Here is a 115,343-nt window from a genome sequence, read left to right as displayed (position 1 = left end):
CAGCTCGCCCAGACGCTGGAGCAGCTGGCCAACGAAGGCCCGGATTCGCTCTATGGCGGCGCGATCGGCGAGAGGCTGGTCGCCGACCTCAATGCCGGCGGCAGCTCGATCACCCTGGAGGACATGGCCAGTTACGCCCCCCTCCTCTATCCGTCCCGAACCATGCCATTGCAGGGCAAAACCGTGCATGTGGCGGGGGAAACCAGCGCCGGCCAGCGGCTCTTCGACGCGCTCGATCACTTCGACAGGAAGCGCGGAAAAGGCCCGGTCGACGCTGGTTTCTTTACGGCCATGGCCGAAGCCCTCTGGGAAAGTTTCGGCGCTCATCGCAAACGCCTCAACCCCGCCGAGACGACCAACAAGACCAGCACGACGCAGGTCAATGCGGTGGATTCCGAAGGTCGTATGGTCGCGATCACCTTCACGCTGCTCAACCGTTTTGGCGCCCGCGCCCTGTCTCCCTCGACCGGAATCCTCTTGAACAACGGCATGTCCTGGTTCGACCCGACACCCGGCCGCGCCAACTCGCTGACGCCGAACGCCTATGCGCCGAGCAATATGTGCCCGGTGGCGATCACCGACGAAAACGGCGCTTTCGCGGCCTTCGGCGCTGCCGGCGGCAACCAGATCGTGCCGTCGCTAGCACAGTTGACAGGCATGATCCTGCATGCCGGCCTCGACATCGAGGAGGCGATGAACCTGCCGCGCATGACCACCGGCCCGCACAACGACATCATCGTCAATGTCGATATGCCCGCCGAGCAGATCGAGGCACTCGAAAAGATCGCCAAGGTGAAGCCCGCCGCAGCCGTCGTCTATCCCCGGCCCTTCGCCGCTCCCGGCATGGTGGGGAGGCGCGGCAATGCCTTCATCGGCATGCCCGACATCACCTATCCGGCCGCCTACGCCGCCACAGCCTGAACGAGACCAAGATGACAGAGCTGACTTTTGCCCCCGTCGAGATCGACGGCGTTCTCAAGATCATTCCGCCGACGGCACCGGCCGTCCCGCTGGTATTCGACTCGCCGCATAGCGGCCTGACATTGCCGGATTTCGAGCGAACGGTTTCCGACGAATTGGTGCGCGTCGCCTCCGACACCTACGTGGACGACCTTTTCGGCTTTGCGCCGTCGCTCGGCGCACCGCTGCTGATCGCCCATTTTCCGCGCAGTTTCCTCGATCTCAACCGGTCGCTGGAGGATGTCGACCTGGAAATGGTCGACGGTGAATGGCCTCACCCAACCCGCGACAGCGCCTCGGCTCGCCGCGGCATGGGGCTCACCTGGCGTTACGCCTGGGGCGATACGCCCATGTACTGCCGCAAGTTGACGGTGAAAGAACTCGAAGACCGCATCGACACCTATTGGCGGCCCTACCACCACGAAATGGTGCGGCTGCTCGATGAAACCTATGCGGCCTTCGGCAAGGTCTATCACGTCAACTGCCACTCGATGCCAGCGATCGGCCATGTGCTCTCGCCCGATCCGGCCGGCACAATCCGCAAGGATATCGTGGTCGGAGACTACGAGGGCGTGTCGAGCGAACCGGATTTCGTGAAACTGGTCGTCGAGACGTTGGAGGGGTTCGGTTATTCTGTATCGCTCAACGTGCCCTTCAAGGGCGCCGAGCTAGTCTCGGCCTATTCTGCGCCGGCCAGGAACCGGCACAGTATCCAGATCGAACTCAACCGCAAACTCTACATGGACGAGGATACCCGCGAGAAGATCGAGGGTTATGGCGAGGTGAAGGCCAATCTCGCCAAGCTCGGCGCGGTCATGCGCGACTACGTCATACGCGGAAGCTGAGAAGTATCGTGCGGCGTCGGGAAGATCAGATCCGACACGCGCCTCGACGACCAGATCAAGTCGGCCCGGCTTTTAAGCCGACATGCCTCAGCCGGCAGAAAGACCTGCTTCGCGGAACCAGGTCTGGGCATCGGCGCCGGCGGCAATCCGCATCGGCGCGTCAGGTTCCGTCACTGCACGCCAGACAGCCTGCGCCACATCTCCCGGCGTCGTCACCTCGCTCCCGGAGCGCAGCTCCTGGAGATAGTCGTGAACAAATGCGCTGTAAGGCTCGGGAATATCCATTCCCATGCGCGCCATGGCATTCTTCCCGAACCCTGTCGTCGGCGCCGAACCGGGCAACACCAGCCGCGCACGCACCCCGAACAATGCGGCCTCCAATGCCAGGCTTTCGGTAAAGGCGTTCAACGCCGCCTTGCTGGCGCTATAGACGGAAAGCGCCGGCAGCGGCTTGATCGTGACGCTGGAACTGACATTGACGATGACGCCTGAGCCGCGGGCGCGAAGCTGCGGCAGGACGGCCTTCGTCATGGCGATCGCGCCGAAGACGTTCGTCTCGAACAGCTCGCGGACTTCCCCCATGTCGGCGCCCTCCAGGACGTTCAGCATGCCGACCCCGGCATTGTTGACCAGAGCGTCGATGGCGCCCGCCGCCTCCACGGCCTTCGCGATGCTATCCGCGTCCGTGACGTCCAGGGGAAGGATGTTAAGCCGGTCGTGGCTCGGCAGCAGGTCTTCGCGCGGTCTCCGCATGGTCGCGACGACCTCCCATCCTCCGGCAAGAAAGGTCTCCGCGATGGCGAGGCCAAAACCGGAGGAGCATCCTGTAATGAGTATCTTGGACATTGTGCTTGTTTCCCGATGATGTGTGCCCTGAAGAGATGGACCAATCGAGATGGACTTTCTATATGCAATGATCCGGCATTGATTAGTGAAAGTCCGAATTATGTCCGACCCTCTCGCCGAAGTGGTTTCCCTGCTGAAGCCGAGCCCGTCGATATCGAAGCTGGTGACGGGAGGCGGTCGCTGGATCGTCGAACGTACCGAAATCGGAAGCCCCTTCTACTGCGCCGTCGTCGAAGGCCGTTGCCGCCTCAGCGTCGCCGACCGCCAGCCGATCCTGCTCACCGCGGGCGATTTCGTCCTGGTGCCGGATATCTACGCGTTCACGATGAGCAGCATGGACCCGCCATCTCGCGCTGCGCCCCCGCAGCGTCTCGAGACAAGTCCGGGCGTATTCCGACTGGGGGATCCCAAAGCTCCGGTCGAGGTCAGGGCCATGGTGGGGCATTGTGCTTTCGTCGCTCGCGAGCGAACTCTGCTTGTCTCGCTGCTGCCGGAGGTAATCCATGTCCACGGCGAGGATCGGCTGACCACGCTGGTCGGGTTGATTCACGATGAAACGCGCAACGGCCGCGTCGCGCGCGACATGGTGCTCGGCCGGCTGCTTGAAGTGCTGCTCATCGAAGCTCTTCGCTCGTTCGGCGGTGAAACGGCTCCGCCGGGCCTGTTGCGCGGACTTGCCGATCTGCAACTGGCAGAGGCGCTGCGTCGTATTCACGACGATCCGGGCGGCAACATAACAGTGGCGGCCTTGGCGCGGGATGCGGCCATGTCGCGGTCCACTTTTTTTGACCGGTTCCGATGCGAGGTCGGCGTAGCACCGATGGAATATGTAACGACCTGGCGCATGGCGCTGGCGAAGAAACTCCTTCGTCGTGATGTTGCGTTGGCCGACATTGCCCGACGCGTCGGCTACGGCTCGGCAAGCGCGTTCAGCGTGGCATTCAGCCGGCATGTCGGCACGTCGCCCGGAGCCTATTCGCGATACGCTCCGGATGAATGAAGGCGGCAGCAACTGGCGTTGATCTCGCGCTCCGGGAGCCTGCTTCCAGCCTCGCCGCTTTAACGCTGCTGAGCGACTGTCGCCGTCGAGCGCGCCTCTAAAACCGTGACGGCGGAACAACCTGTCGAAGGACGGGTGCAGTAACCCGCATGATCGCACGCGAAGTCGAGGGCGCGAGCTGCAGGCAAAGTCTGAGGCGCAGGCCGTGCATGGAGGTCTTCAGCCGGATCGGCGGCGTTCGCAGCAGTCCCTTCCAGGCTTCGCCGGGATAGGGGGCAAGTGTCCCCTCCCCGAGATCGAAGGGCGCCAGCGCCCGGGCGGTCAGCCCTTCCGGAGCCAGGTCTTGAAGCTCCAGCGAAATCTCGCGCCAGCCGTCATGCGCGTTGACGTCCACCAGGCAGCTTGCCTGTACCCAGGCGCCGGCCGGTAGTGGATTGCGGTAGTCACGATCGAGAATATCGATGGAGGCCTGGCCTTCGGAAAGCGAAACTTGCCAACCGTCCTGGCCGTCCGTTGATCCCGCCAGTCGCTCGACGACCACATCGGATCCGGAAACGCCGACTTGGCCGCGAAGCGATCCGATGTCGCGGAGAGAAGGATTGGGCAGAAGATTGCCCAAAGGATTGTTGACCGGATCGAACCTGTCGTCCGGAGCCGAGCGTAGGACGCTTGGCGGGGGAAGGAAACCCGCCAGATAGGCGGCCAGCGCCTTGCCGACGGCGTAACCGCCCGGCACCGAGAAATGGGTCCCGTCGTCGGAAAACCCGGCCTGCGGGACCCCATCGGCCGAACTCCAATCGACCCACGGCTCGTTCCAGTCGAAGACATGGCACCCTGCCCGTTGCGCCGCAAAGGCCAGGCTCTTCTGGTTGATCCAATGCGCCTTTGCCCGTTCCGGACCACCGGCCGCCCATTTCTGCGTGCCGCGGGCGAGGATGGGCAGAAGGATGACCAGCTTGCCGGCGGAAAGCAGCCGGTCAACGATCATCTCGCGGGTCGCCTGGATCACTTCCTTGGTTTCGACCATCATGTCGTTCGTGCCGGCATCGACGACGATGAGGTCGAAGTCGAGCTTGAGCACGTCGTCCAGCCGAAGGGCGATGTCGCGGGCCTTCTGGCCCGAAACGCCCGCGTTCAGTCCGCCGAAACCGCGGGTGACGCCGACCCTGCCGCTCGGTTCCCAGCCCGGATGCACGAGAGGATCGTGAAACACGCCGATCTCGAGTCGTCCCGCCAAAAGCACCTCCGCCCAGGCGACCCAGCCGCGTGCCGACGACCAGATGTGTCGTTCGCCGGCATGGTGGTTCTGCTGGACGAGCGATGTTCCAAGCAACGCGATGCGGCGGCCGTTGATCGGGCCATTGGTCTGAAATGTGCGCGTCACGTCCGCCGGCCTCACGAGAACAGGGTGCCGCCGTTGACGTCGTAGCAGGCGCCGGTAATGAAGGCTGCATCATCCGACATCAGAAAGGCGACGAGGCTTGCGACCTCTTGCGAACTGCCTTCGCGTTTCAAAGGCGTTGCCGCAGCGACGCGCTCACGCACTTCGGGCTTGGTGAACGTATCGTGGAAGGTTGTGGAGATCATGCCGGGGCAAACCGAATTGACCCGGATCTTTGGACCGAGCTCCTTTGCGAGTGCGCGCGTATAAGTCATCACCGCGCCTTTCGAGGTTGCATAGGCCAGCGCGCCGGGGCCGCCGCCGTCGCGCCCTGCCTGCGAGGCAAAGGTCACGATCGCGCCGTGGCCTCCCATCGCGGCTGTGGCCGCCTTCGTGGCGTTGAACAGCGAGGTGAGATTGAGGTCGATGACCTCCTGGAAGAAGGCTTGATCCATGTCTGCCAATGTCTTGCGCGCGACGATGCCGCCGGCGACGTGGACCAGCCCGTCGAGCCTACCGAAATCCGACAGCGCCTTGTCGACGGCAGCCTGCGCATCCGCAGCCTTGGTCATATCCGCCTTGATGGCGACGCCCTTGCCGCCTGCGGCAGCAATGGCCGCGATGCTGGCCTCCGCCCCGGCGGCCGAGCCGAAATAGGTCACCACCACCCGGGCGCCCTCCTCAGCCAGCCGTTCGGCACAGGCCCTGCCGATGTCGCGTCCGCCGCCGGTCACCAGGATGACCTTGTCTTTCAATCCGTTCATGGGAAATTCCTTGCGCAATCAGAAGTTCTTCGGGATGACGATCCGCAGCTGGTTGTCGTCGACATCGGTGAAATAGATGTCGGCGCTGAAGCCCTGGTCGTCGATGAAGTGGAAGACCCGCCTCGGTTCGTTCAGCGAATAAGGGACGAGGAGAGTCACGAGCGTGTGCTTGGTGGCCGGGGGAAGGCTTGCCTCGATATGGAATTGCGTTGCCAGCCCCTCGACTTCGACCGGATCGACGCCCTTGAAGCCCTCCACGAGCCGAACTTCAGGCGCGCCGGACGTGGAATGGACGAACTGCCCGTAGAGCCCGGCGCGTTCTCCGGTCAGCCGGAAGCTGTTCGATCCGACATCCATGGATCGGGTGGCATGGAACAGCCACTGGATCGACTTGGCCGTCGCGCATTCGACACGGTCGACGATCACCAGGAAATCGCTATGCGAGAAATAGATATCTCGCTCGGCGCGCAGGACATCCGGATCGGCGGCATGGTAGGCGGCAGTGGCATCGCCGCTGATGAAGACATGTGTCTTTTCTTCCCGGACCGCGAGGATCCGGCCGCCGGCCTTCTTGGCGATCGTCTTGTCGCCGTCCGCATACTGGCCCCTGCCTTCGATCAGGACGGCGTTCTTGGAGATCGTCTGGCGCCGCCAGTTGCGATGCATGGTGGAGTTGAAGGCGACATAATAGCCGCTCTGGATCGCCAGGTCCTCGCCGAAGGCATAAAGAAGGAAGGCGTTCTGGTCGCCGTGGCTGTGACTGAGGGAGCCGAAGGAACTGCTCTTGAACAGGAACTGGATATGCCGAGCAGGGTCGTCCATGTGTTTTTGGACGGCGACCCAGCCGATGTCCTTGAACCACTTGACCGGCGGCAGGTCGGAGGGCGCCCTTGCTTCGACCGGCGGATAATCATGGCGATAGACGAGATCGTCGAAATTGAGATCCCACCAGCCATAATTATAGAATTCCATCGCAGTGCCGGCCGCCCCCACGTTCAGGCGTTCGTAATACCATTGGTAATAGGGATTGCCCGTGACCCCGGCGAACTGACGGACATTGTATCCGACCTTGAGGCCCGGCGGATCGCCAAGTGTCGAGTCGTCTCCGAAACAGGCGCGGCGCGTCCCCGGCGCCTTTGTGTAAAGCGGAAAATCGCCGGTCTTCTGGAAGAACGGTCGCTGGTAGAGATCGACCTTGAGAAAGGCGCGGATCAGATTGGCCGCCTCGGTCAGATAGGCGATCCCGGTCATCCAGTAATGCGGCCCCTCGGCCCAGCCGCCATCCTTGCCGCCCCAGGGGGAATAAAGGGTGAAGAGGAATTCGACCGTATAGTCCAGCCAGTCCTCCGCTTCCTTCTCCTCGCCGGCCAGCGCGATGCAGGCGGCCGACAATGCCGCCGAAAGGGAGCGTACCGCATGGCTGTCATAGGGAAAGACATGGATACGCGCGCGCCACAGGACATGGTCGGCCACTTCGCGAGTGCGGGCAAGCAGCACATTTCGGACCTGGTGGCGCTCACCCTCATCCAGATGATCGTATAGCCAGTCGTAACCCCAGGCGAGCGCGGTGACGACGCGGAACGCCGCCTCGTCGTTGTAGGAGCGGCCGGTCGGGCCTTTCGTATCCCAGGCAGCAACGGACAGAAGCCAGGTCTTGGCCATGGCAATCAGGGCCGGGTCATCCAGGATCACGCCGCCAATGGCCAGATGGCGGATGGCATAGATGACCTCCTGGCAGTCGATATACATCTGCCGCCACAGCGTTGCGATGCGGATATTGTCCGGATAGGGGGAAGGCTCGGAAATTATCGCGCGCGATAGCCAGGGTTCGACGGAATTATGGAAGAAATTCTGCCAGCCGCAGTGATCGGGTGCCGACTTGAGCTTCTCCCGAAAGGCGATCACCCCATCGGGATTGAGCCATAGACGGGGATGGCGAAGGTCTCTCGCCTGAAGCCGGGCTTCCGCACGCGGCAGCTGCGTTTGCGGCAGGTCGGGAGTGATGTCGAACGACCGGACGCTGCTCCACCCCGAGGCGACGCGTTTTGCTTTGTCGTCCCAGAGCGCGAACGCCCAGGAATAGGAGCCGGGCTCGAATATCACGTCGGGCGTGAAGAAGTTCCAGGCCAGATTGTCAAAGACGTGCGTGACCCTGGGCGCGAAGTCCGGATCGGACGAGATCTTCAGAACGTAGCGGGCATCATCGTCAAGCGCCGGCAGCCAGCTGAAACGCGGCGGGTTCTCCTGGATGGGGGTGCCGTCCGGCTGGTATGTGATCGTCAGCGTGCCGGGCTTCGGCTCGTCGAGATACTGCAAACGGGGGGCTTCGGCGATTTTGGGCATCGCAGTGAGATCCTTTAAATGTATGGAGAAGAGGGGCGCGGACTGGCCGCGCCCGGAGGTGTCAGTTCTTGCCGTACTGGCGGTCGTAAGCCGTCTGCATGACCTTGATCACCTTGGAGAGGCCAAGCTGTTCGAGACGGGCCTGGTAGGCGTCCCAGGACGCCGTGACGTCCTGCGCGCCCAGCACCCAGGTCTGCTGCATCTCGGTCATATAGGTAAGCAGGCTCGGCCAGTACTTGTCGTAGGTGGCACGCTCCTTGGCATCCATGGAGACGCCGGTGAATTCCGGCTGCAGGAGGCCTGGCTCCTTTTTGTACATGGCGATGCCGTCGAGGGCCATCTTGTTGGTCCACTGCTCCTCGGACGGATAGGAGGCCCAGTAGCCGCGCGGTACGCCGGCGCCGATCTCCCACATCTGGGCGTTTACGGGCTTCGGATTGTGCAGCACGCTGTCCTTGTAGAGCGGCTTGCCGTCCTTCATGTCGTAATTGACGCCCTCGATACCCCAGTTGGACAGGATGCGGCCCTTCTCGGAGAACCAGAAGTCGAAATATTTGATCGTCTCGACCGGATGCTTGTTGCTGTAGGAGATTGCCCATCCGGCCGGCTGCACGGTGGCGCGGCGGCTGTCTTCGAACCGCTTGCCGGAAACCGTCTTCGGCGGCAGCATCGGCGCGAAATTGATGCCGGGAACGCTGTCCTTTAGAGCTTCGGTATAGTTCGAGGTGCTGGCGAACCAGTCATGCGTCATGCCGCCGATATTGTTGCCGAGCATGTATTCCCGATCGCGCGCGCCGCGCGTGAAGATCTCGGTATCGATCAGGCCTTCCTTGAACCACTGGGCGACTTTGGAAATCCCTGTCTTGTAGTTCGGCGTCGTCCACGGATGGACGATCTTGCCGTTCTCGACCATGAAATCGCCATAACGCTCCGACCCCGAGACGCGGGCATCCCACATGTTGATCAACCGCACCGCCTCGATCGGCTCGCGGGCGAAATACGGTACCTCGTCCTTCTTGCCGTTGCCGTTCGGGTCCTTCTCGCGAAACGCCTTGAGCACCGTGTAGAGCTCGTCGACATTGCCGGGCTCCTTGAGGCCCAGCTTCTCCAGCCAGTCCTTGCGGATGAACCAGGCGCGCGAATATTCGCCCTCCGGGACGTAGGGAATGAAATAGATATGGCCATCCGGCGCGCTGATCGTCTGGCGCACGACAGGATGTTCGTCGAAGAACTTCTTCAGATTGGGGGCATGTTCCGCGATGAGGTCGTCGAGCGGCTGGAATGCTCCTTCCATCCCGTAACGGATGAAATCGTCCTTCAGGCCGCCGGTGACGTCGCCGCCGACGATGTCCGGCAGGTTCCCGGACGCCATCAACAGGTTGAACGCGTCGCGGCTGTTGCTGGTGGCGAGAGACGCCACGTTCTTGACATGGATGCCGGTCCATTCGGCCGCCTTCTTCTCCACCGGCCAATTTTCCGTGTAGACGTATTTGTCACGAAAATGAAAGTGGATCGTCAGCTCGAGTGGATTGGTAACAATCTTGGTCGAGGCGTCCTGCGCATGGGCTCCGCCGACCTGCAGCAAGGCGCATGTGGCCAGCAGGGTAAGGCTTTTTCGAAAGTGTCTCATCCATTTCTCCTCCTTAAACAGATTTGGCTTTGACAGGCGTTATTCCTTCACCCCGCCAAGGGTGATGCCCTTGTTGAAGTATTTCTGGATGCTCGGATAAATGAGCAGGACCGGGATGATCGAGGCGATCATGATCGCTGCCGTCACCGTCTCGAACGAATAGCGCGACGTCATCAGACTGCTGGCGAACTCGTCATTGGCGCTCAGGTCGACGATGATCCGTTTCAGGTAGAGTTGCAGCGGGATCTTCTCTTCGCCGCGCAGAAGCACCATGGCCCAGAAATAACTGTTCCAGCGCGACACGATGCAGAACAGGCCGACCGTGATGATCGCCGGCTTGGAGAGCGGAATGAAGACCTTCCAGAGCAGCTGGAACTCGCTTGCGCCGTCCATCTTGGCGGCTTCCTCGAAGGATTTCGGGACGGCCTCGAAAAAATTGCGCAGCAGGATGACGTTGAAGGCGTTGCAGGCAAAGCCGATGATCAGCCCGAAGCGCGAGTCCAGCAGGCCGAGATCGCGCATGTTCAGGAAGAACGGGATCATTCCCGCATTGAACCAGAGCGTGAACGCCACCATCAGGTTCAGGAACTTGCGGCCGCGCAGCCGTGAGCGGGACAGGGCATAGGCGCCGGGGATCATGATCGCGAGGCTGACCGCGGTGCCGCCGAACGTGTAGATGAAGGTATTGCCGTAGGCGATCCAGAACAGCCGGTCCGAGAGCACGAACTTGTAGGCCGCAAGCGTCAGGTCCTTCGGGAAAAGGATAACCTGCCCCGAGGTGACCGCGGCACCTGAGGAGATCGATACCGCCAGAATGTAAATGAACGGATAGAGCGTCGACAGGACGAAGATGCCGATCAGCGCCGCATTGGCATATCCGAAGATCCGGTCGCCCCGGGAATAGAGGTTGAAATGTGCCATGACATCACCAGAGCGAGGTTGACGAGACCTTCCGGCTGATCCGGTTGGCCGTGAAGACGAGAGCAAAGGCGATGACGGCGTTGAACAGGCCGGCCGCGGTTGCGAGATCGTATTGGGTTCCCTGCAGGCCGGTCCGGTAGACGTAGGTCGAGACGACGTCGGCGGTGCTATAGGTGGCCGGCTGATAGAGAAGGATGATATACTCGAACCCGACCTCGACGAGGTTGCCGATGCGGATAATCAGCATGATGATGATCGTCGGCAGGATGCAGGGCAGCGTGATCCGCCATATCATCTGCCACCGCGAGGCGCCGTCCACCCGCGCCGATTCGTAGAGCGTCGGACTGACGCCGGCGATCGCGGCTAGGTAGACGATCGATTCGAAGCCTGCCTCTTTCCAGATGTTGGAGCCGATGAACACCGACCGGAACCATTCCGGCTGGGTGAGGAAATAGACCGGCTCGAACCCCAGGCTGGATAGGATGAGATTGATCACGCCCGTCGTCGGAGACAGAAGATTGATGACGATGCCGGCGACGATCACCACCGAGATGAAGTGCGGCAGGTAGACGATCGTCTGGGAGAACCGTCGGCCGAACTCGCTCTGCAGTTCGTTGAACATCAGCGCCAGGATGATCGGCACCGGGAAGGCGAAGATCAGCCCGAGCCCGCTGATGGTGATCGTGTTGACGAAGGCGCGGATGAAGATCTGGTCTTCGAGAAGGGTGCGGAAATTCTCAAACCCGACCCAGGGACTGCCGGCGATGCCGCGGAAGGGGCTGAAGTCCTTGAAGGCTATCTGCAGCCCTTCCATCGGCTTGTAGAGAAACAGCAGAAACCAGACGATCATCGGCAAGGCGAGCAGGTAGAGCTGCCAGTCCCGGCGAAGATCTTCGCCTATGCCTTTCAGATAGTGGGTCATCCTCGATGTCATCATCCACCTCACGAACGGCCGTTGACGGCGCGGCCGGTTTCCAGGTCGAAAATGTGAAGCCTGTCGGTCGGCATCAGCAGTTGCCGGACCTCGGCGAGCTTCTGGACATCGGACGGCGTGTCGACCTTGGCGACGACCGGCTGGCCGGCGATCCGGCAATGCAGCAGGGCTTCGGAACCAAGCGGCTCGACAAGATCGACCGTCGTCGGAATGGTCTGGACATCCGCGACCGTGCCGGTCTCAATCTCCAGATGCTCCGGCCGCAGACCGACGAGAATGCGCTGGCCCGCGTCGAGGGTGGCGGCGCTCCAGCCCGGGAGCGTCAGCAGCGCCGGATTGTCATCGGTCCCGTCGATCCGTGCGACGGCCACGCCGTTCGCAGCGGTCACGGTTGCTTTCAGCAGGTTCATGGGCGGCGAGCCGAGGAAGCTCGCGACGAAGGCATTCGCCGGATTGAGAAAAAGCTCCATGGGAGAGCCCACCTGCTCGACGCGGCCGCTGTTCATCACCACGATGCGGTCGGCGAGCGTCATCGCCTCCACCTGGTCGTGGGTCACGTAGATGCTGGTGACGCCCATGCGGTTGTGCAGCCGGCGGATTTCGGCGCGCATCTGGGTGCGCAACTTGGCGTCAAGGTTCGAAAGCGGTTCGTCGAAAAGAAAGACCCTTGGCTTGCGCACGATCGCGCGTCCCATCGCCACCCGCTGTCTTTGACCGCCGGAAAGGTCCGCGGGCTTGCGCTTCAGGTAGGGCGTCAGATCGAGGATCGTCGCCGCCTCGCTGACAGCTGCCTCGACCACTGCATTCTTCTCGCCGCGGACGCGCAGGCCGAAGGCGATATTTTCCGCGACATTGAGATGCGGGTAGAGCGCATAATTCTGGAAGACCATGGCGACATCGCGATCCTTGGGCGCCATGCGGTTGACGACGCGCCCACCGATGGAGATCGTGCCGCCGGAGATATCCTCAAGCCCGGCGACCATGCGCAACGTTGTCGACTTGCCGCAGCCCGACGGGCCGACCAGGACGACGAATTCTCCCTGCACCACCGACAGATCGATAGAATGCACGACTTCGAGTGCGCCGTAGCGTTTCACTACGTCGTTCAATTCCACTGCAGACATTTCAGTTTCCTCCCGCTGCGTCCGCCTTCAGGTCAGACTGCGCCGCGGCCTCCGTTTTTCCGTCGTTGTTGCATTGATGGATTCGATGTAGCTCCACAGCTTCGGATCTTTTGAAAGCTCCGTGATCTTGCTTTCCAACGAACCCAGATGCCGGGTCATCGCCGCCACCGCGGCATCCGGGGACGCAGCCCCGATAGCCTCGACAATGGCGCGATGTTCCTCGATCACCTCGCCGGTGCGGCGCACCCCGAACACCATCTTCAGATGACGCATGCGGTCGATTTCCCCCTTCGCCTGGTTGACGAACGACCAGACGCCGCTGAGGCGCGCCGCCGCAAAGATCGCCTTGTGAAAGCTCTCGTCCAGTTCGAAGAAGCTGGTGTAGTCCTCGCTCTCGACGGCCTCGATCTGCTGGTTGAGCAGGAGTTCCAGGCGGCCGAGATCCTCGAACGTGTGGCGCTTGGCCGCTTCGGCTGCAGCTCCCGCCTCCAGACGGAACCGGATAAAGCAGGCCTCGATGTAACGCTGCACCTCGATCGTCGCGACGAACGTGCCCCCTTGCGGGACAACCTTGATCAGGCCCTCTTCCGAAAGACGGATGATTGCCTCACGCACCGGCGTCTTGCTGACATGCAGGATCGCCGCAACCTCCTTTTCGGGAAGCGCGCGGCCGGGAAGCAGCCTGACTTCGACGATAAGCTGCCGCAGCAGGCGATAAACCTTGTTGGTCGTATTGCCCGTGCCTTCCATCAGGAACGGCCGGAGCAGTTCCTCAAGGGGAAGAGCAGGAATCTGCACGACTTCAGACATATCTATCCACCAACTGATATCTTAGTTGCCAGATTGATGTCCTAGCTGAGAATTGTCAAGATCGTATCTTCAAGATTCTCCAGCGCCAAAAGACCCACCGCAACGGAGCGTCGCGCGGCGTATGGAGGCGAGGTCCGGATGTGCGTGAATCAGCGCTTTGCTGCGAGCGCCTACATGCCTACATAAAGTGGCCAGGAGCGGCACGGCAGGCGCAGGGGGTCTATAACCCCGAGAGCGTCTGCTCGAATGAGTGCCTGGCGAGACCTGTCAGAACACATCGCGGGCTGGTCGTCAGGCGGACACCTCCATCCGCTCCGACAACAACGGTCTCGCTGAAACCAAGCCCCTGCGCCGTCGCATAGAGATGGAAGACCATGCCTTCTTCCAGAACCCAATGGGATGTCGGCAGGAAAACCCTCGAAAAGTCGCTGCTGCGCGGCGTGCGGGTATAGAGGCCCAATGTGTAAGCCGTCACGTTCTCGTATGTCGGCCGCAGATGTGCGTTAAGCGCGCCCTGCCGCATGATGGCATCGATATCGCGAGCGACGGCACCGGGCTTCATCGCGGCGATCTGGCGATCCTACAGCGCCACGAGCTTTTCGGCAGCCGCATTGAGGGCGACCGACGGCTTCCCGACCACGACCGGCCGCATCATGCGGGCGCCATAGTTTCCAACGCGCGGAATGAGCTCGACATGCAGCACGTCGCCCTGCATGATCGTTTCGGTCTTGAACGCACCATGCAGAAACTCGTGGCTGCCGGTGGCCTTGACAACGGGGCCGACTTCGCCGGTATCGGCACCTTCACGCAGGAAGACCTGCGAGGCGATTGCCGCCGCATCGCGGGTGGTCATTCCCGGACGAGCCTGTCTTGCGATCGCCAGCATCGCCTTGTCGGCGATTGCGGATGCCCGGCGGAGGATGGCAATCTCCTCCTCCTACTTGACCCAGCGCAGGCTGTCGCTAAGCCCCGGCATGGGAATGAAGCGCGCATCCGGCAGCAGCGCCGAAAGCCGCATGAACGTCGCGGCGCTCATGCTGTAGGAATTGGTGTCGAGGCCGATGCGTGCTCCGGCAAATCGGCGTTCGCGGATGCTTGCCGCGACGGCCGCTTGCGCGTCGTCGGTATCGGCGAAGCCGACCACGTCGGAAATCCAGCTCTTTTCCCGGCACGGCGCCTCGTCCAGCGCCCGCAGCGTAAACCAGGCATCGCCCTGGCGCGGCAAAAAGGCGGCGCGGTACATGGTTTCGGAAACGGTGTAGCCGGTCAGCCAGGCCAGCAACTCGCCGCTATCGACGAGCAGCAGATCGACGCCGGCGGATGCCATGGCGTCCCGGGCGCATGCGATACGGCGATCGAATTCCACCCGGGAGAACATGATCAGGCAACCTCGCAGATATCGAGGATGGTCAGCATGTAGACGCGGATCATGTCGAGATAGTCGACGATGTCGACACGCTCGTCGGGCATGGTGTTGTAACGGCCGCCGGGGCCGCACACGATGCCTTCCATGCCGAGTTCCTTGTAGAGATGGCCGGCATCGGTGCCATAGAAGCGGGTCGGCGTGATCGCGCCGGTCGGTTGTTTTTCGCCGCGCACAGCTTCATAGGCCGCGTTGATCGATTTGACGATGCGCGATGTCGGCGAGACCTCGAAGGGCGGCATCAGCGGGCGACCCTCGATCAATTCCGGAACCAGCTTTGCCCTGAGGCCGGGGAAGCGGCCTTCGAGAGCCACCAGTTCCTTTTCGAGATCGGCCAGCACGCCCTCCTGCGTCTGCCCCGGCGCATAACGGCACGAGCCCTTGAGGCGGACGAAATCCGCGACCTGCGGCGGACGCCATTCTTCGAGACTGCGCCCGAGGGCACCATGAACGACGCCGACATGGCCGCGGTTGATCGACCGGTGCACGTCGCTCCTGGCGCCGCTGAAGGTCATGGCGTTGATGCGCGGGATGATGTCGCAGGCTGCGGCGATCGCATCGACGGATTCCTCGCGTTTGGAGAGATGGCGCGTGTCGCCGGTCAGCTCGATGACATAGCTGAGAGCTGCCGCATGCATGGTGACGGCGACGAGATCGCTCGGCTCGCTGTTGATGAAATAGTCCGCCTTGACGCCGTGTCTGATCGCCGCAAGCGTGCCGACGCCGCCCTGCAGTTCGCCGACCACGAAGGTCAGGATAACGTCGCCCTTGAGCCTGACGCCGGCATCGAGCAGCGTCTTTACCGCGCAGAAATAGGCGGCATCGCCGGCCTTCATGTTCGACACGCCGATACCGTAGATGAACTTGTCATCGACGAGGCCGGCATAGGGATCGACCGTCCAGCCTTCGGTGACCGGGTTGGTGTCGAGATGGCCGTTGAACAGCAGGCTCTTGCCGCCGCCGGTACCCCTGAGGCGCCCGATCGTGTTGAAGCGGCGGCCTTCGTCGAAGGGCTGCAATTCGGCTTCGACCCCGATCTTTTCCAGTTCGCCGGCCATATAGCGCGCAAGATCGCGCTCGCCATCGGTTTCCGAATGGCTCTTGTGCTGGACCATCTTCGATAGGAAATCGAGGCAGGCCTTTTCGTCGATCCGATCCACCAGGGACTTCGGGTCCATTGTCATACTCCTTGATGCATTGTCATAGGTATTGGCCCGCCGCGCGCGGCACCGCCTCGATCAAGCGGCGGGTATATTCGGCGCGATCCTGGCTATCGATGTCCGCTGCCGGTGCGATCTCGACGAGATTGCCGCGATACATCACGGCGATCCGGTGGGCGATCTGGCGGATAAGGTTGAGGTCGTGGGTAATGAACAGGTAGGCGGTGCCGCTGGCCTTCTGCAGTTCCAGCAGCAGCTGGACAATGGACGCCTGCACCGATACGTCGAGCGCGGAAGTGATCTCGTCGCAGATCACCAATTTCGGCTTGGAGGCAAACGCACGGGCGATCGCGACGCGCTGTTTCTCGCCGCCCGACAGCTGATGCGGATACCTCTGCGCATGGGTGCGCGGCAGGCGCACCTGCTCCAGCATGTCGCCGACCTTCTGGTCGAGATGAGACGCGTCCCCGAACAGCTTCAGCGGCCGCGACAGGATCTCGCTGATCTTCTGGCGGGGATTGAGCGAAGCGTCGGGGTGCTGGAAGATGATCTGCACATCCTTGCGATAGGCATTGTCCATGTCGCCAAGGTTCCTGATTTCGCGACCGTCGAACCAAATCTTGCCCTCGAAGCGGTTGAGACCGGTCATCGCCTTCGCTAGGGTCGATTTACCGGAGCCGGATTCACCGACGATGCCGAGAATCTCCCCCGGATTGATGCTGAGGCTGATGGCATTGTTGCCGGCAACGCGTTCGGTGGCGCGGCCGGTGAGTGCTGCCAGAAACGGCTTGCGGCCATAATGGACGCTGACGTTTTCGACCCGCACCAGCGGCTTGTCCGTGTCAACGACAATGTCACCGACCAGCCTGCGGGCCGGATCGGGAACCGCTGCGATCAGCTCGCGGGTATAACTCTGCTGCGGATTGGCAAAGATATCACGCACCGCACCCTGCTCTACGATGTCGCCGCGACGGATGACGGCGACGCGGCTGGCCGTGCGCGACACCAGCGCCAGATCGTGGGAAATGTAGAGCGAGGCGACACCGGTCTCGGCCTGCAGTTCCACGAACAGGTCGAGGATCTGGCATGAGGTGATGACGTCGAGCGCCGTCGTCGGTTCGTCGAAGATGATGCATTCGGGATTGCAAGCAAATGCCGATGCGATGACGACGCGCTGCTTCTCGCCGCCCGATGCCTCGTGCGGCATGCGGTTCATCATCGCGGCCGGCGTCTTCAGACCGACGCGATCCAGCATTGCCTCGCCTTCCTTCCAGGCCTGCTGCCGTGTCAGCCCGCGGTGACGGACCAGCACCTCGGCGAGCTGGGTGCCGAGCGACAGGGTCGGGTTGAGCGACGTGCTGGGATCCTGGAACACCATGCTGATCCGCCGGCCGCGAAAGGCCTCGATCTGGGCATCGGTCTTTTCGAGCAGGTTCTCGCCGCTCAGCAGGATGCGGCCGCCCGGTTCGCGGGCGTTCTTGGGCAGATAGCGCATGATCGACCAGGCAAGCGAGGTCTTGCCGGAACCGGATTCACCGACCAGGCCGAGGATTTCGCCGCGGTGGACGGAAAGGTCGATGTTCTTGAGCGCATGGAAGACGCCGGAGGCCGTGTCATAATCCAACGAGTAGTTCTCGATCGCGAGAACTGGAGTTTCTGGTTTTGTCGTCATGGTCGTGGCCTCAGGTTCGCGGATTGAGGGCATCGCGAAGACCGTCGCCCAGAAGGTTGAAGCCGACGGCGACGACGGCGATCGCCACGCTCGGCCAGATCAGGATGCCGGCACTCAGGTGCATGTAGCGGCGCGCCTCCGAGACCATCAGGCCCCATTCGGCCGCCGGCGGCTGTGCGCCGAGACCGAGAAAACTGAGGGTCGCAAACAACATGACCGCGAAGGAAATGCGGATCGTCATCTCGACGATGATCGGCGCGATGACGTTCGGCAGCATTTCCCGCAGGATGATGTAGGCGGAGCTTTCGCCACGGGCGACCGCCGCATTGACATAATCCTGCTTGCGCACCGACAGCGCGACGCTGCGGGTGATGCGGGCCATGCCCGGCGCGAACGCGATGGCAACGGCGATCAGCGCGTTGACCGTACTGGACCCAAGGAGGTTGACCACCAGAAGCGCAAACAGCAGGCTCGGGATCGACATGACGGCATCGACGGTGCGCATGATCAATTCGTCCGCCCGGCCGCCGAGGAAGGCGGAGGTGGTGCCGACGAAGGCGCCGAGCAGCGTGCCGGCGATGGTTGCGAGCACGGCCATGACGACGGTGGCGCGGGCGCCGATCAGCAGGCGGCTGAAGATGTCGCGGCCGTATTGATCGGTACCCAGCCAATAGGCGGCGCTCGGCCCCTTGTATCGTGCGAGCGGCGCAAGAGTTTCCGGGTCGTGCGGCGCGAGCATCGGTCCGAGCAGCACGATCACCAGCACCAGCAGGACAAGCAACATGCCGATCGCGCCCTGCGGCGTGCGCAGGAGGCGTTTGATGAAATCAGTCATACTGGATCCTCTTGTCGAGCCAGGCATAGAGGATGTCGGCGATGAAATTGACGATCGAATAGGTGGCAGCCATGATCAGCACGCCGGCCTGGATGGCCGGCAGGTCACGCGCCTGGATCGCCACGATCAACTGGCGGCCGATGCCGGGAATGGCAAAGATCTCTTCGACGACGATGACGCCACCGAGCAGGTAGCCGACATCGAGCGCAACGATGGTAATGGTCGGCAACAGCGCATTGCGCAGCGCGTGGCGACGAAGGACTTGTCCGCGCGATATCCCCTTCAGCCGGGCGGCGCGGATATAATCGGTGTGCAGCACGTCGACGAGCTCCGAGCGAACCATCCGCGAGACGTGGGCGATCAGGATCACCGAAATGACGCAGACCGGCAGGACCAGATGCGCGATGCCGCCGACAAAATTTTCGGTGAGCGGCACATAACCGGTCGGCGGCAACCATTTCATCAGGTCGGCGAAGACGAGGACGGCGACCGTCGCCGTGACGAATTCGGGAAGCGCCACGCCGGCATAGGAGATCAGGCTGACGACCATGTCGGCGATCTTGCCCCGACGGACGGCGGCGATGATGCCGAGCGGAATGGCGAGAACCAGCATCAGGCCGATCGACAGGAAGGCCAAAAGCAGTGAACGGCCGAGTGCCTCGAACATGACGGGGCCGACGGGCTGGCCGGTGCGCAGCGAAGTGCCGAGATCGCCCTGCAGCACGTGGCCGAGCCAGATTGCGTATTGCTGCCACACGGGAGCGTTGAGCCCCATGTTTTGACGCAGCGCAGCGAGGGCGTCCTGTGTCGCATTCTCACCCAGCATCATGACGGCGGCATCGGCCGGCAGGATCTGGGTGATGGCGAAAACGATGAGCGATACGATGAAGAGCGTATAGACGATCATCACCAGCCGCTTGGCTATATAGTTCGGGGACACGGTCGTGTTCCTTGTTCCACCAGCCGGACGCTCAAGGAGCGTCCGGCATAGTTGGGGTTAGCCGCGCTTGGGCGCCTTATCGGTCAGGGAGGCGTAGTCGAGGCGGAAGACCGAGGCGCGCGGATGAGCTTCGTAACCCTTCACCCAGCTCCGCTTGGCCGACAGCACGTCGAAGAAGGACGGGATGATCGAGGGTACTTCCTCGTTCATCAGTTCCTGAGCCTTGGTGTAAAGCTCGGTGCGCTTGGCCGCGTCGATCGTGCCGCGAGCTTCGGCGACCAGGGCGTCGAAGGCCTTGTTGTTCCAGCGCGTCTCGTTCCAGGAGGCATCCGAGGTATAGAGAAGCTTGAAGATTCCGTCCGGAGTCGGCTGCATGTTGTAGAAGCCGACGTAGAAGCTGCCCTTCTTCCACACCTGCTCCAGATAGGTGGCGTGCGGCATCGTCTGGACGTTGATGGTAATGCCGGCTTCCTTGGCCATTTCCTTGAGGGCGACGGCAAGCTGTGTGCGCACCGCCGGGCGGTCGGAGGCGATGAGCGTCGCTTGCAGGCCATTTGGGAAACCGGCTTCCGCGAGCAGCTTCTTGGCTTCCGCGATATTCTTCTGGCGCTGTTTGGCAGCCTTGAAGAACTGGTAGGACGGGTTCAGCGGCGTGTCGTTGCCCGGCGTGCCAAAACCTTCGGTAACGAAATTGACCATCGCCTCGCGATCGACCGTGAGCGCGATCGCACGGCGGACGCGCGCGTCGTTGAACGGCGCGGTGTCGCAACCGAAGTTGATGTTGCAGAACTGGCCGGACGGCGTGCGCAGGACCTCGACGCCGTCATTGCCGTCGAGCCGCAGGTATTCGGTCGGCTGCAGCGTCGAGATGATGTCGACATTGCCGGCGATCATCGCCGAACCTTCGGCGGAGATATCCGGGAATACCTGGACCTCGATACGATCGAGATAAGGGCGTGCCGGGTCGTAATAGTTCGGGTTGCGTTCGACGACGATCAGACGGTCCGGCTCGTAGGATACCAGCTTGAACGGGCCGGTGCCCACAGCCTTGGTGGCAAGGCTCTTGAGGTCGCCGGTGGCGATCGAGGCCGGAATGACGCGAGCGTTGGTGTAGGCCATTGCGACCGGCAGGTCGGCATAGGCGCCGGAGAGCTTGAACAGCACCGTTGTATCGTCGACGGCGACGATGTCGGAGATCGGGCCGACATTGTTGCGGCCGGGCGACGCGGTTGCCGGATCGAGGATTGCCTTGAAGGTGGCGACGACGTCCTTTGCCGTGAACGGCGAGCCGTCATGGAAGGTCACGCCCTTGCGCAGCTTGAACGTCCATTCGGTCAGGCCAGCGTTGGGCGTCCAGCTTTCGGCCAGGTCCGGCTCGACCGACATGTCGACCTTCAGGCGTGTCAGGTTGCTATAGAGCAGTTCGGTCACCAGGTATTCCGGGTTGACGCGGGTCAAAAGCGGATGGATGACGCTTGCAGCCTGGTCGACGGAGATGCGCAGCGTGCCGCCCTTGGCCGGCTTTGCGGTTTGCGCCAGGCCAAGCGCCGGTGCAGCAAAGACGGCGGCGGTGCCGGCGAGGAAGAGGCGACGTTTCATTTCCAGCATTTTTCAGTTCCCTTATGGTTCAGGCGCGGTTTTCAGGAATGGCGTCGGCGGCAAAGTCCGCCGCGAGATAGGCCAGTATGCTTTTCGCCAGGGCGATGATGTCCTGGCGGGTGGTATGCTCTTCAGGACTGTGGATGCAGCTTTCCGGGCGGCCGAGCCCGCCCAGCAGCACCTCCTGTGCAAAACCGGACTTCTGCACGTAGCCGAAATCGGAGCAGCTTGCGGCGCCCCATTTTTGAAAGTCTTCCGGCTTGTAGCCGAAGCCCAGCGACAGCGCCTCTTGCCAGCGTGGCCAATGCGGACCTTCCGGATCGTCCGTCGGGATGAGGTGTCCGACCAGATCAATTTTGAGCCCCAGCCCCGTGTCGGCAACGCTGCCGCGGATCACGCTTTCGATCTCGGCGCGCGCGTCCTCATAGTTTTCTTCGGGAGCGTAACGGCGGCTGACGAGAATCTTGACCTCCGCCGGCACCTGTCCGCCGGCGGTGCCGCCATTCACGGCCGAAATCGAAAGCTGCGGCCGCAGCGGACCTGACGCGTGCGGCGGCGGCGTCAGTGCCGATGCCCGGCTGGCCACGTCCGGCTTCAATGCCATCAAGGCATTGAGCAAGGGCAAGGCGCCTTCGATCGCATTGATGCCGGCGCCGGTGCGATTGCCTTCGCCTGCATGAACGGCGTGCCCCCTGATCGTCACCTGCAGATGGAACACGCCGAAGCAGCCAGCCCATATACGCGGCGCCGCTGACCCGTTGAAATTGAGGATATGACCTTTCAACTTCCCCTGCTCCGCCAGATAGCGAATGCCGGGATACAGGCCCCCCTCCTCGTCGGTGCACAGCAGCAGCATCGGATCGTAATAAAGAGGCAGGCCGCATTTTTTGGCAGCCCGCAACGCCAGTAGGGTTGCCGCGATCGTGCCCTTCATGTCCGCTGCGCCGAGCCCGAACAGATCGTCACCCTCGACGGTCAGTTTCAAAGGATCGCGCGCCCAGCCCGGCGCGGCCGGGACCGTGTCGACGTGATAATAGAGACCGCAGACGGGCTTTCCCGTTTCGCGGGTGGCAATCAGGTTGGTTCGCTCGCCGGATGCCGGCCCACCGGCCACGTACCAAAGATCCCGCGGCACGACGACCCGCTCGAACTCAAAGCCCAGGGGCGAAAGGAGTTCGGCCATCAGATCGGCAAAAGCGTCATAGCCCAGACCTGGCGGGAATGAGGTGTCAACTTCGATCATCCGGGCCAGATCATCGACAGCAACCTCGACATCCCGCTCAATCGCTGCCATGGCAGATCCAAGGACCTGTTGCGAAGAAGCTGGTTGCGGCGTGTTCATGGCAGTGTCCTCGGTACCCGTCGCGCCAGCCTCCCCAGCTTGCGCTTTAATATAAACTATATAGTAATACTGCGTAGATCGAGACCCTGAGTCAACTCCAAAGAAGAGGCAAATCATTGCCGGAACTGCCCAATAATTCATCAGGAGTGATCAAGCTGACGGAGTTGTCGTTGCCGCTCTATGAAGTGGTCAAACGACAGATCACCGAAGCGATCATGCTCGGCAAGTTGGAACCGGGTTCGGTTCTGCCGAGCGAAGTGGCGCTGTCGCAAACCTATGGCGTGGCCGTGGGCACCATCCGGCGGGCGCTGATGGATCTCACCAATGACGGCCTTCTCAGCCGTCGTCGCAAGACCGGCACCGTCGTGACCGGCCGCAAGCCGCAGCACAGCCTGCGCCTGTTTTTTCAGTATTTTCGACTGCACGGGCTGGACGGTTCGCTCAGCAAATCGGTTACCAAGGTGACTTCGCTCGACAGGAGCGTTGCTTGCGGGGCCGATGCGCGAAAACTTCAGATCGAGGAAGGCTCGCCGATCGTCACCTTCCACCGGGTGCGTTACGTCGACGAGCGGCCGATCATGCACGAGACACTGACGCTTTCCCGCGAACGCGTTCCGGACTTCCCGGAAAGGCCGGAGGAAATCCCTCAGCTCTTCTACCTGCATCTGCTGGAAAATTACGGGATCCGCATCTCGGCCATACGCGAACAGATCGGTGCCGATCTTGCGAACGATTTCGATGCCCGGTGGCTGGATCTGGCCCTACCCGCTGCCGTTCTGACGATCGACGAGGTCGCCTATGATCAACTGGCGGTCCCGGTTCTCATCTCCGCCCATCGGGCGACGACCGCACACCATAGGTATGTCAATGAGGTTCAATGAGAATGTGGCCGTTGACGGTGGTGGACGACTATCCTGAACGGGAAGTCGTCCATCCTGTCGCCGTCAGTTCTCCAATGCCTGCATGACGAGATGGCTGTCGACATATTGGACCATGGTGGCGATCTTGCCATCGGATACGCGGTAGAGATGGGCAAAGCTCGCGGTCATCGACTTGCTCGTGGCCTTGTAGGTGCCGGAATAGACGCCGAAGGCGGCTACGCGATCGCCGTCCTCCAGATAGGTGTGGACTTTGGCGCTGTAGCCGATCCATTCGGTGGCGAGCCTGTGGAAGACACCGGCAATGATGGCGTCGGTTCCGACATAGGTGCCGGCATAGGGAAAACCTTCGGCTTCCGTCCAGGTCGCATCGGGCGCCAGGGCAGCAACTAAGTTGCGGCCATTATCTTCCGAGGTGCCCTCATACGTGGCACGGATGAGATCGAGATTTGCACCCATGACCGGTCAGCCCCACTTCATCTCGCCCGTGGCGACCTTGGAGCCGATGTCCAGGGCAATGCCCATGCCGAGACCCGGGAAGCGCGCTTCCATCGCCGCCTTCAGCCCAGCCGAACCCTTGGCCTTGGCCAGTTCTTCCTCGAACGCCTTCAGATAGGCAAGGGTATGCGCGACACCTGAAAGGTCAGTCGACGCTTCCGGGGTCATATGGCCGGCGACCACGATTGCCGGTTTGCGCGCTGCGATCTTCTCGAGATTGGCGATCCAGGCGGCCCGCAGTTCGGCGCTGTTGGTGTCCGCAGTCCAGACATGGACGCCATTGAAGATCATCACGCCGCCGAATACGGCGTTCAGCGACGGGACGAAGAGATAGCGGCGATTGGGCAAGCCTTCCGCGTCGACGATCTCGATGGTTTCGCCGTCCACCGTCAGCGTCTTGCCGTCAAAGGCTTCCGGAAGAACGACGTCGGCCAGTGTCTGCGGACCGTTTTCCTTGAGCTGCGGACCCCAGACGGCGAGCTTCTTCTCGACGCTGCCCTTGATGGCGGCAACGGTTGCCGACGCGGCGATTACCTTGGCATCCGGGAAAGCCGCCTTGATCGGCCCAAGGCTGAAATAATAATCCGGATCCGACTGGCTGACGTAGATCGTCGTAAGCGTCTTGCCAGTCGCCTTGATCACGTCCGCCAGCGCCTTGCCGTCGGGAAGCGTGAAGCCGCCGTCGATCAGTACGGCTTCCGTCGCACCGGAAACCAGAACGGGAGCGCGGAAAAAGCCATTCTGTCCGGCGGGGAAATGCTTCCAGGTCAGGGTTCCGGCTGCATGGCCAAGTCCTGCAGGGGCAAAAACGGCGGTGGCGCCTGCGGCGAGAGTGGTTTTCATGATCGTTCTCCTTGTAAACATGGAATGTCTCCGGTGTTTCGTTCGCTATCTGGGACTGAGAGATGACGGCCTTGCAGGTTTTGCTTCTCCTGCCTCGCTCCTTGTGAAGCCAAAGATGACACGGCGGGATAGAACGAAGAAGACCAACAAATACGACAGAATGTATGCTAGGAGTTGACAGTCGCGCGGGGGCTTTTATGCAAGAAGCGAGAAATCTCAACCGGCTCGCCTATTTTGTCGCTGTCGTCGACGCCGGATCTTTCACCCGGGCGGCGGAGTATCTCGGCATAACCAAGGCAGTCGTCAGCCAGCAGGTTGCCAGGCTCGAACAGGAGGTCGGCACCACGTTGCTGATGCGCACGACGCGGCGGGTCCAGCCTACCGAGGCGGGGCAGATGTTTCACGCCCGTTGCGTGTCGATCCTCAGAGAGGCGGAGGATGCGTTGGGGGAACTGGCTCAAGCCAGGTCGGAACCCAAGGGTCTGTTGAGGATCACCGCACCCTACGACTATGGCACGTCGGTCGTCGTGCCTTTGGTCACCGCCTTCACGTCCCGCTATCCGGATTGCAGGGTGGAACTCAATCTCAGCGACAGGATGGTCGATCTGGTCTCCGAGAACATGGACCTCGCCCTGCGCGTCGGGTGGCTGGCCGACTCAAGCCTCCAGGCCAGACGGATCGGCTTCTTTCGGCAATATCTTGTCGGCCCGCCTCAGTTTGCCGCACGACTAGCGGAATTAAACGGGCTCGCCGATTTGCCCGCCCTGCCCTTCGTTGCCAATAACGCACTGCGAGAACCTTTGGAATGGACGTTTACGCGCGGCGATCAGGAGGCACTCACGGTGCGGTTCAAGGCGGCCATCGCGATCAATACCACGCCGGCGGTCATGGAAGCGGTAAGGCAAGGTGGCGGATTGTCCGTCCTGCCGGATTTCCTCGCGACTGCTGACTTGGCCGATGGACGCCTTGTTCACGTCCTGCCTGAATGGCAGCTGCCGTCGGGCGGCGTGTTCACGGTCTATCCGGCTGCACGTTTTCGCCCGCCTAAGGTTTCCGCATTCGTGGACATGCTGATAGCGGCGTTGAGAACGGAAACACCGCGCGCGGAATAGGCAGATGGACACTTGACAGATTTTTCAATTAACCCATAGTAGAAATTGGTCAGACAATCTGACCGCTTGCGCATCAGAGGAGTGATGCGCTCGGAGGAATTCGATGTTCGTGGCCTTGGAGCCGCGCCGGCTTTATCGCCAGGTTGCGGAGCAGATTCGTACGCTGATCGATACGGGGGAGTTGAAGCCGGGTTCGAGGCTGCCGCCCGAACGAGAGCTTGCCGAGCGATTTTCCGTTTCACGGCCGACGGTCCGCGAGGCTCTGATCGTGCTCGAGGTCGAAGGTCGGATCCAGATCCGGATGGGATCCGGCGTCTATATCAGCAGTACTCCGCGACAGCCCGCCAGCGTCCTGCCGAACGACGAAGGAGGCGGTCCCCTGGAAATCCTTCAGGCGCGCTGCCTGATCGAAAGCAGCATCGCGGAGGAGGCCGCGCGTCTGGTGACGCCCGATGGCATCGCCCGGATCGATCTGCTTTTGGAGCGCATGGAGCAGTCGCTGGACGACGGCCCGGTCGCTCTTGCCTGCGACCGCGATTTTCATACGGCGATCGCCGACATCATCGGCAATTCGGCCCTGAAGCACTTCACCGGGCTGATCTACGATACGCGGATGTCGCCCTATTTTACGAAGCTCGCCAGCTATTTCGAAGGGCCGCACACATGGAAGCTGGCGCTTGAGGAGCACCGCATCATTCGTGACGCCATTGCAGCGGGAGACCCTGCCGCGGCACGCGAGGCCATGCGCCGTCATCTGACGCTGGCGCAAAAGAGATTCTCGGAAAGCTTCGAGGAGGAGCAGACCAGAGAAGACTGACCTCCACCACTGCGGTGGGGTCGACCATACAGTTCCGTTTCACTGGGAGGAAAGAATGAAACACCGACTGAAGACATTGCTTGGCGTCGCCGCAGTCATCATTGCATCGACGGTTTCGGCGCATGCCGAAACCGTGCTGAAATGGGCTCATGTCTATGAGACATCCGAGCCTTTCCACACCGACTCCGTCTGGGCCGCCGGCGAAATCGCCAAGCGGACCAATGGCCGCTATAAGATCGACGTATATCCGGCTTCACAGCTTGGAAAAGAAGCCGACATCAACCAGGGCCTCAAGCTCGGCACCGTGGATATCATCATCTCCGGCTCCAGTTTTGCGGCGCGCGATTACAAGCCGATCGGCGTCACCTATTATCCCTATATCTTCCGCGATGCGAGCCACCTGATCGCCTATACCAAGAGCGACATCTTCAAGCGTCTTGCCAAGGGCTATGAAGACAAGACCGGCAACCATATCGCCGCCGTAACCTATTACGGAACGCGCCACACCACATCCAACAAGCCGATTTCCAAGTGCGCCGACCTGCAGGGCGTGAAGATGCGCGTGCCGGATGTTCCAGCCTATCTCGCCATGCCGCGGGCCTGCGGCGCCAATACAACGCCGATCGCCTTTGCCGAAGTTTACCTCGCCCTGCAGAATGGGACGGTCGACGCGCAGGAAAATCCGCTGACCACGATCGAGGCGAAGAAGTTTTATGAAGTGCAGAAGAATATCGTCCTGACCGGCCATATCGTCGACCACCTCAACACGCTGTTTTCGAAAAAGCTCTGGAACAGCCTGTCAGACGAGGACAAGAAGATCTTCTCCGACGTCGCGCAGGAAGCCAGCGTGCGCTCATCGAAAACGATCGACGCTCGTGAAAAGGAACTGGTCGACGAGTTCAAGAAGAAGGGCCTGACCGTGACGGAAGTCGACAAGGCGGACTTCCTGAAGAACGTCGTCGAAAAGGTCAAGCTCGAAGAATTCGGCTATGAAAAGGCCGACTGGGAAGCAATCCGCGCAATCAAGTAAAGCCCGTGGCGCGGTCTTCGGGCCGCGCCTGTTCGACAATTCCTTCCATTGCGCATGGGACCTGCCGTTTCGGCTGGCCACCAGGCAGGCCCGCCGCACCTTTCTGAAGGCTGCGGCGGCTCGCCCGGCGGCGAACGTTTTCCCGGCGCAGTGAGGTTCATATCCGCACAGGATGCTATCGATGTCAGCGTCGCAGGAAATTCATACCAAGGTCACGCCTGAAGAACTTGCCCATACATTTGACGAGGCGCCAACTGAGGCCAATCTCAGCGCCTATGCGTTCGAGGACTGGATCACCCTGGCCCTTTTCTGGCTGATGACGGGTTGCGTCTTCCTCCAGTTCTTCACGCGCTACGTCCTCAACAACAGTTATGCCTGGACAGAGGAAATCGCCGTCAACTGCCTGATCGGCGTGGTGTTCCTGGGCGCTGTGATGTGCGTGCGCACGTCACGCCATATCCAGGTGGATGTCCTCTATCATTACCTGCCCGCCCGCGTGACCCGCGTGATGGCGACGGCGGTGGATCTCATCCGCATCGGCTTCTTCCTCTACGGATCATGGCTGATGTGGCGTTACATGGAGATCGTGGCGGACGAGGAGATGGTGACGGTGCAACTGCCGCGCAACATCGTCTTCTATTCCGTGCTTGCCGCCTTCGTGCTGATGCTGCTGCGCTCGATCCAGGTCTTCATCGCCAACATGCGCCGGGGTTACTCCGTTCTGGAGCGACCGGAAGCTTTCCAGAGCGTGGAGGATTGACACCATGTTGCTGCTCATAGGCTCGTTTCTTGTCCTGATGCTGATCGGACTTCCGGTCGCCGTCTCCATGGCCGTGTCATCGGTCCTGTACATTGTCTTCTATGACGTCGCGCCCGACATCATTGCCGCGCAGCGGCTGATTGCCGGCGTCGAAAGCTTTCCGCTGCTGGCGGTTCCGTTCTTCATCCTCGCCGGCAACCTGATGAATATCGCCGGCGTCACCGGCCGCATCTACGCTTTCGCCGTGGCCCTTGTCGGCTGGATGAAGGGTGGCCTCGCGCAGGTGAACATCATCGGTTCGGTGGTGTTTTCCGGCATGTCGGGAACGGCACTGGCAGATGCCGCAGGCATCGGCACCATCGAGATCAAGGCCATGCGCGATCACGGCTATCCGGTGGAAGCGGCCGTCGGCGTTACCGCGGCCTCTGCCACGCTCGGGCCGATCTTTCCGCCGTCGCTGCCCTTCGTCATCTACGGCATGATGGCAAATGTCTCGATCGGCGCTCTCTTCATGGCCGGCATCGTGCCCGGCGTCGTCATGACGGTGCTGATGATGGTCACCGTCGCGATCTTTGCCTATGTCAAACGCTGGGGCTCGGATGCCCCGTTCAGCATCAAGGGCCTGATCGGCGCGTCGTCGGAGATCCTCGTCGTCATGTTGGTCCCGGCCACCATCTGGGTTCTGCTCACGCTCGGCCTGTCGCTCAACTTTGCCATTTTCATTGCACTGGCCGCGCTGCTGATATGCGACTGGTATTTCAACTTTTCCGCGGTGATGGCGCTGATGACCCCGGTCATCCTGATCGGCGGCATGACCATGGGCTGGTTTACGCCGACGGAAGCAGCCGTCGCGGCCGTTCTCTGGTCGCTGTTCCTCGGCATGGTGCGCTACCGGACCATGACATTCCGGACGATCGCAAAGGCGACCTTCGACACGATTGAAACGACGGCATCGGTCCTGTTCATCGTGGCCGCAGCCTCCGTGTTTGCCTGGCTTTTGACGGTCAGCCAGACGGCGCAGCTCTTGTCGGAAGCGATCCTCTCCATCACCAGCAACAAATGGCTCTTCCTCATCCTGGTGAACCTGCTGATGCTGTTTGTCGGCTGCTTCCTCGATACGATCGCGGCGATCACCATCCTCGTCCCGATCCTGCTGCCGCTGGTCAAGCAGTTCGGTATCGATCCGGTGCATTTCGGATTGATAATGACGCTGAACCTGATGATCGGCCTCCTGCATCCGCCGCTCGGCATGGTGCTCTTCGTTCTGTCGCGTGTGGCGCGACTGTCCGTCGAGCGCACGACGATGGCGATCATTCCCTGGCTGGTGCCGCTCATCATCGCCTTGCTGCTGATCACCTTCATCCCGGCCATCACCCTCTGGCTGCCGACGGAGATGGGACTGATCCGCTGAAACCCGGTCCCGTACGGCTTTCTGACGCGTACGGGGCACGATCTCTCTGAAAGAGAAAGGCATCGCATGAAGACGCGCGTCGCTCGTCTCCACGGTATCCGTGACATCAGGATCGAAGATCTTGATTACCGCAAGCCCGGCCCGGGCGAAGTGCTGCTGGCCATGGCGGCGGGCGGCATCTGCGGCTCGGACCTGCATTATTACCAGGATGGCGGGTTTGGGCCGGTGCGGGTTCGCGAACCCATCATCGCCGGCCACGAGGCCTCGGGCTTCGTCGAAGCCTTGGGCGAAGGGGTTTCCGGGCTCAATCTTGGGCAACTGGTAGCGGTCAACCCATCGCAGCCCTGCGGCCATTGCCAATACTGCCGGATCGACCAGCCGATCCATTGCCTCGACATGCGTTTCATGGGCTCGGCCATGCGCCTGCCGCACGAAAACGGCATGTTCCGCGAGAGGCTGGTCGTTCCGGCGATCCAGTGCCATCCGGTGGGACGTGACGTGTCGCCGGGCGAGGCTGCCTGTGCGGAGCCGCTTGCGGTGTGCCTGCATGCCGTCGCCCTGGCCGGAGACCTGTCGGGTCGCAACGTGCTGGTCACGGGGGCAGGCCCGATCGGGCTTCTGACGGTTGCCGCCGCCCGGCATGCGGGTGCCGCGAGAATCGTGGTGACGGATCTGGCTGACGCAGCCCTGTCGCGGGCGCCGTCAATGGGAGCGACCGAAATGATCAACGTGGCCTCCGATCCGGACGGGCTCCTCCCCTTCCAGGAGAACAAGGGCAGCTTCGACGTGGTGTTCGAATGCTCGGCTTCAGGTGCGGCCCTGCGATCGGCATTTGCCGCGATCAAGCCGCGCGGAACCCTCGTCCAGGTCGGCGTGACCGGTGACATGACGATCCCGCTGAATGCGCTGGTCGGCAAGGAGATCGTCTGGCGCGGCTCGCAGCGCTTCCATTCCGAATTTGCCGAGGCGGTCGATCTGATCGCCACGCGGCGCATCGACGTGCGGCCGATCATCTCGCACAGTTTCCCGCTTGATGCGGCGACCGCGGCTTTCGAACAGGCCGAGGACCGTTCCAGGGCCTGCAAGGTGCAGATCACATTTAAACAAACTGAGAAAGCGTGAAGGACGAGACATGAGACATACGTGGCGCTGGTTCGGCCCGGTCGACAAAGTGAGCGTAAGAGACGCGGCGCAGGCCGGCGCGGAAGGCATCGTTTCGGCGCTCCACCACATTGCGACCGGCGAGGTCTGGCCGGTCGACGAGATTTCCAGGCGACACGAGGAGATCAAGGCCGGCGGCCTGGTGTGGGATGTCGTGGAGAGTGTTCCGGTTTCCGAAGACATCAAGACGCAGACCGGCGACTGGAAGCGCCATATCGCCAACTGGCAGGAAACGCTGCGGCGTCTTTCGGCCTCCGGCATCCGCACGGTCTGTTACAATTTTATGCCGATCCTCGATTGGACACGCACGGACCTGCGCTGGGACATGCGCCATGGCGCCAAGGCCATGCGGTTCGACCTGACGGATTTTGCCGCCTTCGATATCCATATCCTCAAGCGTCCCGAGGCTTACAGTGATTACCCGGAATGGCTGCAGGAGGGTGCGGCGGAACGGTTTTCCGAGATGGCCGATGCGAAGATCGCAGCCTTGGGCAAAAACATCGGGGCGGGGCTGCCGGGCTCGGCGGACGGCTATACGCTCGACCAACTGCTGGAAAAACTTCGCTCCTACCAGGGTATCGACCGGGAACGGCTGCAGCAGAACCTCGTCGACTTTCTGACTGAAGTCACGCCCGTGGCGGAAGAGGTCGGCATCAATATCTGCGCTCACGGCGACGATCCGCCCTGGCCGTTGCTTGGCCTTCCGCGCATCCTGTCGACCGAGGCCGATTACGCACATATGCTGGATCAGGTCGGCGCGCGCGCCAATGGCGTGACGCTCTGCACCGGCTCGCTGGGCGCCAGGCCCGATAACGATCTGCCCTTCATCGCCTCGCGCTTTGCCGACCGCATCCATTTCGTGCACCTGCGGAATGTGACACGGGACACCGACACGGTCCCCTGCTCTTTCTTCGAGGACGAACATCTGGAAGGCGGAACGGACATGGTTGCGGTGATCGCCGCGCTGCTTGCGGAAGAGACCCGTCGGCGCCAGGAAGGCCGCGAGGATCATCGCATCCCCATGCGGCCGGATCACGGGCAGGAAATCCTCGACGATCTGACGCGCGGAGCTCAGCCGGGCTATCCCGCCATCGGACGTCTCAAGGGGCTGGCGGAGCTTCGCGGCATCGAGAGAACTCTGATACATGCCCGCTACGGCTTGCGGGCATGATCATGAGCCACTGGTTCGGCATCGCATGTTTGCGGCCGATCTCCGGCGGTTTTCACGGATAGGCCGTCGAGCCGTCCGGCTTGCGGGTGATCTTGCGCTCCCAGTGGATGTAATCGTCCTTGGCCAGCACCTTTTCGTCGATCTCGATACCCCAGCCCGGGCGATCCGGGCGCAGGTTCATATATCCGTCCACCGGCATATAGGGGTCGAGCGCCCAGGGCGCGTGCACATGCGGCTTGAACTCCAGGATCTTGAAGTTCGGCTGGGCGGCGGAGAAGTGGATGTTCACCGCGGTTGCGAGCGGCCCCATCGGGTTATGCGGTGCGACGGTGACATAGTGGGCTTCCGCGATCGCCGCGATGCGGCGCATTTCGCTGACGCCGCCAACGACGCAGATGTCCGGCTGGATGATGTCGGCGCCGCGGGCGGAGAGCAGCGCCAGGAATTCGAAGCGGTTGTAGAGAGATTCGCCGGTCGCCAGCGGCACCGTTACCTTCGACTTCAATTCCGTCCATGCGGGAATATGTTCAGGCCGGATCGGTTCTTCGTAGAAAAGCGGATCATAGGGTGCGATCGCCGCAGCCAGCTGGACGGCCTGGTAAGGTTCGTAGATCTTCGCGTGTGCATCGAAGGCGAATTCGAAATGCGAAGGGGTGATCTCGCGGATCTTGCCGAAATAGTCGCCCGTTTCCTTCACCAGTTCGCCCCAGCGGCTGTTGTGAAGATCGCGGCGATAGGGGCTCAGCTTGAACGCGGTATAACCGTAGTCTTCATGGAGCTTGAGCGTCTGATCGAGCGCATCCTGTGGATCCGGTGCGGTATAGACGCCGCAATAGACGCGGACGCGGTCACGCACATTGCCGCCGAGCAGCATGTAGACCGGCAGACCCGCAGCCTTGCCGGCGATATCCCACAATGCGTGATCGATTGCGGAAATCGCGGCAAGACCGAGCGCGCCGGGAGGAAACCGGCACTGTTGGTTGAGCTTGAGGACGAGGAATTCCACGCGGCGCGGGTCTTCGCCCTCGATCTGGTGGAAGAAGTAATCGAGAAGCGGCGGAAGCGCCCAGTCGGGGCCATGATTGTAGCATTCGCCCCAGCCGGAAATGCCTTCGCTGGTCTCGATCTTGAGCAGCAGGCGAGGACGGTCGTCGACCCGCTGCATGTATGTCTTTATTCCGGTAATATGCACCTTTTGTTTCCTCCTCAGGCGGCAGGCGTTTCGGTTTTGACGCGATCGACAATGGCGCGCAGGATCCGCCGCTCATCCTCGTTGAGAGCGACGACGCCCGGAATGCGCACCGGTCCGACATCGGTGCCGAGCATGCCGAGCGCTTCCTTCACGACAGTGACGTTGGCGCCGTTATTGTATTTCGTGCGCAGCATTTCGAAGCCGGCGATGCCATCGATCAATTCTCGCGCCGTCGCATAATTGCCCGCCTCCAGCGCCCGATGGATGGCGTGCGAGCGCTCGGGGAAGACGTTGACGAGACCCGAAGTGAAGCCCTTGGCGCCCATGGCGTAGAATGCCGGCGCCCAGCCTTCCGCCAGGCCGCAGACCCAGATCGCCGGAGCATCACGGGTGGCTCGAATGACTTCCGCCAGCAGCATCAGGTTCGACGAGGCGAACTTGATGCCGGCGATGTTCTGATGCAGGGCGAGTTTGCGAAAATCCTCGACCGAGAAACTATCGCTGCGCACATAGGCGATAACCGGTACGGTGCAGAACTCCGCCAGTTCCAGGAAATAGCCGGCCTGATAGGACGGCCCGGCAAACGGGTCCATGGGATGATGGCCCATGATCGCATCAGCACCTTCGGCAATCGCATCCTTGGCAAGCGCCTTTGCTTCGGTCAGCGAGCGACCGACGGCGGCGCTCACCAGCGACATGCCGTCGGCCGCCTTGACCGTGGCGGCATGCACGATGCGGACTTCGTCCATGGTGAGCGTGAAGAACTCGCCGGTATTGCCGGCCGCCATCAGGTTGTGCACCTTGGCAACCGCCAGGCGCCTGATCAGCGCGCTGAGCTTTTCGACGTCGACAGTCCCGTCTTGCCGGTAAGGCGTCACGGGAACACCGGAAATGCCGGTCAGCGCCTTTCTTACAGTCTGAAGCCTGTCATTCACGTCCGATATCCTTTTTGCTGCCGAAAACGATGTTCAAATAGGTTTCGCCGGAGCGCACGACATGGTTGCGCATCTGCCGCTCGGCGAGATCCGCATCACCGGTGACGATAGCCTTAGCGATGGCGGTGTGTTCTTCGAGGGCTTTTTGCCGCTCGGCGGGATCCATGTGGATGACGCGGCGGATGCTGGCGTCATAAAATTGCTGCCGCTCGATCAGTTTCGCCAGATAACTGCAGCGCGAACTGCGGTGAATGTGCTCGTGGAATTGCTCGTTGAGGGAAATGAGGCTGTCCGCATCCGCCGAGGTCGTCGCCTTTGCCATCAGGTCGGCTATTGCCGTCAGCTCGGCGCCGGCAGGCTTGCCGATGCGCTTGGCGGCCAGGTGCGCAATCATCGATTCGAGCGCCGCGCGGGCAAGAATCATCTCCTCCGCCCATCCCATATCGAACCGGATGATGACGCCGCGCCGGGGCAGCGCCTCGACCAGGCCTTCCGTCTCGAGTTGCCGCAGCGCCTCCTTGATCGGCGTGGTACTGACGCCGAATTGTTCGGCCAGGCTGCGCTCGTTGACCTTCTCCCCCGTTGCGAACCGCCCCGCGAGGATGGCAGCCCGCAAACTGCGATGGACGTGATCGCGCACCGTCATCTGAAATTTCGGGTCGATCTTCGCAAACGCTTCGGACCGTGGGCTTCCAGTGGGCTCAGGAATCATTTTCGCGAAATCCGTTGACGAGGCGGTGAGCGTACAGCGCCTGATATACCAGATTTCAGATCTATGTCGATACGGGTCGCATTCTGCTTCGCGGGCCGCTGTGCGTGCCGTCGATCATCGTCCGCCCGACCCTCAACATGTCGGGCATCATCCTCACGGCCGCCGATCTCGGCTTCCTCGGCCTCGGCGCCCAGCCGCCCATGGCCGAATTGGGGACCATGGGCGCCGCCGGTCGCAAATATGCCACCAGGGCGCAACTGGTCGAGGGAACCACGCCGACATCAACGACAATCTTCGGCAACATCATATAACAACTATAAACAATCATTCGCACCGAAGTCGCTTAGACCGTCTCCAGATTATCGATGGAGCGGCATGTTGGTTACGATTGTTTGCATGAAATGGGGCACGGCTTTCACCGCCAGCCATGTCAATGCTCTTTATGCCGGTGTGCTGCGCAACATGGAGGAGCCGTTCGACTTTGTCTGCCTGACCGACGATCGTCGCGGCCTTGCTTCGGGCATTCTCACTCGTCATATCCCGAATCTCGGCTTGCCTGAGCAGGCGTGGAGACGAGGGTGCTGGCCCAAGATCGGCGTGTTTGCCCCGGGTCTTTTCCCGCCCGGAGACGTCGTGCTTTTCCTCGATCTCGACGTCATGATCCAACAATCACTCGCCCCGCTGGTCGGCGTGCTTCGGGAGCGCCGTCATTTTGTGATCCAACGGGAATGGAATCCGGATCTCTGGAGCCTTCTCCCAAATAGCTTCAGGCCGGACAGGGGTGCCCAGTCATCTGTCTTTGGATTTCATGCAGGACATGTCGATGGAATTTACCACGACTTCGTAGGCAAAGCTGAGGCGATCATCGCGCAATTCAAAAACGACCAGTCCTACCTGACGCAGGCGGTGCGGCAAAAAAGTTACTGGCCGACAGGTTTCTGCGTCAGCTTCAAGAGAAGCTGCACAAAATACTTTCCGATCAATCTGCTCCTGCCGAGGATCAGGCAGCCGCGGAACGCAAAAATCATCGTCTTCCACGGGAAGCCGAGACCTTGGGATACAATGGTCGAAAAAGGCCAGCGGTGGGGATCGAAAAGGCGATTTGGCGTCGGCCCCGTCCCATGGATCAAACAATATTTCAACCAGGCGGACGCGATGTTGGCTTCCCTCACCAATGCTGCAGACAATTTCGACGCGGGCGCCCATGCCTCCGCAGCAAATGCCGGCCCAGAGCGGGCAAACCCGCCGAGTTATAGCCATAGCTAAGGTCCTTACTGCACAGATAGGCGAATCCAGAAAGCACGCTCGCAGGCGGATTAAGGCCATACGCGCAAGCCTTCACCGAACCTGCGCGGTGACGCTGTCAGCCTGGAGATCTGCTGGAAACGTTAACCGCGCCAAGAGGCCGGATGACTCCCCGTCCAACAGTTCCAGCGTTCCTCGGTGAGCTTGCACGATTTCCCCAACGATGGACAATCCCAGCCCGAACCCGGCGTTGCCGTCAGTCCTCGCCGCATTCAGCTTGAAGAATGGCTCCAACACCTGCGCACGTGATTGCTTCGGTATCCCGGGGCCATTGTCCGATACGTCGACAACGACCTTGTCTCCGCTTCGCTTCAGCTCGATTGCGACCTTGTCGCCAAATTTCACAGCGTTTTCGCAAAGGTTGGTCACTGCACGCGTTATCGCGAGAGGCTTGCAATTGGCGGACAGATGATTGGGGCCGATATAATTGATTTTGTGACCCACATCGTCAAATTCGCTGCAGATCGTCTGCAGCGTCGTTGCCAGGTCAATCGTTTCTACCTGCTCTCGATGATGGTCGTCACGCAGATAGCTGAGGCTCTCTTTGAGGAGACTATCGATGCGAGAGATATCCGCCAGCAACATATCGCGCAATTGCCCGTCGCCGACCCGCTCTACTCGAAGTCTCAGTCTCGTCAATGGCGTGCGCAGATCGTGGCTCACCCCGCGCAGCATCCGCGTCCTGCCTTGAATCATATCGGTGATACGATCGCTCATCCCGTTCAAGGAGCGCGCAACAGCGACGATCTCTACGCTGCCTTCCTCTTCGAAGATTACCCGGCCGGATGTGATGTCAGCATTCGCAGCCGCGGAAGCAATCTTCCGTAGCGGCCGCGTGATTGCCCAGACCCCGAACGAAGAAAACAGCACGATCAAAGTAATAACCGCCACCAGATAATCGAGGACCTCGCTCCAGAACGCCGTGCTGGGAAGGCCGTCCAAAACGAGGATTGTTTTATCGTCAATCTCAGCTGAGACGACGCGCTTGTCATCAACAAAGGTTTTCCAGCCGCCGAGTGGCGTCTGTCTCCCATCGGGCGAAAAAAGCCAGTCCATCGTAGCGTCCAGGACGCTTTCCCCCGGCCATGAACTCTTGAACGTTTCCGCCAAGGCGCGAGGTCGCAGAGTGAAGTGCCAACCGGCACGATTGGCTGCTTGAAGAACGATGTCGCGCTCTTCGGGCGTGGCCGTTTTGAGGATGGAGCTTATCGTGAACACACTGTCGGCGAGTTCCTCAACATCAACTAGCGAGTATCCGGTTTCAACCCGCTGCTTGAGAAAAGAGCCGCCTAAAACGGTGATGGCGAGGCTGAGAAGAATGACGCCCGTGATCTGACTATGGATCGTCGATAGGCCTGGAAGCCGGCGAAAGAACATGAGCACCCTTTTGGAATTGAGAAGCGCGCTTGAGCCGAGGCCGCTCGGCGAACCGGAAACATAGTCGAACTCCCTCACAAGATCCCGCGTTTCCTGCTGCGCGATTATTACGTTTTGTTACGGCGGGGCCGCCTCGTTGCCGATCGCGGCGGGCTGCAACAAAGTGCAACAAAAAAACACGCAACCGAGGGCTCCAGCATGAAACACAAGCCATCGCAGGCTCCTCTGTTGGGGGGACTGATAACCTGTTCTGGAGCCCTTATGCTACATCTTAAAAAAGCCAAGCGGCGTCTTTCGCCCCTCGCCTTATGCGCCGCATTCAGCGTTGCGGGATTTTCTCCAAACGCCTATGGCGCCGACCAGACCGCCACCGAGCAGACGCCGGAGCCACCTTTCGACAAGCAGCGTTTCGACAAACGCCAACCGGAGCGCAATTGGAGCTTGATCCTTGGCGCAGGCGCTTCTTACGAGCCTAAATACGAAGGGAGCGACGAATTTGAAGTCAGCCCCATTCCCTTCGTCGTGTTTACCTACGGCAAATGGTTGGAAATCGATCCAGGTGGGATCAGCGTCACTGTCCTGGATCAAGGCGGATTTTCCATTTCCGCTGCGGTTGGCTACGAATCAGGGCGGGATGAGGGTGACGGTGATCGCCTCCGCGGCCTCGGCGACATCGACTTCGCCGCAACAGTCGGCGCAAAAGTCGGCTATGATTGGGGTCCGGTCAAAATCTATGCGAGCGTCGACCAGACCATCAATGGCAGTGAAAGCCTGATCGGAAAGTTTGGGGTAGAGTACTCGGCCCCGGTCACGGAGCGTCTCATTCTGGGCGCACGCGCCGAAGCCACCGTGGCCAATGACAAACATATGCAGGCTTATTTTGGCGTCGATGCCGCTCAGTCGGCACGTTCAGGCCTGCCTGAATATAAAGCGGAAGCAGGCTTGAAGCGTGTCGACCTTTCTGCCTCTGCCACATACGCACTGAGCGATCATTGGTTGGTGCGTGGTGAAGCAGGCATCGGAGTGCTCACCGGAGATGCCGCGGATAGCCCGATCGTCGAGAAGAAGATCCAGCCTTCCGTTTCTGCTTTTGTCGGTTACAAGTTCTGAAGCCAGGAAGAGAAATAAATGGCGTGTCGCTTGCACAGATCGCTTCCGATCCAGCAGGCGACGCGCCTTGCCGTGCGCAATATGGCAGTTGCGGCGCCGGAGAAAGATTGGGGCCTCTGTTTCAGACTTCCTCTACCGACGCGGTAAAAGTATATCCTCCCAGCCTGACCGTCTGCAGGAGCGTTGGCTCGCGAGGATCAGCCTCGATCTTTTGACGGAGGCGGCTGATATGCACATCGATACTGCGCTCGATCGGCCCAGCCAGCCCGGAATGGGTAAACAAGAGCAGCTCCTCGCGGGTGATGACCCTGCCCGGATTTCTGCAGAACGCCAGCAGAAGATCGAATTCCGTTGTTGTCAAAGCGATGCGAGCGTTGCCGGGGTCGTGAAGCCGGCGCCGCATCGGGTCAATCACCCATCCGTCAAACCGCAGCTTCCTTTGAGCAGAGCTACTTGTCAGGCCGTAAGAGGCGCGACGCAGGAGACTGCGAATCCGAGCGACCACCTCTCTTGGGCTGAAGGGTTTCGTAATGTAGTCATCGGCGCCGACTTCCAGTCCCACGATCCGGTCGACTTCCTCTCCGAGTGCCGTCAACAGGATTATGGGGATCGTTCTTTCCGAACGGATGCGTTTGCAAATGCTTAGGCCATCTTCGCCCGGCAGCATGACATCGAGGATGATCAGGTCATAGGAATTGCTGCGAAGCAGGGACTGCATCACGTTTCCGTCCTCAGCCACAGTCGGCAGCATCCCGCTTTCCTGAATTGTCGACGCCAGAAGATTGCCGATTTCGAAGTCGTCTTCCACGATCAATATCTTCGCGGATGCTGAATTGGGCTGCATGGGTCTTTTCCTGTTTAAGGACCTGACAATGGGCCGGCTGTTGGTCCTGGAATATTTCGCTTTATTAAGTTTTGTTGCGGTCACTACACGCAGTGATACCAAACGCGCCCAGCCATGGCGATAAGAGCCGCAGCCGCTCGCATCGCGACGCAGAATTGACGTGACCGGCAAAGTGGCGGCGCTGCGGAAAAAACGCTCTGCGATATACGGCAGGGCCGGCCAGGTGGTTGGCCGGCCCTCATTGGTAGTGCAAGCGTCCTTGCGGCGCCTGCACCCTTCAGATCTCGGCCGACTGGAGGAAGGGCTTGAAGATCCGAGCGGTACGATCGCCAAAGTCGGAAACGATCAGGTGGAGCGACGGGATGACGATCAACGATAGAACCGTGGACACGAGCAGACCGCCAATCACCGCGATCGCCATCGGCGCCCTGAATTCGCCTCCGTCCCCTACCCCGAGCGCGGAGGGGGCCATTCCCCCGATCATAGCGAACGTGGTCATGATGATGGGGCGGACTCGCTCCGAGCAGGCTTCGACGATCGCATCGACCCGAGACAGCCCATGGGCTTCGCGTTCAATGGCGAAGTCCAGGAGCATGATGGCGTTTTTCGTCACGATCCCCATCAGCATCAGGATACCGATGACGACGGGAAGCGAGACGGCGTTGCCGCTCAGCATGAGGCCAGCTGCAACGCCGCCGATCGACAGGGGAAGGGAGGCCAGGATGGTCCAGGGCGCCAGCACGCTTCCGAAGAGGAGGATGAGAACGACAAGCACAAGCATGACGCCCGATCCCATCGCCACCGCAAAGCTTGAGAACACCTCGCCTTCGGTATCGGAATCCCCGGTCGCCTGAATGCGCACGCCCGCCGGCAGGCTCTTGACGCTATCGAGCTGTGCCAGCCTGTCGAGACCCTGGCCCGACGTCATGCCGTCAGCCATGTCCGCTGAGATTTCGATGCGACGCTGGCGATCAAATCGCTCGATGGCGGCGACCCTCTCATCGAAGCTGACGTCGGCGACGGAAGACAACGGAACCGACGTCCCTCGCGTCGTCGGTACCGACAGCATTTCAAGGGTTGGCAAATCGTCGCGAGCATCCGTTTGGAGCAGCACACGGATTGGGATCTGTCGGCCGCCGTCGATGAAGTTGGGCAGTCGGCTGTCGACATCTGCTACCGTCGATACGCGGATCGTGCGCGCAAGCTCTGCCGGAGATACGCCGATCGTTGAGGCCTTGTCCGCGTCGACTTTCACCCGCAATTCCGGTCGTGTTGCCGCGTTGTCGGCGGTCGGGTTGACGAAGTTTCTGTCGGCTGCGAGCTCCTGCAGTATGTTATCTGCGGCCCGCTGAGCCAGAACGCCATCCGCGGACAGGACAGCGAAAGATATGTCCCGCCCGCCGCGGGTGTTGAGAAAGCGCAGCCTGACGTCCGAAATGGAGGAAAGCGCCTTTTCAAGATCGGCTTGTATCGAGAACGATGAACGGTCGCGCTCGGATTTATGGAGCAGATCGATCAGGACGACCGCATATCGTACGTCTTCCTGTCCGGCCGTACTCGACCCCGCCCTGACGAATACGCCTTCCACCGCGGAATCCCGCCGGATCAGGGCAGCTATTTCGTCCGTCGCCGCCCTTGTTTCGTGCAAAGCCGCCCCAGGGGGCAGCTCCACCGAGAGGGTCAACCTCCCGGTGTCCTCTTCCGGCAAAAAAGCGGTCGGCAGGGAGGTCAGAGCGTATAGAGCCAATGCGAAAGCCGCAAATGCGGATCCGACTGTCATCCATCGCCACCGCAGGCTGACCTTCAGCAGTCCCTCATAGGCCGACACCAGGCGCCCTCTCCGAATGTGCGACGGAGGAGCGTTGGTCATGATGTATGCAGCCATGATCGGGGTGATCAATCGGGCCACCAGAAGTGAAAAGAACACCGCTATCGCAACGGTCAGCCCGAATTCTCGAAAGTACAGCCCGACCACGCCGCTCATGAAGCCCACGGGTGTGAAGACAGCCATGATCGTTGCGGATATGGCTATGACAGCAAGCCCTATTTCGTCAGAGGCGTCCAACGCAGCCCGGTAGGCGGATTTGCCCATGTCGCGGTGACGCACCACGTTTTCGATTTCAACGATCGCATCGTCCACGAGAATTCCTGTCACCAGGGTGATCGCAAGCAAACTGAGAATGTTGAGGGAAAAGCCCAGGAGATCGATGGCAAAAAAGGTCGGGATGATCGAAAGCGGAAGCGCGATTGCCGCCACGACCGTGGCCCGCCAGTCGCGCAGGAATAGAAATACGACGACGATTGACAATGCCGCGCCCTCATAGAGGGTATGCATGGCCGAGTTGTAGTTGCCCGCCGTGTAGGACATATTGTCGTCGACCAGCTTGAAGCGGATCGACGACTGTTCGAGATGTAGCTTCTCCAGTGCGACGGCCACTTCCTCCGCAACAGCTAGCTCGCTCGAACCCTTTGAGCGATAGACCGCGAAACCTACAACGTCCTCCTGATCCAAAGTCGCAAAGGCGCGGGCCTCCGTGATCGTATCCTGGACGCTGCCGACATCTTCCAGTTTCACACTGGCGTCGTCCGACAGGAGGATGCGCGACCCACCCAGTTCTGCAATCGTCTGCGCCGCTGCAGCGGTCGTCAGCGTCCGTTCTCTGCCATTCAGGTTGCTGCGGCCCCCGGAACGATCCAATTGGCTTGCGATGAGGCTTTCGTTAACGGCATTCGCCGTCAGGGAGAGCGCCTGCAATCGCGAAGGATCGAGTTCGACATGGATTTCCCTGTCAGCACCTCCGACACGATCAATGCGGCCAACGCCCTTCAGACCCTGCAACTGCCGGGCAACAACATCGTCGACGAACCACGAAAGCTCAGCAACGGTCATGTCCTGGCTTGTCACGGCATAAGTCACCACCGCCTGCGCTTCTTCCTCAGCCCGTTCGATGACAGGCTCATCTATTCCATCGGGAAGATCGCTGCGGATTTTCGCAACCGCGTCGCGGACGTCACCCATGGCGCGGTCTGGCGAAATCACGCCCAACTCAAATTCGACAGCGGTAACAGAACGGCCTTGAGTGACCGTCGACTTGATCTCTTCCACGCCTGCAAGAGACGCTACCGCGTCTTCAACAAGACGAGTGACTTCAGTCTCCAACTCGCTCGGCGCGCCGCCGGGTTGGTCGATAGTCACATTCACCGCCGGCTCGTCGATGGTCGGGAAGTAAGTAACGGGCAGCCGTGAAAAGCTGTAAAGACCCGCGGTGACAAGGAGTAGGAATAGGAGGATCGAAGGAAGCGGGTTGCGAATAGCCCAGGCCGATATGTTCATTGAAGTCGAGCTCCGAGCCGATTTGGCGTAGATGTGGAGGCGTCGGCATGCGTTGCCGGTGTCGCGGCCAATACGGGCCTCACCCGCTCCTGTGCCTTCAGGAAGGCACCTGATTTCAGGACGACCTCCTCTCCCTCCCGGATGCCGTCGACGATTTCCACGAAGCCGCCTTGCTGTAATCCGATGTGGACCGGGCGGATATCCACGAGCCCGTCTGAAACGACGTAAACGTTGTGGCCGGCCGCCGTGCTTTTGACGGCCGTTCCCGGGAGGAGAACATTCTGCCGGTCTTCGACACTGACGTTACCCCGCGCAAAGACGCCTGGGATAAGTCCGGCCTTGTCTGCAAGTTCGATCCGCACCGTCCCGCTTCTTGTCTTGGGATCGAGTTGCGCGGCATTCAACCGGACGGTTCCCGCGATGGCTCGGTCGCGTCCTGGCAAGGTAATTTCGGCGCTCATGCCTTCGCGCAGCCGAACGAAGCTTGTCTCCGTCACCTGCGCCACGAACTCGATATCATCATCGTCAGCAATGACAAAAAGAGGGTCGGCGGAGCTCGATGTCATCCCCCCAACACGCGCTTTCCGGCTCAAGATCCGACCCGAGCTGGGGGCCCGCAGGGTGCTTCTCTGAACAGTCAGTTCGATTTCCCGCCGCTCGCTGGCGATCAACTGTTGATCTGCGTTGGCGAGCTCCAACGATTGGCGCGCCAGTCGCAATTCCGCGACGGCTCGGGCGTGAGCGTTCAAGTCTTCCTCGAGGACATTGTCGGCGATCGCTCCTTTTGGCTGTAGCGAGCGGCTGCGTTCCAGCTTCTTGCGCGCTTCGGCCTCGGTGACCATCGCCACATCTATCTTGCTGCTTTCAACCGCCACGGCAGCACGCGCGCGAAGGAGGCTCACCGCATTCTTGTCCAGCAACATCAGTGCTTCGGTCGTGTCCAGGAGCGCGAGCGCCTGGCCCCGTTCAACATATTGCCCGGCCTCTACCAGAATCTGCCTGACCTCCTTGCCGACGACGGCGGGATAGACCTCGATTTCTTCCCGCGCCGCGAGCGAACCAACCACCTCGATCCTTTCCGTCAACGCGCCTCGCTTGGCGACGATCGTCGTCACCGGCATTTGAGCGTCTGCGGACGCTGCGGTCGAAAACACGCATGCGAGCATCGCTGCTTTACCGAAAAGCGCGCAGCAGCGTCGAAGCGTGGATGATACGGTCGATAACGCGATCATTGAGTGGACCTTTTAACTGGGCCGGCGAGCGCCCTGGCTTGTTTGGTCACACGATAGCGATGGGGAGGAGCCGCACTGTGTAGTCGCATTAAGAAATGTTGCGGCCCGCTCGTGCCTCGGATCCTCAAGAGGCGCGGCCCACTAAACTCGGCGGCTGGAAGTAGGACTAAAGACCGGCCCGCTGCGGGGCTAAAGTCTGAATCGCGGTGGCGGCCACAGTTTGGTCGGATTTTGCCTGAACTTTTCGGGCTGCAAAAATAGGTTTTCGGGGTTCCAAACAAAGCACGGCGGCAAAATACAAGCGAAGCGGGAGTTATCACAAGTTCTGCTCAACTGGGGGCTCCATGCTTCATGCACGCGACCGACAATTGGATGGTCTTAGAACTCTTGCCATCTCAATGGTTCTATACGCGCATTTTTTCGCGGCCGATGGGTCGCATTGGGGCCATATCGGCGTACGCCTGTTCTTCGTTCTCAGCGGCTTCCTGATAACGCGAGTTTTGCTGGAAGCGCGCTCTACCGCCCAGTACGAACCAGGCACCGCGATAGGATCGTTCTATATTCGCCGGGCGCTGCGCATATTTCCGCCGTACTTTGCGGTGCTGAGCTTCGTCTGGCTGGTCAACCTCGAGCAGGCGCGCGGCAGCATCAAATGGCATGCCCTTTACCTCTCGAATTTCTGGTATGCGCTTCGCGATGAATGGACGCCCTGGGTGCTTTGCCACACCTGGAGCCTGAGCATCGAAGAGCAGTTCTATGTCGTGTGGCCGCTCGTCATCCTGCTCGCCCCGCGTCGCTGGCTTGAGCCGATCTGCATGGCTCTCATCGCGTGCTCCCTCGCCTATCGGTTCTATTGGCCGTTCACGGGGACGCCTTCGCTCGCGCGGGATCTTCTTCCCCCGGCGTCAATGGACGCGCTGGTGGCCGGTGCGCTCCTTGCTCTCCATCGAACGCGATCTCAGACATTGCCGCGCTGGATGCGGCTAAGCTCGGCGCCGTTGCTCGTTGTAACAGCCATTTTGATGTGGCTGAAACCGCTCTCACTGCCACCGACGCTCGCATGGACGAATTGGATTGGGTTGGAAGTTCTTCCTCTTATACCGCTCACGGCCCTAGTCGGATACTGTTCGTCGGGCCTGCGGGGAACTCCCGGCCGTCTATTGGAATCCGCTCCGATTAACGCTGTCGGACGTGTCAGCTACGGGGTCTACCTGTTCCATCCGATCGTCCTGTCCTTCGTCGTAGGCGCACAACCCTGGATTCCGTTCAACGTCTCGGAACAGGGTTTCGGTCGCCTCATCTTAGGAACCACCGGAACATTGGTATTGGCCGCGATCTCGTGGCTGGCGTTCGAAAAACCACTCAACCAGCTCAAGCGCTATTTCCCATACGTCCCCCAAAGAAGGCTTCAACCGACGTATGACGCGCCGTCTGCCGCAGCCATTTCGAAGGCTGGGCAAGTACAGGAACTTCAAATTGCCACGCCATTGCGAGTCGAACGATGTCCTCCCCGCTGATCTCCGTCGTATTGCCCGTTTACAACGGCGAACCTTATCTCGCTGCGGCGGTCGAGAGCATTCTGCGCCAGGACTACAAGCGCTTTGAGATCGTCGCCATCGACGACGGCTCGAACGATCTCTCGCTGGATATTCTGCGCCGATATCAGAAGCTTGATGATCGCGTCCGCATCGTCTCACGGGAGAACCGTGGACTGATCGCGACCTTGAACGAGGGCATCGCCCTGGCTAGAGGTGACCTGGTCGCCCGAATGGACGCGGACGATATCTCCTATCCAACCCGCTTTTCCCGTCAAATCGCGCTCTTTGAGCAGCAACCTCAGCTTGCGATCTGCGGAACGGAAGTCGATCGGCTTCTCGGCAACCGCGTCGTGCGCAGCACGCCAAATCCCATTTATCAGTCAGGAGACTGGCATATACTGTCGCTGTTCTTCACGATCTTCCTGCATTCGACAGTGATATACAATCGTAGGATCATCCCGGAGGATATGCTGGTTTATGACGCAAGCTATGTCCATGCGGAGGACTTCGATCTCTTCAGGCGCATTACACGCGCGTTTCCGGCGGCGATGATCGACGAGAGCCTGATCGCCTATCGTATCCACAGCGACAGCGTTACCAACAAGCACAGGCGCCAAATGCGCCGAACCCACCTGAAGATCGTCGCCGAGAACCTCGAACGCGAGGCTCTTAACGACGATCCCGGCGCTCTTCTTGCTATCGGCGCGGCCGTTACGCCGGAAACGGTGCGCCGAGCCGCCGATTGCATGCTCGCGATCGAAGAAAAGGTCGCCGAGCAAGTGGGTGCCAGCGCCAGCAGTTACGCAGAGGGCGCCTTGTGCTTCTTCTATTTCCTCTACCAATTCATTGCTGATGAGCAACGTCCGGAGTTGACCCACGCATTTCTTATGCGAACGGGAAAATGGGACGTCATCCGGCGGCGGGAGCGTTATGGCCTTCGAGCCGCCGTCGCTGCGCCCTGGTTGAGCCGCATGTCGGAAGAGGCGATCCGGCGGCTCGATGGGGTGGCACGGTACTATCAATCGGTGCCGGCCAAGACGGTGTTGCCGCTTCGAGGGCTCGCCTGATGTCCAGAGAGCACCCCCCCTTGTCCCCCGATGGAGGGCACCCCATCGATGCAAGCTTTATCGTCTGCACCCGCAACAGGGCTGCCGCGCTCGAGGCATGTATCAGCTCGATCGAAACCGCCTGCCAAGCCTGTTCCCTCAACTGCGAGCTGGTGGTGGTCGACAATGGATCCACCGACGATACAGCCACGCGTTTATCCCGCATCGCGGCGAAATCCGCTGTTCCCGTCAGATGGATGGTGGAGCCGCGGCCTGGCCTTGCAGCCGCGCGCAATACGGGAATGGAACGGGCGCGAGGCAGGCTTCTGATCTTTGTCGATGATGACTGCGTCGTCGACGGTTCCTACCTCCAGGATCTGAACCGGCATTATTCGGCAGGCGAGCGATGCATCGTCCGGGGCGGCCGCGTCGATCTCGGCAGCCCGCACGACCTGCCTTTTACAATCAAGCGGTCGCGGTTCCGGGCCCGCTTCACCCCGGATGTCCATCCGGGCGGGTTCGTGCTCGGCTGCAACATGACCATGCATCGAGAAGCGGCGGACCGCATCGGGCGCTTTGACGAGCGGTTCGGGGCCGGCGGCCCGCTGCGCTCCGCAGAAGACACGGATTACCTTGTCCGTGCCTATCAGCTCGGCATTCCAATCGAATATGTTCCGGACATGACGGTCCAGCATTTTCACGGGCGGACCACACGCGATGCAATCGAACAACTTCACCGGGATTACAGCCTTGGAAACGGCGGCCTTTGCATCAAGCATGCGTTCAAGGCTCCCTGGCTGCTTCGTCATTTCTGCTGGACGACCCGATCGGCCTGGCGGGAGCTGTTCGGCGGCTACCGTTTCGATCCGGAAATTTCCCTATCCCACCTGACGATCGTGGCCATGAACCTGGTCGGAGCAGCCAAGTTTGCCTTGCTTGCTATTCGGTGGCTCAAACAGGCGGATCCCGGTACGACCAGTCATCTGCCCCGTCCGCAACGGGGAACGCCGCCATGCTAGATGTCCTCACATCGAGTTCTCACCTCCTGCGCAACGCTCTGGGGAAAAACACCGGTCTGTTGGCTATCGTCGTCATCCTGGGACTGAGCAGCGCCGTTCTCGAAGGCACCGGCATTGGTCTTGTCATTCCGATGCTCAGCATCATTGCCGGTGAAAATGATGCTTCGGGAATGGCCGGCCTTTCCGCCGTTTTTCAGCGGGTGGGAACCGGATTGGACGATCAGACCCGGCTGATCGTCATCGCGGCCGCCATTCTCGGATTGATCACCGTGAAGAACGTGCTGGCTTTTGCCAACGCGGTGCTTGCCAATTTCATATATGGCAAGGCCGGCCATTCGATCCGGAACCGTCTCGCCGACCAGCTTTTGACGATCGGCTACCCGTTCTTCCTGCAGCAAAGCCCGGGGCGGCTGCTGAACATTATCTCCAACGAATCCTGGCGGGCCTCGGATGCTGTCCAGACCGTCCTTGCAGCGATCGTGAATGCGTCAGCGGCCATTATCCTGCTCGCATTTTTGCTGCTTCTTTCGTGGCAGATGTCGCTGTGTGTCACACTTGGGCTTGTCCTGATCCAGGCCATCCATGCTTTGCTATCGGCAGGCCTGAAGGGCCCGAGCCGCAACGTCACGTCGTTCAACAGTGAGCTTGCCGCGAGGATGCTTCACCTCGTTCACGCCGGGCGCCTCATCCGCGCATTCGGACAGGAACGGCGTGAAGGAACGATCTTCGACGCGGCTTCGAATGCCGTGCGAAAGGCGGGTTTCGTTCTTAACAGCCGCCAGGCAGCCCTCCCCCCGCTAACCGAAGTCCTGCATTCCGCCCTCTTTCTGGGTGTGGTTGTCAGCGCATGGCGGATTGGGGTCGGTTTCCCGGTCATCGTGGCTTTCGTCGTCCTGCTTTATAGGCTGCAACCGCATGTCCGCGCGCTGCAGATGGCCTGGAGCCAGATTCAGGGATGGAGTGGAGCGCTGGAAGAAGTCGGATGGCTGCTGGATTCCTCCGACAAACCGGCGGCTCCCCAGGGAAGTCGTCCGATCCAGGGGCTCCGCCGGCAGATCAAGTTCGACCAGGTGACCTTCAGGTATCCGGGCTCCAGCACACGACCCGTGGTCCTGCGTTCGGTAAGCTTTGATATTCGCCAGGGCCGCTCGACGGCAATTATCGGACGGTCCGGCGCCGGCAAGAGCACGATCGTCAATCTCCTGTGCCGGTTTGTCGAGCCGGATCAGGGCAATATTCTTGTCGACGGCATTCCACTCGACCAAATCGATCCCGCTGCGTGGCGCCGACAGATTGCGCTTGCCAGCCAGGATCTTGAACTGGTGGATGGCACCATTTTCGAGAACATCGTCTACGGCCACGAGACCTCCCTTCTCGCGGCGGAAAACGCGGCCAGACTTGCCGAGGCGCATGAATTTATCGAGAAGCTGCCTGACGCATATGAAACTGTCGTCGGCTACCGGGGAGCGAGCCTGTCTGCCGGTCAACGACAGCGGATCGCCCTGGCAAGAGCTCTGGTCCGCGATCCGGAAATTCTGATCCTCGACGAGGCCACGAATGCCATGGACGGCTTGTCCGAGGCATCGATCGTGGAGACGTTGAAATTAAGAGCCGGGCGCCGCACCACGATCGTTGTCAGCCATCATCACAGCACCATTTCCTTCTGCGACGAGGTTGTCATTCTCGGTGCCGGCCGCGTCCGCAATCAGACCCCTTTTGCCGAAGTGGCAACCTTGAGCATGGAACAGCTTTACGAACATGAGACGTCGCATGGCAGCCCATCGTGAGGATCCCGTTCAAAACCCCCGAAGTTTCTGCGTTCTCACAATCAACTGCCAATCGACGCTGCCCCTGATGATCCGACGATCCAGGTGTGTCCGCAGCGGCTTCGCTCCGACGCATCCGGACATCTGAACGAAGGCCACCGTTCGTTTTGGAGGACAAACCTTTAGTCCGCGCACGGATTTCTCATCACAGGCAGCCTCCAAGCTCATCCTCGATATGGACCCGGATGATCTCGTCGAAATTTTTCTCCGCGGTAAAGCCGAGGGCGGTGGCGCGTTTTGCCTCGAAACCGGGCGCCCAGCCCGCAACCATTTTCATGATCATCTCGTCCGGTACCCGACGAATGAGGTTTACCGCTCTTTCGCCCCCCACCCGGCGGAGCGCATCGATCTGCTCGCCGACGGTCGCACTGACGCCCGGCATGGAAAGATTGCGATGCGGGCCGACCTGATCGAGATCCATATTCGCCGCGTGGACGAGGTATCCGACGGCCGAGCGAGGCGATGTATGCCAGTGGCGCACGTCATCCGACACGGGCAGGATCGCCTCCTGCCCGATCAGCGGCTCCCGCAGAATGTTGGAGAAGAAGCCGGATGCGGCCTTGTTCGGTTTGCCGGGCCTGATGCACACGGTCGGCAGTCGAATGCCGATGCCCTCGAAGAAACCGCGGCGGGTGTAGTCCGAAAGAAGCAGCTCTGAAATGGCCTTCTGGGTGCCATAGCTGGTGAGCGGCGTCAGGTGGAAATCATCGGGAATGGGGAATGGCAGCGGGGCACCCGCGACAGCGATGGACGACGTGAAGACGACCCGCGGCCTGTAGCCGTCCTCGCCATTTGCGAGGCGGATCGCATCGAACAGGTAGCGGGTGCCATCCAGGTTGACCCGGTAGCCCTTTTCGAAATCGAGTTCAGCCTCCGCCGAAACGATCGCGGCAAGGTGGAAGATCACGTCGGGGCGGGTCCTGATGAGTTTTTCAGCCTCGCCCGGCATCGAGAGGTCGGCGTCGCTCGTCACCACGGACCCGGAAAAACTCTGCGGGTGCTCGGGCTTCACGACGTCGACGAGGGTCAGCTTGTCGATCGGCTTGCCGAGAATGCCGCCCTCCGCAATGAGACGCGCCGTCAGTTTGCGGCCTACCATCCCGGCCGCGCCTATGATCAGAATATGCATGCTTCCTCCCGTCTCGACCCGAGGCGACAACTGCCCGGATACGCCAATATTTATATTGTACGGTTGTCTGATAACCTTATATGCTTCGGTTGAAAACAGGATAGTTGTGCGCCGGGACAAGGCGCAGAGCAAATCAAACTATCCAGCCAAGGGACGGATCTTCCGAAGGAACCACCGAGAATGACGAGCCTGCAAACTGACCCGTCCGGAGAGCATCGCCTCCTCCTGCGATCGATGCTTGGCGAAGACCTTGTCTTGACGGATGCGGATGCGATGGCGCGATATTGTCGCGACTGGCACGGGGACGTCACCAGTTCGGCGGTTGCCGTCCTCAGGCCGCGGTCGACGGAAGACGTGGCCGCTTGCGTCAAAGCCTGCCGTGAGCTCGGCCTCGCGATTGTCCCGCAAGGAGGCAATACCGGCCTGGTGCTGGGCGCTATCCCGGATATGCCGGAGCGACAGGTCGTTCTCAGCCTGGAACGCATGAACCGCATCCGCAAGATCGACGCCGAGGACTTCTCCGCCGTCGTCGAGGCGGGCTGCATCCTGTGGGAACTGAAGGAGGCGATCGCCGCGCAGGGGATGTTCTTTCCGCTGGCCCTCGGTGCGCAGGGAAGCTGCCGGATCGGCGGCAATATCTCGACCAATGCCGGCGGCATCAACGTGCTCCGATACGGCATGACGCGCGAACTGGTGCTGGGCCTGGAGGTCGTCCTGCCGGACGGCACGATTTTCGACGGGCTTTCGACGCTCCGGAAAGACAATCGCGGCATAGATCTGAAGCAGCTCTTCATCGGCGCCGAGGGAACGCTCGGTATCGTCACCGCCGCATCGATCAAGCTGACGCCCTATCCGGATCAGGTTGCGACCGCCCTTGTCGGTCTCGCCTCACTGGAGGATGCGATCACCCTCTATCGCCGTGCCCGGCGCGACTGCAGCGACCTGATGTCCGCTTTCGAATTCATGCCGCCACTCGCCTTCACGCTCGCCCGGGAGGCCATTCCGGATCTGCCGATCCCGATGGCCGCCGATTATCCCTGCTATGTCCTCATGGAAGTATCCGGCTCGGGCCTCGTCGATATCGACAACCTGATGCAGCGCTTCCTTGAAGGGGTCATGGAAGATGGCATCGTCGTCGACGGCGCGATTGCCTCGTCACAGGCGCAGGCGAGAAACCTTTGGCTGATTCGTGAAGGAATGAACGAGGGTCAGGCGAAACGTGGAGTTCATATGCGCAGCGACGTTTCGGTTCCGCTCTCCAACGTACCTTCCTTTGTCGCCGAGGCCGAAAAGGCGATCCACGAAGCGCTGCCCGATTGCGTCTGTGTCTCCTACGGTCATGTCGGAGATGGAAATGTTCATCTCAACGTCCTGCCGTCCGTGGAACTGCCCCATCAGCAGCGGCTCGAAAGGATCTATCAGTCGAAAACGATCCTGAACCAGGTGCTTGACCGTTTCCACGGCAGCCTCAGCGCCGAACATGGCATCGGCCGGCTCAAGCGGGCGGATTTCGATGCACGCCTCCCCGAAACCAAGCGCCGACTGCTGACGGCTATCAAGAATGCCATCGATCCTGACATGGTGATGAACCCGGGCTGCCAGTTGAATTTTACCGGGAAGTCGTAGAAGAGCGTCATAAGGGGAGAGCCGGCGCCGTGGTAATGGACTTCAGCCAGATCAGACGAAACGAACACCTGCCCGCCCGGATCGCGTCGCAGATCGGACGCGAGATCAGCGACGGCCGGATAATGGCCGGCGAAAAATTGCCCACCGAACATATTCTGGCAAAGACCTTTGGCGTCAGCCGGTCTGTCGTGCGCGAGGCGATCGCGCAGCTTCGCAATGAGGGCCTGGTCGAGACCCGGCAGGGTGTCGGAGCGTTTGCCACCGATATCGAGCACCGCCATTCGATTCGCATCGAACAGGGCAATCTCGCCCACCGAGCCAGTTTTCAAAGCCTGTTTCAGCTGAGGCTGCCACTGGAGATCGAAGCTGCCGGTCTCGCCGCGGTCAATCACACGGACGAAGACCTTGTGAGGCTCGACGAAGCGCTCGAGCAGATGACGGGCGGAGAGAAGTGGACCGAAAAAGGCATCCTCGCCGACCTCGCCTTTCATCGCCAGATCGCGGCTTCCACGCATAACGAATACTTCCTGCTATTCATCGGTTTCATCGCGGAGCGAATTCATCTTGCCATCAATACGGCTCGGGAGGCAGCCGTATTGACGGAAATCGTCGAGGTGACGATCGCCGAACATGTCGCGATCCGCGACGCCCTCGCCAGCCGCGATCCGGTCTGTGCCCGGGAAGCGATGCGCCATCATCTCCACGGCGCGGCAAGCCGCCTCGACCTTCAATTGGAGGTTTATTGGGGTGTCGGCCGGGGCTCAAGTTAGATCGATCCAGCGATTTCCTGAAACAGGCCAAGGGCCGCTGGACAGCGGGTAAAACTGTCTTTAGAGATACCGCAGGTGGAGGGTTGTCAGACATCCTGACAATTGAGGGAGCGCTGGAGAGGTCTTTGCGATGGAGGAGAGGCTGATCGCATATCAAATAGGAAACCGCATCGTGACGTCCAGCCTGCCGCTTGAGCCGCTGGTCGATGAAGCGGATCATCGGGGCAAATGCCCGGAGCGGAACTTGAGGTTGTCGACGGTGACGAAGACGCTCGCCCGGCGCGGGCGTTTGTAGGAATTCGGGAGGGGAATATGCAAAAGGCAATCGATCTATTTTTTAAGGCATTGGAAGTCCTATTGATCCTGCTGCTTTCAGCAATGGCGATCATGGTGTTTGCCAATGTGGTTCTTCGCTACGCCTTCAATTCCGGCATGTCCGTCTCCGAGGAATTGTCCCGCTACTTCTTCGTCTGGCTGAGCTTCGTCGGCGCAGTCGTCGCCTTTCGCGAACATGGTCACCTCGGCGTCGAAAGTGTCGTGGCGCTTTTCGGCCGCAAGGGCCGGCTCGTCTGCATGATCCTGTCTAACCTCGTCATCCTCGCTTGCTCGATGATCTTTTTCTGGGGGACTTGGCAGCAGTTCGAGATCAACGCCAGCATGAGCGCGCCGGTGACCGGGATTTCGATGATCTGGGTCTACGGCATCGGCCTGTTTACCGGCGCCGGCTTGTCGCTAATCGCGCTGGAGCGGCTGTTCCGCTATGTCACCGGCCGGGCGACGGCCGACGAGATCAGCATCTTTGCCGGTGAAAACCTGACGATCGAGCAGATGGCGGAGCGTACCTGATGACACTTATCGTATTCATCGTATCGCTTCTCGGAGCCATGGCGATTGGCGTGCCCGTCGCGTTCTCACTGATGTTCTGCGGCGTCGTGCTCATGTGGTACATGGACATGTTCAACACCCAGATCATCGCCCAGAACATGATCGCCGGTGTCGACACCTTTACCCTGCTTGCCATTCCATTCTTCATCCTGGCCGGTGAGCTGATGAACTCCGGCGGCCTGTCGCGCCGCATCATCGATTTCGCGATTGCCTGTGTCGGCCATATCCGCGGCGGCCTCGGCATTGTCGCGATCATGGCAGCCGTCATCATGGCCAGCATTTCGGGCTCGGCCGCTGCCGATACGGCAGCCCTTGCCGCCATCCTTATCCCGATGATGGCGAAGGCTGGGTACAACGTGCCCCGTTCCGGCGGTCTTATAGCGGCGGGCGGCATTATCGCGCCGATCATTCCGCCGTCCATGGCCTTCATCGTATTCGGCGTCGCGGCCAACGTGTCGATTACCCAACTTTTCCTCGCCGGCATCTTTCCCGGCATCCTGATGGGCGTCGCGCTGGTCATCGCTTGGCTGATCACCGTGCGCCGGGACAAGGTCCAGCCGCTACCGAAAGCGCCGATGAGCGAGCGGCTGCATGTGACCGGCAGGGCCGCCTGGGCGCTTGGCATGCCGGTCATCATTCTTGGCGGCATCAAGGCCGGCATCATGACGCCGACCGAAGCTGCGGTGGTTGCCGCCGCCTATGCGCTCTTCGTCGGCATGGTCATCTATCGCGAGCTCAAACCGAGCGAACTGCCGCACGTCATCCTGCAGGCTGCCAAGACCACATCGGTCATCATGTTCCTGGTGGCTTCGGCACTGGTGTCCTCGTGGCTGATCACCGCCGCCAATATTCCGTCCGAGATCGTCGGTTATATCGAGCCGCTGATCGACCGTCCGATGCTGCTGATGTTCGCCATCATGATCCTAGTGCTGGTCGTCGGCACGGCGCTCGATCTGACACCAACCATCCTGATCCTGACGCCGGTCCTTATGCCGATCGTCAAGCAGGCGGGAATTGATCCAGTTTATTTCGGCGTGCTTTTCATCATGAACAACTCCATCGGCCTCATCACTCCGCCGGTCGGCGTCGTATTGAACGTGGTCAGCGGCGTAGCGCGCATTCCGCTTGGCAAGGTGACGGCCGGGGTCTGGCCGTTCCTGATTGCCGAAACCATCGTTCTGTTTCTTCTGGTCCTGTTTCCAGACCTCGTGCTCGTGCCTGCACGCTGGCTCCATTAAACCTGTCTCAAGCTCATCCATGGGAGGATAATATGAGAAAACTGTTACTGACGACCACCGCCCTTGCCATCGCCTGCGCGTCGGCCGTACCGGCCTTTGCCGAATTCAAGGCGCGCAACATCCGCGTCTCGAACGGCATCAATGCCGACCATCCGGTTGGAAACGGCATCAATGCGATGCAGAAATGCCTGGACGAGAAGTCTGGCGGCAAGATGAAGTTGACCGCCTTCTGGGGCGGCGCACTCGGCGGCGACCTGCAGGCCACCCAGGCGCTGCGTTCCGGCGTCCAGGAAGCCGTGGTGACGTCGTCGTCGCCGCTGGTCGGCATCGTCCCCGCCCTCGGCGTTTTCGATCTGCCCTTCCTCTTCGGCAACGCCCAGGAAGCCTACAAGGTCCTCGACGGCAAGTTCGGCGACATGATGAACCAGAAGCTCGACGCTGCCGGCCTCGTCAACCTCGCCTATTGGGAAAACGGCTTCCGCAACCTGTCGAACTCGGTTCGCCCCGTCACCAAGTGGGAAGACTTCTCGGGGATGAAGGTTCGCGTCATGCAGAACAACATCTTCCTCGATACCTTCCAGAACCTCGGCGCCAACGCCACCCCGATGGCTTTCGGCGAAGTCTTCTCGGCTCTCGAAACCAAGGCGATCGACGCGCAGGAAAATCCCTACGTGACGATCGACACGTCGAAGTTCTTCGAAGTGCAGAAATATGTCACGGAGACGAACCACGCCTACACTCCATTCCTCTTCCTGTTCTCCAAGGCGATATTCAACACCTATGCGCCGGACGAGCAGGCGGCCTTGCGCGCCTGCGCAGTCGTCGGACGCGACGTGGAGCGCCAGGTGATCGGCGATTTGAACAAGAAGTCGCTCGAGAAGATCAAGGCGGCCGGCCTGCAGGTCAACACGCTGTCGCCGGAAGAGCAGCAGCGCATCCGCGAAAAGTCCGCGGTCGTCTATGAGAAGCACAAGGCCGAAATCGGCGCCGAGGTGGTCGACAACATTGTCGCCGAGCTCAAGGAAGTCCGCAAGAAGTAAGCCGAAGGCTTCGCGCGACAGCGACCATTTGGGGAAGCCCGCGAGCAATCGCGGGCTTTCTCTATTCGGGAATGGCGGGAAGCACGCTCTGCCGCTTCTTGAGCATCTGTTCGCGGATGAAGATGAAGAGGCCGGAAGCGACGATCAGGGCCGCCCCGACCATCATGCCGAGCCGCGGCATATCGCCGAAAAACATCCAGCCGAAGATCACCGCCCAGAGCAGCAGCGTATATTGAAGCGGCGCGACGGTCGCAGCATCGGAGATCTTGAGGGCGCGGTTGACCAGCATATGCGCCGCCATGGCGACGATGCCGAGCAGTCCGAGCAGAAGAAGGTCGCGGTTCGACGCGATCGGCGACCAGTTCATCGGCGCGAAGGCGAGGCCGGCGATGCCGGCGCCCACGACCTGGAAAAACACCAGCGCACTATCCGGCGTACCGCGCAGGAAACGGCCGGAAATCAGCATGAAGGCAAACGCGGCGCTGCCGACGATCGAAATGACCGCCGGCATGCTGAACATGGCGCTCGAAGGTTCGAGCGTGATGATGACGCCGACGAAGCCGACGGCAATCGCCGTCCAGCGTCGCCAGCCGACTTTCTCGCCAAGCAGAAAGGGCGAGCAGGCCGCGACATAGATCGGCGCCGCCAGCCAATAGGTCATGACGTCGGCGAGCGGCAGATACATGACCGCATAATAGAAGCAGAACACTTCAGCCGTCGAAAACGCCACGCGGAAGAACTGCATGCCGGGCCGTTCGACGGTCAGCAGATTGCCGAAACCCGCCTTCCAGACCATCGGCACCAGGATGATCAGTGCCGCAAGGCTGCGGATCAGGACAACCTGACCGAGCCCATAATTCGCGACGAGCCATTTGCCCATGGCGTCGTTCAAGGCGAACATCAACATGCCGAGAAGCATCAGCATCGGGCCGGTCATGCTCGCGGTTCTGAGCATGGTCGCCGAGGATATCGTCATTTCAGTAGCACCTTAGAAAATGGAGGCGTCGGACATCCGCCGGCTGACGGTGAAGGCGCGATCGAGCTCAGGGTTGAGCTCCAGCCCAAGACCCGGACCTGGCGGAACAGTAATCATGCCGTTCTTCACCTCCGGCAGCGCCGTCACCAGATCGCGATACCACGTCCTGTAGAACGCGCGCACGCTTTCCTGCACCAGTGCATTCGGCGCGTTGAGAGACAGATGGGTGGACGCGCAGAGAACGACCGGGCCGGTGCAGTCGTGCGGCGCGACCGGCAGATGCCAGGCTTCCGCCATGGACGCGATCTTGCGGGCTTCCGAAAGGCCGCCGCACCAGGAAATGTCGAGCATGACGATGCCGGCGACGCCGGTTTCCAGGTAATCGCGAAAACCCCAGCGGGTCGCGAGCGTCTCCGAGGCTGAGATCGGCGCCGGCGATACTTCCGCATAACGCTTGAGGCTCGACAGGCTGTCCATCTTGATCGGATCTTCATGCCAGAAGGTCTGGTAAGGGGTCAGGGCCTTGGCGATCTGCATGGCCGGCAGGAGCTGCCACATGGAATGGAACTCGACCATGATATCCATCCTGTCGCCAACGGCCTTGCGGATCTTCTCGAAAGGCTGAAGCGCAAGCTTCAGGTCCGGCATCGAGATATACTGGCCCTTCGTCCTTTCCGCAGCCGCGTCGAACGGCCAAATCTTCATCGCCGTGATGCCCTCCTCGAGCAGCGACAAGGCCAGTTCGTCGGCACGATGCAGAAAGCCGTTCAAATCGTCGTAAGCTGTGCCGCCGGTCAGACCGTAGTTGGCGGTCGCCTGGCCGGTGGCCTTCTTGATATATTCCGTGCCGGCGCAGGTATTGTAGGTGCGGATTTCCCTACGGCTGAAGCCTCCGAGCAGTTGGGCGATCGGCTGGTCCGTGACTTTTCCGAAAATGTCCCAGAGGGCGATATCGAACGCCGAATTGCCCCGCACTTCCGCGCCTGAGGATCGAAACCCGATATAACCGACCAGTTCCTGCGCCAGGAGGTCGATCTGGAGCGGGTCGCGGCCGATGACCCTTGGAGCGACATATTCGTGGATGTAGCTCTCCACGGTCTCGGCGCCGAAAAAGGTTTCGCCGAGGCCGGTAATTCCCTCGTCGGTGTGGACAAGGACCCACAACAGGTTCGCACGCTCTGCGACGCGCACAGTTTCAAGCTTGGTGATTTTCATGTTTCCTCCCTTGGCGAAATTCAACCACAGGCCGCGGTCTTTGGTAAGGCAGGATTTGCATTTTCCCGCCCGCAGAACACCACGACCTGGGCTGGGCAAAATCAGCCTATTGCGCCGTTGACAAAATGTCGACAAAGTGATGACATATTCTTATCAAGGCAAGGGTGAGGCAGGTGACGGAAAAACCGAAAGAAATTCGGGGCCGCCATACATGGGAGAGCAGGCAGATGACGGTGAGCGTGGCTGCCGACAGCTGCCGTGCCAAACGTCATGAGCATCTTATGGATCCCGCCGTCGACGCCCTCATTCGAGCGGCCTGCGCCGCCACTATCCGGCAGGAGCTCCCCGAGTGACGCCAACCGCCCCCACCCCGCTTCTGACCGTGGATGACCTTTCGGTCGAGCTCGGCGCCGCGCGCGTCATCGAAAACCTCAGCTTTTCCGTTTCAGCCGGCCAGACCGTCGCGATCGTCGGCGAGTCCGGTTCGGGCAAGTCGGTGACCTCGCTGTCGATCATGCGGCTTGCCGATATGCTCGGCGCCAACTACCCGACCGGCCGCATCCTGTTCCAGACATCAGGCGGCGAGATCGATCTCCTGAAGCTCGACCAGAAGAAGATGCGCAGCATTCGCGGCAAGGAGATCTCGATGATCTTCCAGGAGCCGATGACCTCGCTCAACCCGGTCTTCACGATCGGCGATCAGGTGGCCGAAATCCTGAAACTGCACGAAGGCAAGTCGAACAGCGCAGCACTTGCCGAGGCGAAGCGGCTTCTCGACATGGTGCGGCTGCCTGATGCGGCGGAACTGCTGACCCGTTATCCGCACCAGCTTTCCGGCGGCATGCGCCAGCGGGTGATGATCGCCATGGCGCTCGCCTGCCGGCCACGACTGCTGATCGCCGACGAGCCGACCACCGCGCTCGACGTCACCATCCAGGCGCAGATCCTCAATATCCTGCGCGACCTGCAGAAAGAACTTGGTGCCGCCGTCATCTTCATCACCCATGACATGGGCGTTGTCGCCGAGATGGCAGACGACGTGGTGGTGATGTGGAAGGGCAAGGCGGTGGAGAAGGGCAAGGCACTCGACATTTTCGAGAAGCCCGTCAATGCCTACACCCGCACGCTGCTTGCGGCGGTGCCGAAGCTCGGCAGCATGACCGGCGAGGAATTCCCCAAGCGCCTGCCGCTGACCGTGCTCGAAGATGGCGAACCGAAGCTTTCAGGCGTCGAACGCATCCAGGATACGGCCCGCTACGATGCCGACCCTCTGCTCTCGGTGCGCGATCTCGTGGTTCGTTTCGACATCAAGAAGGGGCTGCTCGGCAAGGTCACCCACCGCGTCCACGCTGTGGAAAAGGTCTCCTTCGACATCCATCCGGGCGAGACGCTGGCGCTGGTCGGCGAATCCGGATCGGGCAAGTCGACGATCGGCCGCACCATCCAGCAGCTTCAGAAGGCAACGGCGGGCAATATCACCTTCTCGGGCAAACCATTGTCAGCGATGAGCATGGCCGAGCGCCACAACCTGCGCCGGGACGTACAATATATCTTCCAGGATCCGTTCGCCTCGCTCGATCCGCGCAAGACGGTCGGCTTCTCGATCGCCGAGCCGATCCGCACCCACGGCCTTCTCGACAGCGAGAAGGAGATCGCAAAGACCGTCGATGCCCTGCTCGAAAGGGTCGGCCTCACCTCCGCACACGCCCGCCGTTATCCGCACGAGTTCTCCGGCGGCCAGCGCCAGCGCGTCTGTATCGCCCGCGCGCTCGCCTCGAAACCGAAGCTGATCATTGCCGATGAGGCACTGTCCGCACTCGATGTCTCGATCCAGGCGCAGATCATCAACCTGTTCATGGACCTGCAGGAAGAGCGCGGCCTCGCCTATCTCTTCATCAGCCACGACATGGCCGTGGTCGAAAAGATGAGCCATCGGGTGGCAGTGCTTTATCTTGGCCAGATCATGGAATTCGGCAATCGCCGCCAGATCTTCGAAACGCCGACGCATGACTATACGCGGCGGCTTCTTTCGGCAGTGCCGGTCGCCGATCCGCGCCGGCGCAAGCCGTTGGCGATGATCGAGGGAGACATTCCGAGCCCGATCAGGGCTGTCGGCAACGAACCGGTGCTTCTCGCCCGGGAGGAAATCGCGCCAGGCCATTACGTGGCGCGCGGTGCATGACGATTTGACATTCGGTTTTTCAACAGGAGCAAAAACGATGATAAAAATGCAGAGGGGTTTGCGGACGGCATTCGTGGCGATGGCGCTCGCAGGCACGGCGTTCGCGCCGGTCTCGGCGCTCGCCGCCGGCAAGCTGACCGTGTCTTCGCCGCAGGATCCGGGCAGCTGGGATCCGATCGACACATTCCTGGTCAACTGGGCCTCGGTCGCGACCAACATCTTCGACGGCCTCACCTATCGCGGCCCCGACCTGAAGCTCGTCCCGGGCCTTGCGACCTCCTGGGAAGTGCTCGACAATGGTATGCGCATCCGCTTCAAGCTGCGTGAAGGCGTCAAATTCCACAATGGCGAGGCCTTCGACGCCAATGCCGTGAAATTCACCTTCGACCGCCTGCTCGGCCCGGAAGGCGCCAAGGGGCCGCAGCAGTCCAACTACAATTCGATCGGCAGCGTCGACGTTATCAATGCCACCACGATCGACATGAAGCTGAAGGTGGCCGATCCGGTTATCCTGACGAAGCTCGCCGGTTACGGCGCGATGATCGTGCCGCCGAAATACATCGCCGAAAAGGGCGATGCCTATTTCAACGCCCATCCAGTCGGCACCGGTGCCTTCAAGTTCGTCTCCTACGAGCCGAAGGTGAACATCGTGCTTTCCGCCAACCCGGACTATTTCGGCGGCGCGCCGAAAATCTCGGATCTGGAATATAAGTTCATCTCCGAGCCGGCGACAGCCGTTGCCGAACTCCAGGCCGGCCGTGTCGATCTGGTTATCCCGCCGACCATTCCGATCGGCATGATCCCGACCATCCAGGGCAATGCCAAGCTCGCCGTGGTCACTTCGCCCGGCCCGACGGTCTATGCACTGCGCTTCAACACCCGCGACGGCATCACCAAGGATCCGAAGGTTCGCCAGGCGCTGATCATGGGCGTCGATCGCGACGCGATCATCAAGTCGATCCTCGGCGGCCAGGCACAGCCGATCGCAAGCTTCCAGGGGCCGCTGTCCTTCGGCTTCGACAAGGCCATGAAGCCGCTGCCCTACGATCCGGCCAGGGCACAGGCGCTCCTCAAGGAAGCCGGCGTCGCGCCGGGCGCATCCCTGCAGATCGACCTTCGCGGCAACGAGGCGACCTTCATCGAAGTCGCCCAGGCGATCTCCGCCTATCTGCAGACGATCGGCATCACCGCGACGATCAAGCCCTATGAGACCAACGTTCTCTTGAACGACATCATCCCCGGCGGCAAGACCGGTGCGATGTTCCAGCAGTCCTGGGGCGGCTGGACGCTCGACTACGACAACACGGCCGTCGCGATGTACCACACCGGCGAAAAGTGGAACCCCTACGACAGCGACCCGAAGATGGACGAACTGCTCGCCAAGCAGCGCACCATCACCAATGTCGCCGAGCGCGAGAAGGTTCTGCAGGAAATCGCCCATTACGCAGCAGACCGAGCGCTGGAAATGCCGCTCTACAACTTGAACGCCATCTTCGGCATCAACAAGCGCGTGAAGAACTTTACGCCGGTGCCGGACAGCCGTTTGAAGTTCACCGACGTCACCGTCGACTAAGACTTCGCGGAGCCGCCGCCTTCGAGTGGAGGCGGCGGCTCCGACAAGAAAACGAGGAACGAGAGATTGGCCGTATTCCTGGTAAAACGCCTTTTGCAGGCGATTTTCGTCGTGATTGCCGTGACGCTGACGGTCGCTTTCGCGATCCGCCTCACCGGTGACCCGGCGCTGATGCTGACGCAAGGCGCCGGCAGCGTCACCGAGGCCGATCTCGTGCGCATCCGCGAGGGTCTCGGCCTCAACGAACCGTTCTTCGTTCAATACCTGAATTTCCTGAAGGGCATCTTCACGCTCGATTTCGGCAAGAGTTTTCTGGGCGGCACGCCGGTATCGCTGCTGATCGGCAAGGCGCTGCCGGCGACGCTGGCGCTCGCTTTCACCTCGCTGATCGTCTCGATCGTGATTTCCATTCCGCTCGGTATCAAGGCCGCCACCGCCCGCGGCAAATGGGCCGACCAGATGATCCGCATCCTGTCGCTCGTCGGCCTGTCGTTTCCAAATTTCTGGCTGGCAACGATGCTCGTCCTGCTGTTCGCGATCGCGCTGCCGCTGTTGCCGCCAAGCGGCATGGACGGATTTGAAAGCTTCATCCTGCCGGCCGTCACCATGGGCATCATCCTGACGGCGACCAATGTCCGCCTGGTGCGCACCACCATGCTGGAGACGCTGCGCTCGCAATATATCATGGTCGCCCGCGCCAAGGGCCTCAGCGAAAACGCTGTGCTTTACAAACATGCGCTGAGAAACTGCGCCATTCCGCTGATCACCTATTTCGGCCTGCAGTTCGGCGGCCTGTTGGGCGGCATCGTCGTCGTCGAGCGCGTCTTCAACTGGCCGGGCCTCGGCACGCTCGCCTTCGATGCCGTCGGCGCCCGCGACTATCCGGTGCTACAGGCGGTCATCACCGTCCTGTCGCTGATGATCATCGGCATCAACCTTCTGGTCGACATCGCCTACGGCCTCGTCGATCCCCGCATCCGGACGGAGTGAGAGCTATGGCCTCGCGCACTGCTTCCTCGAATTTCCTGAAACTCGAATTCGTCCTCGGCGCCCTGCTGGTCGGCGTCATCGGTCTTGCCGTCATCTTCTCCGGCGTGATCTTTCCCGGCGGCGCCGAAAAGATCGACCTGATGTCGCGCCTCGTTCCGCCGTTCGTGAGGCCTGCGCATGTCTTCGGCACCGATCCGCTCGGGCGCGACGTCCTCGCCCGTGTCATGGCCGGCGGCAAGATCTCGCTGCTGGTCGGCTTCGTGTCGGTTGCCGGCGGCGTCACCGTCGGCGTATTCATGGGCCTGATCGCCGGTTATTACCGCGGCGTCTGGGACATGCTGGTCATGCGTTTTGCCGACATCCAGCTGGCGCTCCCCTTCATCCTGCTCGCCATCACCTTCATCGCCATCGTCGGCGGCGGGCTGACCAACACCATCATCCTGCTGATCGTCTCGCAATGGGTGCAATATGCCCGCCTGGTGCGCGGTTCGGTGCTGACGCTGCGCGAGCGCGAATTCATCCTTTCGGCCCGCGCGATCGGGGTCAAGGACTGGCGCATCATCGTCCAGCACCTGCTGCCCAACCTGATCGGTCCCGTCATCGTGCTGATGACGCTCAACGTCGCGACCAACATCCTGCTCGAATCGAGCCTCACCTTCCTCGGCCTCGGCATCGACCCGACCATCCCGAGCTGGGGCGGCATGCTCGCCGAGGGCCGCACCTATCTGCAGACCGCCTGGTGGGTCAGCGTCTTCCCGGGCCTTGCCATCCTCCTCACCGTCCTTGGCCTCAACCTCCTCGGCGACTGGCTGCGCGACAGTCTCGATCCCACAGGCAGAACCTCCGCATGACACTGATCCACGAACAGCAGGTCGAGCGCACGCTCGATGCCCTCGTCGCACGTTTTTCCGGCACCAAGGGCACGAAGATCGAAGCCTGGGTTTTCGACGACGAGAAGAGCCGCAGGCAGGCCGAAGCGAAGCTCGCCGCCACCGGCGTCGAGGCGAAGTTCCGCAGCGCCTATAAGCCCCTGCTGCATTTCCTCCTCGAAGAGGTCGATCTCGACAACCTCTCTGCCCTGCATATTGTTTATCCGGTTCACACGGCCTGCCCGAAAAACCGTTTCCTGCTCGAGGCCTATCCTCTGGCCGGTCTTGTAAACGAAGCGCGGCTGACCTTCGAAGCGGGGGTAGAAGATGCCTTTTACGCTTTGACGCTGACCGCAAAGGACGGCAGCATCGAAACCCATAAAGTTTTCGCACCGAACCGGCTCCACACGGATTTCATCGGCGAAACATTGCTGTCGCCGACCGGCTGGTTAAGCCTCGATGGCGGAACCGGCGAACGGTTGGAGACCGACTACGAACTCCTGTTCGTCTCGGCCGTGGAAGCTGTCGCGGCCCATGAGTGGGGGACGAAGGAGCCTTATTTCGACGAGCTCAACATCGCCGTCACCCTGCCGGCCGAAGACCGGCGTTTGGCCGTCGGCGAGGAGGTCGTCAGTCTGCACGAGGCGCTGCACGAGGATTTCTATTTCTCGCTTCTCGAAGTCTTCCAGAAGAAAGCCGGCCGGCCGATCGGTGACCGTGGCCTGCAGCCGGGCCAGATCATCCCGGAAATCCGCGACGGTGAGACCCTCTCCGTCCGCGTCGAAACGCGGCCGCTGTGGGCTTCCGAGGCGGTGACCGAGCTGCAGCGTCTCGCTTCAGCCGTGTCGCCGGTCTCCGTGGCCCAGATCCGCAAGGAACTCGCGGCAATCGATGGCGTCGCCTTCGAAGCCCGCTCGCGGAGTGGCCGTGCCGTGGAAGCCCGCTATCACGCCGGCGCTGACAAGCCGGTCATCATCAGCGGTGGCCAGCATGCAAACGAGACGACCGGCATCGTCGGCGCACTGCGCGCGGCGCAGACGCTTCACTCACGGCCAAATTCGCATTTCGTCATATCCCCGCTCGAAAATCCCGACGGTTACCAGGTGCATTGGCGCCTTCGCACTGACAACCCGCTGCACATGCATCATGCGGCGCGCTACACCGCGCTCGGCGACGATCTCGAATACCGCTCCGGCAAGGAGCTCTTCGAAAAGGCGATCCGCATCGAAGCAGAAAGGCTGAGCGGCGCCAAGCTGCACGTCAACCTGCACGGCTATCCCTCGCATGAATGGACGCGGCCGCTTTCCGGCTACGTGCCGCGCACCTTCGCCATGTGGACGGTGCCGAAGGGCTTCTTCCTGATCATGCGCCATCACGCCGAATGGACGGAACAGGCGGAAATCCTGATCGACCGCGTCAGCCGCCACCTCGCCGCCATACCCGGCCTCGTCGCCTATAACGCCGCACAGATCAGGCTTTTCGAAACCCATGCCGGCGAAACCGGCTTCCGCATCATCAACGGCTTCCCCTGCCTGATCTCGATCGACGATCGCCACACGGTTCCACTGACACTGATCACCGAATATCCGGACGAAACCATCTACGGCCCAGCCTTCATCCAGGGCCACACGGCGCAGATGGAGACCGTGCTTGCCGCCTATGATGCGATCCAGGCGATCGAGGAACCGGCCGCGAGCTCGCAACCTTTGGCATAATTATTTCCGGCAGAGACCCGGCACGCATTTTCTCTTGCTTATCCGGCAAGAGGTGTTAAACGTTTAACGGTAAAACGTTTAACAGTGAGGCTGCGGTGTCCCGCAAACGTGCAACGCTCAAGGAAGTCGCCGAACGTGCAGGCGTTTCGATCGCCACCGTGTCGAACGTCTTCAGCGGCCGCAAGCCGGTGAACGACGATCTGCGGGAGAAGGTCGAGCAGGCTGCCAAGGACCTTTCCTTCCAGATCGACCGTGCGGCCTCGCAGCTGAAATCCGGCAAAGCCCGGGTGGTCGGCGTCCTCGTGCCGGATCTGGACGACACGTTCTTCACCTCGCTCATCTCGCGCATCGAGGTGATGGCATTGAAGGACGGTTACGACGTCATCGTCGCGAGCTCGCGAGACGACCGGCAACTGGAGGAATCCAGGCTGCAGACGCTGCTCGGCTGGCGGCCTTCGGGCATCATCGCGGTGCCCTGCTCCGATACGATACCGGCAGCACTTGCCCGCGAAGTTGGGCATCTGCCGACTGTGCTCGTCGACCGTGTGATCCCGCAGTCGGCCACCGCCGATACGGTGACGATCGACAATTTCGAGGCGGGAGAAATCGCCGGCCGTTATCTCGTCGAGATGGGGCATACTGATATCGTGCTCGCTGCATCGCATCTCGATATCGCGCCGATTCGCGAGCGTGTCCGCGGCGCCACGTCGATCATGCGCGAGATGATCGGCCGCGAGCCCGTTGCGATCGCGCTCGGCTCCAATGCCGAACGGGGCGCCGAGATTTTTGCGCATTGGCTCGAACGCCATCCGCTGCCTTCGGCGGTCTTTGCCCTGACCAACGTCACCACGCTTGCGGTGCTCACCGCGCTCGCCAGGCAGCGGATCGACATTCCCGACCAGGTCTCGATCATCGGCTTCGACGACTACACATGGATGAGCGCCCGCAAGACGGCGCTCACCGCGATCCGCCAGCCGGTCGACGAGATCGCGCACCTTGCCTGGGAACGGCTGCAGAAGCGCATGCGGGGCGATGCCTCGGCGCCGTCGCCGAGCATTCTCAACACCAGCCTTCAGGTCCGGGATTCGACCCGCCGCCTCGTGTCACCGCTCGTGGAGGGGCTTCTGAAAGTGGTGGAGGAACAGGCGGCCGATACGCCGGACAAGGTCAAGGAGCGACCGAACCGCATTCACTAGGCGTCGGGCAAGAACGCCAGCCAAAGACTACGCTCGCATGGGAGGAGCATTTTGCGTTTGAACAAGATCACCGAGGTCGTGCCATTCCTGGCGCCGGTACAGATACTGATCCTCAGTGTCATCGTCATACCGTCGTTTTATGTCGTTTGGCTCAGCCTGCATGCCTCCAGTTTCGGGCAGTCCGCGACCTTCGTGGGCCTTCAGAACTATATCAAGGTGCTGACCGATCCGGCCTTCCTGCTGGCGCTCGGCAACACCGTCCTCATCGTCATCTTCGCAGTCCATCTGGAACTGGCGCTCGGGCTTGGAATGGCGCTGCTGTTTGCAAGCGGCCTGCCGTGCCGGCGCGTTCTCCTTGTTGCGGTCCTGGCGCCCTATGCCGTCAGCGAAGTCATCGCCGTCGCCATGTGGCGTTTCCTGTTCGATCCAGATGTCGGCCCGGTCACGGCCATGCTGACATGGCTCGGGCTGCCGATGCTCGACTGGTCCTTCGAGCCCTCGCATGCGCTGATCATGATCGGCCTGCTGACCATCTGGCTGCACCTGCCCTTCACCTTCATCATTCTTTATGCGGCGCGCCTGGCGATCCCGAAGGATCTCTACGAGGCGGCCCGCATCGACGGCGCCAAGCCTTTCGATGCCTTCCGCCGCGTGACGATACCGCTGCTCGGTCCGGCGATCGTGGTGGCGCTGCTGTTCCGCTACATCTTCGCCTTCCGCATCTTCTCGGAAGTCTGGCTGATGACCCAGGGCGGGCCTGCCCGCTCGACGGAAGTGGTCGCGGTCTATCTCTATCAGGAGGCGTTCAGCTTCAACGCCTTCGGCACGGCGGCCGCCACCGCCTGGATCATGGTGCTCGCGTCGCTGCTCCTGGCGACCGGTTATGTCTTCCTCCTTCGCAAGCAGGTGGCCGGCAATGCGCACTGACAAGCTCGCCATCGGCCTTGGAAAAACGCTCGCGGTCGCGGTCATCCTCGCCTGGTCGCTGTTTCCGATCGCCTTCATCGTCATGTCATCGTTCAAGCCCGGCCAGGACATTTTCGCGGTACCGCCGAAATTCGTCTTTTCGCCGACCGTGCAGCACTATGTCGAGCTCTGGAACGGCTGGGGCGTGTTCTTCACCGGGCTCCTGAACAGCACCATCATCACCGCCGGTGCGACCATCATCGCGATCACCACCAGCACGGCGGCGGGTTACGTCTATTCGCGCTACAGCAGCCGGATGCTGGATGCGAGCGTGATGTTCCTGATCATCGTGCGCCTCATTCCGCCGATCGTGGTGACGCTGCCGCTGTTTCCGATCATCAACGCGATCGGCCTCAACGACACGCATATCGTGCTGATGGTGCTTTACGCGACCTTCTTCGTGTCGCTCGGCACGGTGCTGATGCGCACCTTCATCGACCAGATTCCGCGTGAACTCGACGAAGCGGCCCAGATCGATGGCGCCAAGCGGCTGACGATCTTAAGGCGCGTCATCGTGCCGCTCGCGGCACCCGGCATTCTCGCGGTCGCCGTCTTCGTGGTGGTCTTTGCCTGGAACGAGTTCCTGTTCGCCTTCATCTTCACCGCGACCAAGGCCAAGACCGCGCCGCTGGTGATCTCCGAAATGATCGGATCGATCGACGGCGTCGATTGGGGCGTGTTGTTTGCGGCGTCCACCGTCCAGCTCATACCGGTTCTGCTCTTCGTCATCTTCATGAACCGCTATCTCGTGGCCGGCCTCACCGCCGGCGCGACCAAGGGTTAGTCACTCGGGTTATTCAACTGTCTGCAAGGGAGGGAAATCATGTCAGACAAATCGCTTACCAACATCACAAGGCGCGGCTTTTTAGGAACCGCGATGGGAGGAGCGGCGATGCTCGCCGCTGGGCCGTCGTTTGCGGCGGGCAAGACGCTTAACGTCCTGAGCCACAAGGTGCACCAGACGGTGCTCGGCACCGGCGACGGTGATCTGCTCAAGGACTGGCGCGCGGCCAACGATGCCGACGTCGTCTGGACGACGTTTGATTCCAATCCGCTCCAGGACCGCCTGTTCCGCGAGGCGAGCCTCAGCTCGACCGATTTCAACGTCGGTTACATCGTCGACAACCGCCCGACCAAGCAGATCGCCGCGATGTTCGAGCCGCTCGATGCCTATCTCAAGAAGGATGCCATCGAGGACTTCGGCGATATCGCACCGGGCCTCGTGCAGGGCATGACCGTCGACGGCAGACTGATCGGCATTCCGGTCCGCCATGCGACCCAGGGCCTCTTCTACAACGAAGCACTTCTCGAAGAGCAGGGCATTACCGCGCCGCCGACAACACTCGAAGAACTGGTGGAGCAGGCCCAGAAGCTCACCTTCACCTCCAAGGCCGGCACGCCGGTCGCCGGCATGGTGCTGGCAAGCGATCTCGCCGTCTTCCCGGTCATGTTTGCCCGCGCCTTCGGCGGAGATTTCATCAACGCCAAGTTCGAACTGCTGCCGAATCCCGAGGCCATGGAAAAGGGCCTGACCGTCCTTCGCAAGATGTTCGAGGGCGGCGCTCTGCCGCGCAGCTACGCGACCACCAAGAACGACGACCAGGTGACCTGGCTGCAGCAGGGCCGCGCCGCCTTTACCGTGCTGCCCTTTGCCCGGTTTGCTCAGCTCAACAACAAGGAACAGAGCAAGTTTCCCGGCAAGATCAAGGCGATCGAATTCCCGATCTCCGCAGGATTGAAGGGCAAGATGCCGATGTCCTCGATCGTCGAGGCCTGGGGCATGGTCATCCCCGCGAACTCCAAGGACAAGGACCTGTCCTGGAAGTTCATCAGGGAAGTCTCCAGCAAGCGCGCAACGCTCGGCATGGCCAAGAATGGCAATGGCCCGGTTCGCGTCTCCACCTATGCGGACCAATCCTTCGCGGCGAGCAGTCCGGTTGCCGCCGTCGAGGCGGCGGTGCTGAAGAACGCTCGCGGCGCCTTCCCGCCCTTCCCCGAAGCGGCACGTGCCCAGTCGATCTTCCTGGAGGAAGTCCAGCTCGCCGTCCTCGGCCGCAAGGAGGTCAAGGAAGCCGTGGCCTCGATCGCCACGCGGGTGAAGCCCCTGCTTCAGGCCTGAACATTTGTGAAGACCGTCCGGGCGCCAGCCGCCCGGACGTCGGATATCGCCGAAACCGGCATGAACGATGCGGGACCCTGAAGGTCCATCCACGAAAGAGACAAGGACAATGTTGAACACCACCAGTCGATCGATCCAGGAGCCCGCCCGGGCAACCCCCATCATGGCGGAATATGATGTGCTCGTTATCGGCGGCGGACCGGCCGGCCTGACGTCTGCGCTCGCCGCCGCGGAAGACGGGCTTCGGGTGGGACTTGTCGAAAGCCGCAGCTTCGTCGGCGGCAACATGACCATCGGCCTTCCGGTCCTCGGTTTCCTCGGCCAGAAGGGCAACCAGATCATCGAAGGCCTGCCACAGAAATTCATCGATCGCCTCAAGGCCCGCGACGGCGCCAGCGAACACCGCCCCTGCCCGCTCCACATGGGCATCACGCTCGTGGAACCGGAAGCGGTGAAGACCGTGGCGCTCGAAATGCTGACGGAAGCGGGCGTCGAGGTGTTGTTCTACACGTTCTGCGCCGGCGTCGTGATGGATGGAGACATGATCCGCGGCGTCATCACCGAGAGCAAGAGCGGCCGCGGCGCGATCCTCGGCAAGGTCGTCATCGACTGCACGGGTGACGCGGACGTCGCCCATCGCGCCGGCGTCCCCTGCGAGAAGGGCAACGAAAACGGCGGCATGCAGCCGCCGACGCTGATGTTCTGCATCGCCGGCGTCGATACCGAAAAGCTGCGCCTCAGCATCGCCAACCAGCCGCCACAGGCACGCACCTATCTCACCGACTTCATCCCGGCGGAATATTTCGGTCAGAACAACCAGTTCATCGTGGTTGGCCTGCGTGAGCTGATCATCAAGGCGGAGGCCGAGATGGGCCTGAAGATCGCCAATGAACGCACGATCATCATCACCGGCCTGAAGGCCGGCGAAGTCTGGATCAACATGACCCGCGTCAAGGGCGTCGATGGGACGGATGCGTCCAGCCTCACGATGGGCGAAATCGAGGCCCGCGGCCAGATCGACGACATCGTCACCTACCTGATCAACTACGTCCCCGGTTTCGAGAAGGCTTATTTCACCAAGACGGCGCCTTTCCTCGGCATCCGCGAAACACGCCGGATCATCGGCGAATATGTGATGAACCAGGAGGACGTGCTCGGCTGCCGCCATTTCGACGACTCGATCGCGGTGGCGAGCTACCCGATCGACATCCACCGCCCTGCCGACGACGGCTGCACGCTGATCTGGTGCGGCGACTGCTACGACATCCCCTATCGATCGCTGATCCCGACCAAGGTCAGCAACCTGATCGTCGCCGGCCGGGCGATTTCCACCACCCATGAGGCGATGGGCGCGATCCGCGTCATGGCAACCTGCATGGCAATGGGCGAAGCGGCAGGGCGGGCGGCAAAGATTTCGGTGCGCAGCAACCGCGCGCCGGCCAATATCGACGTCAGGGAGCTTCGCCGCCAGCTGATCGCCAAGGGCGCCTATCTGCGCGTCAAGGACAGTGCCGAGCGCGCAAGGGAACTGGAAGACGCCTGACCGCGAACCGGCCAGCCCGGCGGTGCACACTGCTGGGCCGGAATGTTCTGAACCGTTTGTTTTGCCCGCAGGCCGACCGTGGGCAACGGGTGCGGTCCGGCGGTTTGTCCGCCGGTGCCGTGCTCGAAGATTTCAAGGAAAGTGAGGAAGCATGGCAAGTTTGCGTCTGGCCGGGCTCAAGAAGAGTTTTGGCGCGGTGGATATCATCAAGGGCGTCAACCTCGAGATCAAGGACGGCGAATTCGTGGTGTTTGTCGGGCCTTCCGGCTGCGGCAAGTCCACGCTGCTGCGGATGATCGCGGGTCTCGAAGACATATCCGGCGGCGAGCTTTATATCGGCGACCGGCTCTGCAACGAGGTCCAGCCGCGCGAGCGCGGGATCGCCATGGTATTCCAGTCCTATGCGCTTTATCCGCATATGACCGTCTACGACAACATGGGCTTCGGGCTTTCCCTGAACAAGACGCCGAAACCCGAGCTCGATGCGCGGGTGCGCGAGGCGGCCCGTATCCTGAAGATGGAGCATCTGCTGGAGCGCAAGCCGAGCCAGCTTTCCGGCGGCCAGCGCCAGCGCGTCGCCATCGGCCGGGCGATCGTGCGCAAGCCCGGTGTCTTCCTGTTCGACGAACCGCTTTCCAACCTCGACGCAGCGCTTCGTGTGGATATGCGCATGGAGCTTGCCAAGCTGCACCGCGATCTGGGGGCGACGATGATCTACGTCACCCACGACCAGATCGAGGCAATGACGCTTGCCGACAAGATCGTCGTGCTCGACGGCGGCCTGGTGCAGCAGGTCGGCTCGCCGATGGAACTCTACAAGAACCCGGCAAACAAGTTCGTCGCGGGTTTCATCGGCGCGCCGAAGATGAATTTCCTGCCCGTGAAGGTGCAGTCCGTCGCCGGCGATACCGCAACCGTCGCCTCCGATACGATGTCCCCGATCCCGGTCAAGGGAAGAGGCTTTTCGATCGGCGATCAGGCCTGGCTCGGCATCAGGCCGCAATTCCTGAAACCTGGCCCGCCGGCAGACGGCGAAGGAGCTCTTCGCGGGCGTATTGCGCTGGTCGAGCGTCTGGGAACCGAGACGATCATCGCGGTCGATACCGCCGAACACGAGAGAGTGGTCGCTGCAATCCCGGTGGATGTGGAACTGGCGTTCGGGGATGCCGCCGAGTTTCAGTTCAACCCGCAGGCTGCGCATCTGTTTCATTGATCGGGGCACAAACCGGGCCGGGCCACTGCAATCGCCTCCAACGCGGCTCCCAAACTGATTGTCATAATATTGAAGCAAGGAACGACATGAGACAGGATCTTTCCGGAAAGGTGGCCGCAGTGACCGGTGCGGCGTCGGGCATCGGCCTCGAATGCGCCCGAGCCCTGTTGGCCGAAGGCGTCAGCGTCGCACTTGTCGACAGGGCGGGCGATACGCTCGATAAGCTATGCTCTGAACTGGGGCCGAACGCCTTTCCGCTGGCGATCGATCTGACCGATCCAGCAAGCGTCGCAACGATGATGCCGCGCATCCTCGACCGGTTCGGCAAGCTCGATATCTTCCACGCCAATGCCGGCGCCTATATCGGCGGAGAGGTGGTCGAGGGCGACCCGGATGCCTGGGACCGCATGCTCAATCTCAACATCAATGCCGCCTTCCGTTCCGTCCAGGCCGTGCTGCCGCATATGGTCGAGCGCAAGACCGGCGACATCATCATGACCAGCTCGATTGCCGGCCTGGTGCCGGTCGTCTGGGAGCCGATCTACACCGCCTCCAAACATGCGGTGCAGGCGTTCGTTCACACCGTGCGGCGCCAGGTCGCCAGACACGGCATCCGCGTCGGCGCGGTCGCACCCGGGCCTGTCATCACCGCATTGATCAGCGATTGGCCCCAGGCGAAACTCGATGAGGCGATCGCGGCGGGAGGTTTGATGGAGGCGACGGAAGTCGCCGAAGCCGTGATGTTCATGCTCTCGAGACCCCGCAACATCACTATTCGCGATCTCGTCATTTTGCCTCTCAGCACGGATCTCTAGTCATGACCCGCTTCTTTATCGGCATCGATGTGGGAACAGGCAGCGCGCGGGCCGGCGTGTTCGATGAAGCCGGCGCCCTGCTGGCATCCGCCAAACGCCCAATCACCATCTGGCACGAGCCCGGCAATATCGTCGAGCAATCCGGGGAGCAGATATGGCAGGCGGTCTGCGAGAGCGTCCGGGAGGCCGTCGGTTCCGGCGGTATCCGGCTGTCGGCGATTGCGGGAATAGGCGTCGACGCGACCTGCTCGCTGGTTGTCGTCAATGCTGACGGGAAGCCGGTCTCGGTCAGCCGCTCGGGAGAGGCCGACCGCAACGTCATCGTCTGGATGGATCATCGCGCCGCCGGCGAGGCGGCCGAGATCAACGGCGGAGAGCACGGAGTCCTGCGTTATGTCGGGGGCAAAATTTCGCCGGAGATGGAAACGCCGAAGCTTCTCTGGCTGAAGCGCAACCTGCCACGATCGTTTGCCGATGCCGGACATTTCTTCGATCTCGCCGACTATCTGACCTTTCGCGCGACGGGATCGCTCAGCCGGTCGGCCTGCACGGTCACCTGCAAATGGACCTATCTCGCCCATGAGCAGCGCTGGGATGCCTCATATTTCAGGGCGATCGGCCTTGGAGAACTGGCCGATGAGGGTTTCAAGCGGATCGGGACCGACATCGTCGATCCGGGAACGCCGCTTGCGGGCGGGCTGACGGAACAGGCCGCTGCCGATCTCGGCCTGATGCCGGGAACCCCTGTCGGTGCCGGCCTGATCGACGCCCATGCGGGCGGCATCGGCACGCTCGGCGGTCAAGATCCAGAAGGCCGCGCAGACGTTCGAAACAGGCTCGCCTATATTTTCGGGACATCCGCCTGTTCCATGGCCTCCAGCGACAATCCCGTGTTTGTCGATGGTGTATGGGGGCCGTATTATTCCTCGATGGTCCCCGGACTGTGGCTGACCGAAGGTGGACAGTCGGCAGCCGGCGCTGCCATCGATCACTTGGTCACGATGCACCCGGCATCCACTGAAGCGCGCTCCAGGGCCGAAGCCGATGGGATCTCGCTCGTAAGCTGGCTCGACCGCGAAGCGACGAGACTGCGTCCAAATCTCGCCCAGGCCGTTGAACTTGCCGGCACCATCCACGTCCTGCCCGAATTCATGGGCAACCGGTCGCCGCATGCGGACCCCGATGCGCGGGCCGTCATCGCGGGGCTCGGGCTGGAAACCGATACTGCCAGCCTGATCTCGCTGTTTGTCGCCGGGCTCTGCGGCATCGGCTACGGCCTCAGGCAGTTGCTGGACAAGCTGTCACAGAGCGGCATGGCCTTCGACCTGATCATCGCCAGCGGCGGTGCCGCGCAAAGTCACCTCGTGCGTCAGATTCTGGCGGACACCACAAATCTGCCGGTGGCTGTCGCCGATACGGAGGAACCGGTTCTGCTCGGCAGCGCGATGCTTGGAGCCGCTGCCGCGGGCCGATACGGATCGCTGCAGGAAGCCATGAGGGCGATGTCGCGTCTCTCGACGCTCTACAGCCCCGCCGGAGGCACGATCCGTCAAATGCACGATCACCGATACCGCACTTTTGGTCGGCTTCAGGAGGTGGAAAGGCAGATACGGTCAGATCGCAGAACGCTATCGTCTTGAGAGATCTGGACTGAGGGCTCGCTTCCCGCCCTCCATGAGATGGGTAGTACGGTCGCGCCGCCTAGTTCTCTCCGCCCGGCGTGAAGCGGGCGACCAGCGCGTGCCGGTCGCCCGGATAGGTGAAGCGCACGAATGTTACCGGACCGGTGCTGCCCCAGGTCCGCCGTTCGATGACCAGACAGGCTGCGTTCCTGGAAATGTCGAGCCTCTTTGCGACCTCCGCGCCGGCCGACTGGGCATAGATCCGATGTTCCGCCGTGCTCCACGGGATCTGACTGATGAGCCAGGTCCCCGGCGCCGACTTCGAAAAATCCTCGCTTTCCGCTTCGGGCACGGTCGTCAGGTTGATCAGCCGCTCCTCAAGGCAAAACGGACGTTCGCCGGCATGGTGAAGGCAGACGAGATCGAGGACCGGCGCCGTTTCCGAAAGCTCCAGGTGCTGCCGGTCCAAGGGAGTGGCCTCGCGTCGAACCTGCTTTTCCAGCCGGTAGGAATAGGCAAGCTTGAGGGAGCGGACCTCCGCCTCGATACTATGGATTTCGAGCACTGCGGCCTGGGTCACCGGTTGCGAAACGAAGCTGCCGGATTTCTTGCGCCGCTCGATCAGCCCGGCCCTTGCCAGATGCGTCAGCACCTTGTTGGCGGTCATCCGCGAGCAGCCGTATTGTACGGCAAGGTCGACCTCGAAAGGCAGGCGATACCCGGGAGGCCATTCGCCGGAGACGATCCGTCCCTCTATGTCGCTCAAAATGCGATGATGGAGGGTGGCTTCCTTGCCATTCGTCATGCTGTCAGCAATTCCTGCATTACCGTCCTGAACCGGCGGCCGATCGCATCCCGCCGGACATGCCGCCCGCCTTCGACCTGCTTGCGGCCAAGCGCCCAGACACAATCCACGGCAATGCCACCCGCAAATATCCAATGGTCGAGAATCTGATCGGCGGCAAGATAGGGAACGTCATTGACATCAAGCGAGACGATATCGGCGTAATTGCCCGGAGCCAAGCCGGCGGCGGCGTGGAGCGCCATTCCGCCACCCGAAAGCGCTGTCTCGAACAGCCGCCGTCCTGTCGAAGCTTCCGGTTTTGCCAGGACGTTGCGCCTCTTCAGCCCGAGGCGCTGGGAATATTCGAGCTGACGCAACTCCTGCGCCACGGAAATCAGTAGGTTCGAATCCGAGCCGATGCCGAAGCGGCCCTTCTGCGCGACAAAGTCTTCGCCGGGAAAGATGCCGTCGCCGAGATTGGCTTCGGTGATCGGGCAAAGCCCGGCGATCGCGCCGCTGTCCGCCATGCGGCGGGTTTCATCCTCTGTCATATGCGTCGCGTGGATGAGACACCAGCGTTCGGTCACCGGCATGTTTGCGAGCAGCCAATCGACGGGCCGTGCACCGGACCAGGCAAGGCAGTCCTCGACCTCCTTCACCTGTTCGGCGACATGGATATGCACAGGCCCGTCGCCCGCCATCGGCACGACCTGCCTGAGCTCCTGCGGGGTCACTGCTCGCAGGCTATGGGGCACGACGCCGAGTTCCGCGCCGGGTATGGCCGCAGTCAGATGACGGCAGCCGTCCATGGTCTTGGCAAAATCGTCGATCGAGTGGATGAAACGGCGCTGGCCCTCGATCGGCGCCGCGCCGCCGAAGCCCGAATGGGCATAAAAAACCGGCAGGAGGGTCAGGCCGATTCCCGCCTCCGCACTCGCCGCGCCGATGCGCTCGGCCATCTCGGCGATATTGGCGTAGTGGCCGCCATCCCTGTCGTGGTGGAGATAGTGGAATTCGCCAACCCGCGAAAAGCCGGCTTCCAGCATTTCCATATAGAGCTGTGAGGCAACGGCCTCGACCTGTTCCGGCGTGATCGACAGTGCGAACTTGTACATCAGCGTCCGCCAACTCCAGAAACTGTCGTCGCCGGGACCGCGAACTTCCGTAAGGCCCGCCATGGCGCGCTGGAAGGCATGGCTGTGCAGGTTCGGCATCGCAGGCACGACAACCTTGTGACACTCGTCTTCCGCCGTCGCCTCGATGCCGACCTCCACTCCCGCAAGTCGGTCCGCCTCGATCGTCAACCTTACATTCTGCTGCCATCCATCCGGCAGGAGAGCCAATTGCGCATGAAGCGTGGCCATGGACGCCCTTCCCTTTTCCTCGCGGAGACCAAAATTCTTCTTGTCACTCGGATTATTATGTATATACATGTTCTTCCATAAGGAAAGGCGAAAAGCTTATGGATGGGGAAGATTCTTCAAAATCTGCAGCAGGCTCCGCATCGCTTTGGCACAATGCGCGGATCGCCACTTTTGCTCCCTCGGCATCCGGCCTCGGCATTATCGAAGCCGGCGCGATCGCCGTGCGCGACGGGCGGATAGCTTTCGTCGGCGCAATGGCCGACCTGCCTGCCGAATTTGAGAAATCCGAACACAAAACCGATTGCGGCGGGCGGTGGATCACCCCGGCCCTGATCGACTGTCACACCCATCTGGTATTCGGCGGCGACCGCGCGATGGAATTCGAAATGCGCCTGGCGGGATCGACCTACGAGGAGATCGCACGAGCCGGCGGCGGCATCATCTCCTCGGTGAAGGCAACCAATGCACTTTCGGAAGACGAACTCCTTGAGCAAGCGCTCCGCAGGCTGGACACGCTTCTGGCCGAGGGCCTCTGCACGGTCGAGATCAAATCCGGCTATGCGCTGAACATCGAGGGCGAGCTGAAAATGCTGCGGGTTGCCCGCAGGCTTGCCGAAGTCCGACCGGTGCGGATCGTCACCAGCTGGCTTGCCGCGCATGCGATACCGCCGGAGTACAAGGGCCGCAACGGCGATTACATCACCGACGTGGTTCTGCCTGGCCTTGAGGCTGCGCATTCGCAAGGGCTCGTCGATGCGGTCGACGGTTTCTGCGAAGGCATCGCTTTCTCGCCGGCCGAAATCAGCCGGGTTTTCGACAAGGCGAAATCACTTGGCCTTCCCGTCAAGCTGCACGCGGAACAGCTGTCCGATCTCGGCGGCGCGCGCCTCGCCGCCTCCTATGGCGCGCTGTCGGCCGACCATCTGGAATATCTTTCCGCGGCGGATGCCGGGGCGATGGCGCAGGCAGGTACGGTCGCCGTGCTGCTGCCGGGCGCCTTCTATACGCTTCGCGAAAAGCAGGCACCGCCCGTCCAGGCGCTGCGCGACGCCGGCACCCGTATCGCGCTGGCGACCGACAGCAATCCCGGCACCTCGCCGCTGACCTCGCTGCTGATGACCATGAACATGGGCGCGACGCTGTTCGGTCTGACGGTCGAGGAATGCCTTGCCGGCGTCACGCGGGAAGCCGCCCGCGCCCTCGGTCTCCAGGCTGAAACAGGCACGCTCGAAGCTGGGAAATCCGCCGACTTCGCGATCTGGGATATCGAACGGCCGGCGGAGCTTGTCTATCGCATCGGCTTCAATCCGCTGACGGCACGCATCTTCAAGGGCGAGAGGGTTTCCGCATGAGCATCGTTCTGACACCCGGCTCGGTGAGCCTTCGCGAGCTTCAGGACATCTACTGGAACGGCACGCCGGTTCGGATCGATCCTTTGTTCGACGCGGGGATAGAGAAGGCTGCGGCGCGGATCGCCCGGATTGCGGCCGGCAACGAGCCGGTATACGGCATCAATACCGGCTTCGGAAAACTGGCCTCGATCAAGATCGACAGCGCCGATGTCGCGACGCTCCAGCGCAATCTGATCCTGTCGCATTGCTGCGGCGTCGGCGCTCCGCTTGCCGAGAATATCGTCCGCCTGATCATGGCGCTGAAACTCATTTCGCTCGGCCGCGGCGCATCCGGTGTCCGGCTCGAACTGGTGCGCCTGATCGAAGCGATGCTGGAAAAGGGCGTGATCCCCCTCATCCCGGAAAAAGGCTCGGTCGGCGCGTCCGGCGATCTCGCGCCGCTCGCACACATGGCGGCCGTGATGATGGGCGAAGGCGAGGCCTTCTATCGAGGCACTTTGCTGCCCGCCGCCGAGGCTCTCGCGAAGGCCGGATTGAAACCTGTCGTGCTTGCCGCCAAGGAAGGCCTTGCCCTGATCAACGGCACCCAGACCTCCACGGCCCTGGCACTGGTCGGCCTGTTCCGCGCCCACCGTGCCGCCCAGACAGCACTGGTGACCGGCGCGATGTCGACGGATGCCGCCATGGGTTCTTCGGCCCCGTTCCATCCGGATATCCACACGCTTCGCGGCCATAAGGGCCAGATCGATGCGGCCGCGGCACTGCGCGCCCTGCTGTCGGGCTCGGTCATCCGCGAAAGCCATCTGCAGGGCGACGAACGGGTGCAGGATCCCTATTGCATCCGCTGCCAGCCGCAGGTAGACGGCGCCTGCCTCGATCTGCTGCGCTCAGTGGCCCGCACGCTCGAGATTGAAGCCAATGCGGTGACCGACAATCCGCTGGTGCTTTCGGATGACACCGTCGTTTCCGGCGGCAATTTCCACGCCGAACCGGTGGCCTTTGCTGCCGATCAGATCGCGCTTGCCGTCTGCGAAATTGGTGCGATCTCCCAGCGCCGCATTGCGCTTTTGGTTGACCCGGCCCTCTCCTACGGACTGCCGGCGTTTCTTGCGAAAAAGCCGGGGCTCAATTCCGGGCTGATGATCGCGGAAGTCACGTCCGCCGCCCTGATGTCGGAAAACAAGCAGATGTCGCATCCGGCCTCGGTCGATTCGACGCCGACCTCCGCCAATCAGGAAGACCACGTTTCGATGGCCTGTCATGGCGCGCGCCGGCTTCTGCAGATGACCGACAATCTCGCGACCATCATCGGCATCGAGGCGCTGACGGCGGCGCAGGGCGTGGAACTGCGCAAGCCGCTGACGACCAGTCCCGAACTTCGGAAGGTGATCGCCACCATCCGCTCCGTCGTTCCGAGCCTGGAAGAGGATCGCTACATGGCAAACGACCTCAAGGCGGCGACAGATCTCGTCGCTTCAGGCGCGCTCGCCGCGTCCGTTTCAGCGGATATCCTGCCGGTCCTGGAGGCGTGAAATGGCTGTCTTTGAAGTGAGACAAGGCACTTCTCCCATCATTCTCGGCTTTCCACACACGGGAACCGACGTGCCCCCGGCTATCTGGGACCGGCTGGACGACAACGGTCGCCTGCTTGCCGATACGGACTGGCATATCCATCAGCTCTATGATGGCCTTCTGGCGGATGCGACGACGGTGCGCGCCACGTTCCACCGCTATGTGATCGACGCCAACCGCGATCCGCAAGGCGCCAGCCTCTATCCCGGCCAGAACACCACTGGCCTGATTCCGGAGACGGATTTCGACGGCAAGAGCATCTGGAAACAGGGCGCCGCGCCGACCGAGGCCGACACCACTGAGCGGCTGCGCGATTTCCATGCGCCCTATCACGCGGCGCTTGCAGCCGAAATCGAACGGGTCAAATCCATCCACGGCATTGCGGTGCTCTACGATTGTCACTCGATCCGCTCACACATTCCGTTCCTGTTCGAAGGCACCCTGCCTGACTTCAACATCGGCACGGACATGGGCCGAACCTGCGCCCCGGCAATCGAACAGGCGGCGCTCGATGTGGCAACTGCGGCTTCGGGCTACACGAGCATTCTGAACGGTCGCTTCAACGGCGGCTGGACGACACGGTTTTACGGCAGGCCGGAAACCGGCGTCGATGCCATTCAGATGGAACTTGCCCAGTCCACTCATCTCGCAGCGGAGGCCCTGCCCTTTGCCTATGATCCGGCCAAGGCAGAGCGGCTGCGTGTCCATCTCAAGGATATCCTGACGCGGATCGAGCGGATCGCCCTCGGCCTCGCGTCGCAGAAAAACAACAACCGATAAAGGGAACGTTCCGATGACCAATCCCCGCCACAATATCCGCGAAATCCGCGCCCCGCGCGGCAACCAGCTCAACGCCAAAAGCTGGATGACGGAAGCGCCTCTGCGCATGCTGATGAACAATCTCGATCCGGACGTGGCGGAAAACCCCAACGAACTGGTGGTTTATGGCGGCATCGGACGCGCCGCTCGCACCTGGGACGATTTCGACCGGATCGTTGCAACGCTGAAGACGCTGACGGAGGAAGAAACGCTTCTGGTGCAGTCCGGCAAGCCGGTCGGCGTGTTCCGCACCCACAAGGACGCCCCACGCGTGCTGATCGCCAACTCGAACCTCGTGCCCCATTGGGCGACCTGGGACCATTTCAACGAGCTCGATAAGAAGGGGCTGGCCATGTATGGCCAGATGACCGCCGGTTCGTGGATCTATATCGGCACCCAGGGCATCGTGCAGGGGACCTACGAGACATTCGTGGAAGCCGGACGCCAGCATTATGGCGGCAACCTCAAAGGAAAATGGATCCTGACCGGCGGTCTCGGCGGCATGGGTGGCGCCCAGCCGCTTGCCGCCGTCATGGCCGGCGCCTGCTGCCTGGCCGTCGAGTGCAATCCCGACAGTATCGATTTTCGGCTGCGCACCCGCTATGTCGACGCGAAAGCGGAAACGCTCGACGAGGCCATGGAGATGATCACCCGCTGGACGGCAGCCGGCGAGGCAAAATCCGTCGGCCTGCTCGGCAATGCGGCGGAAATCCTCCCCGAGATGGTCCGTCGCGGCATTCGTCCGGACATGGTCACCGATCAGACCTCCGCCCATGACCCGATCAACGGCTACCTGCCGAAGGGCTGGAAGATCGCCGAATGGAAAGCGAAACGCGAGACCGATCCGAAGGCGGTGGAAAAAGCCGCCCGCGCGTCGATGCGCGAACATGTGGAGGCGATGATTGCCTTCTGGAACGCCGGCATCCCGACGCTCGACTACGGCAACAACATCCGCCAGGTCGCCAAGGACGAGGGGCTGGAAAACGCCTTCGCTTTCCCCGGCTTCGTGCCGGCCTATATCCGTCCGCTGTTCTGCCGCGGCATCGGCCCGTTCCGCTGGGCCGCGCTTTCGGGCGATCCGGAAGACATCTACCGCACCGATGCCAAGGTGAAGGAACTGCTGCCGGACAACGCGCATCTCCACAACTGGCTCGACATGGCGCGCGAACGGATTTCCTTCCAGGGCCTGCCGGCGCGCATCTGCTGGGTGGGCCTCGGCGTGCGCCACAAGCTCGGCCTCGCCTTCAACGAGATGGTCCGCAACGGTGAGCTGAAAGCGCCGATCGTGATCGGCCGCGACCACCTGGACTCCGGATCGGTCGCCTCTCCCAATCGCGAGACGGAAGCGATGAAGGACGGCTCGGATGCGGTATCCGACTGGCCCCTCTTGAATGCGCTTTTGAACACGGCGTCCGGTGCCACCTGGGTGTCACTGCATCACGGCGGCGGTGTCGGCATGGGCTATTCGCAGCATTCCGGCATGGTCATCTGCTGCGACGGCAGCGAGGACGCCGACCGCCGCATCGAACGCGTGCTCTGGAACGACCCCGCCACCGGCGTCATGCGCCATGCGGATGCCGGTTACGAGATCGCCGTTGATTGCGCCAGGGAAAATGGCCTTCGCCTGCCGGGTATTCTCGGAAACTGAGTCCCATGAAAATCCTGCGCGCATCCGACTACCAGCGAATGCCGTGGAAGAACGGAGGCGGCGAGACAGTGGAGATCGCCGTCTTTCCCGCCGGCGCATCGATCGAGGATTTCGACTGGCGCATCAGCATGGCAACCGTCGCCTCCGACGGACCGTTCTCGATCTTTGCGGACGTGGACCGAACCCTGTCGATCCTCTCCGGCGCCGGCATGGAGCTGACGATCGATGGCGGCGAGCCCCTGATCTTCGATCTCGATTCCGAGCCTTTCCCATTTCCGGCCGACAAACCGGCTTCGGCAAGGCTTGCGAACGGCATCGTAACCGACCTCAACGTGATGACACGGCGCGGCCGGTTTTCCCACCGCGTCATCCGGCAGCCGACACCCGTCTCGCTGCCGCCATCCGCCTCCTTGCGGTTCGTTCTTGCGACAGGAAAACACACGCTCGCGTTCGGGTCGGAGAAAGCTGACCTCCATCCCTTCGATTGCCTGGCCCATGAGGCCGACGCGGCCAGCGACCTCGTTATCTCAGGAGGACTTGACGTTCTCCTGATAGAACTGGGCCCTGAAGTCGGAGATGAGTGATTTACGTTTGACTGAGCCAAGCCTCGTCAGCGCGTCAGCGGATAGATCAACTGGCCATCCTCCTCACCTCGGGGAAATGCACCCTCGCGGCTGCGCTTTTCGGACTGCTGATAACCCTGCGGGCTGATGCCGATATAGCGCTTGAACATACGGGAGAAATAATAGGCGTCCGCATAGCCGGAAAGCTCGGCGGCGCGCTTCACCGTGCAGCCGCCTGCCATCAGGCCCATCGCCCGCTCCATCCGCTTGAATTCCTGGAACTTGTCGGGCGTCCAGCCGACCCGCTTCCTGAACTCCCGCTTGAAATAGTCCGGATTATAGGGCGCCGAATTGATCGTTCTTTCGACGATCTCCTCGCCCAGCGGATCGGCGGCGATCTGGCTGGCGGCCACCATGACCGAAAAGGACAGCGCATCCGGATTGTTGACATTGCCGACCGACTGCTCCCTCCAGCCGATATGGGCCTGCTCGATAAATTCGATCAACAGGAACATGAAAAGATGGTGCTGGAGGAGCGTCGTCGAATAGGGCGGCGCGTTGTCGTGGTAATAACGCGTCAGCGGCTCCATCATCTCCCACCGGGCGAGCGTGACGGCATGTTTCAGGTTCATCTGAGCGATCAGGTCGAGCCGGCCGAAGAGGTCGAGGGTAAAATGCTGGGCGATGCCGGTATAGGCCTCCATCGAGGTCGAATGGCCGGAAAACCAGGTATCCGCAGGCAGCAGCATCGCCCTGCCCGGCGCCATGTCGATCGTCTCGCCTTCGACCTCGTAACGCGCCGAACCCGTCAGGCAAATGATCAGGTCGTGCACGCTGTTCGATTTGTCGACGCCCCAGGTATACGAGTGCTGCATCCTTATGGTTGAACGTGTCAGCGTCAACGCCATCGCATTCATCGGAATGGCAGACAGAATGCTACCTTCGATTTTCTCCATCCTTTTCCCCGAATTCGTCGATTTGATCTGACTGGCAAAGTGAGAATATCAGCCTGGGAGCTGAGAACTCAACACGCCTGAGACATTAATGGGAGGAAATGGCGCTTCAATTGCGGAAGCCTGATGGATCAGGCGTGTCCGCAGACGGAAGGGCCAGAGGTCGCGATGCACAATATAGCAAGTGTCTCTTCGTTCAACGTCGCCTCTATCGGCGGCGGTTCGCTCAACTGCGCGACGAAATCCATGGACGACTTTGCCTGTGACGGAACCGTCACCGCGCATGCCGGCCGGATGCTGCGCCTGCCGGAAGCACCGGCCGGACTGGGGCAGCCGGCATGAGCGGCGACAACAAGTTTCTGGGGCTGTTCTACCTGTCGCCCTTCATCATCGGACTGCTGGTGTTCACGGCGCTCCCCTTCCTCGCGTCGCTTTATCTGAGCTTCACCAACTACAACCTGATGAACGAGCCGGTCTTCACCGGCCTGCAGAACTATATAAGGCTGTTCACCAACGACCGGACGTTCCGCAAATCCCTCTGGGTGACGCTGGTTTACGTGTTCACGACGGTGCCGCTGAAGCTCGTCTTCGCGCTGTTCATGGCCGTGATCCTCAATTACAAGCTGAAGTTCATCAACGTATTCCGGACGGCCTATTACGTGCCGTCGATCCTCGGCGGCTCGATCGCCATCGCCGTCCTGTGGCGCTACATCTTCGCCGATGTCGGCCTCGTCAACATGGGCCTGCAGCTCATCGGTTTCGAGCCGGTCAACTGGTTCGGCGATCCGACCAATGCGCTGTTCACGATCACGCTGCTGCGCCTGTGGCAGTTCGGCTCGGCCATGGTGATCTTCCTCGCGGCCCTCCAGAGCATCGACAAGACGCTCTACGAGGCCGCCTCGATCGACGGCGCCGGCAAATGGACGAGCTTCGTCTACATCACCCTGCCGCTGATCACGCCTGTGATCTTCTTCAACCTGATCATGCAGATGGTCCAGGCCTTCCAGGAGTTCAACGGCCCCTACATCATCACCCAAGGGGGACCTTTGAAATCCACCTATCTCCTGCCGATCTATATCTATGACGAGGCCTTCAAGCGCTTCGACATGGGGTATGCCTCGGCGATCGCCTGGGTCCTGTTCCTGATCATCATGGCCCTCACCCTCATCGCCTTCTGGTCTTCGCGCCACTGGGTCTATTACGCCGGCGACAAGAGGAGCTGACCATGACCGATCACATCCTCTCCCAGAACTCCGCAGCCGCCCGCGACGTCGACGTCGTCCGCAGCCGCGAAACGCGCCGCCACCGCTTCAATGCCGTGCTGCGTTACGCCCTGCTGACCGTGGTCGGGTTGCTTATGCTCTATCCGCTGATCTGGCTGATCGGCGCCTCGTTCAAGACCAATTCGGAGATCTTCTCCAACCCCGGCTTCTGGCCGGAACACCCGACGCTCGACGGTTATATCAGGGGCTGGAAGACCTCGACGCCCTATTCCTTCGGCACGTTCTTCATCAACACGCTGTGGATCGTTATCCCGAAGGTGATCGGCACGGCGATATCCTGCACGGCGGTCGCCTACGGCTTCGCCCGCTTCGATTTCCCGTTCAAGAAAGTGCTGTTTTCCGCGCTGATCGCGACGCTGCTTTTGCCGAACGTCGTCACCCGCATTCCGCAATACCTGATCTTCCGCGATCTCGGCTGGCTCGACAGCTATCTGCCGCTCTGGGTGCCTTCCGCGCTGGCGGGCGATGCCTTCTTCGTCTTCATGCTGGTGCAGTTCCTGCGCGCCATCCCGCGCGACATGGAAGAGGCTGCCCGCGTCGACGGCGCCACCACCTGGCAGACGCTGATCTTTATCGTCGTGCCGCTTCTGATGCCGGCGCTGATCTCGGTATGTCTGTTCCAGTTCATGTGGACGATGAACGACTTCCTCGGGCCGCTGATCTACATCTCTTCTGTCGAAAAATACCCGATCTCGCTGGCGCTGAAACTGTCGATCGACACGACCGAAGCCTTCGAATGGAACCGGGTTCTGGCGATGTCGGTGCTGTCGCTGGCACCGGCGCTCGCGGTCTTCTTCCTCGCCCAGAAATATTTCATCGACGGCATCTCCTCCGGCGGGATCAAAGGATAGTCACATGGCGCGTCTTCAGCTGAGAAACCTCGAAAAAGACTATGGTACCTTCCGCGCGGTGCATGGCATCAATCTCGATGTCGAAGACGGCGAGTTCATGGTGCTCGTCGGTCCCTCCGGCTGCGCCAAGTCCACCACGCTCCGGATGATCGCCGGGCTGGAACGGGTGACCGGCGGCGAGATCCGCATCGGCGGCGAACTGGTCAACGACAAGACGCCGGGCGACCGCGGCATATCCATGGTCTTCCAGAACTACGCGCTCTATCCGCATATGAAGGTGCGCAAGAACCTCTCCTTCAGCATGCGGCTGAAGCGCCGCCCAAGCGCCGAGATCGAACAGGCCACCAGCCATGTCTCCAATCTTCTCGAGATCGACCCCCTGCTCGACCGGCTGCCAAAACAGCTTTCCGGCGGCCAGGCGCAGCGCGTCGCGGTCGGCCGGGCGCTGATCAAGAAACCGCAGGTCTTCCTGTTCGACGAACCGCTCTCCAATCTCGATGCCAAGCTGCGCGCCTCGATGCGGGTTCGCATCACCGACCTGCACAAGCGGCTGAAGGCGGAAAACCAGCAAGCGACCGTCATCTACGTCACCCATGACCAGACCGAGGCCATGACCATGGGCGACCGCATCTGCGTCATGAAGGACGGGCACATCATGCAGGTCGCCGACCCGGTGACGCTCTACAGCCGCCCCGCCAACACCTTTGTCGCCGGCTTCATCGGCAGCCCGGAGATGAATTTCCTCGACGGCACGTTCGAGGGCGACAACAGCGTGCGAGCGGCAGACCAGGTGATCACGCTCGGCGACGAGTTCACCAAACGGATTTCCGGACGCAGCGAACACGTCACGCTCGGCATCCGCCCGCAGCATCTGCGCATCGCCGCAGCTGAAACGCCCGGCACCATCAAGGGCAAGCTTACCCATATCGAGTTCATGGGCCACGAAGTCTACCTCTATGTCGACATCGGCCCGAAACGCCTCATCGCCGTCGTGCCGTCCGCGTCCTACGACCGCGGCGCGCTTCGCGACGACTGGGTCTGGCTCTCGGCCGATCCGAAGGGCGTCCATCTGTTCGACCGCCAGTCCGGGGAAAACATCAGCCTGGCGATTTGAAAACTGCATCGTTCCAACTTGGGAGGAGCCAAAATGAGAACCATGATCATGACGGCGGCTTTGTTTGCCGCCACCAGCCTTTCGACCGCATTCGCTTCGGATCTGCGCATGTCCTGGTGGGGCAGCGACGACCGCCATATCGCAACCCAGGAGGCCCTGAAACTTTGCGGCGCCAAGTTCGGCCACACGATCGCGCCCGAGTTCACCGGCTTCCAGGGGCACCAGGAAAAGATCGCCACCCAGCTCGCCGGTCGCACCGAGGCCGACATCATGCAGGTGAACTGGCCCTGGCTGCCGCTGTTCACCAAGAACGGCGACGGCTTTGCCGATTTGAACCAGTACAAGGACATCATCGACCTCAGCCAGTGGTCGAAGTCGGACCTCGACAGCGGCACCGTCAAGGGCAAGCTGAACGGCATTTCCGTCTCCACCACCGGCCGGGTCTTCATGTTCAACAAGACCACCTATGACAAGGCCGGCATCCCGATCCCGAAGACCTGGGAAGAGCTGATCGCCGCAGCCCCGAAGATGAAGGAAAAGCTCGGCAAGGAGTTTTATCCCTTTGAAGGTGCCGCCCTCGACGCCCGTCTGATGGTGATCCTGCGCACCACCCAGAAGACCGGCAAGGACCTGATCGACCCGGCCACCAACAAGGTCGCCTGGAGCGAAGCCGAACTCGTCGAAGGATTGGAATTCTACAAGACCCTGGTCGACAAGGGCGTCATCGAGAGCTGGAAACAGGTCGCCGCCGGCGGCAACACGCCGCTGCATGAAAACCAGAAATGGGCCAAGGGCCAGATCGCCGGCACTTATCAGTGGGACAGCACCTACGGCAAGATCGCAACGCCGATGGAAAAAGGCCAGGAACTGGTTCCCGTCAAGCTCCTGACCATCGAGGGCGCCAAGACCGACGGCGTCTATCGCAAGCCCTCCATGTTGTTTTCGATCTCCAGAAACAGCAAGGACCCGAAGGGCGCGGCCCAGGTGCTCAATTGCCTGCTCAACGATCCGGCAGCGGTCAAGATCATGGGCACCACACGCGGCATTCCGTCCAGCAAGATAGCGCTCGATACGCTGACCAAGGAAGGCAAGATCAAGCCGGTGCAGATCGAAGCCTACAAGCGGGTGATGGAGCCGACCAGCCCCGGCGTCTCGCCGCTCAACGAGCATCCGCGCGTCACCGAAGTCTTCGACACCAATTTCGAAGCCTTCGCCTATGGCCAGCAATCCTCCAAGGATGCCGCAACCGAGATCATCGCCGGCATCAACCAAGCGCTGACGGGGATCTGAGGACGTGACGGACGTCGCCATCGAACTCCTGATCACCGGCCCCCGAAGCGCGACCTTCCGCGTCGATGCCGAAAGGCATCTCCACACGCGCGAGGAAGCGCTTGCCTGGCAGGTTCGGAGGCTCGATGGCGCGTTGGTGGCCGAGGGGACGACGTCGAAGGTCGTCTTCACCGTCGCCTCCCTTGAGCCGGGCGCCGCCTATTGCCTGCATACAGGCGAAGCCCGGCTCGAATTTATCACACGGCAGGAAACGGCCCTGATCGACATCCGCGATTTCGGCGCCTCGACTGAAGCACGAGACAACACGCCGGCGGTCCAGCGGGCCATCGCGGTGCTCGCTCCCGGCGGCACGCTGAGAATACCGGCCGGGCGCTGGCTGAGCGGTCCGATCTTCCTCAAGAGCGACATGACCCTGCTCGTCGAGGACGGCGCGGAGCTCGCGGCAATCGCCAGCAGGCAAGACTTTCCGATCCTGCCGGCGCGCCATGCGGATGGCCGCATTCTCGGAACCTGGGAAGGCGTGGCGGAGGTCTGTTACGCCAGCCTGATCAACGCGATCGACTGCCGTGACGTGCATCTCGCCGGCATCGGCATTATCGACGGCGGCGGTGATCGCGGCGACTGGTGGTCATGGCCGAAGGAGACCCGCCAGGGCGCCCGGCGCCCCCGTACCGTCTTCCTTTCGGCCTGCGAAAACGTCACGCTGTCCGGCCTCACCATCCGCAATTCGCCGTCCTGGACGGTCCATCCGGTCCTCTGCAAGGGACTTGTCGCGGCGGACCTGACGATCAAGAACGATCCCGATTCTCCGAATACCGACGGGTTCAACCCCGAAAGCAGCTCCGATATCGATCTTGTCGGCCTGCACATCTCGGTCGGCGACGACTGCATCGCGCTGAAGGCCGGCAAACGCAGCCCGCTCGGCGGTCCCGACCGCCCGACCAAGCATGTGCGGATCGAGAACTGCCTGATGGAGCGCGGCCATGGCGCGGTCGTCATCGGCAGCGAGATGAGCGCGGGCATCAGCGACATCACCATCCGAAACTGCCACTTCAGGGGCACCGACCGCGGACTGCGCATCAAGACGCGGCGGGGGCGTGGCGGCACGGTCGCCAACATCCGGCTCACCGACAGCCTGATGGAGGACGTGGCGACCCCGGTCGCCGTCAATTCCTTCTACTTCTGCGATGCCGACGGCCGGTCCGATTACGTCCAGTCTCGGTCGCCGCTGCCGGTCTCCACGGAAACACCGAGCATCAGCTCGATCACCGTGAAGAACGTCACCGTTTCGGGCGCGCGAACGGCCGCCGCCGTCTTCTACGGACTGCCGGAGGCGGCAATCCGCGATATTGCATTCGAAAACTACACCGTCTCCTTCGCGCCGGATGCCGAGGCCGAAGTGCCAGAAATGGCCTCTCTCCTCCTGCCGCTCCGGCATGCCGGGATCGTCGCGGAAAACGCCGTTTTCAGCCGCCTCGCGCGACTTTCTCCGGTTTCCATTCATCCAGCTCAAGACTGAAATCCGATGCTTCAGGACTATTTCGAGACTTACGCCCGCGATTACCAATATTACAAAGGCGGCGCCTGGTGTTACGAGGACGGCTGCCTCTATCGCGGCCTGATCGCGCTTTACGAGGCGACCGGCGAGCGCCCATGGCTGGATCATCTCATCCGGCTGGTGAGCGGCCAGATCGATGCGCAGGGCCGGCTTGTCGGCTACGAGATCGACGAGTTCAACATCGACAACATCCTGCCCGGCCGGGCCCTTGTCTTTCTCCATCGGCTGACGGGAGAACCCCGTTGGCTCGACGCCGCCGCCCCGCTGGCGCGGCAGCTCGAAACGCATCCGCGCACCGGCAGCAACGTCTATTGGCACAAGCTGCGTTACCCGCATCAGATCTGGCTGGACGGGCTTTACATGGCGCTGCCCTTCAAGGTCGAATATGCCCGCGCGGCTTCCGATCCCCAGATGGTCGAGGAGGCGCTTCGGCAGTTCACCACGGCACTGGACCTCACCCATGACCGGCAGGCGGGTCTTTATCGCCACGGTTACGACGAGGCCCGGCAACAGGCTTGGGCGGATGCGAAAAGCGGCCTTTCACCGGCCCATTGGGCAAGATCGATCGGCTGGCTGGCGATGGCCTTCATCGACATCATCGAAAACCTCCCCGTCGGCACATCCAGACGGGAGCTGACCGACCGCGCCGCGGCGCTGGCATCCCGGATCATCGCTCTTCGCACCGCGGATCACCGCTGGTTGCAGGTCATCGACCGGCCGGACGAGGCGCAGAACTATCCCGAAAGCTCGGCCACGGCGATGTTCTCCTATTTCCTCCAGAAGCTCGCGCGGCTTGGCGGCCCGGCCGGTGTTTCAGAGGCCGGTCGGGCGAGCCTGCAATCGCTCGTCGCACAGGAACTGCGGCAGGATGCGGATGGAAGGCGAAGGCTCCATAACATCTGTTGCGTCGCAGGTCTCGGGGGTTTCAACGGCCGCTATCGCGACGGCACCGTCGGCTATTACCTCTCTGAAGAAATTCGTGCCGACGATATCAAGGGTGTCGGACCGATGATGATGGCCTATGCGGAAACCCTGCTGGACACGCAATCGATGATGTCTCAGTCTGCGCAGCCGGGGGGCCGGGTCGAGCTCACCGCTGCCCTCAAGCGATAGCAGCGCTCGCGCTGAGAAACAGGAGAAAACAGACCATGACGATCGATGTCCGAACGCGCCATGCCGTTCACTACAGTCAGTCGGAGCGCATGACGAGTGCGGAGCTGCGCGAAAATTTCGTGATCGAAGATCTCTTCGTCGCGGGGACATTGCAGGCTGTCTATACCCACTACGACCGCATGCTGGTGGCTGGTGTCACGCCGACACAGACAAGCCTCGGCGTCGGCAGCGAGCTGGCGAAACTTGTCGGCGCGGATTCCTTGTTGGAACGTCGCGAGCTTGGCCTCATCAATATCGGCGGATCGGGCCGCGTCATCGCCGATGGCAGGGCTTACGCGCTCCAGCCGATGGACGGGCTCTATCTCGGCATGGGAACGAAGGAGATCCTCTTCGAGAGCGACAACCCGTTTGCGCCTGCGAAATTCTATATCAACAGCGCGCCGGCGCACGCCACCTTTCCTTCGCGGTTCGTCGGCAGCGCAGATGCGATCGAGAACAATCTCGGCGACAGCGCCACATCGAACAAGCGCAAGCTCTACCAGTACCTGCATCCGAAAGTGCTGCCGACCTGTCAGCTGCTGATGGGACTGACCCGGCTGGAGACCGGCAGCGTCTGGAACACCATGCCGGCGCATCTGCATGACAGGCGGATGGAGGCCTATCTTTATTTCGAGATCCCAGAAAACGCCTTCGTCGTTCACCTGATGGGCCGTCCGGCGGCGACAAACCATCTGATCATCCGCAACGAACAGGCCGTGCTCTCGCCGCCCTGGTCGATCCATTGCGGTGCCGGCACCGGCGCCTACGCCTTCATCTGGAGCATGGCCGGTGACAACCAGTCCTTCACCGACATGGACATGGTGGATATGAAGAGCCTCAAATAGGCCCTCGAAATCGATCCGCCAGCGGAGCGCCGATCTGCTCCGTCAGACGGACACGATGCGTGGCTCCTGCCGAGGCACCGCACGATCGCGTGGATGCCCCGGGTCCCTGCATGGCCCGGTGGAGCGGCGCTCGATGATCCTCGATGCGACCTGGACCCTGCGGGCGGGGGTTCCCGGCTGGCGGGGGTTCTCGATCCGCTCGAGCAGCAGCCGCAGGCCGACAGCTCCGCATTCCTGGCCTTCCATGCGCACCGTCGTCAGCGCCGGCGAGATCTGCTTTGCCGGCGAAAAATCGCCAAAACCGACCACCGAGACATCATCGGGAATGCGATAGCCCTGGCCCAGGAGCTCGGAAACGACGGTAAGCGCCAGGCCGTCATGCGCGCAGAAGAAGGCGGTGGGCCGCGCGCCTTTTTCCTTCAGTGCGCGATAGGTTTCGGCAAAACCATTCTCCTCCTCGAACTGCAGGACGTGCAACGTGACATCCGGGTGACGTTCGGCGATTTCGCGGGCGCCATAAAAGCGCTCGCGGCGGCCGCGATAGCCGGGTGTGCCATGGACATAGGCAATGGAACGGTGACCGAGGTCCACCAGGTATTGGATCACCGCCTGTCCTGCCTCGTGGTCGGTGCCGGAGACCTGATCGGCATCCTCCAGCGGATCGACCCAGCCGAACCGGATGATCGGAGTGCCGGTCGCCATGGCGGCGCGGATCGCCTCGCGGTCGTGCGGTCCGACCAGCAACAGCCCGGCGCAGGTGCGGGCCAGTTCTTCAAGCTGGCCCTGGCTGTGGGTCCATAACATCCTGAGAGCCATGCCGAGCCTGTGCGCCTCTGCCTGGACGCCGTTCTGGATCTGCATGTGCAGCTCGCTATTGACCGGATCGAGGTCGTGAAACACCACCGCGATATCGCCCAGCGCGGTCTGGCTCGCGGGTTTGCTATAGCCGAGACGCAGGGCTGTTTCGCGGATCCGCTCGCGAGTTTCCTCGCTGACGCCGCTCTTGCCCGATAACGATCTGGATACCGCATATTTCGAAAGGCCGACCTCGCGCGCGATGGTCTGTAAGGTAACCCGCCCCCTGCTCTTCATTGCCCATCCCCCTGCAGCTACCGTGTGGCTACACTGCTGCACTGCAAAACGCAATTTTGCCAAACAACGCTACATAACACTTTACCTAACAGTATTCGAATGCAAACTTTTCGTTATCCACGCCCAAGGGAAATAATAGGTGACGGCGGGGACTGTGTGGAGGAGACACTCATGATCAAGCTGAAACGTCGCGCGTTTCTGGCCGGGACTTCGGCCGTTTTGATTTTGCCGGCCCTGCCGGCCTTAGCCGTCGACTACAAGGAAGCGAGCCTCCTGAAGGACAAGGTCGCCAGCGGCGCCCTGCCCCCTGTCAAGGACCGCCTGCCCGGCAACCCGCTTGTCATCAAACCGGTCGAAAGCGTCGGGAAATACGGAGGCGACTGGAAGCTGGCGCTGGTCGGCGGCGGTTCGCTCTCCATGCTGTTCCGCTACCAGGCCTATGAACCGCTGCTGCGTTATACGCCGGACTGGTCCGGCGTGACGCTGAATGTCGCGGAAGCCTTCGAAGGCAACGCGGACTCGACCGTCTACACCATCCGGCTGCGCAAGGGCATGAAATGGTCGGACGGGCATCCCTACACCACGGCCGACGTCAAGTTCTGGTATGACACGGTGCTCACCGACAAGCGCGTCGCCGTCACCAGCCAGGGCCACTGGAAAACCGCTGGCAAGCCCGCCAAGCTGGAAGTAGTCGACGAGCAGACCTTCAAGGTCATCTTCGAAAAACCTAACGGTATGTTCCCGTTGCAGGTCGCATGGTCCAACCTGGACCACACCACCCGCTGCCCCAAGCACTATCTCGAACAGTTCCATATCGACTACAATCCGAAGGCGGATGAGCTGGCCAAACAGCGCGGTTTCCAGAGCTGGATCGCCGCATTCCAGTCTGCCTCCGGCTTCCAGGACGACAACGCCTTCTTCCTCAATTCCTCGAAGAAGCCCTGCCTCAACGCCTGGATGTTCACGATCGCGCCGGGCGAAAACACCGAACGAGTGGTGGCCGAACGCAATCCCTACTATTGGAAGGTCGATACCGAGGGCAACCAGCTGCCTTATATGGACCGCATCGTCTACCAGATGGTCGCCGATCCGCAGGTACTGCTGTTGAAATGCATGCAGGGCGAAATCGACCTGATGGACCAGTATATCGCCACCCCCAACAACAAGTCGGTTCTCTACGACGCGCGCAAGCAGGGCGGCTATGACTTCTACACTCTGACCTCCACCGAGGCCAACGTGATGAACTTCATCTTCAACCTGAACCACAATGATGAGACGAAGCGAAAGCTCTTCCGCAACAAGAAGTTCCGCGCGGCCCTGTCGACGGCGCTCGACCGCCAGACCCTGATCGACGCGGTGCTGGTCGGCCAGGGCGCCCCCGCCCAGCCATCGATCAAGGAAGGCGACCCGCTCTATAATGAGGTGCTTGCCAAGCAGTTCACCGAGTACAGCGTCGACAAGGCCAATGCCATGCTCGACGAGCTGATCCCCAAGCGCGACAGCCAGAATTTCCGTCTCGACGAGAAAGGCCGGCGGCTGACGATCATCTTCGAGATCGACCAGGCACGCCCGATCTTCCTCGATCTCTTCCAGCTGGTCATCCCGATGTTCCAGGCGGTCGGCATCGATGCGCAGATGCGCACCATGGACCGTTCCCTCTGGGAAACCCGCGTTCGCCAGGGCCGCGACTTCGATGCCACCGCGCACCAGTTCGGCGCCAATGGCGGCGTCGCGGCGATGCTCGATCCGCGCTACTACGTGCCGACCGACAGCAACGCGATGTATGCCCCGGCCTGGCAGCTCTGGTATCTCGATCCGAAGAACGCCAATGCCGAGGAGCCGCCGGAAGACACCAAGAAGCAGCTTGCGCTCTACGACAAGCTGAAGGCGACCTCGGATCAGGCAGGCCAGCGCGAGATCATGAAACAGCTCCTGCAGGGAGCCGCGGAAACCTTCTACGTGTTCGGCATTTCGCAGCCGCCGGACGGCTACGGCATCGTCAAGAACAACATGAAGAACATCACTAAGACCATGCCGAATTCGTTCGGCTGGCCGACCCCTGCCCCGACCATGCCGGAGCAGTTCTACAAGGTCTGACGGCCTCGCACATTCCGATGTTTTCCGGGCGCCGGCCTGAACCGACCGGCGCCGAGGGCACCCCTTATCCGATGATTGGACGCTATCATGCTTGAGGCGAGACGACAGAACACCGATACCTTGCGGACCCCGGACTGGTTCCGGACCGCGACGCGCTGGACCCAATTGACCTTCGTCGAGGACGATCCGGACAAATACGACCCCGCCTTCTGGATCGACGTCTTCAAGCGCACAAAATCGAATGCCGTCTGCCTTAGCGCCGGCGGTTACATCGCCTACTATCCAAGCAAGGTTCCGTATCACTACGTCAGCCAGTATCTGGGCGACAAGGACATCTTCGGCGCGCTCGTCGATGCGGCCCGCAAGCTCGACATGCATGTCATGGCCCGTGTCGACCCGCATGCCATCCATGACGATGCCGCCAAGGCCCACCCGGAATGGGTGATGATCAATGCCGACGGCAGCCCACGCCGCCACTGGGCCTATCCGGATGTCTGGGTCGCCAATGCCTATGGCGACTACAATTCCGTCTTCATGCCGGAGGTGGTGAAGGAGATCGTCCGCGAATACGATATCGATGCGATCTTCGCCAATCGCTGGCAGGGCCACGGTGTCGACTACAGCGATGACAGCGCCCGCCGTTTCAAGGACATGTCCGGCTACGCCCTGCCCAAGAAGGCGGATGCCGAAGACCCGGCCTGGCAGGCCTGGCTGCAATGGCGCCGCCGGGTGCTGACCGATATGATCGCCCAGTGGGACGACGCGGTCAAAGCCATCCGACCGCATGCGAGCTTCATCCCCAACATGAGCGGCGCGTCGCTGATGGAGTTCGACCTCTCCGTCATCACCAAACATTGCCCCTTCCTCGTCGTCGACCACCAGGGCCGCAAGGGACTGGAGCTCGGCTGGTCGGCCGGCCGCAACGGCAAGCGCATCCGCGCGACCTTCGCCGATCGCCCCGTCGTGCTGATCACCTCGATCGGTCCGGAGGAGGAATACCGCTGGAAGGATGCGGTGACCTCCGGCGAGGAAATGCAGCTGTGGATCAACAACGGCACGGCCCATGGGCTTTTCGCCTGGTTCACGAAATTTAACGGCGTGGTGCCCGACAAGCGCTGGGTGGAGCCGGTCGCCGAGGCTTTCGTGCTGCAATCGGCCGTCGAGCCGGTGCTTGAAAGCATGACGCCGACCGCGGAAATCGCCGTGATCGACCCGTCGACGACCTTGCGCCACTGGGCGCCGGAAGAACGCCACGCGGCGGAGAAACACGATCTCGGCGTCTATCACGCGCTGGTCGAGGCACGCCTGCCCTTCGAACTCCTGTCCGATCAGGTGCTCACCAGGGACAATCTCGACCGCTTCAAGGTGATCATCCTCGCCAACGCCTCCTGCCTTTCGGACGCGCAGAACGAGGCGATCCGCGCCTATGTAGCGCGCGGCGGCAGCGTCGTTGCCTCCTACGAGACCTCGCTTCGCGACGAATTCGGCAAGACCCGGCCCGAATTCGGCCTGTCGGACGTGCTCGGCGCCAAATTCGTCTCCGGCCCACGCGGCATCGTCAAGAACACCTATGTGGCGCTGTCCGGCGACCACCCGGTCAACAAGGGTTTTGATGGCGCCGAGCGGATCATGGGCGGCACAAGGCTGATCCATGTCGAGCCGGCTGCGGGCGCTCAGACACCCTTCCTCTACGTGCCCGATTTCCCGGACCTGCCGATGGAGGAAGTCTATCCGCGTAGAGACCCGGAAGGGGCGGCCGTCGTCGCCCGCGAAACCGGCAGGGGTGGCCGCACGGTCTATATTCCCTGGAATATCGGCGAAATTTTCTGGGAAGTGTTTGCCGTCGATCACGGTCGCCTGCTTGCCAACGCCGTCCACTGGGCGCTCGGCAAGGCCCCGTGCGTCACCGTCAAAGGCCCGGGCGTCATTGACCTGGCACTCAGGGAAAACACCGAGGGTATCGCCCTCAGCCTCTTCAACCTCACCAACCCGATGATGATGAAAGGCCCGATACGCGAGAATTACCCTCTGGCGGCTCAGACCGTTTCGGTGGAAGTTCCAGAAGGCAAGTCGGTGGCGAAAGCCTGGCTGGTGGTTGCGGACCGGGCGGCAAGTTTCAGCGTGAAGGATGGACGCGCGGAGGTGGACGTGCCGGGAATAGAGCGGCTGGAGGTACTGCATCTCACCTGGAAATAGGGTGAGAGACTAAATTGAGGAGCGTTGCCGGCCTGGAGGGGCCGGTAGCGGATGGAGATCCGAAGGTGGCGCCTGCGCGGCGTCTTCAACGGGAGGAGAACTATTCCGATGCTTGGCTACATCTTCAAGCGCGTGCTCTACATGATCCCGACCCTGTTCGGCATGTCGCTGATATCGTTCCTGATCATCCAGCTGCCGCCGGGTGACTACCTGACGTCGATGATCGCCACGATGAGCGACAGCGGCCAGGCGGTCGATCCGGCCCAGATCGAGCGGCTGAAGGAAATCTACGGCTTCGACGACCCCTTCTACATCCAGTATCTCAAATGGATCTGGGGCATCGTCAGCCGCGGCGACTTCGGTTATTCGTTCGAGTGGAACCAGCCCGTCTCCGGCCTGATCTGGGGCCGGATGGGTTCGACGCTGGTCATCTCGCTTCTGAGCCTGCTGTTCGTCTGGATCGTCGCACTGCCGATCGGCATCTATTCCGCCGTTCGCCGCCACTCGATCAGCGACCACGTCTTCACCTTCTTCGGCTTCATCGGGCTTGCCGTGCCGAACTTCATCCTGGCGCTGGTGCTGATGTATTTCGCCTACCGCTATCTCGGCCAGAGCGTCGGCGGCCTCAACTCTCCTGAATTTGCCGAGGCCCCCTGGAGCCTTGCCAAGGTCGGCGATTTCCTCGCCCATCTGTGGATCCCGATCATCATCATCGGCGCCTCAGGGACGGCGGCGCTGATCCGCGTCCTGCGCGCCAACCTGACCGACGAGCTTCACAAGCCCTATGTGATCACCGCCCGCGCCAAGGGCCTGCCGGAATACAAGGTCATCCTCAAATATCCGGTGCGCATCGCCCTCAATCCGTTCGTCTCGGCGATCGGCTGGGTGCTACCGCATCTGGTCTCCGGCGTGACGATCACCGCCATCGTGCTCAACCTGCCGACCGCCGGCCCGCTGCTGTTCCGGGCTCTGGTGTCGCAGGACATGTATCTCGCCGGCAGTTTCATCCTGCTTTTGAGTGCCCTCACCCTTGTCGGCATGCTGCTATCGGATCTGCTGCTGGCGCTGCTCGATCCGCGCATCCGGTTCAATTGAGGGAGGTGGCATGAGCACGCACGAGACATTCGGAACCTATTCCGGCCCCGTCCACACCGTCGCCGACGGCCCTTCGATCAGTCCGCTGAAAGCCGGCAAGACCGTTTCGACCGCAACCGTCGGCCCCTGGAAGCTGATCGCCGGCAAGCTGGTCCGCCAGAAGGTGGCGATGTTTGCCGGCGTCGTCATCCTGATGCTTTATCTGATCGGTCTGTTTGCCGAATTCCTGGCGCCCAGCCTGCCCTCGACCTCTCGGCCGCAATATACCTATGCGCCGCCGCAGGGCCTGAGCTTTTTCGTCACCAAGCCGGACGGCAGTTCGGAGTTCAATTTCCATGTGAAGGGCTACAAGGTCGAGATCGAAAAGGTGGCGCTGCGGCGCACCTTCGTGGTCGACGACACCAAGGTCGTGCCGGTTGGCCTGTTCGTCAAAGGCCCGCGCTACGAACTCTGGGGCCTGATCCCGATGGATCGCCACCTGATCGGCCCGATCAATCCGAACGATCCGATGTATCTGCTCGGCGCCGACCGCCTCGGGCGCGACGTGTTCTCGCGGCTGGTCTACGGTACGCGCATTTCCATGTCGATCGGCCTCGTCGGCGTCGTCATGTCGCTTGTGCTGGGCGTCGTGCTCGGCTCGATATCGGGCTTTTACGGCGGCTGGGTCGATACGGTGATCCAGCGCATGATCGAGGTGGTCAGCGCCATGCCGACCATCCCATTATGGCTCGGTCTCGCAGCGGCGATCCCGCTCACATGGTCGCCGGTCAACGTCTATTTCGTCATCACCATCATCGTGTCGCTGCTCGGCTGGACCAGTCTTGCGCGCGAGGTGCGCGGCCGTTTCCTCGCCCTTCGCAGCGAAGACTTCGTCACTGCCGCCATGCTCGACGGATCGAGCGAAAAGCGGCTGATCTTCCGCCATATCCTGCCGTCCCTGACCAGCCATATCTTGGCCGTCGTGACGCTTGCCGTGCCGACGATGATCGTTGCCGAAACCTCGCTCTCCTTCCTCGGCATCGGCCTCAAACCGCCCGTCGTCAGCTGGGGCGTGCTGCTGCAGGACGCCCAGAACATCCGCACGGTGGCGACCGCGCCATGGCTGCTGATCTGGCCTTCGCTTGCGGTGATCGTCGCCGTGCTGTCCTTCAATTTCTTCGGCGACGGCCTGCGCGATGCCGCCGACCCCTATGACAATTGAGGAGGAACCCATGACCGATCCTGCTGAAAACACCGTCCTCTCCGTCGAAAACCTGTCGATCGATTTCCGGTTGAGAACACATATCCTGCATGCTGTCGAGAATGTCAGCTTCGAGCTGAAGCGCGGCCAGACGCTTTGCCTCGTCGGCGAGAGCGGCTCGGGCAAAAGCGTCACTGCCCGCTCGCTGCTGCAGATCGTCGACCGTCCCGGCAGCATCGTCGGCGGGCGCATCCTTTTGCGAAACGCCGGCGCGGTCACCGACATCGCCAGGCTCGATCCGGATGGCCAGGCCATGCGCGCCATTCGGGGCCGGAGGATCGGCCTAATCTTCCAGGAACCGATGAGTTCGCTGTCGCCGGTCCATACGATCGGCTCGCAGATCACCGAAGCCGTTCGCCTGCACAGCGATCTCGATAAACGCGCCGCGCGGGCGAAAACGGTCGAACTGCTGCGCCAGGTGGAAATCCCCAATCCCGACCAGATGGCCGACCGCTACACGTTCGAATTTTCCGGCGGCATGCGCCAGCGGGCGATGATCGCCATGGCGCTTGCCGGCAATCCCGACATCCTGATCGCCGACGAGCCGACCACGGCGCTGGACGTCACGACCCAGGCCGAAATCCTCGACCTGATCAAGCGGCTGCAGGTGGAACGCGGCATGGCGATGCTGCTCATCACCCACGACATGGGCATTGTCGCCGAAGTGGCGGATGACGTCGCCGTCATGCGCTTCGGCCATATCGTCGAGCGCGGTCCGGTCGACGCGATCTACCATGAGGCCCAGCACCCCTATACGCGCCAGCTTCTCGCCTCGACGGTGAAGCTGACCCGCCATGTCGACGGCAGGGTGCCGGCGGCGGCCTCATCGCCGCCGCTGCGGCCGATCCTTTCGGTCCGCAATCTCGGCAAGACCTTCGGCTGGCACGGCAAGACCAGTTCGTTGCGCGCCGTCGACGACGCCAATTTCGATCTCTATCCCGGTGAAAACCTCGGCATCGTCGGCGAAAGCGGCTCGGGCAAGACGACGCTCGGCCGGCTGATCCTGCGCACCGTCGAGCCGACGACAGGCAGCGTCGTCTACCACAACAAGGATGGCAGCGAGGTCGAGGTCACCCGCCTGACCAAGAAGGAGCTGCGCGGCTTCCACCGGGAGGTCCGCCTCGTCTTCCAGGATCCGTTCGCCTCGCTCAACCCGCGCATGACGGTCAAGGAAGTGATCGGTGACCCGCTGATCATCAACGGTCTCGCCAAGGGCAAGGCGCTCGAGGAACGCGTCGCCGAACTGATGCGCCTCGTCGGGCTCGATCCGATGGGCATGGAACGTTATCCGCATGCCTTTTCCGGCGGCCAGCGGCAACGCATCGGCATTGCCCGGGCGCTGGCGCTCGATCCGCGCATCATCATCGCCGACGAGGCGACGTCAGCGCTCGACGTATCGATCCGCAGCCAGATCCTCGACCTGCTGCTCGATATCCGCCAGCGGCTGAACCTCAGCTTCATCTTCATCTCGCACGACATTTCGGTGGTGCGCTATTTCTGCGATCGTGTCGCCGTCATGCATCGCGGCAAGATCGTCGAACTCGGCGAGGCCGAGCAGATCTGCACGGCGCCACAGGAGGCCTATACCAAGAGCCTGATTTCCGCCGTTCCCAATCCCGACCCCCGCGACAAGCGCATGCTGCACCGGCACCGCTTCGTCGCACCCGTTCTCTAAAGGACAGCGCCAGTGCCGAAATTCTCCGCCAATCTCTCCTTCCTCTACCAGGACCTGCCCTTCCTCGATCGCTTCGCGGCCGCCGCGAAGGACGGTTTCGGCGGGCTCGAATATCTCGGCCCCTATGCCGAGCCGAAAGAGAAGGTCGTCGATGCATTGAAGGCGGGCGGCCTCGTCCAGGCGCTCTTCAACGTGCCTTCGGGCGACTGGGCCGGAGGCGAGCGCGGCATTGCCTGCCTGCCGGATCGCATCCAGGAATTCCGCGACGGCGTCGCCCTTGCACTGGATTATGCCAAGGCGCTCGACTGCAAACAGGTCAACGTCATCTCCGGCCTCGTGGCCAAGGGCGCCGATGTCTATGCCCTGGAAAAGGTGCTGGTCGACAACCTGAAATACGCTGCGCCGCGCTGCGCCGATGCCGGCGTCAGGCTGCTGATCGAGCCGATCAACCTGCGCGACATTCCAGGATTCTTCCTGTCGACGACCGATCATGCCGAACGCATCCTCGACAAGGTCGGCTCCGACAATCTCTACATCCAGTACGATTTCTACCATATGCAGGTCATGCAGGGCGATCTCATCCCGACCTTCACCCGCCTCAAGGACAGGATCGCCCACGTGCAGATCGCCGACAATCCCGGCCGCAACGAGCCGGGCACCGGCGAGATCAACTACGATTTCATACTCCGCGAACTCGACCGCCTCGGTTACGACGGCTGGGTCGGCTGCGAATACAGGCCGAAGGCCGGCACCAGCGAAGGCCTTGGGTGGATCAAGCCCCATCTTTCTGGAGGGCCCCGCTAAGATCAACGCTTTTCCCAACTAATCGGACGTCATCTCTGCCGCTTCCATACCGGAGCTTTTCTCCGGAGGGCGGAGCCGTGTCCGCATGTCGATGAAGAAGGACAGGACCATGCTCAGAAACGATATCCAATTCCCCTACGGCGCCGTCTATTTCCGCAAGTCCAATCCGCCCCGCGAAGACTGGGAGCGAGATTACAAGACGGCAGGCGAGGACGGCCTCAACATCTTCCGCCACTGGTTCATGTGGAGCGCGATCGAAACCGCGCCCGGCGTCTACGACTGGGAGGAATACGACCGGCAGATGGACCTCGCGGCCCAGAACGGCATCAAGACGGTCATCGCCGAACTGATCCACGCCGTGCCCGACTGGGCGGTGCGCAAATATGCCGATGCGCTGCAGGTCAATGCCGACGGCACCAGGCTCGGCTCCTATATGGGCGTGTCGGCGGCGACCGGCGGCTTTTCCAACAATGGCGGCGGTGCCGGCGCACTGACGCTCAACTGCCCGGAAGTGAAGGAAGCGGCCGGCAAGTTTCTGACCGCACTCGCCACCCGCTACAAGGACCATCCGGCGATCTACGGCTACGACGTCTGGAACGAGTGCAACTATTCCGCCGATGTCGATTACAGCAGCTACGCCAAATCGGCTTTCAGGAAGTGGCTGGAGAAGAAATACGGCACGCTGAAAGTGCTGGCCAAGGCCTGGCACCGCTACAGCTATGCCGAATGGGAGGATGTCGAGCCGCCGGTCCATATGGCGCCCTATCCGGAGTGCATCGACTGGCTGCAGTTCAAGCGCGACAATTTCTACGATCAGATGCAATGGCGCATCGACACCATCCGCGCCGTCGATCCGAAGAACACCATCGCTGCCCACGGCATTTCCGGCGCCATCCCCAACATGGCGGCGAACGGCTGCGACGACTGGCTGGCCGCATCCAAGGTCGAGATCTACGGCTTTACCTGGATCCAGGCCCGCAAGGGATCTGAAGCCTGGAAGAACTGGTACGGCGTTGACATCAACCGCGCCGCCGCCCGCGGCAAACCTTTCTGGCATGCCGAGCGCCAGGGTGGACCGCTCTGGCTGCAGCCGCAGGTGATCGGTCGCGACAAGGACGACGGCCGCGTCGCCGAGCCCGAGGATATCCGCCTGTGGAGCATGACCTCGTTTGCGGGCGGCGCCCGCGGCGTGCTGAACCTGCGCTGGCGGCCGCTGCTCGACGGCCCGCTCTTCGGTGCGTTCGGCGCCTATGGCATGGACGGCGCCCGCACACCGCGCTCGAAACTGCAGAGCGACATGGCGAAATGGGCAAACGACCCGGCGCAGGCCGCTCTCTGGGAGGCAAAACCGGTGCGCGGCGAAATCGGCATCCTCGTCGTTCCCGAGACGCAGGAATGGGATTACCTCTTGAACTACGACCCCAAGGAGAAGCCCTATCCGGAAGCGATGTGGGGCGCCTATCGCGCCTTCCTCGAAAACGGCGTCCAGCCAGACTGGGTCCATATCGACGATATCGACGCCTATGATCGGCTCTATTTCCCCTATCCGATCATGTTCACGACCGAGCAGGCAAAACGCCTCGCCACCTGGGTGGAAAACGGCGGTACGCTGATCGCTGAAGCCTGCCCCGGTTATTTCGGCGACCGCGGCCATGTCGGGCAGGTGCAGCCGAACATGGGCCTCGACAAGGTTTTTGGCGCCCGCGAGGACCAGGTCGAGTTCATGCCGGATATCGGCGACCGCATCCACTTCAAGCTGGATGGAGCGGCGGTCGACGGCGGCGGTTTCCTGCAATCCTATGTACTGGCCGGCGGCACCGCGCGCGGCAATTTTGACGACGGGCGTCTTGCCGTTGTCGAGCACACTTATGGCAAGGGTCGCACGCTGCTGATCGGCACCAATCCGTCGGTCGCCTATTACAAGTCGCAGGGCAAGGCGAACGGCGCCTTTTTCGCCGAATTGCTGCGCTGGAGCGGCTGCACGCCGCATGCGGCCCTGTCGAACAAGGCGCTGTTCGCGCGTATCCACACGAGCGAAAAAGGCAGCTTCCTCTGGCTCGTCAACCCGACCCGCTCGGCGCAGGTGACCGAGGTGAAGCTCGCCGAAGGCCACGGCCGGCTCGCTGCCGGCAAGGCCGTCTGGCCGGTCGGAAACGCCCATGACGGCGGCAAGATCGAGGTGCCGGCCCGCGACGTGCTGATCCTGCCGCTCGACTGATACCAATTTGCCGCCCTCAGGCACGGTTCCTGGGGGCGGCATGATTCCGGCCACTCCCCTCCAGCGTCATAGACGTGCCCAAACGCTTGCGGTAATGGCAAAGGCAGGAAGATCGTCGGAGAAAAGAATGCCTGAGCGGGATGCCATCGTCGTCGGCGCGGGGTTTACGGGCCTGAGCGCCGCGCTGGAGCTTGTCGAGGCAGGGTTCGACGTGCTGCTGCTCGAGGCCCGCGACCGGGTCGGCGGCAAGGTCGAGTCCGAGACGCTGCCGGACGGCACCCGGATCGACACCGGCGGGCAATTCTTCTGCCGCGACATGAGCGAGCTGATGGCCCTCATCGCGGAAAACGGAAAGACCCCGGTCATGACGCACTATGATGGCGAGGCCATCTATCGGCCGCCGGTCCCGCCGCAGCAGGGTTTCGCGCGCTGGCAGGGGGTCGATGCGCTTCGCGACCGGATGATCGCCACCGATCCGGACGATCCGGAACTCGCGAAACTGACGGTGGCCGATTGGGTGGACCGGCAGGACGACGTGCCGGCTGACGTGCGGAAAAGTTTCCTGCGGCTGATCAAGGGCCTCTGGTGCCGCGCACCGGAGGAGGTCGCCTTCACCTGGCTCGCCTCTAACGACCGGCGCATCACCAATACCTATTCGGAAATGGAAATGTTCCTGCCCGGCACGCTGCACGCGCTGGCCGATCACCTGGCGGCCAGGCTCGGCGACCGGCTACGCCTCGGCACGCCGGCGACCGGGATAGAATATTCCGATACCGGGGTCACCGTCACCGCCGGCGACGAGCGGTTCTTCGCGAAACACATCATCCTGGCGCTGCCGCCGGTGATGATCCGCCGATTGCCGTTTTCGCCCGCTCTTCCCGACCGGCTGCGGAAGGCGCTTTCCGCCTGGGCGCCAGGCCTTTCGATCAAGCTGCAGGTCAGCTACGACAAGCCGTTCTGGCGCGAGCGGGGGCTTTCCGGCGCCGTCATGTGGCACGAACCCCAGGGCCTCTATGCCTGCGATGCCAGCCACGACGATTATGCCGGCCTCATCGTCTTCGTCGGCGGGCCGGAAGCGCAGCAATGGCATGGGCGGCCCCGTGAGGACCTCACCGCATTCATCCGCGAGCAGCTAAGCGCAGCCTTCGGCCCCGAAGGCGGCAATCCGCGCGACATCCATGTCCGCGACTGGGTCGACGATCCCTGGAGCGGCGGTGCCTATAGCGACGTCGTCGTCGATCTCGATGCCCGATATGCGGAGGACATCATCAACGAAGGCGTGCCCCCTGTCCATTTCGCGTCGTCGGAACTCTCCCCGTCCTATCCGGGCTATGTCGACGGCGCGATCGTCGCCGGCAGGCTGGCCGCAGCGCGGATCATCGCCACGACTGAGGCTTCGACTCGATAAAACCGCACCAAATCCGTTCTGCCACCTTGTGGGCTTTCCTGTCGACAATACGTGTGCAATTGTCCTGCCGCATTGGCTTGCGACGCAGAACGGTTAAATGATGGCGACGAACGAACCTGCAGAAACGGATATCCCCCGCCCGCGTGGCTCCGGGACGCAGAGCGTTTATACGATCCTGCGCGGGGAAATTCTCGCCATGACCTTGGCCCCCGGCAGTCCGCTCGACGAGGTCCGGTTGTCGGAGCGTTTCGGCATGTCGCGCACCCCGATCCGCGAAGCATTGTTGCGGCTTTCCGCCGATGGCCTCGTCACCACGCTGCCGAACCGCAACACCATCGTCGCGACGATCGATTTCGCCTCGCTGCCTCCCTATTTCGATGCCCTGACGCTGATGTACCGCGTCACCACCCGCGGTGCCGCCATGCGCGCGACGCCGCAGGCGATGGGCGAGATCCGCATGCGGCAGGCGGAGTTCGCCGCAGCGGTTGCCGCCCACGACGCCTTCGCGATGATCGAGGCGAACCGGGAATTCCACGTGGCGATCGCTGAACTCGCCGGCAACACCTATTACACCACCTTCTTCGCCCGGCTGCTCGACGAGGGCCGCCGCATCCTGCGCCTCTATTATCGTACCTTCGACGATCGGCTGCCGCGCCAATATGTCGACGAACACGAGGAGATGATCGCCGCGATCGAAGCGCGCGACATCGAGCGGTCCGACAGGCTCGCCATCAAGCATGCGGAACAGATCGTCCGGCAGATCCAGGATTATATCGCCCGCGATCTCGGCCATCCGATCGATCTCGCCGTCTCCTGACCTCACTTTCCGCATTCCCTTCACAGGACACCAATCATGAATTCCTCTTCGGTCGACGCCGTCGTCATCGGCTCGGGCATAATCGGCGCGATGTCGGCGCATTACCTGCTGGAAGACGGCCGCTCGGTGCTGATCATCGAGCGCGGGGAGGTGGCCCGGGGTGCGAGCAGCGGCAATGCCGGCATTCTCGCCTTTCCGGAAATCATCCCGATCGCCGCACCCGGCATGATGTGGAAGGCGCCGAAATGGCTGCTCGATCCGCTCGGTCCCCTCAGCCTGCCGCCGTCCTATGCACTCAACATGGTGCCGTGGCTGTGGCAACTGTGGCGGGCCAGCGCTCGGCCTGCCTATGAGCGCACGGTCGGCGTACAGGCAAGGATGATGCCGATGGCGCGCAGCGAAATGCTGCAAACGGTCGAACGCACCGGCCTTCGGGCGATGGTCAAACAGACGGGCACGCTCGACCTCTACGACAGCGAGGCGAGCCTCAATGCCGCGGCTGACGACTGGCAGGCGAAACGCAAGGCGGGTTTTGAATTCCAGAAAGTCGGCCGCAATGAGATCGATGCCCTGCAGCCGGGCCTTGCGCCGCAGTTCCGGCACGGCATCTTCACCCCTTCCGGCCTGCAGGTCTCCGACCCGCTGGAATTCACCCAGGCTCTCTTCAGCAACGCCATGTCCCGTGGCGCATCGCTGAGGATCGGTGAAGTCATCCGCATCGAGCCGATAAACGATGGCGCCAGGGTCATCCTGGCGGATGGCGCCATCTTCGACGCGAAGACCGTCGTACTGGCCGGCGGCGCCTGGTCGAAGAAGATCGTAACCGGCCTCGGCGATCATGCGCCGCTCGAAACCGAGCGCGGCTATAATACGACGCTGCCGCAAGGGGCCTTCCCGCTGCATCGCCAACTTTATTTCAACGACCACGGCTTCGTGGTGACGCCGCTTTCCTCCGGCATCCGCGTCGGAGGCGCGGTCGAGCTCGGCGGGCTAAAGCTGGCGCCGAACTACAAGCGCTCGGAGGCGATGCTGAAAAAGGCAAAAAGCTTCCTGCCCGACCTGAAGACCGATGGCGGCCGCCAGTGGATGGGTTTTCGTCCCTCCATGCCGGATTGCCTACCGGTGATCGGCCCATCGAGCGCAACGCCTGCAATCATCTACGCCTTCGGCCACGGGCATCTCGGCCTCACCCAGTCGGCCGCGACCGGCCGGCTGGTCGCCGATATCGCCGCCCGCCGGAAGCCTGCCCTCGATATCGAACCCTATAGCATCAGCCGGTTTCGCTGACATTGACGACGGCGGAATGCAGGTCGGCTGCAGGTGCCAAATATCGCTGTCGACAAACTGACTACAGCGCGATATAACCCGAGCGACATCGAAAGGAAGCGGACATGGCCTGGTCTCACCCCGTCCCCAAGATTACCGACGACGAACGGCGGCAGCGCCTTGTACGGCTGCAGGCGTCGCTGGACGACAAGGGGCTGGGCGGCATCCTGCTCGGCGCCAGCGAGAGCCTGCGTTATTTCACCGGCCTCGTCTGGCACCAGAGCGAACGGCTGCTCGGCGCGCTGGTGACGCCGAAATCGGTCACCTATATCGTGCCGGGGTTCGAACGGAGCCGTGTCGAGAGCTTGTCCCACCTGCCGGGCGAGATCGTCGCCTGGCAGGAGGATGAGGCGAGCGCCGCACTGGTCGCCTCGCTTCTGCCTGCCAATGTGAAACTGGCGCTCGACGACGCGCTGCCGCTGTTCGTCTACCACCAACTCGCCGCCGTTTTCGGCACGGAGCGGCTTGTCGATGGCAGCCGGCTGATCCGTGATCTCAGGCTCCGGAAGTCGAAAGCCGAGATCGATCTCATCCAGCATGCGATGAACCTGACGCTGGAAGTGCATCGCCGCGCCCATGCCTTCATCAAGCCCGGCATGCTTGCCTCGGACGTGGTGCGTCATATCGACGAACAGCATCGTGCGCTTGGGGCAACAAGCGGTTCGAGCTTCTGCATCGTCTCCTTCGGGGTCGCAACCTCCCTTCCCCACGGCGCCGACGGCGAGCAGGCCTATGCGCCCGGCGACGTGGTGCTGGTCGATACCGGCTGCCGGCTCGACGGCTATCATTCGGATCTCACCCGTACCTATGTGCTGGAAGAGCCGGCTCCGGAATTCGCTAGGGCCTGGGCGATCGAGCGCGAAGCGGAACAGGCCGTCTTCGAGGCCGCCCGCCTCGGCGCCACCTGCGGCAGCCTCGACGATGCGGCCCGCAAGGTTCTCGCCAAGCATGGGCTTGGTCCAGACTATGTCCTTCCCGGCCTGCCGCATCGCGCCGGCCACGGGCTCGGGCTGGAAATCCACGAAGAGCCTTATATCGTGCGCGGCAATGCGACCGTACTCGAACCGGGCATGTGTTTCTCCAACGAACCGATGATCGTTTTCCCGGACCGTTTCGGGATCCGCCTCGAAGACCATATCCACATGACCGAAACCGGGCCGCAATGGTTCACCCTGCCGTCGAAAGGCCCGGCCGAGCCCTTCGCGTGACAGATATCGGCGCGACCGCGCATATTATCACCCATCAACCAGAGGAGTGCATTTCATGACCACAGGCTGGAGCGGCGTTTTCCCCGCAGTGACGACGCAATTCAACGAAGACTTCTCGATCGACCTCAAGGCGACCCAAGGGGTGCAGGACGCGCTCGTCAATGACGGCGTCAACGGCCTGATCGTCATGGGCACATGCGGCGAGAACAACTCGCTGGACCCGGAAGAAAAGCGCACGATCCTCAAGGCCGCCGTCGAAGTGGTGAACGGCCGCGTGCCGGTCGTGACCGGCGTCTCCGAATTCGACACCCGCCGCGCCGTCGCCTATGCCCGCGACGCCGAAAAGCTCGGCGCCGATGGCCTGATGCTGCTGCCGGCCATGGTCTATGTGCCGAAGCCGGAAGAACTGGTCGCCCATTTCAAGGCGGTCGCCGCGGCCACCTCGCTGCCGATCATGCTCTACAACAATCCGCCGGCCTATCGCGTCAACATCGGCGCCGACGTGCTGCGTCAGCTCGAGGATGTGCCGAACATCAAGGCCGTCAAGGAAAGCGCGCCGGATCCACGCCGCTTCACCGACCTGATCAACACCTTCGGCGACCGCTTCGATATCTTCGCCGGCCTCGACGACGTGGCGCTCGAAGGCCTGATGCTCGGCGCCAAGGGTTGGGTCTCCGGCCTCACCAGCGCCTTTCCGCAGGAATCCGTTGCGCTCGTTGCCGCCGCCAACCGCGGCGACTGGGTCGAAGCCCGCGCCATCTATCGCTGGTTCATGCCGTTGCTGCATCTCGATGCCGAGCACGACCTCGTCCAGTCGATCAAGCTCGCCGAGCAGATCATGGGCCGTGGTTCTGAGCGCGTCCGCATGCCGCGCATGACACTCACCGGCGCTCGCCGCGCCGAGGTTACGGCAATGGTCGAAAAGGCTGCTGCGACGCGGCCGACACTGAACAAGAAGGCGCCCTGAGAGCGGGACGGGTCCCGCAATATGCGCATACAAAAAAGCCGGGCTCGCGCCCGGCTTTATTCGTTTCTCTTTTAGCGCTGCCCGGGCTCGCCGCTCTGGTCCAGGACCCGGCTGAGGCTGAGCGCTGCGATCGTGCAGATCGCGCCGGAGATCAGATATCCGCCGATGAAGATGATGCCGAAACTGCTGGCGAGGCCGAGGGCCACCAGCGGTGCGAAGCCGGCACCGATCAGCCACGCGAGGTCGGAGGTGAGTGCCGCACCGGTATAGCGGTAATATTGCCCGAAGCGCGAGGAGACGGCGCCGGAGGCCTGGCCGAACGAGAGGCCGAGGATCCCGAAGCCGATGATGATGAAGGCATCCTGCCCCTTGCCGCCGGCATCGAGCAGGAAGGGTGCCGAGAACGAGAAGATCGCGATGATCACCGCGCCGATCATCAGCTGGCTGCGGCGGCCAATGCGGTCGGCGATCAGGCCGGACAGGATGATGCCGACGATGCCGACGGCAGCACCGATCACCTGCACGAACAGGAATTCCGCCGCCGACTGCCCGCCATAAAGCGTCACCCAGCTCAGCGGGAAGATCGTTACCAGGTGGAACATGGCGAAGCTGGCCAGCGGCACAAACGCGCCGAGCACGACGTCATGGGCATGCTTGCTCAGCATTTCGAAGATCGGTCGGGCCTGCAGCTCGTTGGCTTCGAGCGCCGAGCCGAATTCCTTGCTGGCGACGATGCGCAGGCGGGCAAACAGCGCCACGACGTTGATCGCAAACGCCACGAAGAACGGATAACGCCAACCCCAGGCGATGAAATCCGCTTCCGAGAGATTGGCGACGAAATAACCGAACAGGATGCTCGCCAGCGCAAAACCGATCGGTGCGCCGAGCTGCGGGATCATCGCATACCAGCCGCGCCGGTTGGGCGGCGCATTGAGGTTCAGGAGCGAGGCGAGCCCGTCCCAGGCGCCGCCAAGCGCAAAACCCTGCCCCATGCGGAACAGCGCCAGCAAGGCAACGGCCCAGTAGCCGATCGTATCGTAGCCGGGCAGGAAGGCGATCGAAGCCGTCGATCCGCCGAGCAGGAACAGCGCGATCGTCAGCTTGGTGCCGCGCCCATAATTGCGGTCGATCCACATGAACACGAACGACCCGACTGGCCGCGCCATGAAGGCGAGCGGGAAGATCGCGAACGACATCAGGGTCGCGGCGACCGGGGTCGGCGCAAACGGGAAGATCAGCTTCGGAAAAACGAGGACGGAGCCCAGCCCGTAGACGAAGAAGTCGAAGAATTCCGACATGCGACCGATGATCACACCAAGCGCAATGCTGCCCGGCGAGATCGGCCCGTCGTCATGAATGCGGCGGGCGTCCCTTTCGAGGCCGGACGATGTCGGGCCTGTTGACGCGGGATTGACGACCGTGGTCATGAATTCCTCCTGGCGATAGTTCGCCTCGTCCTCGAAATGTTGATCAACATGCCGTCGAGATCAAGGAACGAGACTAAAAAAACCTGACATATGCGACGGACCGCACCGTCTTCTCATCCACACCCTCTGGTCGCCCCCTCAGGCTGTCCTAGATTTCCGATTGGCGAATGCGGAAACAGAGCGTGCAGGTTGGTGCAGCAAAACGGCTCGGAAGACCATGCGGTTTTTTGCTGCACTGCGACAGATTGCTGCACTGCGACGAACGACCTCATTCCAGCCCATGCAGGAACCTGACTATTCCGAACTAGACAAAACACAAATTCGAGCCCGAGATGACCCCTCAGTTGAAAATCGTCGCACGGTTGTTCGCTCTCTTCACCCTTTTAGGGCTTTCCGGATGTAACCTGGTCGTGATGTCGCCTTCCGGCGATATTGCCCGACAGCAGGCAAACCTGATCATCGTCGCCACGGTGCTGATGCTGATCATCATCGTGCCGGTGATCTTCCTCACGCTGTTCTTCGCCTGGCGTTATCGCGGCTCGAACACCAATGCGCCCTATGATCCCGAATGGCACCATTCGACGCGGCTCGAAGTCATCATCTGGTCGGCACCGCTCGCCATCATCATCGCGCTCGGCGCCGTCACCTGGATGAGCACCCATAAGCTCGACCCCTACCGGCCGCTCGACCGGATCGATGCCCAGCGCGCCGTGCCCGCCGAGGTGAAGCCTATCACCGTGGAAGTCGTGGCGCTCGACTGGAAATGGCTGTTCTTCTATCCGGACTATGGCATCGCCACCGTCAACGAGATGGCGGCCCCCGTCGACGTGCCGATCAACTTCAAGATCACCGCCTCCTCGGTGATGAACTCCTTCTATGTGCCGGCGCTGGCCGGGATGATCTATGCCATGCCGGGCATGGAGACGAAGCTGCATGCCGTCATCAACAGGGCGGGCCAATACGAGGGCCTTTCGTCGAACTATAGCGGCGACGGTTTTTCGCACATGCGCTTCAAGTTCCATGGCGTCGACCAGGCGGGCTTCGACCAGTGGATCGCCCGCGTCAAGCAGAACGGCACCGCACTCAATCGCGACGCCTACCTGAAGCTCGAAAAGCCGAGCGCCAAGGAGCCGGTGCGCTATTACGCCAATGTCGAGGACGGGCTCTACAGGGCCGTGCTCAACATGTGCGCCATACCCGGCAAGATGTGCATGGATGAGATGATGCATGTCGACATGATGGGCGGCGGCGGGACCGAGAGCCAGGAAAACCGGGCGCGTCTGGAGCATGACAATCGCCATGCCTTGGGAGAAAGGCTTGGCGCCACCGTGCCGGCCAGCGGCGAACCCTCCCGCATGCCGGAACCGAGACAAAGCGTGGACCAGCCGCAGTCGACCAACCACGATATGCACAACATGCAAGATATGCCGGGAGGCAGCACCGCGCCCGACGGCAACCAGGGCGGTCCGGCGCCGGCTCAACTCAACAACAATACTCCGGCGCAGCCTGCAACTCAGCCCTGAGACTGCATTTCAAGAGATTTTGGACAGACCCATGTTCGGCAACAGCACTCTGACGGAATTCCTTTTCGGGCGGCTTACCCTCGAAGCCATTCCCTATCACGAGCCCATTCTCGTCGCGACCTTCATCGTCGTCGCGCTCGGCGGTCTCGCCGTTTTAGGGGTTATCACCAAATATCGGCTCTGGGGTTATCTCTGGAACGAGTGGTTCACCAGCGTCGACCACAAGAAGATCGGCGTCATGTACGTGGTTCTGGCGATCATCATGCTGCTGCGCGGCTTTGCCGATGCGATCATGATGCGCATCCAGCAGGCGATCGCGTTCAACGGATCGGAGGGCTATCTGCCGCCGCACCACTACGACCAGATCTTCACCGCCCACGGCGTCATCATGATCTTCTTTATGGCCATGCCCTTCGTGACAGGCCTGATGAACTATGTCGTGCCGCTGCAGATCGGCGCGCGCGACGTCTCTTTCCCGTTCCTCAACAACTTCTCGTTCTGGATGACGACGGCCGGCGCGATCATCATCATGATGTCTCTGTTCGTCGGAGAATTCGCTCGCACCGGCTGGCTCGCCTATCCGCCGCTCTCAGGTGCGGATTACAGTCCGGGCGTCGGCGTCGATTATTACATCTGGGGCCTGCAGGTGGCCGGCATCGGCACCACGCTTTCCGGCATCAACCTGATCGCCACGATCGTCAAGATGCGCGCGCCGGGCATGACCTTCATGAAGATGCCGATCTTCACCTGGACCTCGCTCTGCACCAACGTGCTGATCGTCGCGTCCTTCCCGATCCTTACCGCCACCCTCGTTCTGCTGTCGCTCGACCGTTATGCCGGCACGAACTTCTTCACCAACGATCTCGGCGGCAACCCGATGATGTACATCAACCTCATCTGGATCTGGGGCCATCCGGAGGTCTACATCCTCGTCCTGCCGGCCTTCGGCATCTTTTCCGAAGTGGTCGCCACCTTCTGCGGCAAGCGGCTCTTCGGTTACGCATCGATGGTCTACGCCACCTGCGTCATCATGATCCTTTCCTATATCGTCTGGCTGCACCATTTCTTCACGATGGGGTCCGGCGCCTCGGTCAACGCCTTCTTCGGCATCACCACGATGATCATCTCGATCCCGACGGGGGCCAAGATGTTCAACTGGCTGTTCACCATGTATCGCGGCCGCATCCGCTACGAACTGCCGATGATGTGGACGGTCGGCTTCATGGTGACATTCGTCATCGGCGGCATGACCGGTGTCATGCTGGCAGTGCCGCCGGCCGATTTCGTGCTCCACAATTCGCTGTTCCTGATCGCACATTTCCACAACGTCATCATCGGCGGCGTGGTGTTCGGGCTGATGGCGGGCGTCGTCTACTGGTGGCCAAAGGCCTTCGGCTACAAGCTGGATGTCTTCTGGGGCAAGATGAGCTTCTGGTTCTGGTTCATCGGCTTCTACGTCGCCTTCATGCCGCTCTACGTGCTCGGCCTGATGGGCGTCACACGCCGTGTCAACCAGTTCGAGGATCCGTCGCTGCAGATCTGGTTCGTGATCGCCGCCTTCGGCGCTGTACTGATCGCCTGCGGCATCGGTTCCTTCATCATCCAGCTGGTCGTCAGCTACCTGAAGCGCGACCAGCTGCGCGAGACCTCCGGCGATCCCTGGGACGGCCGCACGCTCGAATGGTCGACTTCCTCGCCGCCGCCGGACTACAACTTCGCCTTCACGCCCGTCGTGCACGA

General features: G+C 61.7%; 95 protein-coding genes and 2 pseudogenes (2 of these 97 running past the window's edge). 63 read left to right on the top strand and 34 right to left on the bottom strand.

The window, feature by feature from the left end; all coding sequences use genetic code 11:
• Positions 1 to 921: the 3' portion of a gamma-glutamyltransferase gene (locus AC1D3C_RS03670; protein ID WP_477481918.1), read on the top strand. 630 nt of this gene lie to the left of the window's left edge; the window shows 921 of its 1,551 coding nt (coding positions 631–1,551); its start codon lies off the left edge, out of view; the stop codon is at positions 919 to 921.
• A gap of 11 nt (positions 922 to 932) precedes the next feature.
• The gene (locus AC1D3C_RS03665) at positions 933 to 1,805 is read left to right on the top strand and encodes an N-formylglutamate amidohydrolase (protein ID WP_477481917.1); all 873 of its coding nucleotides are present in this window, start codon (positions 933 to 935) and stop codon (positions 1,803 to 1,805) included.
• Positions 1,806 to 1,892: 87 nt separating this feature from the next.
• On the opposite strand, the gene AC1D3C_RS03660 is transcribed toward AC1D3C_RS03665, so the two are convergent.
• A complete protein-coding gene (locus AC1D3C_RS03660) occupies positions 1,893 to 2,651 on the bottom strand; it encodes an SDR family oxidoreductase (protein ID WP_477481916.1) in 759 nt (252 codons plus the stop codon).
• A 100-nt stretch (positions 2,652 to 2,751) separates the two neighbouring features.
• Here AC1D3C_RS03660 and AC1D3C_RS03655 point away from each other — a divergent pair, with 100 nt between their 5' ends.
• Positions 2,752 to 3,651: an AraC family transcriptional regulator gene (locus tag AC1D3C_RS03655; RefSeq protein WP_477481915.1), complete on the top strand. Its 900-nt coding sequence runs from the start codon at positions 2,752 to 2,754 to the stop codon at positions 3,649 to 3,651.
• Positions 3,652 to 3,748: 97 nt separating this feature from the next.
• On the opposite strand, the gene AC1D3C_RS03650 is transcribed toward AC1D3C_RS03655, so the two are convergent.
• The 16 genes and pseudogenes from AC1D3C_RS03650 to AC1D3C_RS03575 form a co-directional block, all read right to left on the bottom strand.
• Positions 3,749 to 5,035: an SGNH/GDSL hydrolase family protein gene (locus AC1D3C_RS03650; protein WP_477481914.1), complete on the bottom strand. Its 1,287-nt coding sequence runs from the start codon at positions 5,033 to 5,035 to the stop codon at positions 3,749 to 3,751.
• A gap of 11 nt (positions 5,036 to 5,046) precedes the next feature.
• Complete coding sequence (locus tag AC1D3C_RS03645; protein WP_477481913.1) at positions 5,047 to 5,796, bottom strand: SDR family NAD(P)-dependent oxidoreductase; 750 nt, start codon at positions 5,794 to 5,796, stop codon at positions 5,047 to 5,049.
• An 18-nt stretch (positions 5,797 to 5,814) separates the two neighbouring features.
• Positions 5,815 to 8,139, bottom strand: coding sequence for a DUF4962 domain-containing protein (locus AC1D3C_RS03640; RefSeq protein WP_477481912.1), 2,325 nt, complete (start codon positions 8,137 to 8,139; stop codon positions 5,815 to 5,817).
• A 61-nt stretch (positions 8,140 to 8,200) separates the two neighbouring features.
• The gene (locus AC1D3C_RS03635; RefSeq protein WP_477481911.1) at positions 8,201 to 9,769 is read right to left on the bottom strand and encodes an extracellular solute-binding protein; all 1,569 of its coding nucleotides are present in this window, start codon (positions 9,767 to 9,769) and stop codon (positions 8,201 to 8,203) included.
• A 39-nt stretch (positions 9,770 to 9,808) separates the two neighbouring features.
• Positions 9,809 to 10,690 (bottom strand): carbohydrate ABC transporter permease, encoded by an 882-nt coding sequence (locus tag AC1D3C_RS03630; RefSeq protein WP_477481910.1) that lies wholly within the window; start codon positions 10,688 to 10,690, stop codon positions 9,809 to 9,811.
• Between the two features lie 4 nt (positions 10,691 to 10,694).
• Positions 10,695 to 11,624 (bottom strand): ABC transporter permease, encoded by a 930-nt coding sequence (locus tag AC1D3C_RS03625; RefSeq protein ID WP_477482005.1) that lies wholly within the window; start codon positions 11,622 to 11,624, stop codon positions 10,695 to 10,697.
• 8 nt (positions 11,625 to 11,632) lie between these two features.
• Positions 11,633 to 12,748, bottom strand: a complete 1,116-nt coding sequence (locus AC1D3C_RS03620; RefSeq protein WP_477481909.1) for an ABC transporter ATP-binding protein — start codon at positions 12,746 to 12,748, stop codon at positions 11,633 to 11,635.
• A 27-nt stretch (positions 12,749 to 12,775) separates the two neighbouring features.
• Entirely contained in the window at positions 12,776 to 13,558 is a 783-nt protein-coding gene (locus tag AC1D3C_RS03615; protein WP_477481908.1) for a GntR family transcriptional regulator, read from the bottom strand.
• 220 nt (positions 13,559 to 13,778) lie between these two features.
• Positions 13,779 to 14,480, bottom strand: a pseudogene (locus AC1D3C_RS03610) (M24 family metallopeptidase).
• A gap of 15 nt (positions 14,481 to 14,495) precedes the next feature.
• The gene (locus AC1D3C_RS03605; protein ID WP_477481907.1) at positions 14,496 to 14,936 is read right to left on the bottom strand and encodes an aminopeptidase P family N-terminal domain-containing protein; all 441 of its coding nucleotides are present in this window, start codon (positions 14,934 to 14,936) and stop codon (positions 14,496 to 14,498) included.
• Between the two features lie 2 nt (positions 14,937 to 14,938).
• Positions 14,939 to 16,159 (bottom strand): M20 family metallopeptidase, encoded by a 1,221-nt coding sequence (locus tag AC1D3C_RS03600; RefSeq protein ID WP_477481906.1) that lies wholly within the window; start codon positions 16,157 to 16,159, stop codon positions 14,939 to 14,941.
• Positions 16,160 to 16,181: 22 nt separating this feature from the next.
• Positions 16,182 to 17,813: a dipeptide ABC transporter ATP-binding protein gene (locus AC1D3C_RS03595; RefSeq protein WP_477481905.1), complete on the bottom strand. Its 1,632-nt coding sequence runs from the start codon at positions 17,811 to 17,813 to the stop codon at positions 16,182 to 16,184.
• Between the two features lie 10 nt (positions 17,814 to 17,823).
• Positions 17,824 to 18,648, bottom strand: a complete 825-nt coding sequence (locus AC1D3C_RS03590) for an ABC transporter permease (RefSeq protein ID WP_477481904.1) — start codon at positions 18,646 to 18,648, stop codon at positions 17,824 to 17,826.
• On the bottom strand, positions 18,641 to 19,588 hold the full coding sequence (locus tag AC1D3C_RS03585; protein WP_477481903.1) for an ABC transporter permease: 948 nt from the start codon (positions 19,586 to 19,588) through the stop codon (positions 18,641 to 18,643). The genes AC1D3C_RS03590 and AC1D3C_RS03585 overlap by 8 nt, the downstream gene beginning before the upstream one ends.
• Positions 19,589 to 19,645: 57 nt before the next feature.
• The gene (locus tag AC1D3C_RS03580; protein ID WP_477481902.1) at positions 19,646 to 21,196 is read right to left on the bottom strand and encodes an ABC transporter substrate-binding protein; all 1,551 of its coding nucleotides are present in this window, start codon (positions 21,194 to 21,196) and stop codon (positions 19,646 to 19,648) included.
• 19 nt (positions 21,197 to 21,215) lie between these two features.
• The gene (locus AC1D3C_RS03575) at positions 21,216 to 22,529 is read right to left on the bottom strand and encodes a M20 family metallopeptidase (protein ID WP_477481901.1); all 1,314 of its coding nucleotides are present in this window, start codon (positions 22,527 to 22,529) and stop codon (positions 21,216 to 21,218) included.
• Between the two features lie 116 nt (positions 22,530 to 22,645).
• Between AC1D3C_RS03575 and AC1D3C_RS03570 the strand changes: the two genes are divergently transcribed.
• Positions 22,646 to 23,410 (top strand): GntR family transcriptional regulator, encoded by a 765-nt coding sequence (locus AC1D3C_RS03570; protein ID WP_477481900.1) that lies wholly within the window; start codon positions 22,646 to 22,648, stop codon positions 23,408 to 23,410.
• A 63-nt stretch (positions 23,411 to 23,473) separates the two neighbouring features.
• On the opposite strand, the gene AC1D3C_RS03565 is transcribed toward AC1D3C_RS03570, so the two are convergent.
• Positions 23,474 to 23,866: a nuclear transport factor 2 family protein gene (locus AC1D3C_RS03565; protein WP_477481899.1), complete on the bottom strand. Its 393-nt coding sequence runs from the start codon at positions 23,864 to 23,866 to the stop codon at positions 23,474 to 23,476.
• A gap of 6 nt (positions 23,867 to 23,872) precedes the next feature.
• Complete coding sequence (locus AC1D3C_RS03560; protein ID WP_477481898.1) at positions 23,873 to 24,769, bottom strand: MBL fold metallo-hydrolase; 897 nt, start codon at positions 24,767 to 24,769, stop codon at positions 23,873 to 23,875.
• A 176-nt stretch (positions 24,770 to 24,945) separates the two neighbouring features.
• Between AC1D3C_RS03560 and AC1D3C_RS03555 the strand changes: the two genes are divergently transcribed.
• From AC1D3C_RS03555 to uxuA, 7 genes are all read left to right on the top strand, one after another.
• The gene (locus AC1D3C_RS03555) at positions 24,946 to 25,860 is read left to right on the top strand and encodes a LysR substrate-binding domain-containing protein (protein ID WP_477482004.1); all 915 of its coding nucleotides are present in this window, start codon (positions 24,946 to 24,948) and stop codon (positions 25,858 to 25,860) included.
• 103 nt (positions 25,861 to 25,963) lie between these two features.
• Positions 25,964 to 26,677 (top strand): FadR/GntR family transcriptional regulator, encoded by a 714-nt coding sequence (locus tag AC1D3C_RS03550; RefSeq protein ID WP_040124396.1) that lies wholly within the window; start codon positions 25,964 to 25,966, stop codon positions 26,675 to 26,677.
• A 55-nt stretch (positions 26,678 to 26,732) separates the two neighbouring features.
• Positions 26,733 to 27,707 carry a sialic acid TRAP transporter substrate-binding protein SiaP gene (locus AC1D3C_RS03545; RefSeq protein ID WP_477481897.1) on the top strand — a complete coding sequence of 325 codons (975 nt, stop codon included), beginning with the start codon at positions 26,733 to 26,735 and terminating at the stop codon, positions 27,705 to 27,707.
• Between the two features lie 181 nt (positions 27,708 to 27,888).
• Positions 27,889 to 28,467: a TRAP transporter small permease gene (locus AC1D3C_RS03540; protein WP_247031315.1), complete on the top strand. Its 579-nt coding sequence runs from the start codon at positions 27,889 to 27,891 to the stop codon at positions 28,465 to 28,467.
• A gap of 4 nt (positions 28,468 to 28,471) precedes the next feature.
• Entirely contained in the window at positions 28,472 to 29,878 is a 1,407-nt protein-coding gene (locus AC1D3C_RS03535) for a TRAP transporter large permease (RefSeq protein ID WP_477481896.1), read from the top strand.
• A gap of 66 nt (positions 29,879 to 29,944) precedes the next feature.
• Positions 29,945 to 31,000, top strand: a complete 1,056-nt coding sequence (locus tag AC1D3C_RS03530) for an L-idonate 5-dehydrogenase (RefSeq protein ID WP_477481895.1) — start codon at positions 29,945 to 29,947, stop codon at positions 30,998 to 31,000.
• Positions 31,001 to 31,010: 10 nt separating this feature from the next.
• The gene (uxuA, locus tag AC1D3C_RS03525; RefSeq protein WP_477481894.1) at positions 31,011 to 32,210 is read left to right on the top strand and encodes a mannonate dehydratase; all 1,200 of its coding nucleotides are present in this window, start codon (positions 31,011 to 31,013) and stop codon (positions 32,208 to 32,210) included.
• Between the two features lie 52 nt (positions 32,211 to 32,262).
• Here the strand turns inward: uxuA and AC1D3C_RS03520 are convergent, their stop codons facing one another.
• The 3 genes from AC1D3C_RS03520 to AC1D3C_RS03510 are packed head-to-tail and all read right to left on the bottom strand — an operon-like array spanning position 32,263 to position 35,049.
• Positions 32,263 to 33,402 carry a mandelate racemase/muconate lactonizing enzyme family protein gene (locus tag AC1D3C_RS03520; protein ID WP_040125716.1) on the bottom strand — a complete coding sequence of 380 codons (1,140 nt, stop codon included), beginning with the start codon at positions 33,400 to 33,402 and terminating at the stop codon, positions 32,263 to 32,265.
• Positions 33,403 to 33,416: 14 nt separating this feature from the next.
• Positions 33,417 to 34,337, bottom strand: a complete 921-nt coding sequence (locus tag AC1D3C_RS03515; protein WP_477481893.1) for a dihydrodipicolinate synthase family protein — start codon at positions 34,335 to 34,337, stop codon at positions 33,417 to 33,419.
• Positions 34,330 to 35,049 (bottom strand): GntR family transcriptional regulator, encoded by a 720-nt coding sequence (locus AC1D3C_RS03510; protein WP_247135555.1) that lies wholly within the window; start codon positions 35,047 to 35,049, stop codon positions 34,330 to 34,332. Before AC1D3C_RS03510 ends, AC1D3C_RS03515 begins: the two co-directional genes overlap by 8 nt.
• Positions 35,050 to 35,144: 95 nt before the next feature.
• On the opposite strand from AC1D3C_RS03510, the pseudogene AC1D3C_RS03505 reads away from it, so the two are divergent.
• Positions 35,145 to 35,360: pseudogene (locus tag AC1D3C_RS03505) on the top strand (D,D-dipeptide ABC transporter permease); the annotation flags it as partial.
• A 64-nt stretch (positions 35,361 to 35,424) separates the two neighbouring features.
• Positions 35,425 to 36,315 (top strand): hypothetical protein, encoded by an 891-nt coding sequence (locus tag AC1D3C_RS03500; protein ID WP_477481892.1) that lies wholly within the window; start codon positions 35,425 to 35,427, stop codon positions 36,313 to 36,315.
• 72 nt (positions 36,316 to 36,387) lie between these two features.
• Here the strand turns inward: AC1D3C_RS03500 and AC1D3C_RS03495 are convergent, their stop codons facing one another.
• Positions 36,388 to 37,809 (bottom strand): ATP-binding protein, encoded by a 1,422-nt coding sequence (locus AC1D3C_RS03495; RefSeq protein ID WP_477481891.1) that lies wholly within the window; start codon positions 37,807 to 37,809, stop codon positions 36,388 to 36,390.
• Positions 37,810 to 37,992: 183 nt separating this feature from the next.
• Between AC1D3C_RS03495 and AC1D3C_RS03490 the strand changes: the two genes are divergently transcribed.
• On the top strand, positions 37,993 to 38,841 hold the full coding sequence (locus AC1D3C_RS03490; RefSeq protein WP_247135552.1) for a MipA/OmpV family protein: 849 nt from the start codon (positions 37,993 to 37,995) through the stop codon (positions 38,839 to 38,841).
• A 121-nt stretch (positions 38,842 to 38,962) separates the two neighbouring features.
• Here AC1D3C_RS03490 and AC1D3C_RS03485 read toward each other — a convergent pair whose 3' ends face one another.
• The 3 genes from AC1D3C_RS03485 to AC1D3C_RS03475 form a co-directional block, all read right to left on the bottom strand.
• The gene (locus AC1D3C_RS03485) at positions 38,963 to 39,685 is read right to left on the bottom strand and encodes a response regulator transcription factor (RefSeq protein ID WP_040124382.1); all 723 of its coding nucleotides are present in this window, start codon (positions 39,683 to 39,685) and stop codon (positions 38,963 to 38,965) included.
• A 277-nt stretch (positions 39,686 to 39,962) separates the two neighbouring features.
• Positions 39,963 to 43,019: an efflux RND transporter permease subunit gene (locus tag AC1D3C_RS03480; RefSeq protein WP_477481890.1), complete on the bottom strand. Its 3,057-nt coding sequence runs from the start codon at positions 43,017 to 43,019 to the stop codon at positions 39,963 to 39,965.
• Positions 43,016 to 44,140, bottom strand: a complete 1,125-nt coding sequence (locus AC1D3C_RS03475; protein WP_477481889.1) for an efflux RND transporter periplasmic adaptor subunit — start codon at positions 44,138 to 44,140, stop codon at positions 43,016 to 43,018. Before AC1D3C_RS03475 ends, AC1D3C_RS03480 begins: the two co-directional genes overlap by 4 nt.
• A gap of 455 nt (positions 44,141 to 44,595) precedes the next feature.
• Here AC1D3C_RS03475 and AC1D3C_RS03470 point away from each other — a divergent pair, with 455 nt between their 5' ends.
• From AC1D3C_RS03470 to AC1D3C_RS03455, 4 genes are read left to right on the top strand one after another with little or no spacing between them, the layout of a single operon-like run.
• The gene (locus AC1D3C_RS03470) at positions 44,596 to 45,768 is read left to right on the top strand and encodes an acyltransferase family protein (protein WP_477481888.1); all 1,173 of its coding nucleotides are present in this window, start codon (positions 44,596 to 44,598) and stop codon (positions 45,766 to 45,768) included.
• The gene (locus AC1D3C_RS03465; protein ID WP_477481887.1) at positions 45,753 to 46,856 is read left to right on the top strand and encodes a glycosyltransferase family 2 protein; all 1,104 of its coding nucleotides are present in this window, start codon (positions 45,753 to 45,755) and stop codon (positions 46,854 to 46,856) included. Before AC1D3C_RS03470 ends, AC1D3C_RS03465 begins: the two co-directional genes overlap by 16 nt.
• The gene (locus AC1D3C_RS03460; RefSeq protein WP_477482003.1) at positions 46,856 to 47,854 is read left to right on the top strand and encodes a glycosyltransferase family 2 protein; all 999 of its coding nucleotides are present in this window, start codon (positions 46,856 to 46,858) and stop codon (positions 47,852 to 47,854) included. The genes AC1D3C_RS03465 and AC1D3C_RS03460 overlap by 1 nt, the downstream gene beginning before the upstream one ends.
• Positions 47,848 to 49,641 carry an ABC transporter ATP-binding protein gene (locus AC1D3C_RS03455; RefSeq protein WP_477482002.1) on the top strand — a complete coding sequence of 598 codons (1,794 nt, stop codon included), beginning with the start codon at positions 47,848 to 47,850 and terminating at the stop codon, positions 49,639 to 49,641. Before AC1D3C_RS03460 ends, AC1D3C_RS03455 begins: the two co-directional genes overlap by 7 nt.
• Positions 49,642 to 49,825: 184 nt before the next feature.
• Here the strand turns inward: AC1D3C_RS03455 and denD are convergent, their stop codons facing one another.
• Positions 49,826 to 50,809, bottom strand: a complete 984-nt coding sequence (gene denD, locus AC1D3C_RS03450; RefSeq protein ID WP_477481886.1) for a D-erythronate dehydrogenase — start codon at positions 50,807 to 50,809, stop codon at positions 49,826 to 49,828.
• Between the two features lie 180 nt (positions 50,810 to 50,989).
• Here denD and AC1D3C_RS03445 point away from each other — a divergent pair, with 180 nt between their 5' ends.
• The 5 genes from AC1D3C_RS03445 to AC1D3C_RS03425 all read left to right on the top strand — a co-directional run bounded on the left by AC1D3C_RS03445 (position 50,990) and on the right by AC1D3C_RS03425 (position 56,368).
• Positions 50,990 to 52,435 (top strand): FAD-binding oxidoreductase, encoded by a 1,446-nt coding sequence (locus AC1D3C_RS03445; protein ID WP_477481885.1) that lies wholly within the window; start codon positions 50,990 to 50,992, stop codon positions 52,433 to 52,435.
• 35 nt (positions 52,436 to 52,470) lie between these two features.
• Positions 52,471 to 53,205 carry a FadR/GntR family transcriptional regulator gene (locus tag AC1D3C_RS03440; RefSeq protein WP_477482001.1) on the top strand — a complete coding sequence of 245 codons (735 nt, stop codon included), beginning with the start codon at positions 52,471 to 52,473 and terminating at the stop codon, positions 53,203 to 53,205.
• Between the two features lie 312 nt (positions 53,206 to 53,517).
• A complete protein-coding gene (locus AC1D3C_RS03435; protein WP_040124371.1) occupies positions 53,518 to 54,051 on the top strand; it encodes a TRAP transporter small permease in 534 nt (177 codons plus the stop codon).
• Complete coding sequence (locus tag AC1D3C_RS03430) at positions 54,051 to 55,328, top strand: TRAP transporter large permease (RefSeq protein ID WP_247135537.1); 1,278 nt, start codon at positions 54,051 to 54,053, stop codon at positions 55,326 to 55,328. The genes AC1D3C_RS03435 and AC1D3C_RS03430 overlap by 1 nt, the downstream gene beginning before the upstream one ends.
• A 32-nt stretch (positions 55,329 to 55,360) precedes the next feature.
• The gene (locus tag AC1D3C_RS03425) at positions 55,361 to 56,368 is read left to right on the top strand and encodes a TRAP transporter substrate-binding protein (RefSeq protein ID WP_040124369.1); all 1,008 of its coding nucleotides are present in this window, start codon (positions 55,361 to 55,363) and stop codon (positions 56,366 to 56,368) included.
• A 61-nt stretch (positions 56,369 to 56,429) separates the two neighbouring features.
• Here the strand turns inward: AC1D3C_RS03425 and AC1D3C_RS03420 are convergent, their stop codons facing one another.
• Positions 56,430 to 57,323, bottom strand: a complete 894-nt coding sequence (locus tag AC1D3C_RS03420; protein WP_477482000.1) for a DMT family transporter — start codon at positions 57,321 to 57,323, stop codon at positions 56,430 to 56,432.
• 33 nt (positions 57,324 to 57,356) lie between these two features.
• Positions 57,357 to 58,559 (bottom strand): mandelate racemase/muconate lactonizing enzyme family protein, encoded by a 1,203-nt coding sequence (locus AC1D3C_RS03415; RefSeq protein ID WP_477481884.1) that lies wholly within the window; start codon positions 58,557 to 58,559, stop codon positions 57,357 to 57,359.
• 349 nt (positions 58,560 to 58,908) lie between these two features.
• Here AC1D3C_RS03415 and AC1D3C_RS03410 point away from each other — a divergent pair, with 349 nt between their 5' ends.
• The 13 genes from AC1D3C_RS03410 to AC1D3C_RS03350 all read left to right on the top strand — a co-directional run bounded on the left by AC1D3C_RS03410 (position 58,909) and on the right by AC1D3C_RS03350 (position 75,380).
• A complete protein-coding gene (locus AC1D3C_RS03410) occupies positions 58,909 to 60,741 on the top strand; it encodes an ABC transporter ATP-binding protein (protein ID WP_477481883.1) in 1,833 nt (610 codons plus the stop codon).
• 37 nt (positions 60,742 to 60,778) lie between these two features.
• Positions 60,779 to 62,314, top strand: coding sequence for an ABC transporter substrate-binding protein (locus AC1D3C_RS03405; RefSeq protein ID WP_477481882.1), 1,536 nt, complete (start codon positions 60,779 to 60,781; stop codon positions 62,312 to 62,314).
• 66 nt (positions 62,315 to 62,380) lie between these two features.
• Complete coding sequence (locus AC1D3C_RS03400; RefSeq protein WP_477481881.1) at positions 62,381 to 63,304, top strand: ABC transporter permease; 924 nt, start codon at positions 62,381 to 62,383, stop codon at positions 63,302 to 63,304.
• 5 nt (positions 63,305 to 63,309) lie between these two features.
• Positions 63,310 to 64,155: an ABC transporter permease gene (locus AC1D3C_RS03395; RefSeq protein ID WP_477481880.1), complete on the top strand. Its 846-nt coding sequence runs from the start codon at positions 63,310 to 63,312 to the stop codon at positions 64,153 to 64,155.
• Positions 64,152 to 65,888 carry a M14 family zinc carboxypeptidase gene (locus tag AC1D3C_RS03390; RefSeq protein WP_477481879.1) on the top strand — a complete coding sequence of 579 codons (1,737 nt, stop codon included), beginning with the start codon at positions 64,152 to 64,154 and terminating at the stop codon, positions 65,886 to 65,888. The genes AC1D3C_RS03395 and AC1D3C_RS03390 overlap by 4 nt, the downstream gene beginning before the upstream one ends.
• A 95-nt stretch (positions 65,889 to 65,983) precedes the next feature.
• The gene (locus AC1D3C_RS03385) at positions 65,984 to 67,084 is read left to right on the top strand and encodes a LacI family DNA-binding transcriptional regulator (protein WP_477481878.1); all 1,101 of its coding nucleotides are present in this window, start codon (positions 65,984 to 65,986) and stop codon (positions 67,082 to 67,084) included.
• A 57-nt stretch (positions 67,085 to 67,141) separates the two neighbouring features.
• The gene (locus tag AC1D3C_RS03380; RefSeq protein WP_244447595.1) at positions 67,142 to 68,011 is read left to right on the top strand and encodes a carbohydrate ABC transporter permease; all 870 of its coding nucleotides are present in this window, start codon (positions 67,142 to 67,144) and stop codon (positions 68,009 to 68,011) included.
• Positions 68,001 to 68,834, top strand: coding sequence for a carbohydrate ABC transporter permease (locus AC1D3C_RS03375; RefSeq protein WP_477481877.1), 834 nt, complete (start codon positions 68,001 to 68,003; stop codon positions 68,832 to 68,834). Before AC1D3C_RS03380 ends, AC1D3C_RS03375 begins: the two co-directional genes overlap by 11 nt.
• Before the next feature lie 39 nt (positions 68,835 to 68,873).
• Positions 68,874 to 70,169 (top strand): ABC transporter substrate-binding protein, encoded by a 1,296-nt coding sequence (locus AC1D3C_RS03370; RefSeq protein ID WP_477481876.1) that lies wholly within the window; start codon positions 68,874 to 68,876, stop codon positions 70,167 to 70,169.
• Between the two features lie 109 nt (positions 70,170 to 70,278).
• A complete protein-coding gene (locus AC1D3C_RS03365; RefSeq protein ID WP_477481875.1) occupies positions 70,279 to 71,712 on the top strand; it encodes an FAD-dependent oxidoreductase in 1,434 nt (477 codons plus the stop codon).
• A 151-nt stretch (positions 71,713 to 71,863) separates the two neighbouring features.
• Positions 71,864 to 72,925, top strand: a complete 1,062-nt coding sequence (locus tag AC1D3C_RS03360) for an ABC transporter ATP-binding protein (protein WP_477481874.1) — start codon at positions 71,864 to 71,866, stop codon at positions 72,923 to 72,925.
• A gap of 86 nt (positions 72,926 to 73,011) precedes the next feature.
• Positions 73,012 to 73,740, top strand: coding sequence for an SDR family oxidoreductase (locus tag AC1D3C_RS03355; RefSeq protein WP_477481873.1), 729 nt, complete (start codon positions 73,012 to 73,014; stop codon positions 73,738 to 73,740).
• Positions 73,741 to 73,742: 2 nt separating this feature from the next.
• On the top strand, positions 73,743 to 75,380 hold the full coding sequence (locus tag AC1D3C_RS03350) for an FGGY-family carbohydrate kinase (protein ID WP_477481872.1): 1,638 nt from the start codon (positions 73,743 to 73,745) through the stop codon (positions 75,378 to 75,380).
• A 61-nt stretch (positions 75,381 to 75,441) separates the two neighbouring features.
• Here the strand turns inward: AC1D3C_RS03350 and hutC are convergent, their stop codons facing one another.
• Positions 75,442 to 76,167, bottom strand: a complete 726-nt coding sequence (hutC, locus tag AC1D3C_RS03345; RefSeq protein ID WP_477481871.1) for a histidine utilization repressor — start codon at positions 76,165 to 76,167, stop codon at positions 75,442 to 75,444.
• A complete protein-coding gene (locus AC1D3C_RS03340; protein ID WP_477481870.1) occupies positions 76,164 to 77,510 on the bottom strand; it encodes a formimidoylglutamate deiminase in 1,347 nt (448 codons plus the stop codon). The genes hutC and AC1D3C_RS03340 overlap by 4 nt, the downstream gene beginning before the upstream one ends.
• A 98-nt stretch (positions 77,511 to 77,608) precedes the next feature.
• Between AC1D3C_RS03340 and hutI the strand changes: the two genes are divergently transcribed.
• From hutI to AC1D3C_RS03315, 5 genes are read left to right on the top strand one after another with little or no spacing between them, the layout of a single operon-like run.
• Positions 77,609 to 78,862 (top strand): imidazolonepropionase, encoded by a 1,254-nt coding sequence (hutI, locus tag AC1D3C_RS03335; RefSeq protein ID WP_477481869.1) that lies wholly within the window; start codon positions 77,609 to 77,611, stop codon positions 78,860 to 78,862.
• Positions 78,859 to 80,394: a histidine ammonia-lyase gene (gene hutH / locus AC1D3C_RS03330; RefSeq protein ID WP_477481868.1), complete on the top strand. Its 1,536-nt coding sequence runs from the start codon at positions 78,859 to 78,861 to the stop codon at positions 80,392 to 80,394. The genes hutI and hutH overlap by 4 nt, the downstream gene beginning before the upstream one ends.
• A gap of 1 nt (position 80,395) precedes the next feature.
• A complete protein-coding gene (hutG, locus tag AC1D3C_RS03325; RefSeq protein ID WP_477481867.1) occupies positions 80,396 to 81,214 on the top strand; it encodes an N-formylglutamate deformylase in 819 nt (272 codons plus the stop codon).
• Between the two features lie 13 nt (positions 81,215 to 81,227).
• The gene (gene hutU / locus AC1D3C_RS03320) at positions 81,228 to 82,901 is read left to right on the top strand and encodes a urocanate hydratase (protein ID WP_477481866.1); all 1,674 of its coding nucleotides are present in this window, start codon (positions 81,228 to 81,230) and stop codon (positions 82,899 to 82,901) included.
• A gap of 5 nt (positions 82,902 to 82,906) precedes the next feature.
• Positions 82,907 to 83,485 (top strand): HutD/Ves family protein, encoded by a 579-nt coding sequence (locus AC1D3C_RS03315; RefSeq protein ID WP_477481865.1) that lies wholly within the window; start codon positions 82,907 to 82,909, stop codon positions 83,483 to 83,485.
• 26 nt (positions 83,486 to 83,511) lie between these two features.
• Here the strand turns inward: AC1D3C_RS03315 and AC1D3C_RS03310 are convergent, their stop codons facing one another.
• Positions 83,512 to 84,420 (bottom strand): helix-turn-helix domain-containing protein, encoded by a 909-nt coding sequence (locus AC1D3C_RS03310; protein WP_477481864.1) that lies wholly within the window; start codon positions 84,418 to 84,420, stop codon positions 83,512 to 83,514.
• Positions 84,421 to 84,585: 165 nt separating this feature from the next.
• Here AC1D3C_RS03310 and AC1D3C_RS03305 point away from each other — a divergent pair, with 165 nt between their 5' ends.
• From AC1D3C_RS03305 to kduI, 8 genes are read left to right on the top strand one after another with little or no spacing between them, the layout of a single operon-like run.
• Entirely contained in the window at positions 84,586 to 84,759 is a 174-nt protein-coding gene (locus tag AC1D3C_RS03305) for a hypothetical protein (protein ID WP_477481863.1), read from the top strand.
• Positions 84,756 to 85,640 carry a carbohydrate ABC transporter permease gene (locus AC1D3C_RS03300; protein WP_040124324.1) on the top strand — a complete coding sequence of 295 codons (885 nt, stop codon included), beginning with the start codon at positions 84,756 to 84,758 and terminating at the stop codon, positions 85,638 to 85,640. The genes AC1D3C_RS03305 and AC1D3C_RS03300 overlap by 4 nt, the downstream gene beginning before the upstream one ends.
• Before the next feature lie 2 nt (positions 85,641 to 85,642).
• On the top strand, positions 85,643 to 86,551 hold the full coding sequence (locus AC1D3C_RS03295) for a carbohydrate ABC transporter permease (RefSeq protein WP_477481862.1): 909 nt from the start codon (positions 85,643 to 85,645) through the stop codon (positions 86,549 to 86,551).
• Positions 86,552 to 86,555: 4 nt separating this feature from the next.
• Positions 86,556 to 87,665 carry an ABC transporter ATP-binding protein gene (locus AC1D3C_RS03290; RefSeq protein WP_477481861.1) on the top strand — a complete coding sequence of 370 codons (1,110 nt, stop codon included), beginning with the start codon at positions 86,556 to 86,558 and terminating at the stop codon, positions 87,663 to 87,665.
• A 33-nt stretch (positions 87,666 to 87,698) separates the two neighbouring features.
• Entirely contained in the window at positions 87,699 to 88,955 is a 1,257-nt protein-coding gene (locus AC1D3C_RS03285) for an ABC transporter substrate-binding protein (protein WP_477481860.1), read from the top strand.
• A gap of 4 nt (positions 88,956 to 88,959) precedes the next feature.
• Entirely contained in the window at positions 88,960 to 90,474 is a 1,515-nt protein-coding gene (gene pglA, locus AC1D3C_RS03280; protein WP_477481859.1) for a polygalacturonase PglA, read from the top strand.
• Between the two features lie 6 nt (positions 90,475 to 90,480).
• Positions 90,481 to 91,626 (top strand): glycoside hydrolase family 88/105 protein, encoded by a 1,146-nt coding sequence (locus tag AC1D3C_RS03275; RefSeq protein ID WP_477481858.1) that lies wholly within the window; start codon positions 90,481 to 90,483, stop codon positions 91,624 to 91,626.
• A gap of 35 nt (positions 91,627 to 91,661) precedes the next feature.
• Positions 91,662 to 92,510, top strand: a complete 849-nt coding sequence (kduI, locus tag AC1D3C_RS03270) for a 5-dehydro-4-deoxy-D-glucuronate isomerase (protein WP_477481857.1) — start codon at positions 91,662 to 91,664, stop codon at positions 92,508 to 92,510.
• A gap of 42 nt (positions 92,511 to 92,552) precedes the next feature.
• On the opposite strand, the gene AC1D3C_RS03265 is transcribed toward kduI, so the two are convergent.
• On the bottom strand, positions 92,553 to 93,602 hold the full coding sequence (locus AC1D3C_RS03265) for a LacI family DNA-binding transcriptional regulator (RefSeq protein WP_477481856.1): 1,050 nt from the start codon (positions 93,600 to 93,602) through the stop codon (positions 92,553 to 92,555).
• Positions 93,603 to 93,773: 171 nt separating this feature from the next.
• Here AC1D3C_RS03265 and AC1D3C_RS03260 point away from each other — a divergent pair, with 171 nt between their 5' ends.
• The 12 genes from AC1D3C_RS03260 (at position 93,774) to AC1D3C_RS03205 (ending at position 110,653) form a co-directional block, all read left to right on the top strand.
• Positions 93,774 to 95,699 carry an ABC transporter substrate-binding protein gene (locus AC1D3C_RS03260; protein WP_477481855.1) on the top strand — a complete coding sequence of 642 codons (1,926 nt, stop codon included), beginning with the start codon at positions 93,774 to 93,776 and terminating at the stop codon, positions 95,697 to 95,699.
• A gap of 87 nt (positions 95,700 to 95,786) precedes the next feature.
• Entirely contained in the window at positions 95,787 to 97,895 is a 2,109-nt protein-coding gene (locus AC1D3C_RS03255; protein ID WP_477481854.1) for a family 10 glycosylhydrolase, read from the top strand.
• Between the two features lie 108 nt (positions 97,896 to 98,003).
• A complete protein-coding gene (locus tag AC1D3C_RS03250) occupies positions 98,004 to 98,990 on the top strand; it encodes an ABC transporter permease (RefSeq protein WP_040124307.1) in 987 nt (328 codons plus the stop codon).
• Positions 98,991 to 99,000: 10 nt separating this feature from the next.
• Positions 99,001 to 100,191 carry an ABC transporter permease gene (locus AC1D3C_RS03245; RefSeq protein ID WP_477481853.1) on the top strand — a complete coding sequence of 397 codons (1,191 nt, stop codon included), beginning with the start codon at positions 99,001 to 99,003 and terminating at the stop codon, positions 100,189 to 100,191.
• A 10-nt stretch (positions 100,192 to 100,201) separates the two neighbouring features.
• Complete coding sequence (locus tag AC1D3C_RS03240; RefSeq protein WP_477481852.1) at positions 100,202 to 101,905, top strand: ABC transporter ATP-binding protein; 1,704 nt, start codon at positions 100,202 to 100,204, stop codon at positions 101,903 to 101,905.
• Between the two features lie 12 nt (positions 101,906 to 101,917).
• Positions 101,918 to 102,709 carry a 2-oxo-tetronate isomerase gene (otnI, locus tag AC1D3C_RS03235; protein ID WP_477481851.1) on the top strand — a complete coding sequence of 264 codons (792 nt, stop codon included), beginning with the start codon at positions 101,918 to 101,920 and terminating at the stop codon, positions 102,707 to 102,709.
• A gap of 109 nt (positions 102,710 to 102,818) precedes the next feature.
• The gene (locus AC1D3C_RS03230; protein WP_477481999.1) at positions 102,819 to 104,927 is read left to right on the top strand and encodes a beta-galactosidase; all 2,109 of its coding nucleotides are present in this window, start codon (positions 102,819 to 102,821) and stop codon (positions 104,925 to 104,927) included.
• 40 nt (positions 104,928 to 104,967) lie between these two features.
• Positions 104,968 to 106,335: a flavin monoamine oxidase family protein gene (locus AC1D3C_RS03225; RefSeq protein WP_477481850.1), complete on the top strand. Its 1,368-nt coding sequence runs from the start codon at positions 104,968 to 104,970 to the stop codon at positions 106,333 to 106,335.
• Positions 106,336 to 106,435: 100 nt separating this feature from the next.
• Positions 106,436 to 107,152 (top strand): GntR family transcriptional regulator, encoded by a 717-nt coding sequence (locus AC1D3C_RS03220; RefSeq protein ID WP_040125703.1) that lies wholly within the window; start codon positions 106,436 to 106,438, stop codon positions 107,150 to 107,152.
• Positions 107,153 to 107,188: 36 nt separating this feature from the next.
• Positions 107,189 to 108,439, top strand: coding sequence for an NAD(P)/FAD-dependent oxidoreductase (locus tag AC1D3C_RS03215; protein ID WP_477481849.1), 1,251 nt, complete (start codon positions 107,189 to 107,191; stop codon positions 108,437 to 108,439).
• Between the two features lie 104 nt (positions 108,440 to 108,543).
• Positions 108,544 to 109,686: a M24 family metallopeptidase gene (locus AC1D3C_RS03210; protein WP_477481848.1), complete on the top strand. Its 1,143-nt coding sequence runs from the start codon at positions 108,544 to 108,546 to the stop codon at positions 109,684 to 109,686.
• A gap of 55 nt (positions 109,687 to 109,741) precedes the next feature.
• Positions 109,742 to 110,653, top strand: coding sequence for a dihydrodipicolinate synthase family protein (locus AC1D3C_RS03205; RefSeq protein WP_477481847.1), 912 nt, complete (start codon positions 109,742 to 109,744; stop codon positions 110,651 to 110,653).
• A 71-nt stretch (positions 110,654 to 110,724) separates the two neighbouring features.
• Here AC1D3C_RS03205 and AC1D3C_RS03200 read toward each other — a convergent pair whose 3' ends face one another.
• Complete coding sequence (locus AC1D3C_RS03200) at positions 110,725 to 112,080, bottom strand: MFS transporter (RefSeq protein WP_040124294.1); 1,356 nt, start codon at positions 112,078 to 112,080, stop codon at positions 110,725 to 110,727.
• A 332-nt stretch (positions 112,081 to 112,412) separates the two neighbouring features.
• Between AC1D3C_RS03200 and cyoA the strand changes: the two genes are divergently transcribed.
• Positions 112,413 to 113,603: a ubiquinol oxidase subunit II gene (gene cyoA, locus AC1D3C_RS03195; protein ID WP_477481846.1), complete on the top strand. Its 1,191-nt coding sequence runs from the start codon at positions 112,413 to 112,415 to the stop codon at positions 113,601 to 113,603.
• 31 nt (positions 113,604 to 113,634) lie between these two features.
• Positions 113,635 to 115,343, top strand: the 5' portion of a protein-coding gene (cyoB, locus tag AC1D3C_RS03190) for a cytochrome o ubiquinol oxidase subunit I (RefSeq protein WP_477481845.1). It continues 295 nt past the right edge of the window; 1,709 of the gene's 2,004 nt are visible here — the first part of the coding sequence; it begins with the start codon at positions 113,635 to 113,637; the stop codon falls past the right edge of the window.

It is taken from the genome of Neorhizobium sp. P1_A6 (genome assembly GCF_056406795.1).
The sequence above is the reverse complement of the archived record's forward strand: the minus strand, read 5'-3'. Positions and strand labels throughout refer to the sequence as shown.

Bases quoted from the DNA above. Each gene is read 5' to 3' on its own strand.
- AC1D3C_RS03430 (WP_247135537.1), top strand. From the start codon at position 54,051: ATGACACTTATCGTATTCATCGTATCGCTTCTCGGAGCCATGGCGATT.
- AC1D3C_RS03475 (WP_477481889.1), bottom strand. From the start codon at position 44,140: ATGCCGGTGACGACGATCGTCGCCAAGCGAGGCGCGTTGACGGAAAGG.
- AC1D3C_RS03510 (WP_247135555.1), bottom strand. From the start codon at position 35,049: ATGATTCCTGAGCCCACTGGAAGCCCACGGTCCGAAGCGTTTGCGAAG.
- AC1D3C_RS03395 (WP_477481880.1), top strand. From the start codon at position 63,310: ATGGCCTCGCGCACTGCTTCCTCGAATTTCCTGAAACTCGAATTCGTC.
- AC1D3C_RS03290 (WP_477481861.1), top strand. From the start codon at position 86,556: ATGGCGCGTCTTCAGCTGAGAAACCTCGAAAAAGACTATGGTACCTTC.
- AC1D3C_RS03245 (WP_477481853.1), top strand. From the start codon at position 99,001: ATGAGCACGCACGAGACATTCGGAACCTATTCCGGCCCCGTCCACACC.
- AC1D3C_RS03605 (WP_477481907.1), bottom strand. From the start codon at position 14,936: ATGTTCTCCCGGGTGGAATTCGATCGCCGTATCGCATGCGCCCGGGAC.
- AC1D3C_RS03595 (WP_477481905.1), bottom strand. From the start codon at position 17,813: ATGACGACAAAACCAGAAACTCCAGTTCTCGCGATCGAGAACTACTCG.
- AC1D3C_RS03600 (WP_477481906.1), bottom strand. From the start codon at position 16,159: ATGGACCCGAAGTCCCTGGTGGATCGGATCGACGAAAAGGCCTGCCTC.
- AC1D3C_RS03265 (WP_477481856.1), bottom strand. From the start codon at position 93,602: ATGAAGAGCAGGGGGCGGGTTACCTTACAGACCATCGCGCGCGAGGTC.
- AC1D3C_RS03350 (WP_477481872.1), top strand. From the start codon at position 73,743: ATGACCCGCTTCTTTATCGGCATCGATGTGGGAACAGGCAGCGCGCGG.
- AC1D3C_RS03645 (WP_477481913.1), bottom strand. From the start codon at position 5,796: ATGAACGGATTGAAAGACAAGGTCATCCTGGTGACCGGCGGCGGACGC.
- AC1D3C_RS03210 (WP_477481848.1), top strand. From the start codon at position 108,544: ATGGCCTGGTCTCACCCCGTCCCCAAGATTACCGACGACGAACGGCGG.
- AC1D3C_RS03390 (WP_477481879.1), top strand. From the start codon at position 64,152: ATGACACTGATCCACGAACAGCAGGTCGAGCGCACGCTCGATGCCCTC.
- AC1D3C_RS03535 (WP_477481896.1), top strand. From the start codon at position 28,472: ATGTTGCTGCTCATAGGCTCGTTTCTTGTCCTGATGCTGATCGGACTT.
- AC1D3C_RS03220 (WP_040125703.1), top strand. From the start codon at position 106,436: ATGGCGACGAACGAACCTGCAGAAACGGATATCCCCCGCCCGCGTGGC.
- AC1D3C_RS03300 (WP_040124324.1), top strand. From the start codon at position 84,756: ATGAGCGGCGACAACAAGTTTCTGGGGCTGTTCTACCTGTCGCCCTTC.
- AC1D3C_RS03490 (WP_247135552.1), top strand. From the start codon at position 37,993: ATGCTACATCTTAAAAAAGCCAAGCGGCGTCTTTCGCCCCTCGCCTTA.
- AC1D3C_RS03370 (WP_477481876.1), top strand. From the start codon at position 68,874: ATGTCAGACAAATCGCTTACCAACATCACAAGGCGCGGCTTTTTAGGA.
- AC1D3C_RS03420 (WP_477482000.1), bottom strand. From the start codon at position 57,323: ATGCTCAGAACCGCGAGCATGACCGGCCCGATGCTGATGCTTCTCGGC.
- AC1D3C_RS03460 (WP_477482003.1), top strand. From the start codon at position 46,856: ATGTCCAGAGAGCACCCCCCCTTGTCCCCCGATGGAGGGCACCCCATC.
- AC1D3C_RS03640 (WP_477481912.1), bottom strand. From the start codon at position 8,139: ATGCCCAAAATCGCCGAAGCCCCCCGTTTGCAGTATCTCGACGAGCCG.
- AC1D3C_RS03425 (WP_040124369.1), top strand. From the start codon at position 55,361: ATGAGAAAACTGTTACTGACGACCACCGCCCTTGCCATCGCCTGCGCG.
- AC1D3C_RS03665 (WP_477481917.1), top strand. From the start codon at position 933: ATGACAGAGCTGACTTTTGCCCCCGTCGAGATCGACGGCGTTCTCAAG.
- AC1D3C_RS03310 (WP_477481864.1), bottom strand. From the start codon at position 84,420: ATGGAGAAAATCGAAGGTAGCATTCTGTCTGCCATTCCGATGAATGCG.
- AC1D3C_RS03240 (WP_477481852.1), top strand. From the start codon at position 100,202: ATGACCGATCCTGCTGAAAACACCGTCCTCTCCGTCGAAAACCTGTCG.
- AC1D3C_RS03480 (WP_477481890.1), bottom strand. From the start codon at position 43,019: ATGAACATATCGGCCTGGGCTATTCGCAACCCGCTTCCTTCGATCCTC.
- hutG (WP_477481867.1), top strand. From the start codon at position 80,396: ATGGCTGTCTTTGAAGTGAGACAAGGCACTTCTCCCATCATTCTCGGC.
- AC1D3C_RS03560 (WP_477481898.1), bottom strand. From the start codon at position 24,769: ATGTTTACAAGGAGAACGATCATGAAAACCACTCTCGCCGCAGGCGCC.
- AC1D3C_RS03540 (WP_247031315.1), top strand. From the start codon at position 27,889: ATGTCAGCGTCGCAGGAAATTCATACCAAGGTCACGCCTGAAGAACTT.
- AC1D3C_RS03630 (WP_477481910.1), bottom strand. From the start codon at position 10,690: ATGGCACATTTCAACCTCTATTCCCGGGGCGACCGGATCTTCGGATAT.
- AC1D3C_RS03455 (WP_477482002.1), top strand. From the start codon at position 47,848: ATGCTAGATGTCCTCACATCGAGTTCTCACCTCCTGCGCAACGCTCTG.
- AC1D3C_RS03315 (WP_477481865.1), top strand. From the start codon at position 82,907: ATGAAAATCCTGCGCGCATCCGACTACCAGCGAATGCCGTGGAAGAAC.
- AC1D3C_RS03435 (WP_040124371.1), top strand. From the start codon at position 53,518: ATGCAAAAGGCAATCGATCTATTTTTTAAGGCATTGGAAGTCCTATTG.
- hutI (WP_477481869.1), top strand. From the start codon at position 77,609: ATGGATGGGGAAGATTCTTCAAAATCTGCAGCAGGCTCCGCATCGCTT.
- AC1D3C_RS03360 (WP_477481874.1), top strand. From the start codon at position 71,864: ATGGCAAGTTTGCGTCTGGCCGGGCTCAAGAAGAGTTTTGGCGCGGTG.
- hutC (WP_477481871.1), bottom strand. From the start codon at position 76,167: ATGACGAATGGCAAGGAAGCCACCCTCCATCATCGCATTTTGAGCGAC.
- AC1D3C_RS03620 (WP_477481909.1), bottom strand. From the start codon at position 12,748: ATGTCTGCAGTGGAATTGAACGACGTAGTGAAACGCTACGGCGCACTC.
- AC1D3C_RS03485 (WP_040124382.1), bottom strand. From the start codon at position 39,685: ATGCAGCCCAATTCAGCATCCGCGAAGATATTGATCGTGGAAGACGAC.
- AC1D3C_RS03365 (WP_477481875.1), top strand. From the start codon at position 70,279: ATGTTGAACACCACCAGTCGATCGATCCAGGAGCCCGCCCGGGCAACC.
- AC1D3C_RS03415 (WP_477481884.1), bottom strand. From the start codon at position 58,559: ATGAAAATCACCAAGCTTGAAACTGTGCGCGTCGCAGAGCGTGCGAAC.
- AC1D3C_RS03575 (WP_477481901.1), bottom strand. From the start codon at position 22,529: ATGAACACGCCGCAACCAGCTTCTTCGCAACAGGTCCTTGGATCTGCC.
- hutH (WP_477481868.1), top strand. From the start codon at position 78,859: ATGAGCATCGTTCTGACACCCGGCTCGGTGAGCCTTCGCGAGCTTCAG.
- AC1D3C_RS03550 (WP_040124396.1), top strand. From the start codon at position 25,964: ATGTTCGTGGCCTTGGAGCCGCGCCGGCTTTATCGCCAGGTTGCGGAG.
- AC1D3C_RS03465 (WP_477481887.1), top strand. From the start codon at position 45,753: ATGTCCTCCCCGCTGATCTCCGTCGTATTGCCCGTTTACAACGGCGAA.
- AC1D3C_RS03580 (WP_477481902.1), bottom strand. From the start codon at position 21,196: ATGCTGGAAATGAAACGTCGCCTCTTCCTCGCCGGCACCGCCGCCGTC.
- AC1D3C_RS03565 (WP_477481899.1), bottom strand. From the start codon at position 23,866: ATGGGTGCAAATCTCGATCTCATCCGTGCCACGTATGAGGGCACCTCG.
- hutU (WP_477481866.1), top strand. From the start codon at position 81,228: ATGACCAATCCCCGCCACAATATCCGCGAAATCCGCGCCCCGCGCGGC.
- AC1D3C_RS03230 (WP_477481999.1), top strand. From the start codon at position 102,819: ATGCTCAGAAACGATATCCAATTCCCCTACGGCGCCGTCTATTTCCGC.
- AC1D3C_RS03655 (WP_477481915.1), top strand. From the start codon at position 2,752: ATGTCCGACCCTCTCGCCGAAGTGGTTTCCCTGCTGAAGCCGAGCCCG.
- AC1D3C_RS03355 (WP_477481873.1), top strand. From the start codon at position 73,012: ATGAGACAGGATCTTTCCGGAAAGGTGGCCGCAGTGACCGGTGCGGCG.
- AC1D3C_RS03470 (WP_477481888.1), top strand. From the start codon at position 44,596: ATGCTTCATGCACGCGACCGACAATTGGATGGTCTTAGAACTCTTGCC.
- AC1D3C_RS03200 (WP_040124294.1), bottom strand. From the start codon at position 112,080: ATGACCACGGTCGTCAATCCCGCGTCAACAGGCCCGACATCGTCCGGC.
- AC1D3C_RS03275 (WP_477481858.1), top strand. From the start codon at position 90,481: ATGCTTCAGGACTATTTCGAGACTTACGCCCGCGATTACCAATATTAC.
- AC1D3C_RS03405 (WP_477481882.1), top strand. From the start codon at position 60,779: ATGATAAAAATGCAGAGGGGTTTGCGGACGGCATTCGTGGCGATGGCG.
- AC1D3C_RS03590 (WP_477481904.1), bottom strand. From the start codon at position 18,648: ATGACTGATTTCATCAAACGCCTCCTGCGCACGCCGCAGGGCGCGATC.
- AC1D3C_RS03260 (WP_477481855.1), top strand. From the start codon at position 93,774: ATGATCAAGCTGAAACGTCGCGCGTTTCTGGCCGGGACTTCGGCCGTT.
- cyoA (WP_477481846.1), top strand. From the start codon at position 112,413: ATGACCCCTCAGTTGAAAATCGTCGCACGGTTGTTCGCTCTCTTCACC.
- AC1D3C_RS03660 (WP_477481916.1), bottom strand. From the start codon at position 2,651: ATGTCCAAGATACTCATTACAGGATGCTCCTCCGGTTTTGGCCTCGCC.
- AC1D3C_RS03440 (WP_477482001.1), top strand. From the start codon at position 52,471: ATGGACTTCAGCCAGATCAGACGAAACGAACACCTGCCCGCCCGGATC.
- uxuA (WP_477481894.1), top strand. From the start codon at position 31,011: ATGAGACATACGTGGCGCTGGTTCGGCCCGGTCGACAAAGTGAGCGTA.
- AC1D3C_RS03225 (WP_477481850.1), top strand. From the start codon at position 104,968: ATGATTCCGGCCACTCCCCTCCAGCGTCATAGACGTGCCCAAACGCTT.
- AC1D3C_RS03215 (WP_477481849.1), top strand. From the start codon at position 107,189: ATGAATTCCTCTTCGGTCGACGCCGTCGTCATCGGCTCGGGCATAATC.
- AC1D3C_RS03615 (WP_477481908.1), bottom strand. From the start codon at position 13,558: ATGTCTGAAGTCGTGCAGATTCCTGCTCTTCCCCTTGAGGAACTGCTC.
- AC1D3C_RS03375 (WP_477481877.1), top strand. From the start codon at position 68,001: ATGCGCACTGACAAGCTCGCCATCGGCCTTGGAAAAACGCTCGCGGTC.
- AC1D3C_RS03285 (WP_477481860.1), top strand. From the start codon at position 87,699: ATGAGAACCATGATCATGACGGCGGCTTTGTTTGCCGCCACCAGCCTT.
- AC1D3C_RS03500 (WP_477481892.1), top strand. From the start codon at position 35,425: ATGTTGGTTACGATTGTTTGCATGAAATGGGGCACGGCTTTCACCGCC.
- AC1D3C_RS03205 (WP_477481847.1), top strand. From the start codon at position 109,742: ATGACCACAGGCTGGAGCGGCGTTTTCCCCGCAGTGACGACGCAATTC.
- denD (WP_477481886.1), bottom strand. From the start codon at position 50,809: ATGCATATTCTGATCATAGGCGCGGCCGGGATGGTAGGCCGCAAACTG.
- AC1D3C_RS03625 (WP_477482005.1), bottom strand. From the start codon at position 11,624: ATGACATCGAGGATGACCCACTATCTGAAAGGCATAGGCGAAGATCTT.
- AC1D3C_RS03635 (WP_477481911.1), bottom strand. From the start codon at position 9,769: ATGAGACACTTTCGAAAAAGCCTTACCCTGCTGGCCACATGCGCCTTG.
- kduI (WP_477481857.1), top strand. From the start codon at position 91,662: ATGACGATCGATGTCCGAACGCGCCATGCCGTTCACTACAGTCAGTCG.
- AC1D3C_RS03445 (WP_477481885.1), top strand. From the start codon at position 50,990: ATGACGAGCCTGCAAACTGACCCGTCCGGAGAGCATCGCCTCCTCCTG.
- AC1D3C_RS03305 (WP_477481863.1), top strand. From the start codon at position 84,586: ATGCACAATATAGCAAGTGTCTCTTCGTTCAACGTCGCCTCTATCGGC.
- AC1D3C_RS03530 (WP_477481895.1), top strand. From the start codon at position 29,945: ATGAAGACGCGCGTCGCTCGTCTCCACGGTATCCGTGACATCAGGATC.
- AC1D3C_RS03555 (WP_477482004.1), top strand. From the start codon at position 24,946: ATGCAAGAAGCGAGAAATCTCAACCGGCTCGCCTATTTTGTCGCTGTC.
- AC1D3C_RS03250 (WP_040124307.1), top strand. From the start codon at position 98,004: ATGCTTGGCTACATCTTCAAGCGCGTGCTCTACATGATCCCGACCCTG.
- AC1D3C_RS03255 (WP_477481854.1), top strand. From the start codon at position 95,787: ATGCTTGAGGCGAGACGACAGAACACCGATACCTTGCGGACCCCGGAC.
- AC1D3C_RS03295 (WP_477481862.1), top strand. From the start codon at position 85,643: ATGACCGATCACATCCTCTCCCAGAACTCCGCAGCCGCCCGCGACGTC.
- AC1D3C_RS03340 (WP_477481870.1), bottom strand. From the start codon at position 77,510: ATGGCCACGCTTCATGCGCAATTGGCTCTCCTGCCGGATGGATGGCAG.
- AC1D3C_RS03545 (WP_477481897.1), top strand. From the start codon at position 26,733: ATGAAACACCGACTGAAGACATTGCTTGGCGTCGCCGCAGTCATCATT.